This window comes from Saccharospirillum alexandrii, from assembly GCF_004000275.1.
GTDB lineage: Bacteria > Pseudomonadota > Gammaproteobacteria > Pseudomonadales > Natronospirillaceae > Saccharospirillum > Saccharospirillum alexandrii.
This window is the reverse complement of the sequence record NZ_RCIP01000002.1, coordinates 229,904-345,246: the sequence shown is the minus strand read 5'-3', so window position 1 is coordinate 345,246 and position 115,343 is coordinate 229,904. Positions and strand designations below refer to the sequence as shown.

The following is a 115,343-nucleotide window of genomic DNA, read 5'->3' as shown; positions in this document are numbered from 1 at the left end:
CCTGGCTATAAACTCGGGGTAGCTGCGGCTCAGTTGCTGCTGAGCCGCATTGAAGGGCGCTCCGAGGCCGAACACAAAGTGTTCAGCCCGGAGCTGATCGTTCGAGGCAGTTCGCTGCGCTCAGACGATACCTGAACCAGACCCACCACTGGCAGGGCGCTGCTTGGCAACGTTGGCCCGGTACCCACTCTTGCGGTAGGTGGCAATCGGGTCGATGGCGCCGCCGGTACGATGCCGTGCCATTTGCAAAATGGGCTCAACATCCAGATTAAAGGCAGCTTTCAGGGTTGCCTGTGCCATCAGCGGGTCGTTATCAGCCTGGTATTGGGCCAGTTGCGACCGATCGACCAGGCTGGCCTTGATGAACGCCCGTTGAACTTCGGCGGCGCTATACATCAGGCTTTCGACCGGGTCGGTGACGTTGTGTGACTGATCCAGCATGTAGAAAGGTGCGAAGCTAGGTTCTGCTGCTTTGAAGTCCACCAGTTCCAGGAATACCAGAAACAGCTGGTAGGGGTCGATTGAACCGCTGTCTAGGTCGTCGTCGCCGTATTTGCTGTCGTTGAAATGGAACCCACCTAGTTTGCCGAACTGCGCCAGCCGCGCGACGATCATCTCAATGTTGACGTTGGGTGCGTGGTGACCCAGATCCACCAGCGACAAGCACCTCTCGCCGGTTTCCTTCGCTGCCAGATAACTGCTGCCCCAATCCTGAATCACCGTGGAATAAAACGCCGGCTCAAACATCTTGTGTTCCAGCAGCATGTTCCAGTCTTTAGGCAGGGCGTTGTATATCGTTTTGGCGCTGTCGAGGTAATGGCTGAAACTGTTGCGGAAATGCTGTTGACCGGGGAAGTTGGAGCCATCGCCGACCCAGACGGTCAGCGCTTTGGAACCCAGTGCTTTGCCCAGTTCGATCACCTCAATGTTGTGCTTGATCGCTTGCTCTCGCACCGCCTCGCTGGTGTGGGTGAGGCTGCCGTACTTGTACGACTGAGTCTGATCGGGCTGATCCTGAAAGGTGTTGGAGTTCATCGCATCGAACGCCAGCCCGCGATCTTCCGCAAACGCTTTTAGCTCGGCCGGATCTGTTGGCCGATCCCAGGGAATGTGCAGTGACACCGTTGGCGTGGCCTGGCTCAGTTGCTGAATAACAGCACAGTCATCCAGTTTTTCGAAAATAGTGCGCGGTTCACCAGGCCCCGGGAATCTCGCGAAACGAGTACCACCGGTACCCACACCCCAGGAGGGCAGGGCAACGGCAAAGCCGGTTGCCGCCTGGGTGAGTTGTTCGATATCGACATCGCTACGGGCCAGTTTTGCCGCCAGGGCGTCATAGTCAGCCGTCAGCGCTGTTTCCTGCTGACGGTTGTGTTCGGATACCAGATCCGTTGATATTGGCCGGGTCATAACCCACCTCCAGTCATTGTCTTGTTGTTATCGGGTGAACGAGGGCGCATGGCCTGCATCGACGTTCAGGATATTACCGGTTGATTTTGCGGAGGCATCGCTGGCGAAGAAATAGATGCCTTCGGCGATGTCTTCGGGCAGCACGCTCAATTTGAGCAGGCTGCGCTGACGGTAGTGGTCTTCGAGTTCATCCTCGGCCAGGTTATAGGCGTCGGCGCGCTCTTCTTTCCACTTACCGGTCCAGATTTTCGAGCCGCGCAGAACGGCGTCCGGGTTGACCACGTTGGCACGAATACCGTGTGGCGCGCCTTCGAGGGCAACGCAACGCGCCAGTTGAACTTCGGCGGCTTTGGCGGTGCAGTAGGCCGATGCATTGGCCGAGGCGACCATGGCATTTTTGCTGGCAACGAACACCATATTGCCACCCATCTGCTGGGCTTTCAGAACTTTGAATGCCTCACGCGCTACCAGGAAGTAGCCGGTGTTCAGAATGCTGTGGTTCAGGTTCCAGAGGTCGAGGCTGGTTTCATCCAGCGGGGCGGATGATGCGATGCCGGCGTTGGACACCACAATGTCGAGCCCGCCAAAGGCGACCGAGGTTGCCGCCATCGCATCAATGACGGCCTGCTCTTTGGTCACGTCCATGGTGACGGAATTGACCTGGTCGGGGCTGAACTGCTTTTTAAATGAGCCTTCAACCTCTGTCAGGCTGCCGGTGTCGATATCCATCAACATCACGCAGGCACCGTCAGCCATCAAGCGTGCGGCGGTGGCCTGACCAATGCCGCCAGCACCGCCGGTGACCAGGGCAATCCGCCCGGCCAGGGCCTTGGGCTTGGGCATGCGCTGCAGTTTGGCCTCTTCCAATAGCCAGTATTCGATGTCGAAGGCCTCTTGCTCGGGCAGACCCATGTATTCGCTTACACCGGACGCACCGCGCATAACGTTAATGGCGTTGACGTAAAACTCACCGGCGATGCGCGCCGTGGCTTTGTCTTTGGCGAAGGAGAACATGCCGACGCCGGGCACCAGGTAGATGACCGGGTTGGCATCGCGCATTGCCGGGCTGTTGTCGCGTTTGCAGCGATTATAGTAGGCGGCGTAATCCTGGTTGTAGGCGTCGAGTTGAGCGTCGAGCCCGGCGATGACGTCTTCCAGGTTGTCTTTGGCCGGGTCGTAGTCGACGACCAGTGGCTTGATCTTGGTGCGCAGGAAGTGGTCCGGGCAGGAGGTGCCCAGTTCCGCCAGCGCGGGCATGTTGTTGGAATTGACGAATTCGAGCACTTCCGGGTTGTCGTTGAAGTGGCCGATCTGGCGCTGGCGCTGGCTGGTTTTACCGCGAATCACCGGCATCAGCTGTGCGGCGACGGCGCGGCGGCGGTCTTCGCTCAGTGTGGTGTGGCGCGCGCCGCCGAAGGCGTCGACGCCGGCCAGGCGCTTGTCCAGCCAGGCTTGCGCCTTGTTGATCATCTCCAGCGAGGTCTCATAGCATTCTTTGCTGGTATCACCCCAGGTAAAGAGCCCGTGGGCTTCGAGCACGATGCCTTTCAAGTGCGGCTTTTCAATGGCCAGTTTTTCCAGCTCCAGGCCGAGTTGATAGCCAGGGCGCATCCAGGGCAACCAGCCTATGTCGCCGCCGTAGATTTCTTCGGTCAGTTCGCGGCTGTTCTTTGAGGCGGCGATCGCGATAACGGCATCGGGGTGGAGGTGATCGATGTGCGCCTTGGCGACATAGGTATGCAGAGGGGTATCGATGCTGGCCGCTTTGGGGTTCAGGTTAAAGGTGCAGTGCGGCAGGTAATCGACCATTTCGTCTTCGTGTGCTTCACCCCGATACAGGTTTTTCAGCGCTCGCAGCTTATCCATATAAAGGGTGGCGAAACCATCGAGCCCCATGCTGCCAATATCCCCGCCCGAGCCTTTTACCCACAATACTTCAACGGACTCACCGTTGAGCGGGTCTTTGCAGAAAATCTTGGCTGAGGTGTTGCCGCCACCGTAGTTGGTGACGCGCATGTCAGAACCGAGCAGGTTCGAGCGGTACTGCAACAATTCCGGTTCAGACAGCGTTGCGGCGGTGGCGTCATCCCAGAGGTTGGGAATAAACGCGTCAGATTGGGCGGGCATAGGAAGGTTCCTCATTGTATTGGGTATAGACGATAGTTCGGTCTGGCTGTGACTGTTCCCCCCGCGCTGGTTATACTTGGCGTTATGACGGGTGGTGAACGATTTTTACCAAGTTTAGCGTCACAATATTTCATTATCAATCATTTATTTTCAAATAAAGGGTTGTAAATTGCATTTTCTTGCTTAATATGACTGAAGGAGATTGGTTATGCATGAAATTGAACGACATCGGATTATTCTGACCGAGGTCGACGAGAAGCCGATTGTCACCCTGGGATACCTGGTTGACCTCTTGGGTGTCTCGGAGGCGACGGTCAGGCGCGACATCAGTCAATTGCATAAACAAGCCAAGTTAAAGAAGGTCCGTGGGGGTGCGGAAGCGATCAACCCACCGAGTCGAACCAGCCTGCTGGGGCGGCCCTATTCGGTGAATCAGTCGATCAACGCCCGCGCCAAACGGGAAATTGCCCGGGCGGCGGTGAACCTGTGCGAAGACGCTGCCTCCATCATTATTAATGGCGGCACCACCACCTTCTTCATGGCTGAGCATTTAAAAACAAAGAAGCTCAACATTTTGACCAACTCCTTTGTTATGGCCGAACACTTGCTGAAACACAGTAAAAATACCGTCACGGTCCCCGGGGGGACGGTGTATCAGGAGCAGAACATCATCCTGAGCCCTTTCCCGAACGACGTGTCCAGCCACTTCTTTGCGACCTATCTGTTTCTGGGCGCTCAGGGTGTTGGGCCACAGGGTGTGCTGGAGGCGGACCCGCTGATCGTACAGGCCGAGATGAAACTGATTAACCAGGCTGAAAAGCGGGTGCTACTGGTCGACAGCAGCAAATTCAGCAATCGGTCCAATTTGATTTTGTGCCCGTTGTCGCTCATCGATTACGTGATTACCGATGATGGCATCGATGCAAAAAGCCGGAAGATGATCGAGGAGGCAGGGTGCCAGTTGATCGTCGTTTCAATGACCAATCAGGCCACGATGCCTGAAACCATACCCTGACAGCAGTGCGACCTTCGTGATGCTCAAAGGGTAATACAACAATAAGATGGAGAAATCACAATGAATCTGAAGACCCTTTTAGCCGCGACGGCTGCCGTTGCAACACTTGTTTTCTCGCCACTGTCTCATGCTGAGGATGTGCGCATCGCCCTGGTGGTTAAATCGCTGGGTAACGGTTTCTTTGAAGCGGCCCATGAAGGTGCGCAGGAAGCGGCCGCCGAACTGGGTGATGTCGAAGTGATTTATACCGGCCCAACTACCACGACAGCCGAAGGCCAGATTGAAGTCATTACCTCGCTGATTGCCCAGAACGTTGACGCCATCGCGGTTTCGGCGAACGATGCCAATGCACTGGTGCCTATTCTGCAACGCGCGCGCAGCCGGGGCATTACGGTAATATCCTGGGATTCCGGCGTAGCGGCTGCAGGTCGCGAAGTGCACCTGAATCCATCGAGCAACGCCCTGATTGGTGAAATGAACATTCGTCTGGCTGCAGATGCGCTGGAACAAGCCGGTGCCAGCGAAGGCCAGTTTGCCATCATGAGCGCAACGCCCACCTCAACCAACCAGAACATCTGGATTGAAGAAATGCGCAAGGTGCTGCCCGATTACCCGCAGCTGGAACTGGTTGATGTCGCCTATGGCGATGACCTGGCCGACAAGAGCTACCGCGAAGCCCTGGCTTTGCTGAGCAACCACAGTGATCTGAAAGTGATCGTAGCGCCTACCACCGTCGGCTTCCTGGCAGCGGCCCAAGCTGTACGCGATGAAGGCCGGGTCGGTGAAGTCTATGTAACGGGCCTGGGTTTGCCGTCAGAAATGGCGGGCCATGTGGATGCGGGTGTCGTGCACAACTTTGCCATCTGGAACCCGATCGACCTGGGTTACGCGGCGACTCACATTGCCTATGATCTGGTGAAAGACACCAACGGCAATGGCACTGTATCGATGGGTCGCCTGGGTGAAGGCACACTGGACGACAACGGCGAAGTCGCCATGTCCGAGCCCTTTATCTACGATGCCAGCAATGTGCATCAGTTCGCCGAGATCTTTTGATCTGCAGCGGTTGAGTGATGGTGAGCCGTTGGCAAAAACGTTGATAACGGCTCCCTAAGAAATGCATTCAACTCAGGCTGTCTGTTAAGGGTTACTCAGGACAGGCAGCCTGTTACGTTGATTTATAACTATAAGAAATCGCCATGACCACTGATACGCCCTTGTTTGCTCTACGCAATGTGTCAAAAGTATTCCCTGGAGTAAAAGCGCTGGATGACGTTCAGCTCGAACTGTACTCCGGGCAAGTCACTGCTCTGGTTGGTGAGAACGGGGCCGGTAAATCGACTCTGGTAAAAACCATGACCGGTATCTATCAGCCGGAGGCCGGAGACATCTGGTTTAACGGTGAAGTAGTGAGTTTTCCGAATCCGGAGGCGGCCCGCCAGATGGGCATTACCGCTATTCACCAGGAAACGGTTCTGTTCGATGAACTGAGCGTCGCGGAAAATATTTTTGTGGGCAGTTACCCGACCAAGGGGTGGCTGAAGTCCATCGACTGGTCGACCATGAACGAACGCGCCCGGGCGATTCTGGCTGAGATTGAAGCGCCGCTTTCTCCCACAGCGCCGCTCAAAGGGCTGAGCATCGGCCAGAAGCATATGGTTGCCATTGCCCGGGCGTTGTCGGTAAAGGCGCGGGTCGTGATTCTTGACGAGCCCACCGCGGCCTTGTCACACCACGAAATACAAGAGCTGTATGAGATTATCGAGCGGCTTAAAGCCAACGGCACCGCGATTCTGTTTATTACCCACAAGTTTGATGAGATTTTTGCCGTGGCGGATCGGTATACCGTGTTTCGCGACGGCCGTTACATCGGCGCCGGTTCCATTAAGGAGGTCACAGAGCCTGAGCTGGTGGAAATGATGGTCGCCCGTAGCGTTAAGGATACCTACCCCAAGGTTGAGGCGGAGCTTGGTGACACCGTGTTCAGTGTGAAAAGTCTCAGCCACCCGACTGAATTCGACGATATATCCTTTGACGTTCGTCGCGGGGAAATCCTGGGGCTATATGGTTTGGTAGGAGCCGGGCGCACCGAGATCATGAAGGCGATCATCGGGTTATCACCCAAAGCCAGCGGACAGGTTTTTCTGGATGGCCAACCAATCGACATTCGCTCTCCGGCTGAAGCCATTCACCACGGTATTGTTTATGTGCCCGAAGAACGCCAGCAACAGGGTGTCATGCTCGACTTGCCGATTTATCAGAACATCAGCCTGCCGCAGTTGCATCGTACCAGCAAAGCCGGCTTCCTTCGGCCAAGCCGGGAGTACGAGCTGACCCAGGATTATGCCAAACGACTGAATGTAAAAACCTCCAACTGGAGTGAAGTGGTGAATAACCTGTCGGGTGGCAATCAACAGAAGGTGGTGATTGCCAAGTGGCTGGCGACTGATCCCAAGGTCATTATTCTGGATGAACCAACCAAGGGGATTGATATCGGCTCCAAGGCAGCGGTGCATCAGTTCATGTCAGAGCTGGTGCAGCAGGGGCTTGCAGTCATTATGGTGTCGTCTGAACTGCCTGAAGTCATGGGCATGGCAGACCGGATTATTGTGATGCACGAGGGGTTGATCACCCAAACGTTATTGCGCAGTGAAGCCAGTGCCGAGGGCATTGTCAGTGCCGCTACCGGAGGCCAGTCATGAAGTTTGCCATGCGAATCGTGGAGCAACGGGAACTGCTGCTGGCGACGGTGATCCTGTTCATGCTGGTGGTTATTGCCAGTATTAACCCGGGGTTCGTTCACCCTGAGAACCTGGCCAGTGTCTTTAACGACACCTCCATTCTGATCATCCTGGCGCTGGGCCAGATGCTGGTGATTCTGACCCGGTGTATTGACTTGTCGGTGGCGGCGAATGTGGCGCTAACCGGAATGGTTGTGGCGTTAATCAACTCAGTCTTTCCAGGCGTGCCCATTCCTTTGCTGCTGGTTCTTTCGTTAATACTCGGGGCTGGCCTGGGGGCAATCAACGGCGCCTTTGTCTGGTTGTTGAGTGTTCCGGCCATTGTGGTGACGCTGGGGACCATGAGCATCTATCGCGGTGTCATCTTTTTACTCAGTGGTGGTGAATGGGTAAACGCTCACCAGATGAGCCCGGAATTTCTGGCCCTGCCACGCCAGGTTTTTCTCGGTCTTCCCGTATTGAGCTGGATCGCCCTGGTGGTGATGGTAGCGGTGTACTTGTTGAGCCGTTTTCGCCCCTTTGGCCGCGAACTCTACGCGTCAGGCGGCAACCCCCATGCGGCTTTCTATACCGGCATTAACGTGGGGCTGACGCAGTTCAAGGCGTTTGTTATTTCCGGCGCACTGGCCGGGTTGTGCGGGTACCTCTGGGTGTCCCGCTATGCGGTGGCTTATGTGGAAGTTGCCAATGGGTTTGAGCTGCAAGTTGTGGCGGCCTGCGTTATTGGCGGTATCAGCATTATGGGGGGTGTCGGCTCGGTTGGCGGTGTGATTCTGGGGGCTCTGTTCCTGGGCATTATCAATAATTCGCTGAGTGTTGTCGGGGTATCCCAGTTCTGGCAACTGGCCATTTCGGGGTCGGTCATCCTGATCGCGGTGATCGCCAATTCCCGCTCGGAGCGTCGTGCCGATCGCATCATCCTGCGCAAGGCAATAGCTGCCGACGCCCTGCAACCGAACCCGGGAACCGCCGCGAGCCGTTGAGGAACCTTTTATGGAACAAACCATGAATCAAGCCACTACGCCCAATCAGCTGGGCGCTTCCTGGAAGGGCATCGCCTTTCGTTGGGAAACGTTTTTACTGGCGGTGTTCGCCTTCGTTTTTGTCATGTTTGCAATGGCATCACCTTACTTCCTGAGTGTCTGGAACCTGTCGGATGCGACCTTTAATTTTACCGAACGCGCCCTGATCGCTTTGCCGATGGCGATGCTGATTATCTGCCGGGAAATTGATTTGTCGGTGGCATCGACCATGGCGCTGGCGTCAGTGGCCATGGGGATGATCGCCGAACTGGGGGCTGGTGTGCCAGCCGTCGTGGTTATCGGCTTGTTTGTCGGTCTGCTCTGCGGGCTGTTCAATGGTTTTATTGTCACGACCTTCGGCATTCCGTCGATCGTGGTCACGATTGGCACCATGAGCCTGTTTCGTGGCATTACCAATGGTCTGATGGGCAATGAGGTACTGAACAGTTACCCCGCCGGGTTTTCCTACTTCGGCCAGGGCTACGTACACTGGGTGTTTTCCTTTCAGTTTGTGCTGTTTTTGGGCGCGGCTTTGCTGTTTTATGTTTTGCTGCATCATACCAACTTTGGCCGCCGGACCTACGCCATCGGTGCCAACCCGGTAGCGGCCGAGTACTCGGGGATTCGGGTGAACCGTCACAAGATGATTTTGTTTGCCGCCGTCGGGTTAATGGCGGGGCTGGCATCTGTGCTGCTGACGTCTCGCCTGGGCAGTACCCGGCCGGCGATTGCCTTTGGCTGGGAGCTGAGCATCGTCACTATGGTGGTGCTGGGTGGTGTGAATATCCTGGGTGGCTCGGGTTCGATTATTGGGGTGGTGATAGCCGCTTTTCTGATGGGCATCGTGACCTTTGGCCTGGGTTTGTTGAATGTGCCTGGTGTGGTGATGACGATTATTATCGGGGCCATGCTGATCACGGTGATTAGCCTGCCGATCATCGCGCAGCGCTTGAAAGCCATGCGGAGTAAACGCTTGTGATCTATGCCTCTGTCATGCAATTACACCCGGGTTACGAGGCAGAATACCAGCGCCGCCATGATGACCTCTGGCCAGACCTGCGCGAGCACCTGAAAGCCTGCGGCATGCGCAATTATCGTATTTTCCTGCACCCGGAGACGCTGCAGCTGTTCGCCAGTTTTGAAACCGACCAGCCACTGGACGAAGCTAGGCTTAAGGCTGCGCCGGTGATGCAGCGCTGGTGGGATGCGATGGCGGACATCATGGAAAACCGCACAGACTCAACAGAACCGTTTGCTATTCCCCTGAAAGAGGTTTTTCATTTACCGTGACAGCCCATCAGCAGACCCAAGCGAGCAAGGCGGACATTGTTGCGGTGTTCGACATTGGTAAAACCAACCTGAAACTGTGTGCGCTTGACGCCAACCAGCTAACAGACGCACCGCTGGATGTATTGCGACACACGAACGAGGTGATCGATCGGTCACCCTACCCGCATCTGGACAGCGAAGGTACCTGGCTCTGGTTACAGCGGGGTCTTAAAAACTTTGGCGAGCGGTTCTGCGTTCGGGCGATAGCCATCACCACTCACGGCGCCACGGCAGCTTGTCTGAAAGGCGATGCATTGGCGCTGCCCATTCTTGATTACGAAAGCGATGTTTGCCAGGCCGTTGTTGAAGATTACAGGGCGTTGCGTTCCGGGTTTGAGCAGACAGGTAGCCCGGAAATGGCCGTTGGCCTGAATCTGGGCTTGCAGCTCTATTGGCTGTCTAAAGCCTTTCCGGACCGGTTCTCTGAAGTCACCGATATTCTGACTCTGCCACAATACTGGGGTTGGCGATTGAGTGACAAAAAAGTCAGCGAAGTGACCTCGCTGGGGTGTCACACCGACTTGTGGTCGCCAGCCCGAAACGACTTTTCTGACCTGGTTACGCGACTTGGCTGGTGTGATTTATTTCCACCCGTTGCTGCTACCGGCCAGCCGGTTGGCACGATTCGACCTGAACTGGCCGACTCATTAGGCTTGCCGGCAGACTGTGTCGTTTGCAATGGCATTCACGACAGCAATGCCTCGCTGGTGCCGCATTTGTTGAGCGCAAGCGAGCCTTTTACGGTGGTGTCCAGCGGTACCTGGACGATTATGTGTCGGGTGGGTGGTGAACCGGTCACCCTGACCGAAGCCGATGACATGCTGCTGAACGTCAATGCCTTTGGCGATGCCGTTCCGACCATTCGATTCATGGGCGGGCGCGAGTGGGAAACACTCAGAGGCACCAGTGAGTCGGATTTGAAGGATCTTGAAAGCGTGATGCAGCTGGGTGTGTTTGCGGTACCGTCATTCAGTGATCAGGGCGGGCCCTTCCGCACTCAACATGGCCGTCTGACCGGACCGGTACATGAACTGACCGCCACCCAGAAAACAGCCCTGGCCTCCTTGTATTGTGCGCTGATGACAGACTATTGCCTGGACCGACTGGAGCATCGTGTTGGTGACATCATCGTTGAAGGTGCCTTTGCCCGTAATGAAACCTACCTGAGGGTTCTTGCCAGTCTGCGTCAGCAAAAAGGGGCGCAGCCGGTAAGGTGCAGTGCTGATGTGACGGGTACGGCGCAGGGAGTGGCCTTGTTGTGGCAGGGGAAGAAATCGGGAGCTGAGGCACTGCAAAAAGACAGTGCGCTGGTTAAGCCTTTGCCTGACAAAGCTGACCGATTACTGCAGGCGCACGCCAGGCAATGGCACGAAACGATAAAGAGCCATTCTGTTTAAATGCCTGGATGTCTTGCGGGTAAACCTGAAAAAGAAGTGAAAGTAGAGAGTGGGGGAGGGAGCCCTCCCCCGTTTTCAGTGGATATTACCGCCGCTGCAATCAGGCAGCTTTGGTTTTATCCTTGTTTTCCTGATGCTCAATGGCCGTGCTGGAAGCCTTGCCGTTAATGGCAATGGTTTTCGGCTTCATCGCCTCGGGCACTTCCTTGACCAGTTGAATGGTCAGCAAGCCGTGCTTGAGCTCTGCGCCGCGCACTTCCACATGGTCGGCCAGGTTGAACTTGCGTTCAAAGGACCGGTAGGCAATGCCCTGATGCAGGAAGCGACGGTTCTTGTCATCTTCGTTGTTGGCTTTCTTGCCGCGTACCGTCAGTACGCCGTTTTCGACCTGAAGGTTCAGTTCCTCTTCTTCAAAGCCGGCCACTGCCAGGGTAATACCGTACTCGTTTTCACCCGTCACTTCGATGTTGTAAGGCGGGTAACCGTTGGAGGTTTGCTCGCCACGCAGGGCGGAATCCAACAGGTTGGCCATACGGTCGAAGCCAATGGTGCTGCGGTACAGTGGTGTTAAGTCGATGTGTGTCATAGTCATATTCTCCTAACGAAGCAATATAATAGTCAGCCCCTGAGGGCACTGGTTAGATAACAGCCGGGACTCTCATCGAGACGTCCTGCTGCACGACTTAAGATAGGGTTGAAGCGAAGGGTTTCAAGCGGCTCTGAAATGTAAAAAAATCGTTAGGAGTGAGTAGTAAAGAACCTGAAGGGTGCATCCAACCGTTACCCGGGTAGCGTCTGTACTGATAAATCGGGTGAATAATTGAGGAATCACAGAATGGCTACCAGCGTCGCCCCTACAATAGTCTCGTTATGCTCGTCTTTCGCAGACAGGGACCCTACACCGCTTTATACTGGCGCCGGATCATGAACGGAGCCCCAGTCTTGGCCACGCCTTCCCGTACCAGAGAGTCAGACCCGGTCGAAGCCGCGCAAATGCAGCGCTGGCTGGAACGGGTGTGTGCGCAAGACACCCGGGCGCTGCGCAGCCTTTACGACCTGACCAGCGCCCGACTGATGAACGTGTCGGCGCAGATCCTCAAAGATGATGCAGAAGCCGCCGATGTCTTGCAGGAGGTCTACCTGAAAGTCTGGCAGCAGGCGGCAGATTACACCGGGGTTGGGTCTGTCTGGGGCTGGTTGATCGTCATCACCCGCAATGCCTCACTTGATCGGCTTCGCAGTCGGCAGCGTAAACGTGAAGAATCCCTGGATGATCTGGACCCGATTGATATCGGGGAGCAGTCCCACCACAACGCAGTGGACAGTGGCATAGAGCGGTGCCTGGAGGTTCTGAACGATAATGCTCGCCAGGCCATTGTTTTATCCTACATTTACGGGTTTAGCCATCATGAAGTCCAGCAGCGACTGGAGCGACCTCTGGGTACGGTGAAAGCCTGGATCCGGCGTGGTTTACAGGAGTTGAAACGATGTCTCGAAGCCTGAGGTATTCCAACCCCGACGTCTGCGACCAGTTGGCCGCCCAGTACGTCGCGGGTGACATGACGGCCCGGGTGCGTCGACGCATGGAGCAACTGATGCGGGAACATCCGCCGCTGAAGGCTGCGGTTGCGGACTGGTCGGACCGAATGATGCCGCTCCAAAACCGCTACCCCGAGCAGGCGCCACCGGCGAGCCTTTGGCGTCAGATCGAACACTCGTTACCGGCGGATAGCAAACCAAAAGCGCAAACAGCGCCGACCCGAAAAACCGGCGTCCTTACCCGGCTTCTGGATTGGCTTAACCCGGGCGTGCTGTGGCCAGCGGTGACCGGCGGTGCCTTGGTTGCCTTGGTGATGATCACCTTGAACCTCGGCCTGGTGCGTTCGCCCGAATCCATCGGCCCAGCCTATATGGCCCCGCTCAGTTGGGAAGGTGACGTTGCACTGGTAGTCAGCGGCTACCGTCGCAACGGCGACCAACCGGCCTGGTTATCAGCCCAGTGGTCGGCCCGCCTGGATGATCGGCCCGAGGGTGCTACGCACCTCTGGGCTGAAACCGGAGAAAACCGGGAGTGGGTTTACCTGGGCGCCGTCACCCCTGAAAACCGACGCTGGGATCTGGATGCCGAAGGTTGGCAGGCCGTGATGGAAGCCCACCGGTTGGTGGTCAACGACAACCCCGGCACCATTCAACCACAGCTGGCGTTGATGGAAGGACCCTGTATTCAACTGGGTAATTGGGATTCGGCCGACGGTTAGCATTGCCAGTTACGCTGGTGCTAGGGAGCCTCTGAATAACTCCCCCAGGGCTCTGCGCGAGCTAAAAGGTTCTGCCACAAGGCGCACTTCGCAGCGCAATGGCCGTAGCCCTTGTCAAGAAGTGCAACGCAGGGGCAGGACGTTTTAGCCGCGCCCTCCGGGGCTTTCCGAGGAACGCTGCCACTTCGTTGGACTCATTTGAAAGGTCTAGACATTCCTGCATAAGTCCGCCTCGCGGCAACGTCCCTCGGATAAGCCAGAGCCCAGGGGGAGTTGTTCAGAGGCTCCCTAGGTTCGTCGAATAGAACCTGGCACCAGGCCGATGTCAGTGCCGGGCCGGGGTTAGCAGCGGCTCGTAAAGCGTTAGCATCAACTGGGCATCCGCTTCGTTCGGATTGTTCAGTTGCTTGCGGGCGTGCCTGACCAACTTCTGCAAATGTGAGCGATGCTCGGGCTGTTGCGCATCCCAAAAGCCGGCCGGGTTGGGAACAGGGTTGGGTGCCCGGCGCCGGTCCTGACTCACCCTCAACCATTCATAGCCGCGCCCGTTTTCAAAAACCACGCCTTCGCTCAATAAGCCGAATTCCTGTTGTTGCAGGTAGCGTCGAACCTGAAAGAGATTATTCGCCGGTGAAATCAGCCAGTCGGGTTGTGTTTCTGGATTGTGTTTTGTAACAGCACCAATAATCGCCTGAGTGACTTCATCGCCAACGCCGGCCAGCACCAGTAAAGGACGGGCGCCGGGTGTGAGTACCAACTGCTCCGCTGGCAGGGTATGCAGTTGGTAGCCGGTCGCACCGTAACGATCCAAACGGCCTTGCAGGTCGGTCATAATCGAATCGATCTGATCCACGAAATGAACCTGGTCCGCTCGCTGGCTTTCCAGCAACGCCAGGCCCAGACGGCCATGGTCGCAACACAGATCCCACACCTCGTCATAACCGGGTGGAATGGCATCAAACAAAGCGGTCAGTCGTTTTCCGAGTCGGGTTTTCATGGCGCTATGGTAGCGTCAACCGGCGGCGACGTCTGCGCTTTTGAACGGGACTGGTTGTGGCGCGACCAGAGGATTCTTCCGGGCGACCAGCAAGGGCCATTCGGCCTCCGGGTGAGACAGGCGATGCGTGTGCAGCGCAAACGCCTCAACCATGGCTTGAGGAGTCAGGCAATCTCTGACTGCCCCGGCTTCAAGCAGGGCACCCTCTTTTAGAATCAGCACCCGGTCGGCGTATTGGGCCGCGAGGTGGATGTCGTGGACGATGGCCAGTACACCGATGCCTTCACTGGTCAGCGCTCGCACCCGCTGGAACACCTGATGCTGGTGTGACGGGTCGAGGCTGGCGGTGCATTCATCGAGGAATAAATAACGATGTTTTGCCTGTGAGGAGAGCAACTGATTAAGCACCCGCGCCAGTTGCACCCGCTGCTTTTCGCCGCCGGACAGCGCTGTGTAGTGGCGCTCGGCCAGATGCGCGGTGCCGGTCAGTTCGAGTCGTTCCAGTGCGGTTTTGCGTTCTCGTGCCGGTCGGTTCAGCCCGAAGGGTGTGCGCCCCAAAGCCACCACCTCCCAGGCTTTGAACGGGAAACTCATTGGGCTGGCCTGAGGCATCACGGCCCGGCGTTTGGCCAGGTCCTGTTTGCAAATGGCTTGCACTGGCTCGCCATCGTAACTCAGCTCTCCCTCTTGCAGGCCCCATTCGCCACTGACGACTTTCAACAATGACGACTTACCAGCGCCATTGGCGCCGATCACCGCGACCACTTCGCCGGGTGTTAACTGAAAGGAAATCGAGTCCAGCAGGCGACGTCCGCCTTTGGACAGGCTGAGTTGGGCAACGTTAATCATGTTGAATGCCTTCTGTGGTTTGTCGCATCAGCAAATACAAAAAGAACGGGCCACCGAGCAGGGCGGTGATAATGCCAATCGGCAGTTCCGCCGGGGCTACCAGCAAGCGGGCCAGAATGTCGGCCCAGACGAGCAAGGCGGCTCCGACCAGACCGCTGAGCGGAATCAGCGCCCGATGGTCCGGCCCGAGGGCCAGGCGCACCAGGTGGGGCACGACCAAACCGACAAAACCGATCATGCCGGCCACCGAAACACCCGCGCCAACGGCCAGAGCCGTGAGCACAAATACACGGCGCCGAATGCGGTCCGGGTTGATGCCGAGGTGGTCGGCGACGGATTCGCCCATCAGCATTACGTTCAGGGCGCCTGCCATCAGCGGGAAACCGATCAGGGATATGCTCATCCAGGGGGCGGCGATGGCCAGGTCCCGCCAGGTGACCGAGGCCAGGCTGCCCATGCTCCAGAAGGTGAAGGAGCGCAGTTCGGCGTCGTCTGCCAGGTAGGTCAGTAGGCCGGATACCGCACCGCTGAAAGCGGTGATGGCTACGCCGGCCAGAATCAGAGTCGTGACCTGGCTACCGCCCGGGGTCAGTTTGGCAATGCTGTAGATCACCCAGGTGACCAGTAGGGCCCCTAAGAAAGCAGCAAACGGTAAGGCCAGAAAACCAAAGGTTGCCATGAAGCCGGCCAGAATGGAGTTACCCAATACAATCACGGCCAATGCAGCCAGGGCCGCTCCGTTGGAAACTCCAATCAACCCCGGGTCGGCCAGGGGGTTGCGAAACAACCCCTGAATCGCCGCACCAGCCATGGCGAGCGATGCCCCAATCATCAACCCCATCATGACTCTGGGCAGCCTGATGTCGCCCAGCACGATGGCAATGTGCCGGGGCAGTTCCGGCAGTGTCATCGGGCTCCAGTGCATCGACCAGATGCCGAGTTCTCGCAAGCTGACCGGCACTGGCCCGAAGGCCAGGGCCGTCATAAGCGCAACGGCCAATAGCAAACCGATCAGCGCGGTAAAAAGCCGGGTGGTCATGTGCGGTCCGTCATGCGGTTCAGTAAAGCCTGCAAGGCCGTGCCGAGCCTGGGGCCGAAGGTGAGCAGATCCAGGTCGTCGACACTGTATAGCTGACCACTTTGAACGGCCTGGGTCAGGCTGAGTGCCGGGTTGGCCGCCAGCTCATCCAGGCTTTTCTGGCTGTGAAACACCAGAATGACGTCCGGATTGGCATTGATGGCCGCTTCGGGCGTCAGGGGTTTGTAGCCCTGAATATCGGCGAACGCATTATTGAAACCCGCCACGTCCAGCACACCGCCCGCCAGCGTGTTACGACCGGCTACCTGAAACCCGCGCGAGCCGCCGTCCATGACGAACATGACGTTCAAGGGCCCCAGTTGTTCGGCGATTGACCGTTGGGCCTGCTCAACCTCGGCTGCCACCCGGTTAGCCAGCTCATTCCCTGCTTCGCGCTGGTCCAAAGCCGCTGCGGTGGCCTGTATTTTTGAGACCAGTCCGGCCAGTGTCGGTGTGTTGTCGAGAATGTTGATGTCGATACCGGCGGCCTGAAGTTGTGACAGTGCATCGGCCGGGCCCGCATCGGCGGTCGTGATCACGCGGTCCGGTGCCAGCGACAGAATGCCTTCAGCAGACAGCGCCCGCATGTAACCCACATCCGGGAGTTCGGTTGCGGCAGGCGGGTAGGTACTGGTGGTATCGACACCGACCAGATCGGCATCGGCGCCGAGTGCATAGATGATTTCAGTCAGGGATCCGTCGATGCTAACCAGGCGATCGGCACTGGCCAGACTGGCGAATCCGACAGTCGATATCAGCGTTGCCACAAGCAGGCGTGCGGTTGTTGTTGCCAGGGTCATGCCGCCACCACCGCTTTGCTGACCAGTTCGTCCATCAGGGCACGCCAGTCTTCACGCTCGTGGCGGCCCTCGGCCCGTTGCCCGAAGAACTGCACCACGGAGCGCCCCTGCTCATCAAAGCCTTCCAGTGAATGCACCCAGCCGTCGACGGTGGGGCGGCGGCTGATCCAGGCGCTGGCCAGGCCTTCGGTGTTCAGGTGCAGGTTAAAATCCGGATCCAGAATGTTGAACCAGGGGCCGGTGCGGCGCAGCGTGCCCGGTACCCGAGTATGAATCTGCACCGCGCCGCGGTTGCTGACAAACGTCATCAGCGGAATCTGGCGCAGCTGGCAGGCATAGAGAGCGGTTTCGATCAGGCTGGTATCAACCTGAAGCGCCAGATCATCGTCGGCAGCTTCAAAAGCGCTCAGCCGGTCGACACCGTGGTGTTTGAGCAGGTTATTAAACTGGTGCACATCGGTCAGGGCGCGCCAGTCTTCCATCATGGCCTCAGCCGAGCCAGCCAGTGAGCTGCGTTCGTAGGTGGGTGCCGCAGCGAAATCCGGGGTAATAGGGTTTTCACTGCGCTGTGCGACCAGGTTTTCCCAGTTGGCGATCTGGGTGTCTACCAGGCGGTAGAGTTTGATGATGGCCGTGCCGCTCTCGTCAAACACCTGAAGGCTGTGACGCTCGCCTTCTACAACGGCCAAGGTATAGCGCCAGTGCCTGAAAAACAGCCGCTGATCCTGTTCCCCCAGGAACAATCCCATCATGCCGCCTCCCTGAAGATCGGCAAAGCGCCCGGTTGTTTCATGCACGGCGTTGTCGTTGCGAACCAGGGCCATTACCCGGCCGAGATCAGGCAAGTGCGCGGCCAGTTCGCGACCAGTAGGTTGCAGCGGCACGGTCTGAGCACCCGGCTGGGCCAATAGCAGTTCCAGTTCGGAAACCCCGAGCGTTTCGGCGGCGTTGCGAATGCGCAGTGAAGGTTGTTCCTGTTTCAGTTGCAGCCAGGCGCGGGCGAGGGCGGATTCAGTCATGGCGATGTCCTTGTTGTGGTGTCAGGACCGCGTTGTCCCTTATGCGGACACGGCGGTCTTTGGTTTATTTGATATTTAATCTCATTTGCGATTGACGCGCATTGGCGCTTGCCTCTATATTAAATAGGAATGATTGCTAAATGCAAATAACAATCAAGTATTAATAGTTCGGGCACCCTGGTGCCTCGGACTGCCACTAACCAAAGAGGGCAAGCGAGCGTGTCAGTCGTTGTCAACACCCCCCGAACCATCCTTTGTCTAAACGCTTTAACCCTCAGTCTGTCGGTTGGCCTGGTAAGTGCGCTGGTACCCGCACTGGCATTGGCCGAGTCGGTAGCGCTGCAGCCTTTGGTTGTTACAGGAACCTTGTCGGAGGTGACGGCCGAAGACAGTCCGGTGGCGGTGCGGGTGATCGACCGGGCGACGCTGGAGTCAACCCAGGCGGTCACGCTCGAAGAGCTGTTGGCTGATCTTCCCGGTTTGCAGCTGAAACAAACCCACGGTCAGACCGGCGCGTCGGTGATGCTAAACGGCTTGTCTGAAAAGCACGTTCTGATCATGCGCGACGGTGTGCCGCTGAATCAGGTGAACGAGTCAACCATTGATACCCGGTCGCTGCGTCTGGCCGACATTGAACGCATTGAAGTGGTGTCGGCCAATGCGTCGGCGCTCTATGGCAGCGCGGCTATGGGCGGGGTTATTAACCTGATCAGCCGGGAGCCACAGGGCCCGGAATTCGAGATCGGCGTCAATGCACGCCAGTACGAAGCGGAGACCGAGCGGGTGCCCACTCAGATCGACTGGTCCGGGCGCGTCGCCGCACCCATTCCGGGTGGCTATTCGGCCACTACCTGGTCGCTAACGCAGGATGCCGGTCTGGATAAAGCGCCCGAAACCTGGGCGGAAGATCTGCCTAACGGAATTGGCTGGTCGCTGGCGCAGCGATTTGATGTTTTTGCGCAGCGAGACCATCGCCTGGGTCTGAACTGGAGCGGGTCGGATCTGACCAAACCCGGTGCCCATGCCGTGACCGGTAACCCAAACCGTAACTCGGTAACCGAGCAGCGGGTGTCTGCCCAGTACCAGGCGACGAGCGAACGGCTCGATGTTATCGCTTCCGCAGGGCTCGGCTGGGGTGTTTCCGAGCAGGATAAGCTGGGCAGCGAGGGCATGGATCTGCGCCGCGAATACGCGCTGTGGAACACGGCTTTGGAGGGCCGCTGGAATCTGTCTCAGGGCATGCACGAGGCTGTGCTCGGCGGCAAAGTCAGCGCGGCGGCATTGGCGCAGGAGAAAGCGGACTTGAACGCGCCCAGCGAAGATGAAATTGCGCCGGTCGATCAGCAAAGTCTGGAGCTGTTTGCACAGGACAGCTGGTTTGCGACCGACCGGCTCGAACTCGTTGGCGGTCTGCGCGGCCACTGGGATGAAGCCTACGGTGTGCACTGGGCGCCGAATCTGGCGAGCCGTTTCGATGTAACAACAAACAGTTATCTGCGAGCGAGTTTGGGGCTTGGCTACCGGGTGCCGGATTTGAAAGAGCGCTATTACCAGTTCGATCACAGTCAGTTGCACGGTTACCGCGTGACCGGCAATCCGGAGCTTGAGCCGGAGACGTCAGTCGCCGCTCAGCTTGAGTGGGTGATCGATCCGGTGTCAGTGGAGCTGTTCTACCGGGACATTGAGCAATTGATCGTCACCGCCGAAACCGAGAGTGATGAACCCGGGGTGACGGTTTACCAGTATCAGAACATCGACCGGGCGGAAGTGTACGGCGTGAACCTTTCGGCTGAGCACCAGTTGGGTGCGCATCAAGTGTCTGCTCATGCACAGTGGCTGCATGCAGTCGCTCTGGCGACCGGCGACCGGCTGGCCCAGCGACCGGAGTACACCTTTGGGCTGACGCATGAATGGGCGTTGGGCGAACAACGACCGCTAACACTGCGTACCCAAATCGCCCATACCGGCCCGCAATTTTATGGGGAAGATGAAACTTTATCCGTTGACCCATACACCCTGGTGGACCTTTCACTGAGTTATCAGTTAACACCTGCCTGGACGCTGACCTCAGCGATTAACAACCTCACCAACGAAATTTCCCCCAGCAATGGCACCGCCGATGGCCTGCCTATTGGCGGCCGCCAATATGCGCTGGGCATTCGTTACCGGCATCCGTTTTAGGGATGGGGTTGTTTTGGTGCCATGAGGTCGTGCGGACCACCGGGTAGACCTCTCCGGGGTCGGCATGAACCCGTCCATGGGGCCTAGACCGCAGGATCCCTCCCGCGGACTCCCCCGGAGAGGTCTACCCGGCAGCCCGTACTTGGTTTGTTGCCGGCCAAGCATTTTAGACCTAAAGATGTGTAGTAAGTTGAGAAGCAATCCCCGTAACCCTGAATTAAGTAATTTTTTTCAAGGAGATTTTTTATGAAGGTTAATAGTTGGCTAGTTACAATGGCAGCATCCACCGTATTATTGAGTGGTTGTAATGTTGAAGAGAAGGATGATCCTGGTGCCGGAGGTGACTCTTCACAAAATGATAACTTCAAGTCAATTCAGGTTGATGCTAATTCGAAGTGGGCATACGTAGATTTCTCGGCTGACTCAGAGGTGTCGGCGGGCGACGATTGGGATTTGGCATTCCAGTCCACCAGTATTCGAAGTAATGCGGCACGCACTGAACTGGCATTAGCTGCTCCCCAGATAGATTTTTTTGATGCTGGAGAGCCAAACGTTAACGTTTGGACAAATGCGACTGCCGGCTCGGAACTGGAGCATTTACTAGCCAGCTATAGTGTGGATGACCTGGAGTTCACTCAGGACAGCATTGATGCGGTTGTGGGTCGTGATGGTGTTGAATTTTACGAATTTGTGCCACCGATGTCTTTTTCTGCCAACTCTGATGCCTGGTGGTTGATTCGCTCTGCAGAGGGCGACAGCTACGCCAAAGTTAATTTCACTACGGTTAACTATGACTCCACTCCAGGCATCCATGCAGTCACTGTAGAAGCCGATTTCTATGTAAAAGGCAGCGATGACGCTGAATTCTCCAGTACTGCAGTTACATGGGCACGAGACGAGGACGGCGAAAATTGCTTCGATTTCGACAGCGCCTCTGTGGTTGATTGCGGCTCCGATACCTGGGATGTTCAATATGCCAGTATTGGGCATAGCATGATGATCCTGGTTAATGGTGGCTACAGTGGAAGCCAAGAAGGCGGGGTATTTATTGCTGACGACAGCGATCCTTCGAATGAACTTTATGCAATGGAACAGGCTGATATTGATGCAATCGATGTCACTACTCTTGAGGAAGACGATTTCGTTGCAGACGCCGAAGCCACAGAAAACATGTTTTACAATCCTAGTGGAGAGTTCGGCAGCGACTACAATGACTGGTATGCTTATAGACTACTGGGTGGGCATGGTATTTACCCCAACTTCAGAGTTTACGCGGTTAAGGAAACCGATACCGATGAAGTGACGTTGGTGCAGGTAGTGAATTACTATAACGAAGCTGATGAAGGCCGTCATATTACCATACGGTACCGTGCATTGGACTGAGATAGTGAGCGACTTAAAGAAGCCGGGCGTATGCCCGGCTTTTTAATGTCTGCAGTTTCTCAATGCACCGATGTCACTCTTTGTTTTTTCTCTAAGAGAGTACCCGGAATGTTGCCAATGGCAGGCTTGATGATGGGTTCGAATAAGGGCTTTAGGTTGTGCCCTCTAACTACTGACTTAATTCAATTTAAAATCAATCGGCACAGACACGGCAAGCCCCCGGTTACCCGCTTCCTCAGGCAAGGCTGGCAGGCCGGATATTCGCTCGATCATGGCTATGGCCGATTCGTCCAGCAGGTTGTAGCCGGAGCTTGAATCCAGTGTGATGCCAGCGATGCTGCCGTCGGTTTCTATGCGTAATGCAACTTGCACGCGGCCCTCCTGTCGACGGCGCAGGGCGCTTCGTGGGTAGTCGAAGCTACGTCGCAGTTCCTGCATTAAGGCGGCGAGGTAGGTATCGTAGAGTTGTTCTCTAAGTTCTGCCTGTTGTTGGCTGGCGGCGGAAGCGTCACCGGGTGCTGTGGCCAGGCCGGCGGTGTTTGCAGTGTTCGTAGGTTCGCTGATGGCCGGCAATGGCGAGCTGGTTGAGTTGGCGACTTGTACGGGCTCGGGCTCGGGTTCTTGTTCTGGCTCGGGCTTCGGTTCGGGCGCTGGTTCAGGTTCTGGAATTGGCTCAGGCTCTGGTGTTGGCGTCGACGTTGGCGTTGGTGTTGGTGCGGGCTCGGGTTCTGGAGCTGGTTCAGGTTCTGGCGCGGATTCTGAAAATTGTTCAGGTTCAGGTTCAGGTTCGGGATCTGGAATTGGCTCGGGCTCGGGCTCGGGTGCAGGTTCTGGTGCTGGCTCAGGCTCGGGAAGCGTGACGGAATGGGTTGAGTTGCCGGAGCTGGCAATGACCCGTTGGCTGTCGTTCAGGATCAAGGGTGCCGTCTGTTCTGAAACAGGCTCGGTTGCTTGCGATAGCTGCAATGCCAGGGGAGGTGGCGGTGACAGACTCGCGGGTAAGGTGACCGGGTTCTGTGTTTGGGCGATAGCAATCGCCAGTGCCAGGTGGCTCACCAGTGAGACGCCGATTGCCAGGCCGGTTTGCCGACTTTGGCTTGAAGTGACAGGGCCAGACTGACGTTGATTGAGAGTGTCGGTTGGTGACATTGCTGAGCTGAACCGGACTAAAAACAGTCAGCTATTATAGCTGACGAGATTGCAAATAAAAGTGATTCCCAATAACATTGTGAGACTCGTTGCTAACGGAGTCCGCTTCCCATGTCTGAATCAATCTCCTCCAGGTCCATTCATTCTTCCAGCCGATTGCAGGGTGAGTCTCTGACGGTGGGTTATGACGCTGCCCCTATTCTCAACGATGTCGATTTTCAGGTGCCGGATGGCCAGGTGACGATTCTGGTCGGGCCTAATGGCAGCGGAAAGTCCACTCTGTTGAAAGCGCTGGCGCGGATTCTGACGCCGACGGAAGGGCAGGTCCTGCTCGATGGTCAGGACATTCACCGCAGCAAGACCCGGGAAGTCGCGAAAAAGCTGGGTTTGTTGCCGCAGGGCCCCGTGGCGCCCGAAGGGCTGACGGTGCGTGAATTGGTGGCTCAGGGCCGTTTTCCGCATCAGTCGCTGCTGCGGCAGTGGTCGAGCGAGGATGAGCGCGCCGTCAACGACGCCATGACGGTCGCTAAGGTGATCGACTTTGCCGACCGTCCGGTCGATGGGTTGTCAGGCGGTCAGCGTCAGCGTTGCTGGATTGCGATGGTGTTGGCGCAGCAAACCGATCTGGTGTTGCTCGATGAGCCCACGACCTTTCTGGATCTGAAAGTTCAGGTCGATTTGATGGAGCTGCTGGTGCAGTTGGCCCACCAGATGGGTCGTACGCTGGTGGTGGTGTTGCACGAACTGAACCTGGCCGCCGCCTATGCGGATACGCTGGTCATGCTGCGCGACGGTGCCATTATGCAATGGGGCGCGCCGTCGGACGTTTTTACCAGTGCCAATTTAAAAGCGGTGTTTGATCTGGATGCCCACGTCATTCGGGACCCGCACTCCAAGCGTCTGATCTGCGTGCCGACGTCTGCGCCGGAGCCGGCTCAGCACGTTGAGGTTGGCGTTCGCATCGCATGACCACCCAGGCGAGCCATAACGCCATGTCGTCATCGACCGCAGACAGTGCCTCCGGGGCCTGGCTGGCATACAGTGCCGGGTTGCCGGTTATGGTCGGTGTGCTGGCCGTGATGTTCGGCTGGCACATAGCTGTTGGGGCCAAATCGCTGCCGTTGTCGACGGTGTTAAATGCCCTTGTCCAATACGATCCCACCCTGTTCGACCACATGATCATTCGCGATTTGCGACTGCCCCGCGCCATTATTGCGGTGTTGGTCGGCGCGGCGCTCAGTGTGGCGGGTGCGCTGATGCAGGGGGTTACGCGCAATCCGCTGGCGGAGCCGGGCATTCTGGGGCTGATGGCCGGGGCCTCGTTCGCCGTTGTGATGGCCATCGGGGTTTTTCAGACCGTGCCCACGGTCTGGTTACCCTGGGTTGCCGCGTTCGGTGCCATGGTGACGGCTGTTGTGGTCTGGCTGATTGCCCAGTGGGCGCCCGGTGGTGCCACGCCGTTAACACTGACACTGGCCGGGGCGGCGATCACCGCTTTTCTGGGCGCGCTGATCTCGGTTGCGCACTTGCTCAATCAGGAAACCTTCGAGCAGTTGCGGGTCTGGCTGGCCGGTTCGCTGTCAGGCCGCCGGGTGGATGTGTTGTCGGTGGCCGCGCCCTGGTTGTGCCTGGCACTTGGGTTGGCCATGGTGTTGTCGCGCAAGGTGACGGTGCTGGCCATGGGCGATGATGTGGCCCGCGGACTGGGCGTGCGCACTGGCTGGCTTAAGGTGCAGGTATTGTTGTGTGTGGTGGTGCTGACCGCTTGCTCGGTCGCACTGGCCGGTCCGCTGGGGTTTGTCGGCCTGGTGATTCCCCATGTGGTGCGTCTCTTTATAGGGTCGGATTATCGGTGGATCGTCCCGTACTCGGCCCTGGTTGGCGCAGCTTACTTGCTCGGGGTCGACATTATTGCCCGGCTAGCGTTGCGGCCCCAGGAGATTGCCACCGGCATCATGACCGCCATGGTGGGTGCGCCGCTGTTTATCCATCTGGTTCGGCAACGGGCATCCTGATATGACGACGCGTTTATCTCACTTCTGGGTAATGCGGCTGCCGGGCGAGCGGTTGTCGCTAAGGCTACCGGTCAGGGCTCTGGTGTTGGCGCTGGTGCTGACGCTGGCCCTGGGCTCCCTGATTGCGGTTAGTCTTACCATCGGCAGCTACGACATGTCGCTGGCGCAAGTGTTCGCTACCTTGCTGGGCGATGAGGTTTCCAGGCAAATGACGACGGTGGTCTGGGAATTTCGCTTTCCGCGCACTCTGGTCGCTGCCTTCGTCGGCACCATGCTGGCGCTCTCAGGCGCGGCGCTGCAGAACGTGACCCGCAATGGCCTGGCGGACCCGTCGCTGGTGGGCATCTCCCAGGGGGCCGGACTGGCCGTGGTCGCGCTGACTGTCATCTGGCCCGATCAGAGTTCCGCGCTGCGACCCTGGGTGGCGTTTGCCGGCTCCCTGGTCGTCGCGGCGTTGATTCAGGGGCTGAGCTGGAACCGGCGCGGTGGCAGCTCCATTCGGTTTATTTTGATGGGGATTGGCGTGGCGGCGTTTATCAGCGCCATCACCTCGGCGCTGATGACCTATGGCCAGATCGACCGGGCCATGTCGGCCCTGGCCTGGCTGAGCGGCAGCATCAACGCCGCCGGCTGGAGCGAAGTACGTATGGTGGCGGTCTGGTGCGCGGTGTTGATGCCGCCATTGCTGATTCTCAGCCGCTCGATGTCGGCTCTGCAAATGGGTGAGAGCACGGCTGTGGGTCTGGGCGTGCGTGCCAGTGTTATTCGTTATGCGCTGATCAGCGTTGCGGTCGGTCTGGCGGCCATTGCCACGGCGGCGGTTGGGCCATTGGGTTTTGTCGGGCTGATCGCACCTCATATGGCACGGCGACTGGCACGCAGCGGTGTTGGATTGCATCTTTTACTGACGGCGTTGATTGGTGCCTTTGTGGTGACCCTGGCGGATCTTCTGGGGCGTGCCTTGTTTGCGCCGATTCAGATTCCGGCGGGTCTGGTCACCGCCATTATCGGGGTACCGGTGTTCATTTACCTGTTGCAGAGAACCCAGGCGAAGAGTGCATTGTGATGTGCCTGGCCAGGTCAGGGTTGGCGTTTGGGAATAGGAGTTCGTTTTGACAGCCTTTTGCGCACAAATAAGCCGGGATGTTGCCGAGCCTTTACCGGGTACGGGCGGGCACCCGGGCGCCAACTTGTTGCTGAGCTGGCCCAGTGGTCGCTGGTCGAAAACCTTTAATCAGGCAAAGGACATGACCACCGATGAAGTGGCCGCCATCGCCGCTTTGGCAGAGGCCGGCCGGCGCCTGAATCTGATCGACCGGAAAGCACAGTCTGCGACAACACACCGGGCTTATCTGATGCCCGAGTCGCGCGTCTTTGATGTGCCGCGTTCAGAGCTGATTGATTTCTTGTCGGCACTGAAGGCAGGGCAATCCCTCGCCGAGTGGGAGGTCGCGGAAATTCCGGATTCGGTAGTGCTGTGTTGCACCCACGGTAAGAAAGACCGTTGCTGCGCCAAGTTTGGCAATGCGAGTTACAAGGCACTCACCGCTGCAGCAGAGACACGGCCGGAGAATATAGAAATATGGCAAAGCACGCATTTGGGGGGTTGCCGGCTGGCGACGTCGATTCTGGTGTTTCCGCAGGCTCGAAAATACGGCCGTGTTGATGCCGATAAAGCAGGGGCCTTTCTGGATGCGGAGAGTAAAGACCGGCCTTTTTTACCGTGTTACCGGGGTGACCGTTTATTGTCGCCCGAACAGCAGGTCGCAGAAGTGGCCATTCGACAGCATCTTGCTGAGCACAATATCTGGCCGGATCGGCTGGAGCCAGAAAGTGACACCGACCTCGATGATGGCCGTAAGTCGATCACGCTGCGCTGGCGTTCCGGTACCGAGTTCGGTCTATTAAGTGTGTTGCTGGCACCCGAGACGGTTCAGCGTTACGGGACCTGCACCGCCATGGACGATGGCGAAGCACCGGTGGTTCACAACACCTGGCAGGTGCTGTCGGTCTTAGCACACAACGACCCGATTTCACTGTCTTCCCAGGGTTAATTCATTCTACTTCTGCGCACGGAGTCACCATGCCAAATAAAGTGGCCTTACTGGCCCTCGCTCTGTCTTTCAGTACCGCTGTCTGGGCTTTTCCGGAATCCTTTGACCATAAATACGGGACCACCACCCTAACCGAAGCGCCAGAGCGCATCGTCTCAATTGGCTACAGTGACCATGATGACCTGTTGGCACTGGGCCAAAAGCCGTTGGCCGTGCGTGACTGGTATGGCGATATGGACAAGGCCACCTGGCCCTGGGCGGCCGACCTGTGGGGAAAGGCCGAACCGGTGGTGCTGCCGTTTGGTGAGCTGGATGTGGAAACCATTGCCGCGCTGGAGCCGGATTTGATCGTTGGCTTGTCGTCGGGCATTAGCGCCGAGCAGTATCAGCAACTCAGCCTGATCGCCCCCACGTTGCCGCAATCGGGTGACTATATTGAATGGGGTATGCCCTGGCACGAGCGGACGCTCTGGATCGGCCGTGCCGTCGGCAAGCTCCCCGAAGCTGAAGCCATGGTTGAAGAGATTGAGCAGCGGTTCGATACGGTGACGGAACAACACCCGGCGCTTGAGGGAAAGCAGGCGGCCATCGCCTATTACTGGGAAGGGCAGTTAGGTGTTTACAGTGACAACGATTTGCGCGGTGATTTTCTGGAACGACTCGGGCTGGAAATTCCCGAGGCCATCAACGATTTGGCGGGTGACCGGTTCTACAGTGAACTGAGCCTTGAAGAACTGTCGCTGCTGAATGTTGATGCGCTGATCTGGCTGTCGACCGGCGATGCGCAAACCGATGCGGCCAACGTACCTGGTCGAGATCTGATGGCATTTCATCAGCAAGGCCGTGAAATTTATGTCGACAAAGAACTGGGCGGTGCCTTTTCCTTTATGTCGCCACTGAGTTTGCATTACATCTTCGACGAACTGGTGCCACAGATTGTTCAGATTGTAGAAACACAACGCTGAATGGTTCAACTCAGTTAAGGACGCTGAAGACTATGGATAACCGATGACAACGAAGGCTGACCCGCAAGCTGGTACGGTACCTCCATCGTCCGCAAAACAGAATGCGGACCGGCCGCCGTTTCCCGATACGCCGATGGCTTTCTGCCGCTGGATTGCACTGAATTTTCTGCCCTGGCGTTTATTGCTGTTGTTGTCGATTACGGTATTGTCCGTTGCCAGCATGTCGATGACGCCCTGGGTCGTTGGCCGAATAATCGACTTGCTGCCCGAGGCCATTGACTCATCGGATGCCACCCGATTGATGACCTGGTTCGGCTGGCTCCTGGTGGTCTGGCTGATCGGGCCGGTGCTGGGCCGTCTCTATACCTTCGTGAATGCCTTTACGCTGCCGAAACTGACCAGTCTGGTGGCGCGCGAGTTGTTCAATTACACCCTGCGCCAGCCAACCCATTTTTTTCAGAATACCTTCACCGGTGCTCTGACCCAGCGTATTCGAAGGGCAGCGCAAAGCGGGCCGGATCTGGTTGAGTATTTTGTGCTGCAATTTGCCCAGGTAGCGGTCGGTATTCTGGTGGCGGGCATTTTAATATTCCAGGCGGTGCCGATGTATGGCCTGGCTTATGTTGGCTTTGCGTTGGTCTTCCTGATGGTATCAATGTGGATGGCCAAGCGCGTGCTGAAAGTTGGGCGTGTACTCGGTGAAGCCCGGTCACGGGTGACCGGCCAGTTGGCCGACTCGATTGGCACTATCGATCTGGTGCACAGCTTTGGCGCCAGCGACCACGAATCGGAACGGCTCAGTATTCGCCTGAACGAGGAAGCCCTGCGCGGCAAGCAGGCACGGTTCTGGTTCAGCGCCATGCGCATCGTGCAATTGGCACTCACAGCAGGCTTTATGAGTGTGTTGGTTTGGTTCGCATTGCAACGGGCTTTGTTGGGAGACTTGAGTGTCGGCACCGTCGCCATGTTGTTGACTATCGGCTTGCAACTGGCGATGTCGATCACCAGTCTGGGCGATTACATTCTCGATTTTTATCTGCAACTGGGCGAAGTGAATGAATCGCTCGATGTATTGGCCGTGCCACTGAAAAATCAGGATACACCGGATGCACAACAATTGGTTGTGGAGCAGGGAGAGATCGAATGCCGCGATCTGACCTTCGGCTACGAGCAGCAGAAGACACTGTTTAATAACTTTTCGCTGACGGTAAAGCCGGGTGAAAAAGTCGGGCTGGTCGGTCCGTCCGGAGCCGGTAAAACTACGCTCATTAAGTTGCTGACGCGTCGCTTCACACTGAACCAGGGTCAGATATTGATGGACGGCCAGGACATCCGTGAGCGGAGGCGGGAATCACTGGCACGCCAGGTTGCCGAGGTCTCGCAAACCGCAGAACTCTTCCACCGTAGTGTGCGCGATAACATTCGCTATGGCCGCACCGATGCCAGTGATGAGGCCGTCATTGCCGCCGCTCAGGCAGCGCAGTGCCATGATTTTATTCAGGCATTGCCCTATGGTTACGACACCTTGGTCGGCGAGCGCGGGGTCAAGCTCTCTGGTGGTGAACGCCAGCGAATTGCCATTGCCCGGGCGATTCTAAAGGACGCGCCGGTGCTGTTGCTGGATGAAGCGACGTCAGCTCTTGACAGCGAATCCGAAGCGGCGATTCAGCGGGCACTGAAGTTACTGATGCAGGGTCGTACGGTCATCGCCATTGCACATCGATTGTCCACAGTGGTGAGCATGGACCGCATTCTGTACATGGAAGACGGTCGAATAATTGAGAGTGGCACCCACTCGGAGTTGCTCGAATTGAATGGTGGCTATGCTCGGCTATGGCAACGGCAGATAGAGGGGTTTGCAGAGCAAGCTTTGTAGTTAAAGTGTCAGAGTTGGGAACCAGCTGAGTGTCAGGTGCCGGCTATGCCTAACTGGGGAAGTCTGAGGCATGGATGCCGAAGTCTAGGCCCCATGGATGGGTTCATGCCGCCCCCAGTTAGGCATAGCCGGTGCCTGACACGGATTACTGGCACCAATGCAAAACAAACCTCCGAAGTAAATGCCTGGTCTCAGGCTCGACGCCGGTACAGCAAATAAATAAAGAAGGGCGCACCGACGCCCGATACGAAAATACCCGCCGGTAGATCCTGGGGTAAAAAGGCGACCCGGCCGAGCAGATCGGCCAGCAGAACCAAGCAGGCCCCGGTTAAACCGGCGCCCAGAATCAGACCGGTGCTGGTTTGGCCTGTATAACGCCGCGCCAGGTGCGGTGCCATTAAGCCGACAAAAGCCATTCCTCCGGCAAACGCCACCGCCGAACCGGCCAGACCTACACTGCACGCCAGTAACAGTAACCGATACCTGCCTACGGCCAGCCCCAGCCCTTTGGATTGTTCGTCGTTCATACCCAGCAATGTCAGCGCCCGTGCTGCGAGCATGGCAACAGGAATCAGCGTCAGCGTCCAGGGCAGTAAGCGGGTGACATCCTGCCACTGTGCGTCATAAACCGTACCGGTTAGCCAGATGTAAGCCTGTACGGTGGTGCTTAGCGGGCTCATGACCAGTACCAGTGTAGCCACGGCTTTCAACGCAGCGGCCAGCGCTATGCCCACCAGAACCAGGCGGATTGGCGCAACGGCTGTCGTGCCGCCAGGCTTCCAGGCCAGGGCATAGATGATGGTGGCGGTCAGCGCCGCCGAAGCGATGGCCACGGGTGGCAACCAGGTCAGGCTGACGGTGCCCGCGAACCAGGCCAGGAACAGCACGGCGCCGAGTGCGGCGCCGTCACTGATGCCGATGATGTCTGGTGAAGCCAGGGGGTTGCGCACTATCTGTTGTAACAGTGCGCCGGAGACGCCGAGGCCAGCTCCGACCAAAAGCGCTAACAAAGCCCGTGGTAGTCGCAATGTCTGAATAACGAAGCGGTGGTCGCTGGTGTCGGGCGATACCAACGTGGCGATAACGTCCATGGGTGGAATGCGCGTACTGCCCAGACAGAGATAGACCAGCAGTAAGCCTAGCGTTACCGCCACCATGACCAGGCAGCGCCTGAAGCTCTGGCGATGAATGGCCAGCGCCAGAGCTTCAGCGCGGGAACGGAATAGATAATGAGTGGTCATAATGTCGGGCTGCGTTTGCGGGCGATGGCGATGAAAACCGGGGTGCCGACCAGCGCCGTCAGTGCGCCCACGGGTACTTCCTGGGGTGGCACGATAAAGCGCGACAGAGTGTCTGCGCCCAGCAATAAACTGGCCCCGAGCATGGCCGCTGACGGCAATACCCAGCGGTGGTCTCGACCGAACAGGCCGCGTGCCAGATGGGGAATGATCAGACCGATAAAGCCGATCATGCCGGCCAGTGCGACGGCACCGCCGGCCAACAAAATGATGACCACACCGAGCGCCATTCGGGTTAGAACAACGCGTTGGCCGAGGCTGCGGGCGACGTCGTCGTCGAGCATCATCAGGTTGATCTGGCGCACCAGCAGGGCGGTACCGACTATTGCAATGCCATAAAACGGCAAGAAAGGGATCACGCTGTCTAGCGGTTTGCCGGCGACTGAGCCACCCAGCCAATACAGAATGCCTTCCAGGCTTTCCCGGTTGAGAATCAACAATCCCTGGGTGAATGCCAGAAACAAAGCCGTGATGGCAGCGCCAGCCAGAACGATACTCACCGGCGCGCGCGCGGCGGCACCGGTCATGCCCAGGCTGTAGACCAGCAGGCCGGCGACGGCTGCGCCGAAAAAGGCGATGTAGATGTAATCCTGCAGGCGTGTCAGCGAAAAAAACGTAAACGCCATCGCGACAAAAAACAGCGCGCCGGCATTGATGCCGAGCAGGCTGGGCGATGCGAGCCCATTGCGGGTCATCGCCTGCATCAGGGTGCCGGCAATGGCCAGACTGCTACCCACCAGGGCTGCCAGAACGGCCCGGTTCAGGCGGTTGGCGCGCACGATAATGTGCTCAATTTGGTCGGCGTCGTAGTTGAACAAGGCGTTGATAACCGTGGCAAACGACATGGCCGTTTGCCCCAGGGCGATGCTGGCCAGGGTGGTTGCCAGTAACAGCGCCAGGCACAGGGTCAGCCCCAGTGCCTTGACCGGCAGTGTCGACAGCACGGCGAGTCCTCTGGGTTAGTCGAGACCGTAGTGTTCAAACACGCTGTCGACCATGCGTTCGGCCGCAATGGGGCCGCCGCCCATGTTCCAGTCCACCTCGTTGACCCGGTAGACCTGATCGTTCTGTACCGCCGTCAGGGTGTTCCACAGCGGGTGAGACGTCCAACTGGTGAAGTTTTCCATCACCGTCGGGTCGGTTTCGGTCATGAACATGAAGAACACATCGGCGTTCATGCTGGGAATGCTTTCCTTGGAGGTCAGCTTTACGCCCCAGATGTCTTCCTGGTGGCCAGCCGGGCGCTCAAACCCCAGTTCGTTCAGGATGTTTCCGGCAAAGCTGGAGTAGTAGATGCGGGCGTGGTCGTTGCGAAAGTTCAGCAATGCCACTTCCTGTGGCCAGTCGACGCCGGACTCGGAAACCTGTTGCTGAAATGACTGAATGCGTGCATCCCATTGGTCATTCCAGTCGGCGGCTGCATCGGTGGTGCCGGTTGCCTCGGCAACCAGATTCAGCGTTTCCTTGAACTGGAAAACGGTCTCGTGCATCACCGTCGGGGCGATCTGGTTCAGCTGATTGTAGATTTTTTCGTGGCGCATTTTTGCACCGATGATGACATCGGGGTTCAGCGCGGCAATGGCTTCCAGGTTCGGCTGGGTTTCAAGACCAACATGAGTCACTCCGGCCAGCTCATCGCGCAGGTAATGGTACATCGGTTGCTCAACCCAGGAATCAACGACACCCACGGGGGTAATGCCCAGTGCCACTGCGGCGTCGTTGGCACCCTGGTAAAGGGTGACGACGCGTTGCGCAGGAGCGTCCAGTTCAGCGGTGCCCATGGCATGAGGAATACGAATGGATTCTGCCTGCGCGAAAGACAGCGATGCCGCCAATATCAGGCCGAGCAGGGTGGTTGAAGTAAGACGATGGGCCACGGACAACTCCTGAGATAGGTTAGGGGTTGCTGATAGTATTGATAGTTGTTCTTATTATCAACCGCACCCACTTAGGGGCTAATAAAAGTCGCTGCAGTTCAGCGGTGTGATGGAATTAACAAATTATAATTTGCAAATGATAACTATTATCATTAAAGTGGGTCTCGAAGGTCGATTCAGCGCTGGACCCCGGAGAAGGAGCACGGTCCCGAACTAGGGTAACAGGAAGTCGACTCGTCAACGCCTTTGTCCACCCTCTGTCGCAAAGGCGTTGGCTGAGTGCCAACAAGGTTGTTGAACACGCTGAATGGTTTCCAGCCGGGATTTTTCCCCTCCAATGTTAAATCCCGGCTGGTTTTTTAGTAAAGCACCCCCGTCACAAAGGAGCTCGATATCTACATGGAACTGCGCAGCAAACTTTGGGCTCTAACGGTGACCACGCTGTTGTTCACCCTGGCTATGTCACTCAACCCCTCCAGTATGACAATCTTCGCCGGGTTATAACTCATGGTTCGGAGTTTGGGTTTGCTTCAGTAACTGGAGTCCGTGTCAGGCGCCGGGGTAACCCTATCTGGGGTCGGCGTGGACCCATCCATGGAGCCTAGACCGCAGCATCCATGCTGCGGACTACCCCAGATAGGGTTACCCCGGCACCCGACACTCAGTTAATTGCCAATTCCAAATCTTGAGTAATAACCCGGCTCAGGCTTTTGCTTACTTCAGTTCATAGCCACTAACCGGTCCAAGCGTTCCAGGTCGTTGATCACACGCCACTGGCCACCGCCTTCCATTACCCGCTTCTGCCAGGCATTCAGACGATTCTCATAATCGCGCGGGTCAATATTATCCCGGGTTAACTTGGTGACGTTTAACGCGACCACTTCGATGCCGGCGACATCAATGGGGAAATCGCGCACATGGCCTTCCGGTAAATCTTCTTCCAGATCACTGAATACCAGAATGGTTTTTTCATCGGCATCGGTTTCGTTCAGAAAATCAATCGCCTGCAATACGCCTCCAGTAATGTCGGTGTGGGCACTGCCACGAACCAGCTCTGAGGTGAACGTCTGCACATGGTGCTGAAACAGACGCTTCTGGTCGTTGGCAGTGCTCGGCCGAATGTCAAAGGTGGCCTTGGCGATGATGTCTTCTTCGTTAAAGCTGGCGCTGTCTATGCGCGCCAGCGCCAGGGAATCACCGCTGTCCAGAGTCGCCAGCAGGTAGTTCATGATGGTCTCGGCCTTGTCGAGTTGCTCGGTGTAGGTGCCCGAGGTGTCGATCAGCATATAGACTGCCCGGCTTTTGACCGGTGACTCTCCGCAGCCGGCCAGCAGGCCGGTACTGAGCAAAGCGGTGATCAGCAGCAGTGTCATGATGTGACGGCTGAGCCTGGCTGAATCGGTAACGAGTTTCATGGGGTTACCTCCTGCGTGTCGGTGAGGACGGGTTCAACTTTGGTGCTCCGGCTGCGCTTGGTCTTTGCCGTTGTGGCCGGGGCATCGTCCGTATCGTTTTTGGTTTTGGCGGCAGTGGTGGTATCGCTCAGATCCGGCGCTGTGGAGCGGTGACGAATCAGCCGTTCCACGCCCAGCGGCACCATGATGATCAGGTCATAAAGGTGCGCCAGGATCTTGCAGGCATGACTGGCGAGGTTGCCGGCCAATCGCAGCGCTACCGCGACTGTGCGTAAAACACCGACGACGATCATGCCAAGCATGCTGCGCAGTGAGTGAATGAATGACTCCAGCGGGATCGCTACAAAAGCCAGCGCGAACGGCAGGATGAACCCCATCACCATCTGTCCGATCGAGGGAATCCAGCGGAACTGGGCTTCAACCACACCGACACCGGCCAGTGACTGTTGCAGTGCCGCGCGGTCCAGCGCCAGCAGGTCACGCATGTACGCCAGTGAGGCTTCAATGGTGGCGAGAATCGTCAGCAGAGTGAGTGTGACCACTATCATGCGCCGGCGCATGCGATCGTCCATGCTGCCGATCACCGGAAACAGGTGGGTGATGCGCAGCGATTCCAGCAGGAACAGACCCATGGCAATTTCAATCAGAATGATCACCAGTGCTGCGATGTCGGACATGCGCAAGGAGCCAATGGTCGCGGTGCCGCCCACCATTTCGGACATCGGCAGGGCAATCAGCTGAAAGTTAATCAACCCGCCCATAGCCGCGATGATCAGCACCAGGCCGGAGATGAAAAACTGGGTCAGCGAGGACGACAGCAGTGAGTTGGCTGCGGCATCTTCGTTGTTGCGAATCGATTCATAGCGATCCATCTGCCCATCGATCATGCGGGTGCGTTCTTCCAGGCTGTCGAGCGTGGTCTCGACTTTGCCCATGGTGGTTTTCAGGGTACGCCACTGGGGGTGCATCTTGGCCAGGTGGCCATGGCGCTCGAGCGTGGCTTTCTGAAACGCTTTCAGGGTTTCTTCGTGCGAATCTTCAATCGCGTCTTTGATGTTATCGAGAATTTTATTCAGTGCCGGGTCGGCACTTTTGGGCAGTGCCGAGATGGTATCGACCACATCCGACCAGGCTGGTGGCAGCGGTGCCGACAACGAACTGGCCTGATAGTCGGCCTCGATTTTTTCGATCGCATCGGCCAGGGTGCGGTGCAGGCTGGGGTAATGCGCCAGATCCCGCGCGACCAGGGTGCTGACCCGGGTGAACTCGCGTTCAATGGCTTTTTCCGACGCGGTACGTCCCAGCGCCATCAGCACATCACGGTTGCGCTGGCTGAGCCGGTGCTCCAGTTTCAATACAGAACGCGATGCCAGACGCAGTGCGGTAAACACCGCGCGGCCGGTGGTGGAAAACAGGTGGTGCGCCTGCTGGCGACCGAGATAGAGCACAGTAACGAGTAAAATCAGCCAGATCGCGGCCGAGATGGCGGCGGAATCAGACCAGACAGTGAGCAGTTGTTGAAACATCGCAGAACCTCCGTTGAGTTGACAGGCGGGAGTGTCGGTCAGGGCGGTGAAAATTCTGTGAGTTTCGTGGATGTGGCCCGCTACGGGTGCCAGGGGAGCCCTTGTGTGGGCTGCGTCGGGACGCTGATGGCCTGGTATGAGTGGCGCGATGACTTTCGGACGTTTCGGGTTGACCCTATTGCTGAGTTTCAGGTGTTGGAGGCGGAATGTGAGGAAATTGCCCGGATCTCACTGCAACAGATCCTCAGTCAAAATGAGCTGGCCTGGGCGTCGCCCCAGTAAAGGCATACGGTTTAATTGTTTAAAATAAACCAAAATGGTTTAAGTGTTAAAAATAAACCCATTTGGTTGATTTATGAGTTCAGCTATCTAAACTGCAACTATGAACCGACTGATTGTAATAGCCGACATTGTTGCCTCCAGAGCGATTACCGACCGGGCTGACGTTCAGCACGATCTTAAAGCGGAATTGGATCGCTTGAACCGGCAAGCTGATGGCCTGCTCTCACCCTATACCATTACCCTGGGCGATGAATTCCAGGCAGTGCTGAGTACGGCCGGTCGTGTCTTTACCGATATGCTGGCCATTCGGGCGGCCATTTACCCCGTCCGGCTGCGTTTTGCCGTGTCGATTGGCCCCCTGGCCACACCCATTAACCCGGACCAGGCAATCGGCATGGACGGCCCGGCCTTTCATGCTGCCCGGGAAAGCATCGAACAGCTTAAACAGGGTGACCATCAGCTGGCTCTGGCTGGTGAATTTCCAGGCCAGCCACAGGACCTGATGCACAGCACCCTGAATTTACTCGACCGCCACTGGCAGAGCTGGCAGGCCAATCGCCTGGTGATCTTGCACCGTCTGCTGCAGGGCGATACCGTAGCGACGCTGGCTAAATCACTAAAGATCAGTGAGCAGGCGGTCTACAAGAATATTCGCCAGGGCGGGCTGGACGATGTAACGGAGAGCATCCAAACCCTGACCCGATACCTGGATGCGGCCCTGGCAGAATAACCAGAGGTTGAGGTTTGCTTTGGTGCCAGGAGCCCGTGCCTGGCACCGGGTAGGCCTCTCCGGGGTCGGGCGGGGTGCCGCCCACTCAACCCGTCCATGGGGCCTAGGCTTCGGCATCCCTGCCTCAGACTACCCCGGAGAGGCCAACCCGGCACCTGGCACTCAGCTGGTTGCTAGCAATGACATTAGAGCACTTAATGAGGGAACAAATTGGTGACATCTTTATTCCTGCTAACCATTTGGTTGCTAACACGGCTGAGTTTCATTCGCTACGATCAGCGTCTCCGCAACCGCTTGCTACTGATTCTGGTGCTAATCCCCATCATTCTTGCACCTGCCTTGGCGCTGGGCGTCACATCGGTGCTTTGGTCGATACTGGCTGCCACAGCCCTGATTTTTTCCGAGAAAGTCATCCCTGAACGGTTGTTAGTGCCTGGACGCATAATGGGGTTTGCTTTAGTGGTACTGGCAACCTTGCTGATGCCGTTGCCGGAGCTGAGCTCATGGTCGGTATTGGTAATCGACTGGCTGGGTCTGACTACAGAGCAAATGACCATAGGCCTGTGGTGGTTACTTGGCTTTTTGCTGGTTGCCGGGGAGGCGAATTTACTGATTCGGTTACTGTTCCACAGCTTCGACCTGGAACCCATGAGTAAGACACCGGAGCTAACTGAGACCGAAGCGCCAGAGGCGATTGAACTGACCATAACAGCAAGTCAGAACGCGGAACCGGAAATCGACCAGCGCGAGTACAACGCCGGTCGCATTATCGGCATTCTGGAGCGTTGGCTGATGTACATTGTTTTGGTCGGCAGTCAGCAACAGGGTGCGGCATCCGGGTCTCAGTACAGCATCATTGCGGTCATTTTGGCGGCAAAAGGGTTTGCCCGTTTCCGGCAACTTGAGGAGCGTGCTTTTGCGGAATATGTGTTGATTGGAACTCTGGCTTCGACTTTGTTAACGGTGGCGGTGAGTTTGTTGATCAGTAGCCAGGTAGTGTGATGAGTTAGAAATTCGTGCCCATTCTACCACTTGCTATCCAAGGAGCGCCGCGCTCCGATTGGCACCGGGACTAAGGTGGCCGATCAGGCATATTCTTCTATCACGAATTTCTAACTCATCACACTAGCCTGCCCCGAGTTTCACTCCCCAATATCCTCATTCCACAGATCAGGCCGCTCGCGGATGAAGGTTTCCATCAGGTGGATGCAGCCCGGCTCCTGGCGTACGTCCAGCTCCACACCGCGGCTGGTCAGCAGCGCTTCGTCGCCCTGAAACGTCTGGTTCTCACCGATCACCACTTTGGGAATGCCGTACAGAAGAATGGCGCCGCTGCACATGGGGCAGGGCGACAGCGTGGTGTAGAGCACCGATTCGCGATACACCGACGCAGGCTGACGACCGGCATTTTCAAGCGCATCCATCTCGCCGTGCAGAACCACGCTACCCTGCTGAACCCGGCGGTTGTGGCCCCGGCCAATGATTTTGCCTTTGTGTACCAGTACCGAACCGATCGGGATGCCGCCTTCGGCGACGCCTGCTTTTGCCTCATCGAGCGCGGCTTGCATGAATTCGTCCATGTTGGACTCCTGTGAATGGGGGTATAACCCGCAAACTAGCGGAGGGTGGGGTGGCACGCAAGCGAGTAATACAACTTCAGTCACATTTCAGGGTCAGTCGGAGTGCTAGACTGTAAAGACGTTTCAATGACACAGACTAAAAGGCAGTAACGCCATGACCCGGATTGTGTGGGTAGAAGATCAGTCCCACTGGGTCGAGCGGTTTAAACCGACGCTGGAAGCGACCGACTTTAACGGGTCGCCGACCGACGTCACCGTTTTCAAGTTCGCTGAAGCCGCTTGCCAGTATATTAAGCAGTGCCCCGATGCCGATGCACCCGACGTCGCCTTGCTCGACGCCCATATGGGCGGCAACAGCCACGCCGGTCTGACTGTGTCGCGGGCACTGCAGAAGCGCTGGCCGGACTTGCCGGTGGTGTATTTGTCGGAGCACAGCGGTACCGACATCGAGCAGGCGGCGTTTGAGCAGAATGGCACCCTGGATTTTATCGCCAAGCACCAGCGCAATGTCGAAGCCGTGTTGTGCTGGCGCATTCAGGCGGTGTTGCGTCAGCAGCGCCATCAGCCTGGCGAAATAGCCACAACGAACAGCGATACCTTGCGCAGCGGCTCGCTGAGCATCGATACCCGTACCTGGGAAGTGTTCTGGCAGGGCCATAAACTGATGAACCCAACCAATCCGCGCCGGCCACTGGCACCGACGCCCCGCAAGATCCTGCGTTTTCTGGTGGAAGCCGCGCCCAGCCCGTTGTCGACCTGGCAGATTGCCGATAAGCTCGATGCCGACCCGGAACGGTTTTCCTACGCCAATTACCGGCAACACATCCGTACCCTGAGGCGCGCCTTCGATCAGGTTGAAGCAGGTGACGGTGGCTTTACCGACCGTTGCCGGGAAGGCATTGGTATCGTCACCTTTGGCGACCAGGAAGCCTACTGCTGGAGGCCAGACCATGACCTTGCGCGCTGATACCGATAGACCTTTCAAGCCAAGCTGGCCACAGCGGTTCAGTGTGCTCAGCAGTTTTTTCGGACTGGGTCTGGTGGCGTATTTTTATCTGATCACCGAACCTGACCTGATGGCATACTACCAGGTGCCTGGCTGGGTGCTGGATCCGCGCCTGAAAATGGCTCTGTGCGCAATATTTGCGATATTCCTGATTAACGATGCGCACCGTTATTCCCAGGCGCGCCGTCAGCAGAAACAGCAATCGCGCCAGTTGCAGGATGAGTATGACAACCTCTGGCAAAGCCGCAAACAACTGCAGCACAAGGTGCATACCTATGCGGGCCATGCCGATAAACTAAAGCTGTTTATCAGCGACAAGCTGCTGGAATACATCGAGTATGATGAAAAATTCTTGCACTTTAAAAGCATTGCGGCCGAGGTGCGGCACAACGGCGTGATCGGTTTCGATAAGGTGCAATCAGCGCTGGAACAGGCGCTTGCCCAGCCCCAATTGAACGAGGCTGATCAGTCACGAACCCGGGAGGCTTTGCAGCAACTGCGGTACGTCTGGGACCTTCTCGATCTGGCCACCACCGACAACATTGCCCTGCACCTGGCCAATCAATTGTGCGATCTGGAAGAACCCTATTACCAGCAATCCCTGAATCCGGAATCGGCCGATTCACATGAGCTGCAACCTACGTTTTCTCCGGTAGCCGGTCTGGTGCGGGCGCTGACCCCACTGTTGAATACCCCCGACTCTCTGCACCAGGCGGTGGCTGAAGGCTTGCCCTGCCAATGGCAGGATGATCCGTCGTTCTGGTTGTCGATGGAGCCCTGTGGTGTGGTGCTGGGGAATGAAAACCACTGGGTGCTGCTTCTGGAAAACCTGCTCAAGAACGCTCAGTTCTTCAGTGGCAAGCGACCCTACCGGCACAAGTACCGTCGTATTGGCGTTCGGCTTGCTGAGCATTCGGGCAAAGTACGGTTGCAGGTGTTTAACAGTGGCCCGGGTATCAGTGAGGAGGACAAAGCCAAAATTTTTCAACTGGGTTACTCCACACGCCGGGTGAAGGAAAACCACGGTAAGGGGTTGGGGTTGTTTTTTGTTGGCGAAATTGTCAAAGGCTACGATGGCGCGGTCGCTATTGAAAACATTGATAACCGGCCCCGCCAGATGACGCTGCGGCTCGAGTTTGAAAACGGCGATGTTCATACCGATTCGTTTTCCATCGACGTTGAAGACGACTTGCCGGTGTGTCAGCGCCATGGCGAGACGGGTACCGAGAAAACACTGAGCTGGTCGTTTGAGCAACGGCTGCGCTCGGTCGAGGTATCGTCGGCCGATGCCCACCAGCCGAACAGAAAACGGCTGGATTCGTCTTCCCGCAGCCTTAACTGGCTAGACCCGCAACGACCGGATAACCCGAGCTGGGTGCTGGACATTAATCTGGCGCGCAAAAGTTCCGGCATTCAATTCACGCCGCTGGATGTCCGTGGCGTGCAATTTACGGTAGAGCTGCCACTGGCGGCGTCACGTCTGGCCGAGGACGCGACGCTGGAAGACCTGGAGACCATTGATGTTGACCGACTGAACCAGCCGTTTGAGGCGCTGGATCTGTATCATGAATCCAATCATTGAATGCCTGCGTCAGACATTAACTCGCCGCCATCCGGGTGTCTGACTTTTCTCCATTGTCAGATCCCGTTATTCTGAATCTGAAACTCTCGCCTCTGACGATAAGGATCGACTCAGTGACCCGTTTATTGTGTGTATGTATTCTGTCTTGTGCCCTGGCGTTGACCGGCTGCAGCAACCTGGCTTCACAACCGGACAGCCGGATCGACTGGCCCGCGGAGCTGGCTGAGCCGGCAACCTTAATCGACCGGCTCGATCCGGATGTCATCAGCTACGTCCGGCTACCCAGCCCCAGCGCCTGGATAACCGCACCAAAGAACAACGAAATGGGTGACCTGCTGGCGACCGATGCCAATCGGGCTGCCGTTACTACGTTGCTGGAGGCACTGCGTCAGCAGCTGGCACCGCTGGGTACGGATGGTGCAATGGCCGGCCTGTTGCTGGATCGGCTGCGGTCACCGCTAGAGATCGCCGTGCGACTGCCCGGTGACACCGCCCTGACCGGGGCTGAACTGCAAATGTCGGCGCGGCTCGATTTTGAAACCCGTCTTGCCTTTGAACAACAGCTCGGTAACCTGCTGGAGGAAACCCCCCTGGTGAGGCAATTGGTTCCGGCAACCGCCGATGCCCCGGGTCGTCTGAGCCTTGGCGTTATGCCCGCCTATTATCAGTTTGATCCGCAAACCCGGCGGTTTACGATGTCGGCCGGGTTTGGCAGCAGTGCGCAAACGCTGACGCAGCTGGGCGAGGTGTCCAACCCCGATCACCCAGCCGTCAAACGTCAGGCCGAATTGGAAGACAGTCGGTATGGGGTGTATCTGTGGGCCAATACCGGCGCTGTGATTCATCAGTTGGAACCTCTGTTGCCCGCAGCGCAGGCCAGAGAGCTGGAGTCGCTGGGCATCATGAGCAGCGAGGAAGTCGCCATGTCCATGGGGTCGCGGGCAGGCAAGGGACAGACCACCCTGCTGTTACGGGGAAGTGAAGGCCCACTGTGGGATCTGGCGCTGCCGGATAGCCCGGCCACTCGCGTGCAAAGTCTGGGCGAGCCCAGTTACTATTTTTCCACCGTGTTACCGGATGAGGACTGGGTACGGCGGCTGGCGTCCGCATCGGACATGTCGTTGCGCGACCTGAACCAGCTAACCACCAAAACCGGCCTGAGCTGGACGGCGGTTGTGGCCGGGCTGACAGGGCGTATCAGTGTGATTGCGGATGATGCCGGAAGTTACCTCGCCTTTGAGCCAACCGATGCAGATGCCTTTGCGAGCCTGCTGGATGAACTTCGCTTTCGCGGCTATACCGAGACATCTTCATTTTCGACGGCAAGCGGCCCTATGAATCGTTTGCAGTTGCCGTTGTCAAAACTGTGGCTGGATCAGGAGATGCCATTGGCGTCCGACTGGATAATGCGCAGCCAGGATTCTCAGGGCTGGTATTATGAACAGGCGGGTATCTGGTACTTCGCCACCGTGCCTCAGGTGCTGCTGGCCCGGCAGCAGTCTGCACCAGAGGTGGCACTGGCGAGCTGGAACCAACAGGAGGCCGACCGGCCAACGCTTCAGTTCACCGGTCAGTTCGACTCGTTGATTCAAACCAACTATCACTATTATCTGGAAGGGCTGCAAACGCTGGCCCACATGCTCGATGCCGAGATCGATATGCTGGCGTTTCCCGTTGCCCGGGTCGCGCAGTTGCCCGGCCGTTCCCAGGCCAGTGTGTCGCTCACCTATCGCGAGAATACACTAAAGGCGGTGTATGGTTACGAGACTCACCCCTTGGATCCGTTGCAGGGTTCGATGGGCGGTATAGCCGTTATCGGCATTCTCGCAGCTGTCGCGATTCCTGCGTATCAGGATTACGCAGACCAGGTTGCGCACTTTTCTACCCTCTGATCATTACCTGTTATAGCCGTACCTTTGACTGGCATTCCAGTTGACGGTACGGCTTTGTTCCTCAAATAGAACGGTTCGTTCAGTGTTGTATGGTCACTTTTCAGACAATAAGACTGTAAAACGTGATCCAATTCACGTTTGCACGAGTAGTATGAAAGTTAAGCAGTATAACAAACGTCGATTTCGCGGTTTGAGGTGAGCATGGAAGGCATGGAAGGTAGTTACGATATTTCGCTGGTCAGTTTGTCCTATCTGGTGGCCATACTGGCGTCTTATTGCGCTTTGTATTTTGGAACCCAGCTAACCCGGGTAGAAGGCAATAAGCGCCGAATCTGGTTGATATTGGGTTCGTTGTCGATGGGTCTGGGTATCTGGAGCATGCACTTCATTGGCATGGGCGCTTACCAGATGAACATGCCGATGACCTACGATTTGACCATGACGGTTGTCTCATGGATCGCTGCCGTATTGGCCTCGGGATTAGCCTTATTCCTGATCAGTAAGTCCGTAGCCGGCGTCGGCGTACTGATAGTGGGCAGTCTGGTTATGGGAATGGGTATTGCCGTAATGCATTATCTGGGTATGGCGGCAATGCGCATTACCCCCTCGGTCAGTTACGATCCGTTCTGGTTCACGGTGTCCATCGTTATTGCAATCGGTGCCTCCGGTGCGGCCCTGGCCATTTGTCGCTACACGCAACGTTTGGTGGGGCGCCAGGCCGTCGGCTTTCAGGGCATCGCCGCCCTGGTGATGGGTGCGGCGATCTGCGGTATGCACTACACCGGTATGGTGGCTGTCATATACCCGCAAGGTGCCATGCCAGCCATGAGCAACGAGTTGACGGGTTCAGCGATTGGCACACCGATCATCCTCGCGTCCGTTCTGTTCATTGTGTTTTCACTGCTGGCGGTTTACAGCGATATCAAAGCACGCAATAACGAAGAAGAATGGAATCGCCAGGAAGCTGAGCGGGTCAAGAAAATGGCCTTCGTCGATGAAGCCACCGGTTTACCGAACCGGTCACGACTGGAACATCACCTGCTTGAGTCACTGGTGGAAACCGGAGGAGCGGCGTCGCCATTCACCCTGGTCATGCTGGAGATGTCGAATTATCGGGAATTATCTGCTGGAATGAACAGCGAGACGCTGTACCAGCGGCTACACACGCTGTCGGAGCAGATTCAAAAACTGATACCGGCCGGGGTGTATCTGGCGCGTTATTCCAACGCCACCTTTGGCCTGGTGATTCATGATGCCATTGACTCGACGGCCGTTAACCAGACGTTCGGCGCGTTGAGCAAGGCGCCAACCGCCCTGAAAGTTACCGGGTGGACTGTGAATTGGAAGGCTGGCTTCAGCCGATTCCCGCAAACCGGTCACTCCAGTCGTATGCTGATTCGCGAAGCTCTCAAAACGGCACCACTGGCGGAGTTGTCGAATGACAAGGCGCCTGCGATGGAGTCGGGCGTGCAGATGCTGATTAACTGAGGCAGGCACGCGATGCTTTGAGCAGAGGCCGCCCGGGGTGAAGCGGCCTCAGACTTTGAACGTTACCGTCGCATCCACGACCACGATGCAACTGCAGGCCAGAATCTCACTGTCACCGCACCAGGCCAGCGGGTCCTGCACGTAATCGACCGATCCCTTCATCAAGACCATGCGGCAGGCGCCGCAATAGCCTTCACGGCACTGATATGGCACCTTAAACCCTCGCTTTTCCAGTTGCTGCAAAACAGTCACCGGTTCAGGCGAGGGGAATAGGGTAATGCGGTGCGTCTGTGACGCGTTCGGGTTGACCTCTCTGGTCACAACTCGAAGTCTTCCAGAGCGCCGGTGTCGACATCGCTTTGCAGGGCACCGACCAGGTACGTACTGATCTCGGTTTCCTGAGGCGCTACCTGCACCTGGTCGCTTTGCAGCCAGGCGTCCATCCAAGGCAGCGGATTCTTGGGCGAACCAAACGCCGGTTCCAGATCTATAGCCGCCAGGCGCTGGTCGGTAATGTGCTGGACGTATTGCGCCAGAATGTCGGTGTTCAGACCAATCATTGACCCATCTTTGAACAGGTAAGCAGCCCACTCTTTCTCCTGCTCGGCCGCATCGATGAAGATCTGGCGCACGTTGTCGCGTTCTTCTGCGGCGATCTCAGCCATTTCCGGGTCGTCGTGGCCACGCGCCATCAGGTTCAGCATGTGCTGGGTGCCGGTCAGGTGCAGGGCTTCGTCACGGGCGATCAGGCGAATGATCTTGGCATTACCTTCCATTCTTGAACGTTCGGCAAAGGCAAAGCTGCAGGCAAAGCTGACGTAGAAACGAATGGCTTCGAGCACGTTGACCGAGGCCAGCGTTAAATACAGCTTCCGTTTCAGGTCGCGCAGTGCCTTTTTGCCATCTGCACTGGCTTGCCATTCGTCGGTTTGTACCTGGAAGCGCTGGGTCGCTTCAATCAGCGCATCGTAGTAGCGCGTGACCGTTGTAGCACGTTCAACAATGGCCGGGTTGTGCACGATGTCATCGAACACCTTGCCCGGCTCGGTCAATACATTACGCATGATGTGCGTGTACGAGCGCGAGTGAATGGTTTCACTGAACGCCCAGGTTTCGATCCAGGTTTCCAGCTCGGGCAACGACACCAGCGGCAACAGGGCCACATTGGGTGAGCGACCCTGGACGCTGTCGAGCAGCGTCTGGTATTTCAGGTTGCTCAGGAAAATGTGTTGCTCGTGCGCGGGCAGGGCAATGAAGTCCTTGCGGTCGCGCGTCAGATCAACCTCTTCCGGACGCCAGAAGAAGGAGAGTTGTTTTTCGATCAGCTTTTCGAAAATTGGAAACTTCTGCTGATCGTAGCGCGCCACGTTCACCGTCTCGCCGAAAAACATCGGCTGACTGAAGGTGTCGAACTCGCGCTGGTTAAACGTTTGATAAGCCATTCATGCTCCTCAGATCTTGCACGCGCCGCTGGCGCAATCGTCATCATCCATGGCACTGCCGGCACCGTCGCGGGTGTTGTGGTAGTACAGCGTTTTGACACCGAGTTTGTAGGCCGTCAGCAGATCGTTGATCAACTGTTGCATCGGGACCTTGCTGCCGTCAAAACGGGAGGGGTCGTAGTTGGTGTTTGCCGAGATCGACTGGTCGACAAACTTCTGCATGACACCCACCAGGTTCAGATACCCCAGGTTGTTCGGCTGTTGCCACAGCAATTCATACTGGTTCCTCAAGTTGGCGATGTCGGGCACTACCTGTTTCATCACACCGTCTTTCGACGTTTTAACGGAAACCAGGCCACGCGGCGGCTCAATACCGTTCGTGGCGTTAGCGATCTGTGAACTGGTCTCTGAAGGCATCAGCGCGGTCAGAGTCGAGTTGCGCAGACCGTGCTCTTTAATACGGGCACGCAGGTCATCCCAGTTCAGTTTCAATTCGGTATTGCAGACTTTATCGAGGTCTTTCTTGTAGTGATCGATCGGCAGTTTGCCCTGGGCGTACTGAGTCTCGCTGAAGCCCGGGCAGGCACCGACTTCTTCGGCCAGCACACTGGAGGCCTTGAGCAGGTAGTATTGAATGGCCTCGAAGGTATCGTGCGTCAGTTCCAGTGCGGAACCATCCGAGTAACGCTTACCGTGTTTGGCCAGGTAGTAGGCGTAGTTGATTACGCCAATGCCGAGGGTACGGCGCTTCATCGAGCCCAGTTCGGCGGCTTTAACCGGGTAATCCTGGTAATCGAGCAGGCTGTCAAGCGCACGCACGATAAGTTCGGCCAGCGGTTCCAGCTCGTCCAGCGATTCGATCGCCCCCAGGTTGAAGGCGGCCAGTGTACAGAGCGCAATTTCACCGTTTTCATCGTTGATGTCGTGCAACGGCTTGGTCGGCAGGGTAATTTCCATGCACAGGTTGCTCTGACGCACCGGGGCCTGTTTCGGATCGAAGGCACCGTGTGTGTTGCAGTGGTCAACGTTCTGAATGTAGATACGACCGGTTGACGCACGTTCCTGCAGCAGCGTGGAGAACAGCTCAACCGCGGGAATTTGCTGCTTGCGAATGTCGTCGCGTTGTTCGTATTCAGCGTACAGCTGCTCGAATTTTTCCTGGTCTTCGAAAAACGCATCGTACAAGCCGGGAACATCCGATGGGCTGAACAGCGTGATCGGCTGGTTTTTGATCAGACGGGTGTACATCAGTCGGTTGATCTGGACGCCATAGTCCAGTTGACGCACGCGGTTTTCCTCGACGCCACGGTTGTTCTTCAACACCAGCAGGCTTTCGACTTCCAGGTGCCAGAGCGGGTAGAACAGCGTTGCCGCACCGCCACGTACACCGCCCTGAGAGCAGCATTTAACCGCCGTCTGAAAGTGCTTATAGAACGGAATGCAGCCGGTGTGAAAGGCCGCACCACTGCGAATCGGCGAGCCGATGGCGCGAATGCGACCGGCGTTGATGCCGATGCCGGCGCGCTGGCTGACGTAACGAACCACGGCCGCCGAGGTGGCGTTGATGGAATCGAGGCTGTCGTCGCTTTCGATCAGTACGCAAGAGCTGAACTGACGGGTAGGCGTACGCACACCGGACATCACCGGGGTTGGCAGCGACAGTTTGAAGGTCGACACCGCTTCATAGAACTTCTGAATCGTATCCAGACGGGTGGCATTCGGGTAGCTGGCGAACAGGCTGGCCGCGATCAGAATGTAGAGAAACTGAGGCGATTCGTAGATATCACCTGTCACCCGGTTCTGCACCAGGTACTTGCCTTCGAGCTGCTTGACCGCCGCGTAAGAGAAGTTCAGGTCGCGCTCGTGGCGCAGAAAGCCTTCCATCGCCTCGTAGTCGGCTTCGCTGTAATCGGTAAACAGGTGCGCGTCATATCGGCCGTCTTCGACCATTTTCTCGACATGCTGGCGCAATGTAGGCGGCTCAAATTGACCGTAGGCGCGCTTGCGCAGGTGGAAGATCGCCAGGCGCGCGGCCAGGTACTGGTAATCGGGGTATTCCTCGCTGATCAGGTCAGCGGCGGCTTTGATCAGGGTTTCATGAATGTCGGAGGTGGTAATGCCGTCGTGCAGTTGCAACTGGGCTTTCAGCTCAACCTGGGAAACGGATACCGAGTCCAGCCCTTCAGCCGCCCAATTCAGTACTTTGTGGATTTTGTCGAGATCGAGGGGTTCGCTACGTCCACCGCGTTTTTTGACTGAAATGGTTGCTGTATTCACCTGCGCTTCCTCCGCTGTAGGGGCTGCATCGGCAAATGGCTGGCAAAACCAACTGAATGACTGCATAAGTTGGTTTTGCCAGTGTAGACCACTTCGCCTGACGCGTTATGTATGGATTGCATGGGCGGGGGGTCTGAAACGGACCGGGAAGGCTGAGCTGAATCACGCTACCAGCTGCGTTTGCAGCCGGTGTTTGACAGCACCGCCAAGAGGCACTGCATGGCCAGAATTCCCTGTAAAGACCCGGTTGAGCGGAGTACCCGTGGTAGCCCGCTCAAATCACCGAATGCCTATATATGGTGTTGTTTTGGTGGCGGCCTGTCAATATATAGATGTTTGCAAAAAAGGGATGCAAGTATTTACTCGCTCTGGAAAGCCCTGATAGTGGGGTTCCTGAGCGGTAAATTTTCTTCGTAAATATGAGCGGCTAAACACCGGCTATCGTCCAGACACCAAAGCCAATAAACAACAGGCAGGCAACGATGTGGGCGGTGCGAACCGGCAGGCGTTGCATCAGCCAGTTGCCAGCCAGAATGACCGGTACATTGGCGATCAGCATGCCCAGTGTTGTGCCCAGCGTCACCCACAGCGTCGACTGGTACTGAGCCGCGAGCAAGACCGTGGCGATCTGGGTTTTGTCGCCGATTTCGGCAATGAAAAACAGAATCAGCGTCGCCGCAAAAGCGCCCATGGATTCAAAGCGGCTTGGGCCGCTGTCGTCTTTGTCCGGAATCAGCATCCACAAGCCGACGGCAATAAAGCTGCCGCCGATGATCCAGCGCGCCCAGTCGCCAGGTGTCCACTGACCGAGCAAGGTTCCCAGCCAGGCCGACAAACCATGATTGACCAGGGTGGCAACCAGAATACCCGCAACAATGGCCCAGCGGTTGCGAAACCGGGTGACCAGGAACAGGGACAACAGTTGGGTTTTATCGCCGATTTCCGCGAGGGCAACGGCCAGGGTCGAACTGAGAAAGGCTTCCATGATTGCATTCCGGGGCGGGGAGCATTACCAAAGGCAAACGCCACAGCCCCACCCGGTTCTGTGTCGTTTGCCTCAGGTCTCATCAGTCCGGCGGTCTGCAACACACGCAACGCCGGATGCGACCACCATGAACCTTCGGTTCAATTATGTTGATGGCCGCGCCGGCGGGTACCGGCCGATTACTCCCCCAAGACGGCGCGCAGTTTACCCGGCTGCGGCAACTGGGGCAACCTTGGGACGGTTGATGAAGTTGATGGTGAGCAGCACCAGCATCAGCACCACACCGGCAACCTCGGCAATAAAGTTCGGGTAGAAGATGGCCACAACCCCGAGTGACAACAGGGCCCGCATCCAGTTGCGCATGGGGCCAAAGAGGTAGCCCTCAAGCGCCGAGGCAAATGCGGCCAGTGCCAGTATCGCGATGAAGCCATTCCAGAGTACAAGTGGAACGGGCCCGCCCATAATGATGGACGGATTAAACACCATGAACAGCGGAATCAGGTAGAGCCCCTTGGCGAACTTCCAGGCCTGAACACTGGTTTCCATGGTTTTACTGCCCGCAATGGCCGCCCCGGCGAACGCCGCCAGGGCCACGGGGGGCGTCACGTTGGAGTCCTGTGAATACCAGAAGACGACCAGGTGGGCGATCAGCAGCGGAATGCCGAACTCGTTGGTCAGTGCCGGGCCGACCAGAACGATCAGGACGATGTAGCTGGCGGTCACGGGCAACCCTAGCCCCAGAATCAGACTGGCTACCAGCACCAGTAACAAGGCCAGCAGAATGTTGCCACCGGAGAAGGCGATCATCATGGATGAGAATTTCAGGCCCAGCCCGGTCAGACCCACCACGCCGACCACAATGCCAGCGACGGCGCAGGCAATACTGACCGATACGGCATTCCGGGCACCCAGTTCCAGGCCCTGGAGCAGCTTAACGCCACCGTTACGCAAGGTGCCTCGTACTTCTGTGGCGAGTTGTCCGTTCTGCGTTCCGCGTCTATAGGCCAGCCAGAGGCCATTCAAACCGGCCACTGACAAAATGCTGATGATGGCGTAAAAGCCGACCCGCATGGGCGAGATCCCGAGCACCAGCAGCCAGACCAGCAGCAGCAATGGCACCAGGAAGAACCAGCCGCGTGCCAGCACATCGCGAATCTTGGGCAGCTCACTCTTGGTCTGGGGTTGCAGCCCCTGCTTGACCGCGATGATGTGCACAAACAAGTACACCGTTGAAAAATACAGCAGCGCCGGAAACACGCTGACTTTCACGATTTCCAGGTAGGGCAGGCGAGTGTACTCGGCCATTAGAAAGGCGCCGGCACCCATCAGAGGAGGCATGATTTGCCCACCGGTACTAGCGGCCGCTTCAATACCACCGGCCTGGGCCGGTTTGTAACCGAGTTTCTTCATCAGTGGGATGGTGAACGCACCGGTCGTCACCACGTTGGCAATGGCACTGCCGGAAATGGAACCCATGCTGGCAGAGGCGAGCACGGCTGCCTTGGCGGGGCCTCCACGTTGGGTGCCAGTGGCAGAGTAGGCAAGATCAATAAAGAACTTGCCGGCGCCGGTGACTTCCAACAAGGCCCCAAACAAAACAAAGATAAACACAAAGGTGGCTGCAACGCCCAGTGGCAAGCCGAAAATGCCTTCCTGACCGAGATACAACTGTGCCGCGACCCGGTCGAGCGAATAGCCGCGGTGGTTAAGAATGCCGGGCAAAAACTCGCCCAACCAGGGCAGGTCACCGCGCGACCCGGCCAGCGCGTAGGCAATCGCCAGGGTGCCGATGATGGTCAGGCCGGTGCCTACAGCCCGACGGCTGGCCTCAAGCACGGTGACGATGCAGATAATGGCGAAGAGGATGTCAGTGTCCGACCAGAAGCCGGCCCGGTTGATGATGTCATCGAGAAACCAGACCAGATAGAAACCGGAGGCCGTGGATGCAACAAAGAAAATGCAGTCGACGCCCATGGCGATGGGGCCCCTGGGTTTGCCTGGTTTTGGACCAAACAAAACGAACGTGAGCATCAGAATCAACATCAAGTGTATGCCGCGCTGATAAAACAGGCCCAGCGGTTCGATGCCGGCGCCATAGAGATGAAACAGTGACAGGCTGATGCCCAGAACGATGACCAGCCAGCGCCAGACGGCGGGCCCGGGCATCAACTCGGCCTGCCAGTCGCTCTCAACCTTAAAGGGTATCGGGGTATATTGTTTCATGGAGTCATACTTCCAGTGGGTACGTCAGCGGCGAGGCGAATGATGACGCGTTGGTCAAAGGCCAGTTCACTGAGGCTGATCAAATTGTGTTCAATGGCAATGCGGTGATTGACCCGCATTGATCCGACCCGCAACACGAGCTGATTGCCCGGCAACGGCTGGTTAAAATTGGTAATGCGATAACCGTGCTGGTTATCGGATTCCAAAGCACCGCGTCCGGGAATGTGCCCCAGGCCAGCGGCAAAATCGGGAGTGTGGGTGCTGTCGAGAATCAGTGTCTGGCCGTCTACCCGAAAGCAGTCTTCTACCTGAAACCCCTGAACCGAGTGATTCCAAAGCAGGCACCAGCGGCCTTCATCGTTGGGCAAGTCGACCCTGGCCAGAATCTGATCATTGCGATCGACAACTTCCAGCTGCCAGGCAATAGCCGGTGTTACAACGGTGATTAGTCCGGTGAGCACACCAAGCCTGACGTGTTTAAAAAAACCGCGGGTCTTGCGACCCACGGTTTCCAGGCTGGTTAGCCGCGTCATCTGCAATTACTGGCGCAGGCGAGCCGGGATGTCGGCACCGATTTCTTCGTAGTACCGAATGGCACCCGGGTGCAGCGGAATCGGCGTAGAGGTCAGCGCGAAATCCACGGTGGTGTCGTTTGCGGCCGGGTGAATGTCTCGCAGGTATTCAACTTCCTCGAACAGCAGCTTGGTGATCTGGTAAGCCAGATCGTCAGACATGGCGGTGTTGACGGTCAGGACGTTGGGAATGCCAACAGACTGAACCGGTTCGTCCATGCCTTCATACAGGCCAGCACGGAGCGTATAAGGTGCAAATACCGGTTCCAGTTCCAGGGCGTTGGCCACTTCTTCTTCAGACAAGGACAACAGCTTGATGTCGCGGGTGGTGGCCAGGCTCAGAATTGAGCTGGTCGGCGGGCCGACACTCCAGAAACCCGCATCGATGTCGCCATCGCGAATCGCATCAGCGGTTTCGTTGAAGTTCAGGCGCAAGGCAGTAAAGTCATCGTAGCTGATGCCATTGCCTTCAAGAATGGCATTGGCATTCACTTCCGTACCACTGCCCGGCGCGCCAACCGAGACGCGCTTGCCGCGCAGGTCAGCCAGAGAGTTAATGTCGGAATCAGCCAGCGTCACAATCTGGACCGCGTTCGGGTAAAGGGAAGCGAGCGCTACTACGTCCAGTTTGTTGCCATTGAAGCGGTCACCACCGTTGTACGCCTGGTAGACCGTGTCGGCCAGGGCGATGGCCAGGTCTGAATCTTCGCGATGGACCAGACCCATGTTTTCAACGGACGCACCGGTCACTTCAGCGACCGCATCGTAACCATCGATGTTGTTGGTGATCAGTTCAGCCAGACCACCACCCAGGGGATAGTAGGTGCCACCGGTGCCGCCGGTAGCAATGGACAGGGATTCAGCCTGGGCAGCAGAGAAGCCCAGGGCTGCGGTAGCACACAGTGCCAGTGAAAGCTTACGCATGAGATCGTTACCTCGATTGTTGTTGGTTTTGTACGTCAATTATCGTCGTTCATGAACCCGTGGCTCAGTCGATGTGCCTTTCTGACAGACACAAGCGTTTGAGCTTCACAAGGGATCCAGGCACAGGGCCCGTTAATGACCTGATTGTAGTCGTGAAGATGCAGCAAGCACGGGTTGGTTCGAGTTTTTTGTAGCCCGGCTGCCACAGGGTCAGTCAGGCTATTGCAACCGGTGTGCCAGAAGGGAGATGCTTTCAAACCCCCATGCTTTGGGGGTTGGGGAGAATCAACCAGAACGAGTAGGCAAGATTTTGCTCATTAGCAGGGGTTTGGTAAGCAAGAATTGGCTGGGTGCGCGCTCGCTAAAGCGCGACTCGTCTATCAGTCATGACTTTCAGCGCCGCATTTCAATTCCGCGACCAGCCATCACGTCTTTCGCCTCGGCAATACTGTACTCACCAAAGTGAAAAATGCTGGCAGCCAAGACGGCATCGGCATGGCCTTCAAGAACGCCGTCGGCCAGGTGATCGAGGTTACCCACGCCACCACTGGCGATTACAGGAATGCGAATGGCATCGGCAACGGCCTTGGTCAGCCCTAGATCAAAGCCGGTTTTCACCCCATCCCGATCCATACTGGTCAGCAAAATCTCGCCGGCACCCAGGGTCTCCATTTTCTGCGCCCATTCAACGGCATCAATGCCTGTTGGTTTACGGCCACCGTGCGTGAAAATTTCCCAGTGGTCATCAACCCGCTTGGCATCAATAGCAACCACAATGCACTGGGCGCCAAACCGGTCGGAAGCCTGTTTTACAAACTCGGGGTTAAACACTGCCGCGCTGTTAATAGACACTTTGTCGGCACCGGCGTTTAGCATGGTGCGAATATCATCAAGGGTGCGAATACCACCTCCAACAGTCAGCGGAATAAACACCTGGCCGGCAATGGCACTGACGGTCTCGACCATGGTGTCCCGGCCTTCATGAGTGGCGGTAATATCGAGCATGGTAATCTCATCGGCACCCTGTTCATTGTACCGGCGCGCCACTTCCACCGGATCCCCGGCGTCCCGAATATTGACGAAATTCACGCCCTTCACCACGCGACCCTTGTCGACGTCGAGGCAGGGAATAATACGTTTTGCCAGTGCCATAATTTAGTCTCTCGGTTGCTTTTTCTACCTGCCAGGAATCCGTGTTAGGCACCGGGTAGGTCTATCCGGGGTCGGCGTGAACCCGTCCATGGGGCCTAGGCTTCGGCATCCATGCCTCAGACTTCCCCGGATAGACCTACCCGGCACCTAACACTCGGCCCGGTGTCGATTCCATAGATAAGTGGTGCCGTTTAGTGCCGTGCCCTGAGTTCAAGATTCGCCCTGAATTAACCACTAATCTGCCCCAAGGGCTTTCGGGTGCCCTCATCGGAGGCCGTTAGACCGCATGGATGCGGTCTTCGAGCCCCCATGGATGGGTTTACGGCGTGCCTCCGATGAGGGTACCCGATGGCCCGCCCTAGCTAATTAGTAACACCAACCACTAAGTCGTTTTCCCAGGCGAATCTCGGGCTCAGGACAAAGCCACAGTAGAATAATTAACTTGTCTCAACCACGCCCGTCACAGTAAGCCTGAGCCTCTTGCACATCGATGGCGCCGTCGTAGATGGCGCGTCCGGTAATGGCGCCCAGAACGCCCTGGCTGGCGACATCACAGAGGCGTTCTATGTCGGTCATGTTGGTGACGCCACCACTGGCGATCACCGGAATGCCGCCGGCTTTGGCGACTTCTACGGTGGCATCGACATTAACGCCCTGCATCATGCCATCGCGGCTGATGTCGGTGTAAACAATGGCGCTGACGCCGTCGTTGGCGAAATCGCGGGCCAGATCCGTGGCCAGCACGTCGCTGACATCGGCCCAGCCTTCGGTAGCGACGCGGCCGTCTTTGGCATCGATGCCGACAATGATGTGGCCGGGGAAAGCCTGGCAGGCTTCGCGTACAAAGCCCGGGTTCTTGACCGCCGCGGTGCCGATGATGCACCAGCTGACGCCGGCTTTGATGTAGGCTTCAATGGTCTCCAGCGAGCGGATGCCACCGCCAATCTGGATCGGTAGGTCCGGGTATTTTCTGGAAATGGCGGTGACCGCTTCGGCGTGAATCGGGGTGCCTTCGAAGGCACCGTTCAGGTCGACGAGGTGCAGGCGGCGGCAGCCGGCCTCGACCCAGCGGGTGGCCATTTCTACCGGGTCGGATCCGAACACGGTTGCGTCTTCCATTCGGCCTTGCAGCAAGCGCACGCACTGGCCGTCTTTCAGGTCGATGGCGGGGATGATCAGCATTGAGGGTGTCTCCTGTTCTACTGGGATGGTGCCGGAAGGGCCGATTAGCGGCGGCCATCCCAGTCGACAAAGTTTTTCAGCAGGGTCAGTCCGGCCGGGAAGCTTTTTTCCGGGTGGAACTGGGTGGCAAATATATTGTCCCGGTAAATCATCGCGGCGAAGGTGGCATCGTAAGTGCAATTGGCCGCCGTGTATTCCGGGTGGGCTTCTACATAGTAGCTGTGTACGAAATAGAAGCGGTCACCACTGTGAATGCCCTGCAACAACGGGTGATCGATTTGCAGGTCTACCGTGTTCCAGCCCATGTGTGGGACCTTGAGGGCAAGACCGCGCTCATCGGACGCGGTGGTACTGAAACGGCGCACCTCGCCATCGAAATGACCCAGGCAGTCGATGCCCCCGTTCTCGTGGCTGCGGGCCATCAGCGCCTGCATGCCGACGCAAATACCGAGGAAGGGCTTGCCGCTGTTTACGGCCTCGGCTACTACGGTATCAACGCCCTGACGGCGAATTTCAGCCATGCAGTCGCGAATCGCACCAACGCCCGGCAACAGAATATGGTCGGCTTCGGCGATGCGGTCTTTGTCGGATGTGACTTCGATTTGGGTGTTCGGGGCGACGTGCTCCAGCGCCTTGGCGACGGAGTGCAGATTGCCCATGCCGTAATCAATGATGGTCAGCAGTGTGCGACTCACGGAAGTATCCTGTTCTGGCTGAGGTTTGCATCAGGCGCCCGTTGTGGGCGCCGTTGGAGCGACCTTCCGGCCGGTATCAGAGCACGCCCTTGGTGGACGGAGTGATGCCAGCCATGCGTTCGTCTGGCGTTAGTGCCATGCGCAGGGCTCGGCCGAAGGCCTTGAACACCGTTTCGATCTGGTGGTGCGAATTATGGCCCTTCAGGTTGTCGATGTGCAGCGTGACCCAGGCGTGGTTGACGAAGCCCTGGAAAAACTCATAAAACAGGTCGACATCGAATCCGCCGACGCTGCCGCGTGTAAATGGCAGGTTGTATTCGAGGCCCGGGCGACCGGAGAAATCGATCACGACCCGCGACAGGGCTTCATCGAGCGGCACATAGCTGTGGCCGTAGCGGGTGATGCCTTTTTTGTCGCCAACGGCCTTCGCGAAGGCCTGGCCCAGGGTAATGCCGATGTCTTCAACGCTGTGGTGGTCGTCGATGTGGTTGTCGCCGCGGCAGACGATGTCGAGATCGATCAGGCCATGCCGGGCTATCTGGTCCATCATGTGGTCCAGAAAGGGCATGCCGGTGTCGAACTGGGCTGTGCCGGTACCGTCCAGATTGATACTGACCTTGATCTGGGTTTCGGTGGTGTTGCGTTCAACCGTCGCTTGGCGACTCATAGTACGACTCTCTGTTCTTGATGATTCGAAGGTTGGTTCGGGCAACGCATGTGGGTGGCTGCAGCAAAGTAAACAGCTTCAAACCCGGTTGCGAAGGCGCATTATATCGGTATGCTGCGCCTCAAACCACCCGGACCGACACCGATGCCTGTAACGCTGGATTTGCTGTCCCGAACACCGCTCTCAGACTTGCCAGAAACCGATGCGCCAGACCTGGCCCGTCTGGCGCAGGACATGAGTGCCTGCCCGTGCTATCAGTCGGCCTGGATTGCCTGGCAGGCCAGTGCCCCGGGCGTGAGACTCCATGCCGCCCGGTTTAACGGGCGCATTGTCGGCGTTATCTTTGTTGAGGGAGATTGCGTGTTGAGCCTGGGGGTTCGGGCGCTGACCCGGGGGCGAGGCGTTGGGCGGAGAATGGTATCCGTGTTGGCGCAGCAGCATTCTTTGCGCCTCTCGGCGCAGATTCACACTGAGCTTGCGGCCTTTGTCAGTGCCTGTTTGACGTCGCTGGCAAATCGGAAATAACCGCCTGGTTTTTACCGCGTGACTTGGCCTCGTACATGGCATGGTCAGCCAGGTTGAGCAACTGATCGACCAGTTTCGGCGCTTGCTCGCCAGTGACTTCAATGATACCCACGGAACATCCCAATTGCTGACCTTCGGGCCAGGTGAATTCCTGACCGGTAAAGCGTCGCAGAAAAGCTTGGCATCGAGCCGGCGTCGAGAAATCCTCAAGAATGCGCTGGGCCAGTTGCTGAACTGCCTGGCCTTGTTCATTGGGGAATAGAATGACGAATTCGTCTCCGCCCAGTCGCGCTGCCAGATCCTCGGTGCGGGTGTGCTCTTTCAATACCTGCGCAAAGCCGCGCAATACCTGATCACCCAGTATGTGGCCATAGTTGTCATTCAGGTATTTGAAGTTATCCAGGTCCAGAAATGCCAGCGAGAATCGATAGCTGGCATTGCGGCGACCACGGGCCAGTTCTTCTTCCAGGCGCGGATACAGGGCCTGGCGGTTCATCAGGCCGGTCAGCATGTCGGTGGAGGAAAGATGGTGCAGTTCTTTTTCATGCGCCAGCCGCTGAATGGCAGCCGCCAGCTGCCCGGCCAGCATGGAGGCTGTGCGCAGTACGGATTCTTCAAACCCCGATGGGTTTCGGGTCATCAGGATCATGTCGCCAAAATCGTGGTGGGGCAGAGCGATGCGGAAGATGCAGACGTAGCCGCTGTCCATGCCCTCCAAGTCGAGGTTGTGCATACGGATCAGTAATCGCCCGCGCGTTAACCGTTGTAAAGACAGTGCCTGATGCAGCCGCTCAACGTCCAGGTCGGCCAGCCCCCGGGTAATTAGGGTGGCTGCCATAAAGGGTTGCTGGGTCAGTTCGATGGCGACGTAGTCGCAATCGAGATGAGCCTTCAGTTGCTGGCACAGGGTTTCGACCAGTTCCAGAGTGTCGGTCGCTGCGTTGGTTTGAGCGCTGAGGTGTGACAGCAGGCGAGTGTCCCGCACCCGCTGCTGTATCTGTTCCAGTTCGCTTTCAAGATCGGCGGCTCGTAACACGGACATCACATCGATGTTGCTGTCGGTCAGCGGTTGGGTAACCGTCTCCCGGGTTTGCATCCATTGGATCTGATAGGCCGGTTTCAGGCTGGAAGGCAAGTTGTCAGGCCCCGCAGCATACCAGGCGAGATTCACCAGGGTATCCGGCAAGTCTGGTTGGGTCCCCAGCGACGCTGTCAATTCAGAAACCAGGGTGGTAACGCCATCGTAGTCGGCTTCTGCCCGGGCAAAATGCAGTTTTAGGCAGGTAAGCAATACCTGCCCCCGAGCCGAGCGTTGTTCGGGGCGTTGACGATAATCCTGCAAGGTATGCTGGGCGAGCACACTGTGCCCCAGATAAAACCGGTACAGTGCCTGTTGCAGCATAAGGTCATCGAGCGTGTAAAAAGGTATGGTCACGAACCCGCGTATGCGACACAAACGAATGGCCGTTGTCAGCAGTCGCAAGCTCTCCTGAACATTGCCGCTGATCAGATAAGCCCAGGACAAGTTATGCAACGTGACCGCAATTTCATTGTAGTGGGCGACCGTTTGCAATTTGTGCAGGGTGTATAAAAAGGTGTCTCTGGCTTCCTCTATCCGGCCCAGCCGCATCTGAATAATACCCAGACCATTGTAGAGAGGGGCTTCATGTCGTGGCGATGCCATGCGCTGGCAACGGCTCAGCGCCAGCTCCAGCAGGCGGTGTGCTCGCTGAAACCGGTGTGCTTTGGTTTGCAGCAAGGCCATCGCTTCAGTCAGTTTGACGGTGGCGATGTCGTTCTTCTGGACCCTGGCCTGGCTGAGGCCCGTTAAAATGGCGCGCCGCAGGAAGTACCGCTCCCGGTCTGTCATGCCCCCCTCCCAGGCGATCTGGGCAGTGCGCAGGGCGTAACCATAGTCGTCCTGGTCAAGCATCGGCAGCAGTGCTTCGAGCCGGTGCATGATCGTGGCGGGCGGGCGTTCGTGAAACATGCTGCTGATCATGACCTGCAACAGCAGCCATTCCCGTTCGCGTAATAGCCAGGGGGCGTCTTTGGTCGTAATTTGTTCAAGCGCCGTTTGGGCGTGTGTGGCCATTTGCCGGGCGGTGCTTAGCCGGTGTTTCGTCAGCGCGCACCAGCCGAGGCGTAAGTAGGCATCGAACATTTGGTCGTAAAGATGCTCTTGCCGGGCTTCTTCAAGCAGTTCCGTTAACAGGGTAATGGCCCCGTTATGCTGGTCTTTGTAGTACTGGGCCTCCGCTTCAATCAGTCGCAGAGTGCTGCGATGTTCGGATAGCAGCAGTATTTGCCGTTCATCCAGCATCAGGCCGATCTTATCGCACAGCAGGTGGGTTTCGGTATGGCACTGCAAGGCGTGGTTTCTCAGCGCATCCTGAATCAGCCGTGGAATGCTCTGGGCACTGAGTGGTTGCGGCTCGGGCCATGGTGCTGAGTCGGCGTTCAGTTCGGGCGACAGGTCTATCAGCCAGTTGGGCGGGTCAATGTCGTCGTCGGCGCTGCGCTGTGTACTGTGCCAGTCCGGGTCGTGGGAGACCATCAGATCCGTATCGGTTGAGGTGAGCAACAATACTCGTCCGTTTAACTGCTGTTGCACGGTTCTGACCAGGCGCTGCAGACTGAAACTGGCAAAATGGAAGTGCGTCAGTGCCACAACGATGGGGCGCGTTTGCGACAGAGCCGCCAGCAAGCACAAAATGTCGTCCTGAAAGGCGATGGTTTTCTGAATGACGTGGTCTTTCAGTTGCAGCGGATGGCGCTGAATAAAATGATCGTCGAGCAATTGCTGCCAGGTAGTGAGGTTGGGGCCATATACGCCCTGTTCCTGAAGCCAGCGCCCACAGTCGGCAATGCCCAGTCGGTCGTATCCCTCCTGAATGATGTCAACCAGCGGGTAATAGCCATTCAGCTGACTGTCGGAGGTCAGTTGATAGCGCACACACTCAGCGGGCAGGTCTGCCATAAACGCATCTACCAGGCTGCTGAAACGGCGGCCATCGGCATCGGCGAAGAGCAGGCACTGTCCCTGGCCTTTTAACGTCTGCTGCCATGCGTTGTCCAGCAGCCTAAGCGGGTAGGTCTGATTCATAGTCCTTCACGATCTTGCAGCGTTTCGCCAGTATAAACCAAAAGTTCAGGTCATCATGCAGACGAATTGGCAACTTTGCGTATTTAAGGTCGTATCAGTGAACCCGAATCACAAATCCGGCAATGCACCATAATAGTGCTAGTATGATGCCAGTGGTTCCATAGTGGTGCATGAGCGCCGACTTAAGCCCCGTAATCGTGCATTTCGGGCCTTAAATGACTGGCCTGCTTCTTGCGTATGCCATTTAAAGAACCACAGGGCAGGCCACGGCGGATTCACCGCTGACCCAATTCAGGGTCTGTTTGCTGACTTCCATTGCAACCCGGTGCACAGGAAACCTCATGTGACTGACACGCATTTTTTTCGCCAGTTGGTCGATCACCAATTCACGGCTGTCATTCAGCTGGACGACACGTTGGTTGTCGAGCACGTCAACCCTTCTGCTGAATTGTTGCTGGTGCGCTCGGGAAAGCAAATCATTGGTCAGGCGTTTTACAGTCTCTTTGTTAACCCGGCTGAGATTCGGGAGATGATGATGTCGGCCGTCTCTGGCGGCACGACGTTGTCGGTGCGTTCTGCCCAGTGGCAGCTGGCGCATCGGGATACGCTGACATTGGATTACATGGTCACGCCCTATATGGACGATGACGAACTGCACCTGATTGTCGAGATGCTGCCCGCCGACCGGGCGATGCGCATCAGCCGAGACGAGGGTCTGATTCAACAAACCGAGACGACCCGGCATCTGGTCCGCGGCGTGGCCCACGAAATCAAGAACCCACTGGGCGGCATTCGGGGCGCGGCGCAACTGCTGGCCAGTGAATTGCCCAATGCCGATCTTAAAGAGTATACCCAGGTCATAATTGAGGAAGCCGACCGGTTGCGCGATCTGGTAGATCGGATGCTCGGCAGCCACAAGGTGCCCACCCTGTCAGAAGTCAACATCCATCAGATCGTCGAGCGTGTTTACGCGCTGCTTCGGGTCGAGTGCGGCGATCGAATCCGGTTAAGCCGCGATTACGATCCCAGTCTGCCCGACTTTAAAGCCGACGAGGCGCAGTTGATACAGGCCGTGTTGAACATCGCCCGCAATGCGGTTCAGGCCTTGATTGAGAATAACGTTGAAGCGCCGGCCATTGAGTTTAAAACCCGGGCTGTGCGTCAGTTTACCATCCGTCAGAACCGGTACCGGTTGCTGGTTAAGCTCGACATCATTGATAACGGTCCGGGCATTGCACCGGAGATGATGGAAAAGATTTTCTACCCAATGATCTCAGGCCGACCCACCGGTACGGGTCTGGGTCTGTCGATCGCTCAGCAAATTATTAATTTTCACAACGGCGTCATCGAGTGTGACAGCAGTCCCGGTGCCACCGTCTTTAGTGTCTATTTACCGTTGGAGGGGCTCAATGGCCAATCATAATTGCGTCTGGATCGTCGACGACGACCGCTCCATACGCTGGGTACTGGAACGTGCCTTCGAGAAGGAAGGTATCGAGTGCCGCAGCTTTGAATCCGGTGAGGCCCTGTTGCGTAAGCTGGATCAGGACCCGCCCGATGCCATTGTCAGCGATGTCCGTATGGAGGGCATCGACGGCCTGGAGCTGCTTAGCCGAATTCATGACAACCACCCGCATTTGCCGGTCATTATCATGACGGCACATTCAGACCTGGAAAGTGCCGTTGCCTCTTTTCAGGGTGGTGCCTTCGAGTATCTGCCCAAGCCGTTTGACGTCGACGATGCGGTCTCCCTGGCGCTGCGTGCGATCGAGCATACTCGCCAGAAGCAGAAAACCTCTGAACCAGCGGTGGCACCGGCCAATACCGAGATTATTGGCGAAGCTCCTGCGATGCAGGAAGTGTTTCGGGCCATTGGCCGGTTGTCGCAGTCGAACATCACAGTGCTGATCAATGGTGAATCCGGTACCGGCAAAGAGCTGGTGGCGCATGCGTTGCACCGTCACAGCCCACGCCGGGAAAACCCGTTTATAGCGCTAAACATGGCGGCTATTCCTCGTGATCTGATGGAATCTGAGCTCTTCGGTCACGAAAAAGGGTCCTTCACCGGAGCGCAAGGGCAGCGTCGCGGGCGATTTGAACAGGCCGATGGCGGTACACTGTTTCTTGATGAAATTGGCGATATGCCGGCCGAGACCCAAACCCGGTTGCTGCGAGTGCTGGCCGATGGCGAGTTTTACCGCGTTGGCGGACACACCTCGGTACGGGTGGATGTTCGCATCATCGCGGCGACGCACCAGAACCTTGAGACTCTGGTGAAAGAAGGTCGCTTTCGCGAGGACCTGTTCCACCGGTTGAACGTTATTCGTATCCACTTGCCGCGCCTCGCTGACCGGCGTGAAGACATTCCCCGGCTGCTTGAGTTCTTCCTCCACAAGGCAGCCGACGAATTGGGTGTGGAAACCAAGACGTTACGACCGGAGACCGAGGCTTATTTGTCTCGCCTGGCCTGGCCGGGCAATGTGCGTCAGCTGGAGAACATCTGCCGCTGGATCACAGTGATGGCTTCTGGTCGCGAGGTCCTGGTGTCGGATCTACCGCCAGAGCTGATGGACGAAGCCCAGACGCCAGTCACCAGCGAGAACTGGGAGCAGGCCCTGCGCAACTGGGCCGACCGGGAACTGGCCCGTGGCGAGCACCGGCTCTTGGACATCGCAGTACCGAACTTCGAACGCATCATGATAGAGACCGCACTGAAGCACACCGCTGGCCGACGTCGGGATGCAGCCGAGCTGCTGGGCTGGGGCAGAAACACCCTGACCCGCAAGATCAAGGAGCTGGGCATGGAGTTGGAAACGGTGGCGGAGGACGAAGAGTAAACCAAGATTCGGAGTTTGGGTCGCCATAGAGGCACTAGTCCGCACCGGCTACCGGGTATGTCCCTGTGGGGTCGGCGTAAATCCGTCCATGGAGCCTAGACCGCTGCATCCCTGCTGCGGACTACCCCACAGGGACACACCCGAAAGCCGCTGCTAATCTCTAGGCACCCTCCGAATCACCATGAGCAAGCTGTCCAGCTAATTTCGTGGTGAGTTACACCTCTTCGCCGCCGCAACACTAGACCACTACCATGGCATCTCCTCAGTCAAAGGCGTAAAATTCCAGCCAGCCTAAAAACCCGCCAACTCGTTGGGAGACAAGATGTCAGATATTAAAAAAGTGGTGCTGGCCTATTCCGGTGGCCTGGACACCTCGGTCATTGCCAAGTGGATCACCGAAACCTACAACTGCGAAGTGGTGACTTTCACAGCCGACCTCGGCCAGGGCGAAGAAGTTGAGCCGGCCCGCGCCAAGGCCGAAGCCCTGGGTATTAAGGAAATCTACATCGAAGATCTGCGCGAAGAGTTTGTGCGTGACTTTGTGTTCCCGATGTTCCGTGCCAATACCGTGTACGAAGGCGAGTACTTGCTGGGCACCTCCATTGCCCGCCCGCTGATTGCCAAGCGGCTGATCGAAATCGCCAATGAAACCGGTGCCGATGCCATCGCTCACGGCGCTACCGGTAAGGGTAACGACCAGGTGCGGTTCGAGCTGGGTGCTTATGCGTTGAAGCCGGGCGTGAAAGTGATCGCGCCCTGGCGTGAGTGGGATCTGACGTCGCGCGAGAAGTTGATGGCTTATTGCGAAGACCACCAGATTCCGGTCGATTTCAACAAGAAAGGCAAGAAGTCGCCCTATTCGATGGATGCCAACCTGCTGCACATCTCCTACGAGGGCGGCATTCTGGAAGACCCCTGGGCCGAAGCTGAAGAAGAGATGTGGCGTTGGTCGGTCAGCCCTGAAGCGGCACCGGATACCCCGACTTACCTCGAACTGACCTACGATAAAGGCGATATCGTCGCCATTGACGGCAAACCGACGTCACCGGCCGATGTGTTGGCGTACCTGAACAAGGTCGGTGGCGAGAACGGCATTGGCCGTCTGGATCTGGTTGAAAACCGTTACGTTGGCATGAAGTCTCGCGGCTGTTATGAAACACCGGGCGGAACCATAATGCTCAAGGCGCACCGTGCCATCGAGTCGATCACGCTGGACCGTGAAGTTGCGCACCTGAAAGATGAGCTGATGCCGAAATACGCCGAAGTCATTTACAACGGTTACTGGTGGAGCCCCGAACGTCTGATGATGCAAAAGATGATTGATGCATCCCAGGAGCGGGTGAATGGCAAGGTTCGCCTGAAGCTGTACAAGGGCAACGTGATTGTCGCCGGCCGTCAGTCTGAAGACAGCCTGTTCGATGAGAGCATTGCCACCTTTGAAGATGATGCCGGTGCTTACGATCAGAAAGACGCCGAAGGCTTTATCAAGCTGAATGCTTTGCGCATGCGCATTGCGGCGAGCAAAGGTCGTAGCCCGCTTAAGTAATGCAGGGCACGAAAAAAACCGGGCTTTTAGCCCGGTTTTTTTATGGGTAATGCAATCAGTGCCTCAGTTCGGGTTGCCATTCAGATAAATGTCGGTGTCCCGGTTGAACAGGGCACCAATCCAGATGAAGAACACCCACACCAGTGCCCCAAACGGCAGGTATCCGAAATATCCGAGTAACGGCATTTCAGAGAAGATATGGATTACGTTGACAAAGGGAATGTCATAAATCCAGTAGTTCGGGTTGGTTGGGTAGCCGATGTCCGGGTGTTCACTGCCGAAGTTCCACATTTCCCAGAGAAACCCGTTGAACATCGAGGCCAGTGCGATCAGCACGCCGGGTGCCCAGTTTCCCTGGGTCATTGCTGTAAAAGGCGACCAGAGGGATTGCCGCAACAAAACGCCAATAATGACCGCTAGCGGACCAATCCAGATGCCCCAGAACATCAGGCGCGGAAAGAACACCAGGGCACCGATGATCAGGCAGCCCAGGATAATCAGCAGGTTTCCTGACAGCGGGATGGAGGGGCCATTCTGATAACGTGCGACCAGCTTGGGAAAGGAATTCAGCACGTTAAACCACTCGAAGATGGCCGGCCAGACAGTGGTGTAGGCGATCAGAAACAATACGACGATCACGCTGTGGGGCAGCGCGGCCATGTGACCGTTAGGGTAATACCAGTTGCTGAGTACAAAATAGTCGTAGTACTCGAAATACCCCCAGCCAACCACGGAAATTAGGGCGCTGAAGATCAGCAAGGCCGGCTTGGTCGCCATCAGTGATTTGCCGTTGTTGCGGCGGTACACAATGCCATCGAGCATGACGATGAAGCCCCACCACATCGGGGAAAAGGCATAATAGACCAAATCGCCCAGCCAGACCGGCCGGGCCCACATGACCCACCAGAAACACAGCATGACAACGGCACCGGCCCAGAACCACCAGGGCAGTGGCTTTTTCGCCGGTTGTGGGGCGGGTGTTGCCCCCTGAATGCCGAACAGCTTTGGAAATAAAAGCAGTAACGTCACCAGAACGGCCAGAGCAGCGACCACCAGAAAGTAGAGCAGCGAAAATCCCGGCGCTGGCGAGGTTTGTATGGGTGGAAAAATACCAAAGCCGGGGGGCAGATGGGTGTTCGGGTAGGCAAACCAGGCGGCTACCAGAGGGATCAGCAGTGTCAGCAGGATGGGCCAGAGCAGAGCCCATTTGTTGGTCGGGTTCATATCAGTGTCGGTTCCTTGTGTTTGTTTTTGGTTATTGTTTCGGGCTGGGGAGCCTCTGAACAACTTCCCCAGGGCTCTGCGCGAGCTAAAACGTTTTGCCCAAATGGGCGGCACTCCGACGCACTTCGCAGCGCAATGGCCGTAGCCCTTGTCAAGAAGTGTCCCTAGTTCCCTGGCATGCGGTTTCGACTGCTAACGACCACCCCGGCTGCTCAGGGAGGACTGCTCGGTCCATTTGAGAATCATATTCTCCAGTTGTGTCAGTTTGATGGGTTTGAGCAACACGTCATTCATGCCGGCTGCCAGGCAGTTGTTGATATCGCGCTGCGACGTATTGGCGGTAAAGGCGATGACGGGGTTGTTGAACTGGCGTTGTCGCAGTGTGCGAGTCGTCTCCAGGCCATCCATCACCGGCATCTGCATGTCCATCAACACCATATCGGGTTGCCGGAATAGGACGTGGCTTAACCCTTCTTCCGCCGATTCAAACCCGCTGGCGCTGACGCCCAGCCGGGTCAGCATCCCCAGTAACACTTTGAGGTTCACCGGGTTGTCATCGATGGCAACAATATAAAGCCGGCGCAACATCAGTGGGTGTTCGGCGGGCGCGGGGGCAGTAGCTGCCTGACCCAGCAGTCGCCGGAAAGTGACCTGTGTGCAGGGCAATAGCTCCAGGCTAACCGGTGGTGCCCACAGCGGCAGGTCAGTCGGTACCCGGTTTACGAGCCAGTGGACTCTGGGGTGCTCGCTGAACCGGTTCGAGAGGTCGGGGTCGGGTTGGTCGGCGACCAGAACCCAGTGATCTGCATCCTCTGGCAAGGGGGTGTTCATCGCGGCGGAATGCGTGAGGCTGTGTTGCAGAGCAATGCCGAGCCGATGCAGGCTGTTGTCGATCAGTTTTTTCAGGTCCACATCATCACAGACCAGCCCTACCCGAACGGGCAATGTGATTATCGGCTCGAGCTCGCCCTGCATGGGCAGGGTAAACTGGAAGTCGCTGCCCAGTTCCGGCTGGCTGAAGACGGTCAGCTTGCCGCCCATCAGCGTCACCAGTTTGGAGGCGATTTGTAAACCCAAACCCGTTCCGCCGTATTTGCGCGAAATGGTTGCATCGGCCTGGGTAAAGGCCGAAAAAACCGATTCGATTTTGTTCTGGGCAATACCAATGCCGGTGTCGGTGACATGAAAAGTCAGAACGTTCGCATCCGGCTGAGAAACCGATAATTCAATTGAGCCCTGGGCGGTGAATTTGAACGCGTTGCTGAGCAGATTCGCGAGGATCTGCTTCAACCGATTGACATCGCCGGTAACGCGATGAGGCACTTTGGGGTCTATATCGACGAGAAAACGCACTTGTTGCCGGTCGAACGCGTCTTTATAGATGGTACAGAGTTCATCCAGCGCTTCATCGAGGTCGAAGGGCTCTTCAACCAGTTCGAGCTGGTCGGCGTTCATTTTGGCCAGATCAAGAATGTCGTTGATCAGGAACACCAGGAAATTGGACGACGCATGGATGGCTTCCAAATGTCGGCTGGTTTCAGCTGGCATTTGCTGCTGGCCCATTAGCTCCACTGACCCCTGAATGGCGTTTAACGGCGTGCGCAATTCATGACTGACATTGGCCAGAAAGCGCTCTTTGGTGTTCAGGGCATCATTGGCCGCCTGCAGCGCTTCTTGTGTGGCCAGAAGGCCTGCTTCCTTTTCCTTGTAAACCAGTCCGACCTGGTGGCTGATGACCAGCGACAGCAGAATAACTTCCATCGAGACAGCAAACATGCCCAGGTGTTCAAGAAATAACGTATCGGCAACGGGCAAGCTGGACGCGCCAATGGAAATCAGGGCGGGAATGGCAAAGGCTGCGTTGGCAACCAGATAATAGCGCGCGGTTCTGTTGCCCTGCAGCACACGGGTAAGGCCTGCGGTGAAGCCATAAATGGCAAACAGGCCGACACCCATTCGGTCGATCTCCATCGACAGTTCCGGCCGAAGCAGCGCCACCACAAAACCAAATACAAAGAGGATGATCAGGCCACTGCCAATGCGGTACAGCCATTGTGACGTGTTGGGCTTGATGTTCAGCAGCACCATCACGAAGGCGATGTAGGCGGTGTTTGAAATAAGAATGGGGAAGCTGGTCAGGTAGAACTGGTGAATGCTGAGCAGATCACTGAACACCAGCAAGGAGGCGCCGGTAAAAAAGAAATTGCCGGTAATGAACAGAGCGTACAATAAGTCGGCTGCCCGGCTACGGCTGGTACCCAGCACGAAATAATAAATGCCCAGTGCCAGGAAAATCCCCTGGCAAATAAGCGTCAGGGCATTACCTACCTTGATGCTTTGCTGATACTCGTCCTGTGCAAATACGGTTGGTTGTGGTTGCGCTACGTAGAACGGGCTGTCCATTCGGGTGACGATTTGGTATTGACCGGGTTCGAATACCTGATTGCGACCATGGCGCAGAAAATAAGGGTTGTCCTGCTCCGATTCGATACCGCCAACCAACCGGTTGATCAGCTCACCGCTGGTGCGATCAAAGACCCAGTGTTCAAAGTTTGCAATCACCGAGGAATTGCGAAAATCGATCACTTGGAGCGTCGTTTCATCAACAGAGAGGTCAATCACATGCCAGTGATGACCCCCTTTTAACGAAATGCCCGTCTGGGACACGATTTGTGGCTTGCTCTGCTGGCGCGATTGTATGGACGGAGACCAATCAGAGGCTTGCTCCATCCAATAGCTGTCGATCTCGACAGTGCTGGCGTATGCCTGACTGGGCCAGACCAGCATCAACAATGGTAAGCTGGCAAAAAGCAATCCACAGGCGAGTCGATAAAGCACAGTGCTCGGTTCCCTTGATCAGTCTTATCGTTGGCCCGGCGCCCTCAGGCGGTGTAGTCAGAGCCGTTTAGTCTTGTTCTAATGGCTGTCAGTCGTCTGGTACGTCAATGATGGTTGGCTGCCCGGTTTATCTAGCCCCACGCTAGCCGTTACGGCCGTTGGAAGCCCTACCACTGCTTCAAGAATAACTGATAGCATGAATGGCTGCGACCAACAAATAGGAACAAATAAGAAAGTGACCGGATGACCCCCGACTTGCCCGAGAACCTACCAGCTACACAGGCTGAGAGTAATGGCTCGCCCGGCCCGTCTTGTCCGCTGTGCCGTGCGCCCGACAGTCAGTGGTGGCACCGTCGCAAACATCGGGATTACTGGTGTTGCCCGGCGTGCCGGCTGGTGTTCGTTGACGCGGACCAGCAGCTATCACCGGCCGCTGAAAAGGCCGAATACGACAAGCACCGGAACGACATCAGTGACTCCGGGTATCGAACCTTTTTGACCCGCCCCTGGCGCGCAGTGTGCGATAGGGTGCCCACCGGTTCCAGTGGTCTGGACTTCGGTTGCGGCCCAGGCCCGGCGCTGGCCAGCATGTTTGAAGACGCAGGTTACCGTGTCGCCTTGTATGATCTCTTCTATTACCCTGACAGTTCAGTTCTGACTCGTCATTACCACTTTATCTGTCTCACCGAGGTGATTGAGCACCTCGGTGACCCGGCTGCGGTAGTGACTGACTTGTGGCGTCAATTGGAAGCGGGCGGCTGGCTGATCATTCAAACGCAGAGGGTACGCGACCGCGAAGCCTTTGCGCAGTGGCGCTATGTCGATGATCCGACTCACATCGCCTTTTATTCGGAGGCGACTTTTGCCTGGTTGGCTGAGTATTTGGGGGCGCAGCACTGGGAGCTGGCCGATCGCGACGTTGTTGCGCTTCGGAAGTGAAGTGTGCTGTTTGCATAAGCAACAGTGAATGTTCGTTGGTAACCAGTGCTTCATGCCCGGAACCTATTGCCACTCACTGCTCTGAAGCACTCGCTTAAGGGGCCTTTACGTCCTCAAACAACGCAGTTTCATACCCAAATAACGCCGGTGCGCCGCCGGTATGAATGAACAAAACCTTGTCGTCAGGCCCAAAGGTACCGTTTTGGAAGCTATCGAACAGGCCGTGCATGGCTTTGCCGGTGTAAACCGGATCCAGTAACAGGCCTTCTGTTTCTGCGGTGACCCGCACCGCGTGAGTCATGCCTTCGGTCGCTATGCCATAGCCCGGGCCGACGTAGCGGCCGTCTGTGTAAACTCGCTCGGCCAGGGTTTCATGAGGCAGCCCCAGACGATCAAACAGCGGTCGGGCCAGGCTCAGTACCAGGTCGGCCTGATCGTCGCTGGTGCGGCTGACGCAGAACCCCCGCACCTGAGCCGACAGATCAAAGAGCGCCGCACCGGCCAGCAGTCCAGCCTGGGTGCCTGCGCTGCCCGTTGCCAGGATAATGTGGTCAAACTCGGTGTCCTGCTGATACTGCCAGTCGGCAATTTCCCGGGCGCACTGAACGTAGCCGAGGGCGCCTGTGGTATTGGAGCCACCAACTGGTATGCAATAGGGGGTGTAACCTTCCCCGGCAAGTACCTCGGCGCGCTGATGCATCAGGTCAATACCGTCCTGGCCCGTTTTGGCCAGAGTGAGGGTGGCGCCAAACAGACGGTTTAACAGTACATTACCGCTGTGCGGATACAGTGATTCCGGAGTGCCGGCTACTGGTTCCAGTATCAGCTCGCAGTTCAAGCCCAGCCGAGCCGCCGCAGCCGCAGTCTGCCGGGCATGGTTGCTTTGCAATCCACCGACCGTCAACACGGTATCTGCCCCTGTTTCCAGCGCTTCAGCCAACAGGTATTCCAGCTTGCGCGTCTTATTGCCGCCAAAGCCGAGCCCGGTGCAGTCGTCGCGCTTTACCCAAAGATTCCGGGTGCCCAGCAACTCGCCCAGCCGGGGCAGGTAATCGATGGGGGTGGGGGTCTGTGCCAGGGGAAGTTTTGGAATGTTGCTGAAAGCCATAATCCGTCCAGAGTGACTGTTGAAGCACCCTGGCCACGAACAGTAACGTCCCGGGTGCGCTATCGTCCTTGGTCTCCAGTGGTTCACGCTGGTCTCTGAAGCAAGGCGTTGAATAGGGCTACTGTTACCGATTTTGGCATCGAGGGCAAACGAACCTGATACCGAGCGCCCATTCCGGGTGAGAATAGAGCGGCCTGGGTACGGAAATCCGGTCGAAAACCCGTCGCTGGTCGGGTATCCTAGCGGTGCGAGCGGGTCTGACGCCCGTCTGTGCAGAAGTGCTCCCTTTTAGTATGCATATTGTTCACTCACCAACCACCGCAAACAACAGGATTCCGATGGACGCGACCTATACCCCGGCCACCATTGAGCAACAGGTGCAGGACACCTGGAACGAGAAGCAGGTCTTCAAAGCCCGGGTCGAACCCGGCAAAGAGAAATTCTACTGCCTATCGATGCTACCTTACCCCAGTGGTCGCCTGCACATGGGGCACGTTCGCAATTACACCATCGGCGATGTAATCAGCCGCTACCAACGCATGCTCGGCAAGAACGTCATGCAGCCAATGGGCTGGGATGCCTTCGGCATGCCCGCTGAAAACGCCGCCATTCAAAACGGTGTTGCTCCGGCCAAATGGACCTTTGAAAACATCGACTACATGCGCAACCAGCTCAAGATGCTGGGCTTCGCCTACGACTGGGACCGGGAAGTCACCACCTGCACACCCGAGTATTACCGCTGGGAGCAGTGGTTCTTTACCCGCCTGGTGGAGAAGGGCCTGGCGTACAAGAAAACCTCGCCGGTGAACTGGTGTCCCGTCGACCAGACGGTGCTGGCCAATGAACAGGTGCATGATGGCTGCTGCTGGCGCTGTGATACCCCGGTTGAGCGCAAGGAGATGGATCAATGGTTCATCAAGACCACAGCCTATGCCGAGGAATTGCTGGAAGAACTCGATAACCTGCCGGGCTGGCCCGATGAAGTGAAGGCCATGCAGCGCAACTGGATCGGTCGTTCTCAGGGTGTCACGCTTAAGTTTGGCCTGAAAGGCAGTGACGAGACGCTCGAAGTCTACACCACCCGTCCGGATACGCTGATGGGCGTTACCTACATGGCGGTGGCGGCCCAGCATCCGCTCGCGGCTGAAGCGGCCAAAACCAACAATGAACTGGCAAGCTTCATTCTCGAATGCAAGAACATGACCACCAGCGAGGCCGATATGGCCACGATGGAGAAGAAAGGCTGCGATACGGGCTTGATTGCGATCCACCCGTTGACCGGCGAGGAAGTCCCCATCTGGTCGGCCAATTTCGTGTTGATGGATTACGGCAGCGGTGCCGTTATGGCGGTGCCCGGGCACGACCAGCGCGACTGGGAATTTGCCAGCAAATACGGCTTGCAAAAGAAACAGGTGGTCAAGCCCGAACCCGGCAGCGAAAGCCCGTGCGACCTGGCCGTCGAGGCCTTTACTGAAAAAGGCATTCTGGTCAATTCCGGTGACTACGACGGGCTGAATTTCACTGAGGCGTTCGAGCGCATCGCCGGCGACCTGGAAGCCCAGGGCAAAGGCAAGGTGACCGTGAATTTCCGCTTGCGTGACTGGGGTGTGAGCCGGCAACGTTACTGGGGCACGCCGGTGCCCATGGTGTATGTCGATGGCGAGGTCAAACCATCGGAGACGTTCCCGGTCGAGTTGCCCTACGAGGTTGTGTTCGACGGCGCCAACTCGCCGATCAAGAACAACCCCGAGTTCGAAAACACGACCTGGCAGGGCAAGCCCGCCAAACGCGATACGGACACTTTCGATACGTTTATGGAGTCGAGCTGGTATTACGCCCGTTACTGCACACCGGAATACGATGGCGGCATGCTGGAGCCTGAAGAAGCCAATTACTGGTTGCCGGTCGACCAGTACATTGGCGGTATCGAACACGCCACCATGCACCTGATGTACTCGCGCTTCTTCCACAAAGCCATGCGTGATGAAGGCCTAGTGAACTCCAGCGAACCCTTCACCAACCTGCTGTGCCAGGGCATGGTGCTGGCGGATACCTGGTATAAGGAAACCGACAACGGCCGGGTCTGGGTATCACCGACTGCTGTGGATGTTCAGAGAGACGAGAAAGGCAAGGTGCTGGGAGGCGTTGAAACCTCGACCGGAGATACTGTGGTGTACGCCGGCATGGCGAAGATGTCCAAGTCGAAAAACAACGGCAAGGACCCGCAGCAGGCGATCGAACAGTATGGTGCCGATACGGTGCGGTTGTTCTCCATGTTTGCTGCACCGCCGGACCAGACCCTGGAGTGGACCGAGTCGGGCGTGCAGGGTGCCCAGAAGTTTTTGCAGCGTTTGTGGCGTGCGGTGCATGCCTTGCTCGAAGCCGGTGACAGCGACGCCTTGAACGGCCAGGCGCTGAACGACGACCAGAAAGCCCTGCGCCGTAAAACGCACGAGACCATTGTGGGTGTGACCAGCGATTTTGGTGAGCGCAAGACCTTCAATACCGCCATCGCCAAGGTGATGGAACTGCTCAACAGCGTAAACCGTTTTGAAGCGCACACGGCACTCGATCGAGCCGTCGTCCGGGAAGCGCTGGACACGGCCGTACTGGTGCTTGCACCGATCGCTCCGCACGTGACCCAGGTGTTGTGGCAGGCACTGGGTCATGACGGCCTGGTGATTGATGCTGCCTGGCCGCAAGCGGATGAGACGGCGCTGGTCAAAGACTCCTTGTTGTACGTGGTTCAGGTAAACGGCAAAGTGCGCAGCCGCATTGAAGTGCCTGCCAGTGCCGACAAGGCTCTGATTGAAAGCACCGCTCTGGCGGATGAAAACGTCGTGCGCTTTACCGAGGGCGTGACGGTACGCAAAGTGATTGTGGTACCCAACAAGCTGGTGAACATCGTTGCCAACTAGCGCTGACATCGTTCGAACCGGGTTGTGGCGCAGCCTGACCGTTGGCCTGCTGCTGAGCCTTCTGGTCGGCTGCGGCTACCAGTTGAAAGGGCAGTTCCGGTTGGCCGAGGGGTTGAATCCCTTGGTCTGGCAATCCCAGACTGATGCCGATGAGCTTTACCAAACCCTGCGTGGCACCTTTGCCTTGTATGGCCTTGTTCTGCAAACCGGCCCGGCCGATACGTTGTTGCGTCTGCACCGGGAAACTTATTCGGAAGTCAGTCTGGATGAAACCATCATCCTGACGCTCGAAATCGAGTGGAGCCTGGTCAACCCGTATGATCGGGCGGTCATCAGTCGGCGGATCAGCCGGGTCGAATCCCGCTTAACGGAAGACGATGATGAGGCGCGTGAACAACGTCGCCAGATTCTACGCAACCGGATTGCCCTCCTGGTGTTGGACCAACTGGAAGCCGTGACCGCCGATGACCTGTTGCCGGAGGCTGATGAATGAAGGTTTCTCCCCAACAACTGGCCAGGCAACTGACGCAACCGCTGCCGTCGATCATCTGGCTCAGTGGCGATGAGCCTCTGCTTGTGCTTGAGGCCAGTGATCAGGTGCGGGCAGCGGCCCGCCAGGCGGGCATTACCGAGCGTCAGGTGTTTCATGCCGACGCCCAGTTCGACTGGAATCAGCTGTACGAAGCGAACCAGACCATGTCACTGTTCGGCGACCGCCAATTGCTTGAACTGAGGCTGACCGCCAAACTCAACGATGCGGGCCGAAAAGCGTTGGTGGCCTACGCCGAGAACGCGAACCCGGATAATCTGTTGTTGGTGGTGTCCGACAAGATCGAAGCGGCGCAAAGCAAGGCGAAGTGGTTTGCCGGTGTTACCGACGCGGCCTGGTGGGTTCCCATCTGGCCGGTTGAGCGGCATCAGCTGCCGGCCTGGCTGCGGGCTCGCCTGCAACACCATGGCCTGCAGATAGATGACGATGCGCTGGCGTTGTTGTCTGACCGGGTGGATGGCAATTTGCTGGCCGCCCGTCAGGAGATCGACAAACTCTTACTGGTGAGCGACGGCACGTCGCTGACACTGGAAACCGTTGTTCAGGCGGTATCGGACAGCGCGCGATTCACCATTTTCGATCTGGCTGATGCTGTGCTCAGTGGTGACCTGGCTCGCAGTCAGCGAGTTTTGTCGGGTCTGTCGGCAGAGGGCATTGAACCGCCCATCGTATTGTGGGTGCTGGCACGCGAACTGCGGCATCTGGTGCAACTTTCCGAAGCTCAGGCCATGGGCCAGCCGATGCCCGCTGTATTCAAGCGATTGCGTATTTTCGATAAGCGACAGGGGCCCTATCAGGTCGCCTTGCGGCGTGGCGATGTGGGGTTGTGGCAAACGTGTCTGATTTTGTGTGGCGATATCGATGCAACCATCAAAGGCCGTGTCGCAGGTGACCCCTGGCACAAACTCAGTGCGCTGGTGTGTGAAATAGCGCAGCCCGGGGTGGTGCCGGTTTGATTATCTTATGGTTTGCAATGGCCAAACTAATAGACGGCTAGTCCAGTTGGAAGCCGATCGTCAGTTCCAGTTGACTGGGTGAATGCGCGCAACAATAGCGACGGTTGGCACGGATGTCTGCCAACGCGGCCAGGGCAGCTTCATCAAAGAGTGATCGTTGTGCGGGTTTAAGAATCTCGGCTGTAAAAGCTCCGTCAGTTTGCATCTCAATAGTGACCTCTACCGAATCTTCCCAGCCTCGCCGGCGTGCTGCAGGCGGGTAGTGCAGGTGTTCAGCCAACGCTTGTTTAAGCCAGACTTTAATGTCGCGTTGAAGCTGTTGCGAATCGACATTGTCAATGGCCTGGTCTGAGGCATTCGAATCAGTGGCAAGTTGTTTGCGATCATGGAGAGGAACCGTGGGGTTGACTGCCGTTTCCAGCGGCTTATCCTGTTCCTGTTCCTGTTCCTGTTCCTGTTCCTGTTCCTGTTCCTGTTCCTGTTCCTGTTCCTGTTCCTGTTCCTGTTCCTGTTCCTGTTCCTGTTCCTGTTCCTGTTCCTGTTCCTGTTCCTGTTCCTGTTCCTGTTCCTGTTCCTGTTCCTGTTCCTGTTCCTGTTCCTGTTCCTGTTCCTGTTCCTGTTCCTGTTCCTGTTCCTGTTCCTGTTCCTGTTCCTGTTCCTGTTCCTGTTCCTGTTCCTGTTCCTGTTCCTGTTCCTGTTCCTGTTCCTGTTCCTGTTCCTGTTCCTGTTCCTGTTCCTGTTCCTGTTCCTGTTCCTGTTCCTGTTCCTGTTCCTGTTCCTGTTCCTGTTCCTGTTCCTGTTCCTGTTCCTGTTCCTGTTCCTGTTCCTGTTCCTGTTCCTGTTCCTGTTCCTGTTCCTGTTCCTGTTCCTGTTCCTGTTCCTGTTCCTGTTCCTGTTCCTGTTCCTGTTCCTGTTCCTGTTCCTGTTCCTGTTCCTGTTCCTGTTCCTGTTCCTGTTCCTGTTCCTGTTCCTGTTCCTGTTCCTGTTCCTGTTCCTGTTCCTGTTCCTGTTCCTGTTCCTGTTCCTGTTCCTGTTCCTGTTCCTGTTCCTGTTCCTGTTCCTGTTCCTGTTCCTGTTCCTGTTCCTGTTCCTGTTCCTGTTCCTGTTCCTGTTCCTGTTCCTGTTCCTGTTCCTGTTCCTGTTCCTGTTCGGCCGGTGGTTCAACTTGCGCAAGCTGTTCCGGTTTCTCAACAAGAGTTGAGCCGATGTCGGTCGCGTGTGGAGAGGGCGCTACTGTAGATATCTGCTGTGGCTTTAACGGGTCATTGGGTGCAGTTGGCTGCTGTTCGCTTGTCACCGGGTCGTCTGAGCTGACGCTGTCTTCGTCGGAGGAAGGTTGGGCAGGCCTCAATGCCAGTGAAACAGTGTTTTTTGAAACGGGTTCAGGGGTGGGAGTCCGGCCAGGAAACCAACCAATGAGTGCTGCATGAGCAATCACAGATAGGGTGATGGCTACTGGCCAGACGGGTCTCATGAGAACCTCACGCCCACCTAGAAATGGTACTCAGCCGATACCTTGAAGGTACGGCCAGCGGTGTTGTAGTAGGAATCCGTAAAGCTGTCATAGTTAGTGACGTAGTCTTCATCCAGTGCATTATCAACTCGGGCGCTCAAGGTACTGCCTTCGCTCCATTGGTAACGTGCACCCAACCCCAGAATCGCATAATCGCCCAGTGCAACATCCCCATTTATGCGACCCGTTTCAGATTGCAGGTCGGTGTTAAATAGCCACGGCCCGTATTGGTATGCAAGGGCTGCAAAGGCAGTCCATTCAGGTCGGTTGTTTAACCGCTCGTCTTCGCCATCGCGTGCATCGGTCAGGGTCGTGTTAAACCTGAGTTCGAAGGCTCCTATTTGCTGGGCAATGTCCAATTCAAGACCAAGAATCCGGGCTTCATCGATGTTGGCGGCCGTAAAGGTGTTCGGGTCAGAGCCTATCAGATTGGTGGTATCGATACGGTAGCCACTGAGGCGCCATTCGCCACCCTGGGCAAACTGCCGAAGAGCCAGTTCAAAACTCCGCGATTCCTCGGGCTCCACGTTGTCATCGCCATAGTTCGGAAAGTACAACTCATTGAAGCTTGGCGCCCTGAAGGCTGTGCCAGCGGTACCTACGATCTCCAGTGAATCGGTAATCAGGTAGGAGGTACCCAGTGTTCCTGTCGTATAGGTGTCGTAGGCACTGTTGTTGTCGAATCGCAGGCTGCCCTGCAGGCCGAAGTCGCCTGCGTAAGTTGACAGGCTTGCGAAGACGCCGGTGTTAGTGCGTTCGGTTTCGTCGTAGTCGGTGGTCGACTCCAATTCAACCGTATCAACATCAATACCGACAGCGGCCGATACATCACCAATGGTACGTTCAGCCAGTGCTGTGGCGGTATAGCCTGTTGTTTTAAACTGGGTGTCATTGGCAGAATCATCTCCGTCACTATTGACGCTGTCGTCTACATACCGGCCCAAGCGTGTGCTCAGGTGGGTGTTGGACGAAACGTCGTAATCAAGTAACAGGGAGGAATTGGAGAGATCGGTCTGCGTCTGCCAGTCAATATCATTGCTGCATGGGGTCGGTGTGAACCCGGCGTAACAAGCAGAGTCATAGTCTGCAGTGCTGCTCGACTGAACATGATTGATTCCCAGCAGCAAGTCATCGCTTATTTGGGTATCTACAGAGAGATTACCTGAAAACTGGTTGAATCCATCTTTATCTTTATTCGAATCAGAAACCAGAGTGGTGCTGTCGAATCCGTCGGTGCCAGTGTAGAAAATATCGGCTGCAGCGCGTGTCTTTTCAGTCGAGAAATCAAAGCCAGCACCGAGTTTGTGGTAATTATGGCTACCATAGCTACCAGATATATAAATGTCGTCCTGTGAGGCGTCCGGCGACTTGGTAAAGACCTGTATCACCCCGCCAATACCATTTGCTCCGTAAAGGCTGGAAACGGGGCCCCGGACTACTTCAATGCGTTCGATATTTGACAGTGAAATGCCGGCAAAAGAGGTTTGTCCGGTGCTGGCACTGACCTGAGGGACACCGTCGATGAGTACCACAACCTGGCTGCTGGTCGTTCCTCTGAGCAATACATTGCTGGTAGAACCAAGACTGCCAGTGCTGACCAGGCTGACGCCGGACAAGCGGTTGAGCAGGGTCCCGAGGTCACTGTCTTGGTACTGTTTCAGGTCTTCTTCGGTCAGTACCGTTACGGCAGACTGCGTCTGGGTAATTGGCACAGCGTATCGGTTGGCGGTGATCACGACGTCTTCAGCGACGGCCATGGTTGGCAGTAGCAAGACAGAGGCGGTAAACATAAAACGATTCATTGAGGTTCCTTTCGTCATTCATATTGGATGAATAAACGAAGGGACAAGTCTAGCGGCTGACAAACGGAAACACGCACAATTGACTCTATGGTCTGACCGGATGACAGAAATCCACTTTGTTGCCCTCCGCAACAACAGGGTATTCAGTCAAAGGCCGGTCTCCGGGCTTAAGGATGCTAGAGGGTTCAACTGAACCTCTAAGACGTGGCGCCTTCCCGCTTGCGCAGTGGCTGAGTGCCTTGTCCATCCTGTTACCGTTGCGGGGGCAGCATCAGATTTTCACTGATTTCCCGTACACCAATAACTGTCTGTTTGGTGGCGGCATCATAGAGGGCTTTCTATGAGCAGGCAAGCCGCACCGACCCAACTGATGGCGCCGACCCTGTGTGATCAATGGCGATGCTTTAGGCTTGGTTGTGAAGGCTTAACTCTGGCCCAGATTCGATGACGGTTCTCGGGCTTGAGCCCAATGCCGAAACCGGGTTCGCCAGGGCTTTTCAATGAAAGTGTAAGTGCCATAGGAAAGGCCGATCACTACCGCCAGTGCAACCAGGTTAATCAAGCTGGCATAGGGTGTCTTAAATACCTGCAACCAACCCATGCCAGCCCGGTAAATCTCACTGGTAGGCATGCGCAGCACATACTCCGCGAGATTGTCGATCACGATAAAGACCAATGCATGGGTCATGTAGATTGAATACGACAGAGTGCCTATAAACAGTAGAGGCGCAGTAGTCAGCAAGGCACTGAACAGGCCATCAGCCTGAACAGTGAAGACATAAATCATCAGGGCAAAGCTGGCGAAGGTTGCGAGTTGAATAACTTTGGCGTCATGAGACTGCCACACCAGAACCAGGGTGACCAGCACCACCAGGCTCTCCAGTGAATGGCTGGCTATAGGTTTGAGCGTTAGCCGCTGCCCCTGTGTTTGAGTAAAAACGAAAGCTCCCAGAAAAAACCCTCCCACGCAACGGGGGAAACCAAACTGATCTGCGCTGAGCAGCGAGGTTCCGGTTTGCACGTAGAGCAAACCATATGAGAACAGGCTGACCAGCAGGTACAGTAGCGGTTTACGATCCTTGGGTGTGATACCGATAAACGCGAAGAATACCAGGTAAGTGAAAAACTCCACACTGATGCTCCAGGCAGGGTAGTTCCAACTGAGCGTTTGGGTAGCGCCCATGCCGTTGATCAAAAAAAGATTGGCGAAAAAGTTGGACAGGCTGTTTTTATCAAAAGGGTCGCCACCAAGGCCCATTTCAAAATGGGCATACCCTTTAAGCAGAATGTAGGGCAGCCACATCAGGAGCATAAACAGATGTAACGGGTACAGCCGGCCAAAACGCAACAGAGTGAAGGTTCTGAAACTCAAGCCCTGATCGATCTTTTCCGCATAGGCCAGGGCCATTACAAAGCCGGATAAGATAAAGAAAAAATCGACAAAGATGGAAGCCTGCTCAACCAGGGGTGGATAAACCGCAACCACGAAGCTTGAGTGGATCAACGCAACCATGAGTGCAGCCAGGCCGCGTAAAGATTCCAGAGACGGGTATTGCATGAGCTCACTCCTTTGAACACAACGATCCAAACTACAAAGCAAGACACCTTCAAGAAGGGGCCTTGTACGGTAATAACAGGTTGGAACAGGCAGCTTCAGATCATAAGCAGAAGGGGTTTAGTGAGGCATCAACTCTGAGCCAGCTCCTTGGCTTCCAGCGTGTATAAATATCAGCTTGTTAGAGCCTGATCAAGGTAAAAATAGAAAACCCGGACAGTGCTGCCCGGGTTTTTGGTTCAATGCTCCCGAGAATCAGGGGCGTAGGGCATGGTGTTACTCACCCAGGTAGGACCGGTACATCCAAACATCCTTTTCCTGCTCGCGGATGTAGTCGCCCATCAGTGCGGCGGTGCCTTCATCGTTGGCTTCCTGCGCCAGAGAAAGCAGGGCTCGCTGTTTGCCGATCATGGCCTGGTAAGACTCCAGAATGTGACCGACAGCGGCACGACCATCGCGTACCCGCGTTTGTTCCTTAATCGTCGCACTTTCCAGGTACTTGCTGTAACTGTGTATGGGCTCATGCCCCAGTGTCTGGATGCGCTCTGCCACTTCATCGATCTTGGTCAGAAGGTTGGTGTATAGCTCTTCGAACTTGACGTGCAACTCAAAGAAGTTTTCGCCTTTGATGTTCCAGTGAAAGCCTCGGGCGTTCATGTAGAACACCTGGTAGTTCGCCAGTAATTCGTTTAAACCTGAGGCCAATTTTTCTGCACTGGCCGTGTTCAATCCAATTGCGTTGGTACTCATGGGCACCTCCTTCTGTTAAGAATGTTCAGGACAAGTGTCTTACACAACAGAAGTGAGGGCGAATGAAAGGAGTTAAACCCTTTAATAGTTTAATAATATCAATAGGGCTGATTTGATTACTTGGAGCTATAGGGTGTGTAGGGTGTGAGGCTCAGGTGAGGGTGGTTTGTCGATAAATCAGGCCCGGTCCTGGCCAGCCTGCGTGCGGGGTTCGTCGTAAATGAGGGCACTGCCGATGCGGTGTTTGCCGTGAAGTTCGGCAATGGCGTCATCGAGCAGGATCAGGTATTTAAGGTCTATCGGGTGAATATCGACTCCCCGGCTCTGGCACTGGGCGGCCGCGTAGGCGTGCTTGATCACCATAAATGGCGTGTGATCACGCTCGCGCAGGTGCACGGCGAGTTGGTGTTTTTCCTGCTCTGTGAGTCCGTCTATAAACATGAAGGTTCTGTCGACACCGTAATCGTAAAAAGCAGGGTATTATGGATGACGCTGGATGCCTAACTCTGTGATGCAGTCGAGGGTAGAAGTGTGATATGGCTCTAAAAACAGTTTAATTTCGTCAAAAATATGACCTGATGGCAGTGCCTTTCAAATAAATCCGGGAAACCGTCAAATTTCAGTCTCAGGTCAGTGTCGGAAATGTTGCATGAATGAATGGATGGCCAGGGCTGAGCGGTCCAGCCTGGTCCATCCAAAAATCAGCCTAGGCTGGTCGTTAATTGGCCAGGTCACGCAGCACGAAGTGCAGAATGCCGCCATGGCGGTAGTAGTCCCATTCGACGGCTGTGTCGATCCGCACTCTGGCTTTGAAGCTACGTTGCTTGCCTTGAGCGTCGGTCACCTGAACAGTTACTTGTTCTGGCTCCCCTTGCAGTGCCTCAACAGAAAAGTGTTCCTCACCGGTTAAGTTCAGGCTTTCAACAGACTCACCCTCCATGAACTGCAAGGGCAGCACCCCAAAGCCAACCAGGTTGGAGCGGTGAATGCGCTCGTAGCTTTGCGCGATAACGATTTTAACACCCAGCAGGTTGGTGCCTTTTGCCGCCCAATCGCGGGAGGACCCGGTGCCATATTCCTTGCCGGCCAAGACTACCAGGGGTGTGTTTTCCTGCTGGTAACGCACCGCCGCGTCGTAGATGCTAACGGTCTCACCGCTGGGCAAGTGTTTGGTCCAACTGCCTTCGGTACCTGGAGCCATTTGATTTCGCAGCCGAACGTTGGCAAAGGTGCCCCGCAGCATCACTTCATGATTGCCGCGGCGTGAGCCGTAGCTGTTGAAATCTTCCGTGCTGACACCTTGCTCCTGCAGGTAGCGCCCAGCTGGGCTGTCGGGTTTGATGGCCCCGGCGGGCGAAATGTGGTCTGTGGTGATCGAGTCGCCAACTTTTACCAGGCACCGTGCATGGGTTACGGCACCGGGCGCGCTGGGTGTCTTCGACATACCATCGAAGTAGGGCGGTTGTTTAACGTAGGTGGAATCCGGCCAGCTGTATATTTCATCCTGTGGAACCGGCAGATCCTGCCAGGCCTGGGTACCGGCAAAGACATCTTCGTATTTTTCCTGGTACAGGCCCGACCCGAGCGCAGCTTGCACGGTTTCTGCGATGTCGTGCTGGCTTGGCCAGACATCTTTCAGATAGACCGGCTGGCCATCTTTACCGGTGCCGAGTGGTTCGCGAGTCAGGTCTACCGTCATTGAACCAGCCAGGGCGTAGGCGACGACCAAAGGCGGTGATGCCAGGTAGTTGGTGGGTACGTCCTGATGGATGCGTCCTTCGAAGTTACGGTTGCCGGACAGTACCGATGAGACCTTAAGGCTACCGGCTCTGATGGCGTTTTGAATGGCCGGGTGCAGGGGCCCCGAGTTACCAATGCAGGTTGTACAGCCAAAGCCGACGATGTTGAAACCCAGTGCATTCAATGGCTCCATCACACCGGCTTTTTCCAGATAGGCGGGCACAACCTGAGACCCTGGTGCGAGTGATGTTTTTACCCAGGGTTTAACGGACAAGCCCAGTTCATGTGCTTTTTTAGCGACCAACCCGGCGGCGACCATCACCGCCGGGTTGGAGGTGTTGGTGCAACTGGTGATAGCGGCGATGACGACCGCTCCATGTTTAAGCAGATGAGTTTCACCGTCCACTTCATATTCCACCGCGCCGCGGTCGTGCAAATTAAGACTATCAACGGCAGTTTGGCCACCTTCACCTTCGAAGCGGCCCTGCTCCGGTGCTTTGTCGGTAGTGATGGTGTCGGCTTCTGCCTGGAGTATCTGGTCAAAGGCTTTACTGGCATCGCTGAGGGCGATTTTGTCCTGCGGGCGTTTGGGGCCTGCAATGCTGGGCACCACGGTGCCCAGGTCGAGTGTAAGAGTATCGCTGTAGTCCGCTTCGGCGGCACCGGTTTCACGCCACAGGCCCTGTGTTTTGGCGTAGGCTTCCACCCTGTCTTGAACGGCTTTGTCGCGACCGGAGAGTTCCAGGTAGCGAACGGTTTCCCGGTCGATCGGGAAAATGCCGCAGGTGGCGCCGTATTCGGGGGCCATGTTGGCAATGGTGGCCCGGTCGGCCAGTGGCAGGTTGTCGAGGCCATCGCCATAGAATTCAACGAACTTACCCACCACGCCTTTTTGCCGCAGCATCTGGGTTACGGTTAATACCAGGTCGGTGGCGGTGGTGCCTTCCGGCATCTGGCCGGTGAACTTAAAGCCGATGACTTCGGGTATCAGCATGGTGATGGCCTGGCCGAGCATGGCGGCTTCGGCTTCAATGCCACCCACACCCCAGCCCAGCACACCCAGACCATTTATCATGGTGGTGTGTGAGTCGGTCCCGACCAGGGTATCGGGCAGAGCCCAGGTCGCGCCGTCTTTTTCTTCCGTCATTACCACATCGGCCAGGTATTCAAGGTTCACCTGGTGCACGATGCCAGTGCCTGGGGGCACGACGCGGAAGTTGGAGAACGCCTGCTGACCCCAGCGCAGGAACTGATAGCGTTCCCCATTGCGCTCGAACTCGCGCTCGGTATTTTTAGCCAGCGAATCGGCCTCGCCGTAATAATCGACCATAACAGAGTGGTCGATGACCAGGTCGACCTGGCTACGCGGGTTGATCAGCGCCGGGTCTCCCCCCAGTTCGCGCATGGCTGCCCGCATGGCCGCCAAATCAACCACCGCCGGTACACCGGTAAAATCCTGCAGCACGACGCGCGCTGGTGAGAAGCCTACCTGGTAGCTGGGTTCCGCTTTGGCATCCCACCGACACAGCGCTTTGATGTCGTCCGCCGTAACATTCTTGCCATCTTCCTTGCGCAACAGGTTTTCCAGCAGAATTTTCAGTGAAAAGGGCAGGCGGGCGATGTCAAAATCGTTCGACAGCGCATTGAGGTTATAGAACTGATAGTGCTGATCGCCGACAGTGAGCGTATCCCGGGCGTTAAATGAGTCGGTCATGGCACCTCCAGAGTAAAACGGATTAATAACAGGCTCTAACCTTGGCACAGTCGGGCGGGATTTCCAGTGCCAGAGCGATTGAGTTTGGCTATTTGGTCTCAGTGCCCTGACCTTTGCGTGCCTTAAATGCGATTTTTTGCCTCAATCCAGCGGCTCATATACTCGGTTGCCCGGTGTTGCGATTGCCAGAGTATGCGCCCCCAGAGGTTGCGATGGCGTATATCGGTAAGGTTGTTTTGCAGGTGGTCTAATGCCTCGATAAACTTTGGGGCGTGGTCGTCTCTCAGAACACCGTTTTCCAGCGCTTGTAATCCACAGCTTTGTACCGATTTCCAGTTATCTGCATTGCGATACAACTGAACCAGGGTGTCGGCGATGCGTTCGGGGTCATCGCTGAGCGGGTAGCCGAACGCATCCTCTGTGGCCATCGCTTCAGCACCAATGGGTGTGGTGACGGTGGGGGTGCCGGTTAACCAGCCTTCCAGAATTTTGCCTTTCTGGCCGGCGCCAAAGCGCAGTGGGGCGACGTTCAGGCGATAGGTCGATAGCGTCTTCAAGGCGTTGTCACACCGGCCTTTGATGACGAACCCTTGTTTGGGGGCATGCCACTGTTGAACGGTGTGGTCGGCGTAGGCGCCATAGACATGGCATTCAACCTCGGGCAACTGGCGTCTGACGAGCGGCCAGATGGTCTGCTTAAACCAGAGTGCAGCGTCTTTGTTGGGGGCGTGCTTGAATCCGCCGATCATCATCAAGTGTTGGCGGTCCTCGTAGCCGCGCCATTCACTTGTGTCAGGCAACTCGGAAATCAGAAAGGGAAGGTACAACAGGCGCTCTGCAGGAAGAGCAAACACCGACTGCAGAAGCTCTATTTCAACCTGAGAGATCATCAATACCCGGTCACAGCGGGCCATGGCAGCCAGTTCACGCTCTGCTGTGGCGGTATACAGGTCGAGTGGCGGGTAGGGAGGCTGGGTGTTCTCACGGACGCGCTGGTGTATGGCCTGCTGTCGGGCCTCGCGCAGGGTGTGAAAGTCGCTGGTATCGAGCAGCGTGGCGGCGTTGGGGCAGTGTTGCCGCACTCGCCAGCCAAACTGTTCTTCCATCACAAAACGGTCGTAGATCACCAGTTGGGGGTCTAGCGAGGCTACCCAGGTATCGAAATTGCTGTCGTTGACGGCGATAGGGTGTGCCTGGTACCCGAGTTCCGAGAGGCTCTGTTGAAACGGGGAGGGCTCGGCCGGGCTGGCAATGTGTATCTGGTAACCGGCTTCCCGGCACAAGTCCAGAACGTCCAGCGTACGGCGCCCGGCCGCGGTTGACGCGGGCTCTGGCCAGTTTTTGGCAATGAGCAGGGCGGTCTTACTTGAGAAACTACTTGAAGTACTGGTCATCTGTTGTGACAAACGCTCACCAACAAAAACGGAATCGCGAGGGTAAACGCGGTACAACCTTACGTCCAGCTCCGCGTAAGGATGGAGGTCGTTATGAAACGTCTCTATTACCTCACGGATGACATCGAGCACGCCGAACACATTGCCACGGAATTGGCCCACTACCCATTACACCACACCTATGTTCAGGTACTCAGCCAGGACGAAGTAGGCCTGTCTGTGCATCAGTTGAAGAGCGCTTCCTACCTGGCCCGGCAGGACATTCTGCACCGCGGCAGCCAGGGGCTTGTGCTGGGTCTGGTGCTTGGCCTGCTAACGCTGATATTTACCAGCAGCCTGGGGCTGGCACCGGCCGACATGAGTGGCCAGTTGGCACTGGTGCTGTTGTTTGGTCTGTTGCTGGGCTGGGCGGGCTGTCTGATCGGGTTGAACCAGGAAAACCATCACCTGGCGGGCTTTCACGACGATATTGAATGTGGCCGCACCCTGTTGATGATCGATGTGGCCCCCGCAGAGGTCAGCGAGGTGAAGGCCATTATCGGCCATGTGGCTCAGCGTGACCACACGGGCAAGTCAGCCTTGCCCGTCTACGCGGGAGAATCGAGGAGCCTGGCGCTGTAGTGATTATAGTGACGTGATGCCCGGGTTGGCCCTGCCGCTGTTGCCAGGGCCGGCCACACCAGGCACCGGGCCATCAACCCGCGATGGGGCCAATACCCACTTTCTTGCGCACATCGGCCATCAGCGGGGCTGAATAATCACGTGCTTTTTCCGCACCCCTGGCCAGTATGGCATCCAGTTGAGCCGGGTCGTCCATCAACTGGTTGTAGGTGTCGCGCTTGTCTTTGAGTTCTTCATTAAGCAGTTCAAACAGCACTTTCTTCATTTCGCCCCAGGCAATGCCGTTGGCATACTGGGTACGCATGTCGGCGACTTGGTCTGGCGAAGCAAAGGCTGAATAGATATCGAACAGGGCCGAATCGTTCGGGTCTTTGGGTTCGCCCGGTTCCAGCAGGTTGGTCTTGATCTTGTTGATCAGCTTACGAAACTTCTTCTCGCCTTCAAACAACGGAATGGTGTTGTTGTAGCTCTTGGACATCTTGCGGCCGTCGAGTCCGGGCAGAATCATGCCGGATTCTTCAATGACCGCTTCTGGCAGCGCAAAGGTATCGCCATAGAGGTAGTTAAAGCGCTGGGCGATGTCGCGGGCCATTTCGATGTGCTGGGTCTGGTCTTTGCCGACGGGGATTTTTTCGCCGTTGAACATCAGGATATCGGCGGCCATCAGAATCGGGTAGCTGAACAGCCCCATGGTGATGCCCCGGTCCGGGTCGGCGTTGTCGTCGTTGATGTTGTCTTGCACCGCCGCCTTGTAAGCGTGTGCCCGGTTCATCAGGCCCTTGGCGGTCACGGTGGTCAGCACCCAGGTCAGCTCGGTCACTTCGGGAACATCGGTCTGGCGGTAGAAGGTCACCCGCTCCGGGTCCAGACCACAGGCCAGCCAGGTGGCGGCAATGGCCCGCACGGACTCTCTCACACGCTCGGGCTCCTGGCACTTGATCAGAGCGTGGTAATCCGCCAGAAACAGAAAGGATTCGGTGTTGGCATCGCGGCTGGATTCAATGGCGGGGCGAATGGCGCCCGCGTAGTTGCCCAGGTGCGGAATGCCTGTGGTGGTAATGCCGGTCAGTATGCGCGTCTTGCTCATGGGTGTCTTCAGTCGCCTTTGGGTGGCCGTTATCGGTGGTTATGGGAGAAAACGATAAGACTGGAACCTTACCGAAACCGGTGGGGAAAATCGAGTTGGTGCGGTGAAAGCGCCCTCCTGGAACGAGGGCGCAGCAGACCTCAGCTTTTTTCTTTGCTGGTTTCGTCGTCCTCGACATCGGTCAGCCAGGCAGGAATGTCTTCCTCTTCCGGATCGTCCGATTTTTCCGGTGGCATCAAGTCCTGCTTGGTCAGGTCCAGCGCCATCAGCACGTTGGCCGACACATAAACAGACGAATAGGTACCCACCAGCACACCCACCGACAGGGCCATGGCGAAGCCGAAAATCAGTTCACCACCGAAAATACCCAGAGCAACCAGAACCAGCAAGGTTGTTAATGAGGTGATCAGGGTACGGGCCAGGGTCTGGGTCAGCGACAGGTTGATCAGGTAGTCGGTTTCATCACGCCGCACCATGCGGAAGTTTTCCCGAATGCGGTCGGCCACAACAATGGTGTCGTTCAGTGAATAACCGATGACCGCAAGAATCGCCGCCAGCACGGTAAGGTCAAACGCCATCTGTGTGATGGAGAAGAAACCGAGCACGATCACAACGTCGTGAACCAGGGCCGCCACAGCGCCCACCGCAAACTTGAACTGAAAGCGCAGCGCGATGTAGACCATGACCACACCCAGCGCGACCAGCATGCCGATGCCGCCGTTCTCTCGCAGCTCTTCTCCCACCTGGGGGCCAACAAACTCGTTTCGGCGCAGTTCTACGTCATCACGGGTTTCTGAGAGCAGGGCGAGCACTTCGTCGCCCAGACGCGGGTTGTTGTCTTCCTGCATGCGGATCAGCACATCGGTGTTGTTGCCGAAATACTGCACCACCACGTCACGGTAACCGGCACCGTTCAGGGTATTGCGAATAACCTCAACATCGGCAGGTTCCTCATAACCGACTTCTATCTGGGCACCGCCGGTAAAATCGAGACCGAAATTCAGGCCCCGAACGGCCAGTGAGCCCAGCGAAACAAGTATCAGCACCAGTGAAGCGACCGCCAGTGTCTTGCGGTAGCCCATAAAATTAAGCACTTTTAAATCAGACATAACGGGCTCCTTAAATGGGCAGCTTCTTCACCACCCGACCACCGAAGGTCAGGTTGGCCAGAGCACGCGTCAGCATGATGGCAGTGAACATGGAGGTAACAATGCCGACCGAGAGCGTGATCGCAAAGCCCTTAACCGGACCCGTGCCGATGGCAAACAGTATGACCGCCACAATCAGGGTGGTCAGGTTGGCATCGAAAATGGTCGAGAAAGCACTTTTGTAGCCGCCGTCTATTGCCGCCTGCGGGGAGCGCCCGTCGGCAATTTCTTCACGTATTCGGCTGAAAATCAGCACGTTGGCATCCACCGCCATACCGACCGTCAGTACGATGCCGGCAATGCCGGGCAGCGTCAGTGTTGCTCCCATCATCGACATGACCGCAACAATCAGCACCAGGTTGGCACTCAGTGCGACCGCCGCGAAGATGCCGAACACCTTGTAGAAACCGAGCATGAACAGAATCACCAGCGCAAAACCAATGATGACCGACTGGGTGCCCATGCGAATGTTCTCGGCACCGAGGCTTGGGCCAACCGTCCGTTCTTCCACAAACTGCATGGGAGCGGCCAGTGCGCCTGCTCTTAGCAGCAGGGCCAGGTCTGAGGCTTCCTGGGCGTTATCGAGCCCGGTAATCACAAAGCTGTTGGAAAAAGCGCCGCGAATGGTGGCCAGGGAGATGATTTCACGCTCTTCTACCGAGTCGTAAATCGGCACGGGTTCGCCGTCGACTTCTTCGTAACCTTCGAGGATGGACTTCTGTTCGATAAAGAGCACACCCATGGGCACACCGATGGAGCGACGGGTTGTCTGGCCCATACGGGAGCCGCCATCACCATCGAGGTTCACCGAGACCTGGGGCAAGCCGTTTTCATCATAGGAGGTGCGGGCATCGGTCACGTTATCGCCGGTGACGATGACATCGGTCTCCAGCATGGCGGTGCGATTGCTGTCGCGGAACGGGTACACCTCGCCCTGGCCATCGCGTGACTCGAGGCGAAATTCAAGGTTGGCGGCCTTGCCGATGATGTTCTTGGCCTGGGCAGTGTCCTGAACGCCGGGCAGTTCCACCACAATGCGGTTGCGGCCCTGGCGCTGAACCAGCGGTTCGGCCACACCCAGTTCGTTTACCCGGTTATTCAGGGTGGTTTGGTTCTGGCTGACGGCATAGTCTTCCAGTTCAGCGATGCGTTCGTCTGTCAGTGTCAGGATCAGGCCGGGCAGCCCGCGTGATTCGACGTCCGAGCGCTGGAACTCAGGCAGGTTGCGGCGCAGCCAGGTGTCGGCTTCGCTTCTGAAATCTTCATCGGCCAGCAGTACCTGAATGGAGCCGTCATCGAGCACATCGATGCCCCGGTAGCGGATGTTTTCATCACGGAAGGTGGTGCGAATGTTCGCAGCGTAGCTGGCGAGCCGGCTTTCCAGAAAACGCTCCATATCCACTTCCAGCAGGAAATGCACACCGCCAGAGAGGTCGAGACCCAACGACATGGGCTGAGCGCCGATGGCCAGCAACCAGTTGGGCGTTGTGGGTGCCAGATTGAGCGCCACAATGTAGTTGCCGCCGAGGCCACGCTGAATAGCGGCTTTGGCAGCTAACTGGTCTTCGTTGCTGTTCAGGCGAATCAGCAGCGACTGACCGTTAATTTCAGCGCCAAAGTGATCGATATTGGCGTCATCGAGCAGGCGTTCGGTGCGTTGTACGGTGGTGTCATTCATTTGCACGCCGGCTTCGGCGCCCTGAATCTGGATGGCCGGGTCGGCCGGAAACAGGTTGGGCAGGCTGTAGAGTACGCCTAGCACCAGTACCGACAGGATAATGGCGTATTTCCACAGGGGGTATTTGTTCAGCATGAGGCCTTCCTGAGCTGGGTAGACCCGGCCGTTAGGTCTATGTGCCTGAGCCGGGGCTACAAGTCGGTCGCGTCCGGGACGAGACCTGACGATGGGTCGATCAGATCGCTTTCAGCGTTCCCTTGGGCAGGGTTGCTGAAATAGCCGTTTTCTGGAAGGTCAGTTCAACATTGTTGGCGACTTCGACCGTGATGTAGTCGTCAGTTACCTTGGTGACCTTGCCGGTAATGCCGGCTGCCGTTACGACTTCATCGCCCTTGCTCAGTGAGGCGATCAGGTTTTTGTGCTCTTTGGCGCGCTTGCTTTGCGGGCGCCATACCATCAGCCAGAAAATCAGGAAGAAGATGCCGAGCATGATCGGCAATTGCCAGGGGCTGGGCTGACCAGCCGCCGGGGCCGCCAGTGAAAGTGCCGGGGTCATGGCCAGCAGAGCGGCGGACAGTTTTTTCATGGTAATACTCCAAATGGTTTATAAGTGTTGTAACGGTATTCGAATGACCAGTGACGTCTTCGGATAGCCAGATTCAGTTCTGAGTGACGTTATGGGGGCACCTGAGGCGGCCACAAGGCCTGTGCAGTGCCATTCCCATCAAACGCACCGGGTCGTTCAGTCTGCCAGTGCCGGTGTTTCCAGGCCACGGCGCTGGTAGAAGTCATCCACAAAGGCCGACAATTTACCCGCTTCAATGGCCGCACGCAAACCAGCCATCAGCCGCTGGTAATAGCGCAGGTTGTGCAGGGTATTGAGCTGCGCACCCAGCATCTCGCCGCACTTGTCGAGATGGTGCAGGTAGCCCCGGCTGAAATTCAGGCAGGTGTAGCAGTCGCAGTCGGCATCCAGCGGGCTGGTATCGTGCCGGTGCCGGGCGTTGCGGATCTTGATGACGCCATCGGTGGTGAACAAATGGCCGTTTCGGCCATTGCGAGTTGGCATCACGCAGTCAAACATATCGACGCCCCGGCGCACACCTTCCACCAGGTCTTCTGGCGTACCGACGCCCATCAAATAGCGCGGCTTGTGTTCCGGCATTGAAGGGGTGACGTGTTCCAGAATGCGCATCATGTCTTCTTTGGATTCGCCAACGCTTAAGCCGCCAATGGCATAGCCGTCGAAATCGATCTCGGTCAGCCCGCGCAGGCTAACATCGCGCAGGTCTTCGAACATGCCGCCCTGAATAATGCCAAACAGCGCCGACGGGCTGTCGCCATGGGCCTGCTTGGAGCGCTTTGCCCAGCGCAGGCTGAGTTCCATCGATTTTTTGGCCTCGGCGTGGGTGGCCGGGTGCGGGGTGCATTCGTCAAAAATCATCACCACGTCGGAGCCCAGGGCGCGCTGTACTTCCATGCTGCGTTCCGGCGTCAGCTCGACCTTGGCGCCATCGACCGGTGAGCGAAAGGTAACGCCCGCTTCGGTGATCTTGCGCATCTTGCCCAGTGAAAACACCTGAAAGCCGCCGGAGTCGGTCAGCATCGGCTTTTTCCAGCCGGTAAAGTCGTGCAGATCGCCATGTTCTTCAATCACCTGGGTGCCAGGGCGCAGCATTAAATGGAAGGTGTTGCCAAGAATGATGTGCGCGCCGGTTTCTTCTACCTGCTGGGGCGTCATGCCTTTCACGGTGCCGTAGGTACCAACCGGCATGAAAGCAGGGGTTTGCACCTCGCCCCGGGGAAACTTAAGGGTGCCGCGCCGTGCTTTACCGTCGGTGTTGGCAAGGTCGAATGTCATAAAACAGGTGCGGCTCATGCGTCGGTCTCTTGGTTGGTGGGGGCAGACAGGGGTTTGCGGGTAATGAACATGGCATCGCCATAACTGAAGAAACGGTAGCGTTCATCGATGGCGGCCTGATAAGCCGCCAGTACCGCCTCTTTACCGGCAAAGGCACTGATCAGCATGATCAGGGTCGACTGCGGCAGGTGAAAATTGGTGATCATGGCATCGACCACCCGAAAGTCGTACCCCGGGTAAATGAAAATGTTGGTGTCGCCGGTAAAGGGTTGCAGGGTGCCAGACCGGGCGGCGGTTTCCAGCGAGCGCACGCTGGTGGTACCGACGGCGATCACCCGGTTACCCCTGGCGTTGGTGGCCGCGGCCGCCTCTACGACGTCGGGTGGTACTTCGATCCATTCAGCATGCATGACGTGGTCTTCAATGCGCTCGGCTTTCACCGGCTGAAAGGTGCCGGCGCCCACATGCAAGGTGACGAAGGCGGTTTGCACACCCTTGGCATTCAAGGCGTCCAGCAGGGCCGCATCGAAGTGCAGGCCGGCGGTCGGGGCCGCCACCGCACCCTTGCGCTCGGCGTAAACGGTCTGGTAGCGCTCGCGATCGCTCTCGGCGTCTTCGCGTTCCAGGTAGGGCGGAAGGGGCATGTGGCCGTGCAATTCAAGCAAGTCCACCAGCGGTTCTGGGTTCTGGCAGCTTACCCTGAACAGGTTTTCCTCCCGGCCGGTGACCTCCAGTTCGATGCCACCTTCCATCGTCAGCCGGGTTCCAGGCTTGCAACTTTTGTTTGCCCGCACGTGTGCCAGCGCTGTGCTGTCACCGGTCATGCGCTCGATCAGCACTTCGACCTTGCCGCCGCTGTCTTTCTGGCCAAACAGCCGGGCCGGAATGACCCGGGTGTTGTTAAACACCAGCAGGTCACCGGGTTCGATCAGATCGAGAATGTCCGGAAACTGGCGGTGTGAGACCTGGCCGGTGGGGCCATGGAGTTGCAGCAACCGGCTGCCCGTGCGCTGTTCGGCCGGGTAGCGGGCTATTAAGTCATCTGGCAGGGTAAAATCGAAATCGCTGACGTTCATGGCCGGATGCGGGGCACCTGTTGATAAAAGGGCGGCTATTCTAGCTGAAAGGGCGGTCGGGCTCTATGGTCGGCGTCGGTTGTGTAAGACGGGATGTTAGCCTGTTAGACTATGGCCTCCGTATTTCCAGGCTCAGGATTCAGCATGAACGACTTATTACTGCGCACGCCCGACGACTGGCACCTGCATTTTCGCGACGGCGACATGCTGATTGAAACCGTTCCGGCTACTGCCCGGTGTTTTCAGCGGGCCATTGTCATGCCGAACCTTACCCCGCCGGTCACCACGGCCGAACAGGCGCTAGCCTATCGGGAGCGCATTCTGGCCGCACGGCCCGCCGGTAACCGCTTTGAACCGCTGATGACGCTGTATCTGACCGATACCACCAGTGCTGACGACATTCGGGCCGCCAAGGCCGCCGGTGTGGTTGCCACGAAACTTTACCCGGCCGGGGCCACCACCAATTCCAGTGCCGCGGTTAGCGCGCTCAGCAGTCTCGACCCGGTGTTTGAAGCCCTGGCAGAGCAGGGCCTGCTGTTGCTGGTGCACGGCGAAGTAACCCACCCGGATATCGACATCTTCGATCGGGAAAAAGCTTTTATCGACCAGCACCTGGCCGGCATCGTAGAGCGCCACCCCTCATTGAAAGTGGTATTCGAACACATCACCACCGCCGACGCGGCCGAGTTTGTGAGCCAGGGCCCAGACACCCTGGCCGCCACCGTCACACCCCAACACCTTTTGCTGAATCGTAACGATCTGCTGGTTGGTGGCATACGGCCCCACAACTATTGTCTGCCGGTACTGAAGCGTCGCAGTCACCAGGAAGCGCTGCGCGCCGCCGTTGCCAGCGGTTCGCCCAAGTTCTTTCTGGGAACCGACTCGGCCCCACACGAGCAGCACAGGAAAGAATCGGCCTGTGGCTGTGCCGGCTGCTACAGCGCCTGGTCGGCTCTGGAGCTTTATGCACAGGTGTTTGAGGAAATGGGCGTGCTGGAACGACTGGAAGGTTTCGCCAGCGAACACGGACCCGATTTCTACGGCTTACCGCGCAACGAGGGAACCGTGCGTCTGGTGCGTGAAAGCTGGACTGTGCCAGAGCGAATTACCCTGGGGCATGGCGAAGCCATTGTGCCGTTTTACGCTGGCGAAACCATCAACTGGCGCCTGCGCCCGGCCTGAATACCAACCCGGAAAGCGGCAGAGACGGGTGAATAGCGCAGAAACATCGCCTCAAACCATTGACGCGAAAGGAATTTTCGCTAGAATGCCTCCCACTCAGCCAGAGTGGCGAAATTGGTAGACGCAGGGGATTCAAAATCCCCCGGTGGCAACACTGTGCCGGTTCGAGTCCGGCCTCTGGTACCAAATCTTAAAAAAGCCCTGATCACCGAAAGTGGTCAGGGCTTTTTTTATGCCTTATGGATCTGCATTGACAAAGACGGGACGGGTTTTGAGTTGGTGCGATCTCACAGATACTCTTGATACGAGCAGACACCGAAGCGGTCGAATCTGTCGTGGCCCATAGGCCGTTGACCACTAAACAAAGTGCATGCGAATATTCAGATCTGTTTTTTTGTATACTGATTAAAAGAGTCACAGGGAAATCGCAGTGAAGTGTAGACAGATAGTAGGCATGGCTCCTCTGTTATTGGTTCTGGTGTGTTCGGCAGATACAAGCAATCCTGAGGATGTTGCCAGGGCTTTTATGGATCATGTTCAGAAAAGCGAGTTTGACATGGCTGTTCAGCATGTACTGCCCGAAGACAGAGGCGAGTTTCAGAGTTTAGAAGAAGAACTGTCCAGTATGCCTCCCTTACCGAAAAAAATAGAGGTTGTGGTTGAGGTTAGTGGTAACCGGGGGCAGTTTGCGATCCCTAACTGGAGTGATAGAGCGAGAGTCGATCTGGTGTTCAGCGATGATCGGTGGTGGATATCCGAGTAACGTCTTAACCGCTTGTGAAAACCGGTTGTTTTTTACTGGCTCCGCTCAGTTTTTCAGTCTCTCGGCCACCAGGTGGTCCGGTAGTTCCGGGAGCATTTCCTTCAGCAATCCAATCAACCGGTTATTGGCCCAGTTCTGTTTGTAAACCAAGCCAAAACGATAGTGAAAGGCCGGTTTGAAAGGTTTGATCAGCAAGTCATCGCGTGTCGCCTGGTGGTCATAAGCCGTGATGGGGTTGATCAGTGTGATGCCCACGCCGTTGGCAACCAGTGAACAGATGGAGGCAATATTGGCTTCTGTTTTACCCGCGATTCGAATGTTCTTTTCCGAAAGGTGCAACAGAAGCTGATCGGCAGCGAGATTGGGTTGGTTGGGTATGACCAGGTGCTGACCTTTTAAATCTTCCGTCGTGATGATGCTTGCCTTAGCCAGGCTATGGTTTCTCGGCATTAGGCAGACGGCCTCGGTTGAGATCAATTCGTCGACCACCAGTGCCTGGCTGGTGACTGGCAAGGTAACAAACCCAACATCGAAGTAACCCGCTTCAACCGCCCGAACCACTTCCGGGCTGGGCATAATGTCCAGGTAGACGCTGTATTTCGGGTTGTCACTCAGAATACGGGCAATGGTTTTAGGTACATATGCGAAACCAAGGGCCGGTGCACAGGCGATGCGTATCCGTGAAGCACCAAATTCACGTAACGCCACAATGCTGTGTTTCATATTGTCCAGATTACTCAGTAACCCCAGTATTTCTCCATAAAGCTCATCGGCTTCGGGCAGAGCGACCAGCCGCTTCTTGTGGCGCATGAATAGCGTAATGCCAATGTTTTCTTCCAGCTGCGCGAGAGATCGGCTGACGCCAGACTGGGTAATGCCCAGATCACGAGCCGTTCTCGTGGCCGTTCCAGTTTCGTAAAGAGTTTTGAAAATCAGCAAAGATTTCAAAGAGTTAAGGTTTATATCGCTCATAACGCCAGCACTCAGTCGCCGTTTTTTAGACAATAACATGACTATAAGTCATCAAATAATGAAAAAACATTATGCGTTGAAATAAATTTTTAGCTGTTCCTATAATGCAGAATCGTTCAAAAAAACACCGCTTTGTGCAGAAGGAACATCGACTCAATGTCCAGCAACGCTTTGTTTTACCTGACCAGCAATGACATGCCGCTGGTCAGCCACGCCGACGGCATTTATATCTGGGATACCACAGGGCGTCGTTATATCGATGGCTGCTCCGGCGCCATCACCTGCAACATTGGTCACAATCACCCCACCGTAAAACGCGCCATGGTCGCTCAGCTCGACAAGATCGCCTTCAGTTACCGTACCCAATTTGAAAGCCAGGTCGCGCTCGATCTGGCCAGCTCTATGGTGGAACTGACGGACGGCGATCTGCAGAAAGTCTTTTTTGTCGGCAGCGGCTCAGAGGCGGTTGAGAGCGCGATCAAACTCGCGATTCAGTATTTCGTGGCCGAGGGTCAACCCGAGCGCAGCAAATTCGTATCGCTACGCCCCTCGTATCACGGCAGCACCATAGGTGCATTGGGGCTTACCGGATACGAACCTCTGGAAGCGCCCTATCGTTCCATCACCATTGGCTCAGTCAAGGTGCCCTCGCCCGATCTCTATCGTTACCGGGAAGCCAGTGTGGAAGAACACATTGCAGCGGTGCTTGAACAAACTGAAAGCGCCATGCTCGCCGCCGGGCCAGGCACCATCGCCGCCATAGCTGTGGAGCCGGTAGGTGGCGCGAGCACGGGCGGTCGCATGCTGACCCGATCGTATATGGAAGGGTTGCGCGCTCTGTGCGACCGGTATGGTTGTCTGTTGATCATGGATGAAGTGCTCAGTGGTATGGGCCGCACCGGTGCCTGGTTCGCCTACCAGCACTACGGCGTGACGCCGGATATTCTGGCACTGGCCAAAGGGCTCGGGTCTGGCTATTACCCCATCGCCGCGATGATGGCGCGACAGGAGCTGGTGGACTCGGTCGGCCGCAGTGGTGGCTTTATGCATGGCCATACCTACGCCGGAAACCCGCTGGCCTGTGCCACCGGTCAGGCAGTGATCGAGGTGATGAAATCGGAAAACCTGGTCAGCAATGCCGCTGAACAGGGCACCTATTTACGACAGCAACTCGAACAACTGGCCAGCAAATACTCCTGCATTGGCAATGTACGCGGTATCGGCTTATTGCAGGGTGTAGAGCTGGTGCAAGACCCTGCGACCCAACAACCTTTCCCGGCATTGTTTAATGCCTTTGACAAACTCACGGAGGTGGCAAAGGCGCGCGGCCTACTGATTTATCCACGACGCTGTCTCAACGGATTGGAAGGAGACCATGTATTAATTACCCCGCCTTTAACGGTAACCGCATCGGATATCGACGACATTATTGAGTTGTTCGACCAGAGCCTGGCTGACTTTGAACAGCTGGTTCGCGAGCAGGCAGCCTGAATATGAAAAAGAACCGGTCTCTGGAAAACGCAATCGCGGCCATCCCTTCGGGTGCCGTGATTATGGTCGGTGGTTTTGGCAACCCGGGCACCCCATTCAGTCTGATCCGCGAGTTAGTGAGGCAGGGGCAAACTGACCTCACGTTAATCAAGAACGATGCCAATGAAGCCGGGCATGGCGTGAGCCAGTTGATCGAAAATGGCCAGGTAAAAAAGCTGATCACCACGCACATTGGGTTAAACAAGGGCGTGATCGACCGTATGAACCAGGGCGAAGTTGAAGTGCAGTTTCATCCCCAGGGCATGCTGGCGGAAAAGATTCGCACCGCAGGGGCCGGCAGCTTTGGTTTTTTGACCGACATCGGCATCGACTCCGAGATTACCCGACCTGAAGACCTGCTCGACTGGCAGGGCAAAACCTACAAGGTGGAAATGGCGCTGTCGGCCGATTTCGCATTGCTTCATGCCGCGCGCGCCGACTGGCTGGGCAACCTGGTGTATCAGGGCTCGGCTATTAACTTCAGCCCGCTGATGGCCATGGCGGCGAACCATGTCATCGTCGAGACGCCGCATCTGGGTGCGCCGGGCTGTTTTATACCGGAGCAGGTGCATACACCCGGTGCCTTCGTCGACAGCGTGGTACCGCTGGCATCACTCACCTCAGACTATGGGATTCTAGAACATCATGTCCGTCGTTGAACGCATTTTACGCCGGGCTGTGATGGAGATCGCACCCGGTAGCATCGTTAATCTCGGTATTGGATTGCCGACACAAGTCATGCATTACTTGCCGGATGACTTCGATGTTCAGATTCATTCTGAAAACGGCATTCTCGGTGCCTGGAAGCAAGCGGCGCCGGAGCAGATGGACCCCTTTCTTATTGATGCCGCCGGGGCGTACGTTTCCCTGCGCGAAGGCGCCAGCCTGTTCGACAGTGCTGTCTCTTTCGCGATGATTCGTCGCGCCCGGTTGGATCTGACCATGATTGGTGCCTTTGAAGTTGATGCGCACGGCAACCTCGCCAACTGGAAAATTCCGGGCAAGTTTTCACCGGGTATTGGCGGTGCCATGGAGCTGGCTCAAAAGACCCAACGCATCGTCGTGCTCACCACCCATACCGACAAACACGGCAAGCCCAAAATTCTGAAAACCTGCCGTTTGCCACTGACCGCCAAGGCCTGCGTCAGCCGGATCATTTCAGACCTGGCCGTGATGGACGTGACCGACCAGGGGCTGGTGGTGCGCGAAAAACTAGTTGAGATCAGCGATGCCGATTTGCAGGCACTGACCGAAGCCGAGCTGACGTTTGCCACCGAAGGAGGCACGGCATGAGCCTGACAGAGCGCGAAAGCGACCTGCTGACCAGTGCCGATGCCATCTTCCCGGACGCCCTGGCCTTTGTTGAAGACATGGTGAAAACCTATGCCGTTCTGGGCCGGGAGCAGGCGGTGCTGAACTGTGTTGAAAGCCAGATGGCCTACCTCGGCCTGCCCGTCACCCGGGTTGGTATGCACAAGGCGCAGTTGGCAGAGCATCCGCTTTATGCACCGGTGCCCTGGGATCACGACAGCAAATACAATCTGGTTTCCTGTTTAAACCCCAAGGCACCCGGTAAAACCCTGGTGTTTAACGGCCACCTGGATGTCGTTCCCGCAGACCCCTTTGATATGTGGACCCTGCCGCCCAATGAACCCTGGCAGTACGATGGCTGGTTGTATGGACGCGGCGCTGGCGACATGCAAGCCGGCGTGGCGGCGATGATTTACGCCGTGCATGCCATTGAACAGGCTGGCTACCAGGTCACCTCCCCGCTCACCGTGCAAACCGTGGTTGAAGAAGAGTGCTCGGGTAACGGTGCGCTGGCCTGTTTGCACCATGGCTATGGCGGCGACTTTGTGCTGATTCCCGAGCCTTTTGGTCCAACCCTCTATTCCGGCCAGGTCGGTGTGCTCTGGTTCAAACTCGGTGTGCGTGGCAAGCCTGTGCATGTGCAGGCCGCTGGCACAGGCATTAACGCCATCGAAAAACTGCAACGGCTTATACCCTGGCTGCAGGACCTGGAATCAGAGCTTAACGAACAGCATCGAACAGGCCCGTATCGGGACATCGACCATCCCTTTAACCTGAACATTGGCGCCATTGCCGGCGGTAACTGGCCATCCAGCGTGCCGGCGTTTGCCGAAATGGAAGGCCGCATTGGTTTTCCCCCAGGCATGACCGCTAATGACATCATGCAACGCGTCAGCCACTGCATTGATCAGGCCTGCCTGAAAGACCCGGTGTTCGCTGAAGAACGACCGGTGCTGAGATTTCATGGTTTTCGCTCCGAGGGGCATCTGGTCGATACCGGCAATCCGGGTATTGAGCTGTTATCGCAATGCCACCACAGCCTGACCGGTGCCGACCCCGAACCCTACTGGTCTACCGCCACCACCGATTTGCGCGCCTTTCATTTCTACAACCGAACCGGCGGCACCTGCTACGGACCGGTTGCGAAAAACATTCACGGCGTCGATGAGTGCGTCAACATCGAGTCCATCCGTCACGTATTGCGAGCCTATGTGCTGTTTATCAGCCGCTGGTGCCAACTGGAGCCGCTATGAAACCGGTTTATTTGACGTATTACCAGCGCACCGCGTTCAGTCGGGCGCACCCGAAAAAAGCCGGTGTCGATGCCTTTGAAAACTGGCCGGCAGACAGGCTGATGGCCCAGCTGATTAATCACAGCCTGGCGGAAACCGGCATTTCGCCCGAACGCATCGATGATCTGAGTCTGGGCTGTGCACTGGCGGTAAAAGAGCAATGGAGTTTTGGCGGGCGTTACCCGCTGATGCAAAGCCGTTTAGGTGACCAGGCGGCCACCCGCATGATTGACCAGCAATGCGGTTCCAGCCTGGCCGCACTGCGCTTTGGCATGATGTCCATTGGATGTGGTGCTACTGAGATTGCACTGGCCGGCGGTTTTGAACACATGACGCGCATCCCTATGGGCCCAGCCTTGTTCAAGGAAGGGGTATTGGGTGTACCAGCTTTGCCGGATGATAACGGCAAAACCTATGACATGGCGGTCGCACTGAACATGGGCCTGACCGCCGAGCAGTTGGCGGCGGCTGCGGGCATCAGCAGAGAGCAGATGGACGCCTTTGCCTGTCGCTCGCACCAGAGAGCGTATGCCGCTCAGCAAGCCGGCTTTTTCAATGACGAAATAGTGCCCATGAACGTCGCGGGGTTGGAACCTTTCGCACTGGATGCGTGCATCCGGCCAGATACCCGACCAGAAGCTCTGGCGACATTGTCGCCAGCCTTCAGTGACAGTGGAAACATCACGGCGGGTAACAGTTCACCACTGAGCAGTGGGGCGTCGCTGGCCATGATGATGTCGGAAGCGGCGGTGAATGATAGCGGTGCAATTCCGCTCGCCCGGGTGCTCGCTTGCGTGGACCGGGGCACCAAGCCAGAAATGATGGGGCAGGGGGTTGTGCCGGCGGTTAAGCGCTTGCTGGCGCAAACCCATCTGACCGTCGACGACATTGATCTTTGGGAAATCAACGAAGCTTTCAGTGTTGTGCCGCTGTATGCCCGGGAAGCTCTGGGTATTGATGACAAAAAACTGAACATGCACGGAGGCGCACTGGCACTTGGTCATCCACTGGGGGCCACCGGGGTTCGACTGGCCGGTACGCTGGCGCGCTCGTTGCAACTTACCAGAGGTCGCTATGGTATAGCCGCCGCCTGTATTGGCGGCGGCCAGGGCATTGCTTTATTGATTGAGCGAGTCTGAACGGCATGGCGTTGCCATGGGTTCACATTACAAACCATTAACAACGTTTCGACAGGAGGTGACTACAGCGTTAGGCGGAATCAACACAATAACTAATCTGGATGGGTTACAACGATCGATCCTGGCTCAACAGGTACGGTCATTGACCAGTGTGAAGAGGGGCAGTGCATCGATGAATGCATTGTTTTAATAAAGTCTGAACAGGAATAAGAACATGAAGACACTGACTAAAACATTCTCACAAACTCTGGCGGCCGCAGCCGTGATCATAGGTGCTACCGCCATGGTGGCCATGCCAACCCAGGCGCGTGACCTGCCTGAAATTCGTGACGACGTTTTTCAGGTTGCCAACTCCGGTGCCTATCCTCCGTTCAGCTTTGTGAATACGCAGGGTGAACTGGTGGGCTTTGACGTAGACATCGCCAAAGCGCTGGCCGAAAAAATGGGCGTTGAGGTTGAAGTGCAGTCGTCACCCTGGAATGGCATCATCGCCGCACTGGCCGGTGGCCGGTTCGATGCCTGCATCTGCAGCATGAGCGTAACCGAAGAACGCCAGAAAGCGGTTGATTTTACCGACTCCTACTACAGTGCCGGCTTGTCGGTCTGGGTGCAGGAAAGCACCGATGACATCAGCAGCATTGATGACTTTTCCGGCAAGCGCGTCGGTTCCACCCTGGGTGAAACCGGTAACCAGTGGGCCGTCGAAAACGGGGAAGGCGAATGGCGCAACCAGACCTTCCAGGGCTTGCCCGACATGATGAACGCGCTGACCACTGGCCGCATTGATGTAATGATCGCCGATGACGTGCCCGTATTGGTCGCGATGCAGGAAAATGCACCGGCAATCAAAATGGTCGATGTCGGTGAACTGCCACGCTGGCCTGCAGCCATCTCCATTCAGAAAAACAAACCTGAGCTGATGGAAGCCCTGAACCTTGCCCTGGCCGAGATTAAGGAAGACGGGACTTACCAGGACATCGTCGACAAATGGATTGGCGAAGGTGCCAATATTGAGTAAGGGCTGATCAATAGAGCCAGTACATAGCGATTGGATTGCTGGCCCTCAAAGCTTCAAAACTCGACTTTTGACATGGCACTGTGGATAAGCGCTGGGTGCAGGGTTTGCTTATTAGGGGGAGTCCGAAGTATGGATCGGTCCGACGCTTCGGCTGCGGTCTAGGCTCCATGGACGGATTGAGTGGGCGGCATCCCGCCCGACCCCTAAGAAGCAAACCCTGTATCCAGCGCGGACGACTGTCGATGTTGTGGCCAAGTCGAGAACTTGAACAACAACAGCAAAAAGGTATGACCATGGACTTTGACTTGATGGTCGAGGTGACGCCCCTGTTGATCAGGGCGGCCTGGGTTACGATCGATATCTCTTCCCGCGCCATTTTCTTCGGGTTCTTTGTCGCGTGCGGGCTGGTGTTTTTACAGACCTTCCGCTTTGCACCCATCCGCTGGTTTGCCCGCGGCTATATCAGTGTGATTCGAGGGACACCCTATTTCGTTCAGTTGTTGCTGGTGTTCTATGGCGGGCCTAGCCTTGGCTTGCGACTCGACCCTATCACCTGTGGTGTCGTCGTAGGCGCGTTTAATATCGGCGCCTACATGAGTGAGGCGATTCGCGGCTCTATCGAGTCTGTTGATAAAGGGCAGAGTGAAGCAGCCCGGTCACTGGGTTTTGGCAAGGTACAAACCATGGTGTCGATTGTGCTGCCGCAGGCGGCCAGCCTGATGATTCGCTCCGTAGGAGTGCTCGCCATTGTGCTGATCAAGAACTCCTCACTGGTCTCTATTATTTCGGTGGTTGAGCTTACCTATCAGGCACAGCGTTTAATTGGTTCTACCTATAAACCGCTGGAAATTTTCACCCTCAGTGCGCTGATGTACATCATCATTATTTACGCGGTGATGGGCATCATTGAACTGGCCTACCGCCGGGCAACCCGGTACACCACTCAATAGGAGGTCGCTCAGATGGAATTTGATTTTACGCCCGTTGTCACCTACTTCCCGACCCTGTTGAAGGGCGTTGGCGTAGGGTCACTGGTGGCCATCGCCGTCGCGCTGATGTCTGTTATCGGGGGATTGGTGGTTGCTGTCATCTCGATTTATACGAAAAAATTGGTGAGCTGGCCGTTGCGGTTTTTTATCTGGCTGTTCATGACTACGCCGCTGCTGTTGCAGCTCTACTTCCTGTATTTTGGTCTGGGCGAGTGGATTCTGATTCCGGCCATTGTGGTTGGTATTCTTGGCCTTGGCTTCCACTACATGGCGTACAACGCCGATATTTTCATTGCCACCATCAAATCGGTGTCCGACGGCCAATATGAAGCCTCTCGGTCGTTGGGCTTTGGTCACTGGAACACCATTTTATATATCATTGTGCCCCAGGCGTTTATTCGCTCCATTCCTCAGCTGGGCAACAACATGATTCTAATGGTAAAGGATACCTCTGTGCTCTCTGCCATTGGTGTGGCTGAGCTGGTGTATGCCTCCCAGTATGCGATCAGCGTGTCGTTTAGGCCGTTCGAATTCTTTATTGTCATCGCTCTGATGTATTACGTAATCAATATTCTGATGGAACTGGGCCAGGCTTGGCTGGAGCGGCAGACTGCCTACCGTCGCTGAGTTGTCCTGATAACCAATTGAGATGCTGGAGCTTTTTTATGAGCACAGAACAATCGACAGACACGCCCATGGTAGAAGTGCGCAACGTGCACAAGCGCTTTGGTGACCTGGAAGTATTGAAAGGCATTAACCTGACGGTGAACCGTGGCAAAATCATTTCCATCATCGGCCCTTCCGGTTCCGGCAAGAGCACCCTGCTACGATCAGTCAATCACCTGGAAGTGATTGATGAGGGGGCGATTCTGCTCGACGGCGTTCAGGTAAACCGGCCGGATATGAAAGGCCTGGCCTTTGAGCGACACATCAACACCATTCGCCAGAACATGGGCATGGTGTTTCAGCACTTCAACCTGTTCCCACACCTCTCAACCATCGATAACGTGACCCTGGCACCGCGCAAGCTCAAGGGAATGGATAAGAAAGCCGCCCGCGAACTCGGTATGCAACAGCTTGAACGGGTGGGGCTTGCCGAAAAAGCCGATGTCTTTCCAAACTGGTTATCCGGCGGGCAAAAGCAGCGTGTTGCCATTGCCCGGGCGCTGGCGATGAAACCCAAGGTGATGCTGTTCGACGAAGCCACCTCGGCGCTCGACCCGGAACTGGTCGAAGAGGTAAACCGGGTAATGCGCAGCCTGGCCGATGAGCACATGACCATGCTGATCGTGACTCACGAAATGAGTTTCGCGCGCGATGTCTCCGACTGGGCTTTGTTCATGGATGGCGGTGTGGTCGTGGAGGAGTGCACCCCAGACAAACTGTTCAGTAACCCGGATCAGGAACGCACGCGTAACTTCCTGCAAAAACACCTCGGCAATAACCATTAGGCGGTGCATCGTGAAATGCTTTTACCATGAGGCGCAAAGCGCACACGCGCCGAAACATTTTTTTCTGCGTGGGCAACCCGCACCGTCACCGGAGCAGCCGGTGCGTGCCGATCGATTGAAAGAGGCGGTCGAAACGGCGGGCGCAAGCCTGATGTTGTTACCTGCACTGGTCGCAAGCGACACCGCGTTGATCGATCGGCTTAAGCGCATTCACAGCGCCCGCTATCTCGATTTTCTGGAAACCGTGGTAGAGCGTTGGCGAACCCTGCCGTCTGCTTCAGACGTGGTGGCTCCCAATGTTCACCCCTGTGGCCATGCCAGCGTATACCCAAGACACATTATTGGCCAGGCAGGCTGGCATATGCACGATATGGCCTGCCCGATGGACGAGGGCAGTTATACCGGCATCATCGCCAGCGCAACCACGGCGCAGGCAGCCGCTGAAGCCGTCATTAACGGGGAAACCGTCAGCTATGCCTTATGCCGTCCGCCAGGCCACCATGCCGGCCCAGAGCGGGCTGGGGGGTTCTGTTTCCTGAATAACACGGCGCTGGCGGCAACCGTTCTGCGTGAACATTACGACCGTGTGGCCATTATTGATGTCGACCTGCACCATGGAAATGGCACCCAGGATATTTTCTGGGAGCGAAGCGATGTATGGACCGGATCGGTTCACGTTGACCCGGCCGATTTCTACCCGTTTTTCTGGGGCGCAGCGACGGAAGTGGGGGCAGGCGACGGCAAGGGGTTTAATTGCAACGTACCGCTGCCACTGGGCGCCAATGGCATTGCATTTTTGCAGGCGCTGTCACGCTTGTTGTCTGCATTGACCGCGTTCAAACCCCAGGCCATTGTGATCGCGCTTGGGCTCGATGCCCACAAGGATGACCCCCTGGCGGGCATGACCCTGGAAACCGAAGATTTCTACCGCATTGGCCAGCGCCTCGCCCAGGTCAAAGGACCCAAAGTCATTGTGCAGGAAGGTGGCTACCCAACCGACAGCCTCGGTGATAATCTCGCAGCCTTTCTGCAAGGGTTTCGGCGTGGCTGAACCCTAAATAAGCTCTAATCTTCCAACCAACAGAGTGCATTTTATGAGCGATCGTTACATCGACAGCAACCACCGTATGAGCCAGGCCGTCATCCACGGCAACACCGTTTACCTGGCAGGCCAGGTCGCCCCGGATGCCAGCGCCGGCATGCGCGGTCAGACCGAGCAGATTCTGCAAGGCATCGATCAATTGCTGGCCCAGGCCGGTACCGATAAATCCCACCTTCTGTCAGCCACCATCTGGGTCACCGATATGGCCGAGTTCAGTGAAATGAATGAAGCCTGGGATGCGTGGGTGGTGCCTGGCCGGACTCCGGCGCGTGCCTGTGTCACCGGTAACCTGGCCAAGCCGGAATGGAAAGTGGAAGTGATGGTGATTGCTGCTATACCGGCCTGATATGCTGTTACAGGTTGCCAGCCACATAACTGATGTTACGCCGGATTCGTTCGGCGTATTTGCCAATCTGACAAGGCCGACTTCAGCAGCTATTGGACACAAGTGTTCGCCTCTCCTTAACCACCAGGGTGATGGCGATAAGCTTGCCTGTTTTTGAGTGCCCATCTGGATATCAGTCTGGGATTAAGCGTAGAGTATCTACTCAACCAGGGGCTGTACCCCTGGAGCGATCCATCGCTTTTAGGAGAATGGACTATGGGCACCCAACTGCCTTTTGAGTTCAACCCCGAACTGGACCTGCTGCTGGAACGCACGGTGGATATTCCCGCCGAGTGGATCTGGCAGGCCTGGACTCAGCCTGAGCTGCTGATGCCCTGGTTCTGCCCCAAACCCTGGTCGGTGACCGAGTGCGATATCGACCTGCGCCCGGGCGGTAGGTTCCGCACCGTTATGCAGTCGCCCGAGGGCGAAGCGATGCCCGCCGGAGAAGGCTGTTATCTGGAGTTGTTCGAGAACCGGCGCTTGGTTTGGACATCGGCCCTGTTGCCCGGTTTTCGGCCGGCGCCTAGCCCAACCGAGGGCGAGTTTGTGTTTACGGCCTATTTGCTGCTGGAACCAGAAGGCGCTGGCACGCGCTATACGGCAGCTGTGGTGCACCAGACGGCGGCAGCTAAAGCCCAGCACGAGGCCATGGGCTTTCACGAAGGCTGGGGCATCGCACTCGACCAGTTGGTGGCGTTTATGAAAGCACGCCATCACTGAAGCCCAGGCTCTGACAACGCGGTTTGCACACAACCATCCGCAGCGTGCAAGACTGTCGCTCCCGGCAGTGAGTGGCTATTATCGCCCGCTCACTGATCGGAGGTGTGTATGCAAAACTGGGTGTTCCTGAGTATCGCCATTGTCGCGGAAGTGATCGCCACTTCTGCGTTGAAATCCAGCGAGGGTTTTTCAAGGCTTTGGCCCTCGCTGATTGTCGTAGCCGGTTATTTGCTGGCGTTCTATTTTCTGTCGCTGACGCTCAGAACCATACCCGTTGGCATTGCCTACGCCATCTGGGCGGGGCTTGGTATCGTGCTGATCGCGGTGTCGTCCTGGCTGTTGTATGGTCAGAAACTGGACTTCCCGGCCATACTGGGCATGGGGCTGATCATTGCAGGGGTCGTGACCATTAACGTCTTTTCCAAAGCCGGTCATTAGCCAACTGTAAAACTCGCTATTAACGCAGGATAAGGGAGCCTGAGTATGAAAACCATTGGCCTGTTGGGCGGCATGAGCTGGGAGTCGACCCAGACCTATTACCGGTTGTTGAACGAAAACGTCAAAACCGCCCTGGGTGGCCTGCACTCGGCCAAAGTGGTGCTCTACAGCGTCGATTTTGCCGAGATCGAGGCCCTTCAACACCAGGGCAACTGGGATGAAACCGGGCGCATTTTGTCAGCGGCTGCCCGGGCGGTCGAATCAGCCGGCGCCGAGGTGCTGCTGATAGGCACCAACACCATGCACAAGGTCGCCCCGCACATTGAAGCCACCATTAGCATTCCCCTGCTGCACATCGCCGATGCCACCGCTCAGGTACTGTTGGATGCACGTATCGACCGGATAGGCCTGCTTGGTACCCGCTTTACCATGGAGCAGGCGTTTTACCGGGAACGACTGGAAGCCAAAGGCATAGCGGTGCTGACACCCAATGCAACGCAACGCGACCGCATTCACCGGATCATCTATGAAGAACTGTGTCAGGGCGTCATCAGCGAGCGTTCCCGGGCCGAGTATCTGGCGGTTGTGAACGATCTGGCGGCGCATGGAGCCCAGGGTGTGATACTCGGCTGTACCGAGATCGGCCTGTTGATCCAGCAAGCCCACACAGCGGTGCCGTTGTACGATACCACGCGCATCCACGCCGAGCAGGCGGTGGCGTACGCGCTCGGCTAATGCCTCATGAGGCCAGGGTTACCTGGTCTCTACCCGTGTGTTTCGACTGATACAGGGCTTTATCGGCCTCATCCAGCAGGGTTGAGATGCTGGCATCATCGGTCACCTTGCCCGATGCCACCCCGATGCTCAGAGTGACCTGGCCGGCCTCACTGGCCGGGTGGGGGATGGCGCGGGCGCGCATGTTGCGCAGAATTCGCCGGGCTACCTGGGTGGCCGACTGCAGATCGGCATCGACCATCAGAATCAGAAATTCCTCACCGCCAATACGCAGCGGATAGGCCTCCTCAGAACGAAACCCGGATCGAATAACGTCGGCAATGGTGCGCAGGCACTCGTCGCCCTGCAAGTGACCCAGGCTGTCGTTGTAGGGCTTGAACCAGTCGATATCGATCATTAGCGCAGAAATTACCCGGTTTTGACCATTCAGCGTGAGTAAGCGCCGCAAGCGGTCGAGCGCTCGCCGATTGCCCATTCGCGTCAGCGCATCGGTTTCGGCTTCCACCAGGGCCTGCTGATACTCGTGTTGAAGGATGGTGGTGGTGTGCTTGGCCCGGGTGATGTCGACGCCGACACCGAGAATACCGACGTTCGGGATCACCGTTTCCGACATCAGAATCCAGCGGCCATCGACGGTATCGATCTCAAACTGGCGATAGGGAACGCTTCTGCGCCGTTGCTCGGCGCGGGCGAGCCAGTCTTCAATGTCGTCTGTTTCGATCAGCAAACCCTTGTTCGAACGGTGGTTTTCCCGAATCAGGTCACGCCAGTGCGGGAGTGAGCCAGGGGGCAGGGCGGTCAGTTCGTAGAAGATGGTGTTGGCGTAAACCAGTGTATCTGCCTCGTTATAGAGGCACACCATGGTGCCACTGCCTTCAAACAACTGCTTTAGCGATGGGAGCAGAGCGGCGAGTGACGTTGAGGCGTTGTCGGACTTCATGACGATCTGCTGTACCTTTGGTGGGTAAAGTGAGCGTTTGGTGGTATGAACAACAACCGTACCACTCTCTGAAGGATAGCCCGCTGGAGGCAGGCTGGCTAATCCGGGGGAGTGGAAAACACTGCCATGAGGCGATTCTGCAGTGATTGGCAGGCAGTCTAATCCGCCGACCGGTTCGCTTTTTGCGGGTATTGGCATGGCTGGAAAGTCTGGATTGGATTATTCTAAGCCTAATGACTTGTGGGAGTAGGGATGTGCGTAGCAGTGTGAAAGCGGTTTTGGTCTGGCTGGTACTGATTGGTGCTGGCGGCATGGCCTGGGCGGAAGATATACAGCCCAGAATTATTGGTGGAACGGTGGCAAACCCGGGGGATTACCCGTTTTATACCGCTTTGATGGAGGGATTTTCCTGGTCAGGTGATGGTGGAGGAGAGCACTGGAATCCAGTGTGTGGTGGTTCATATATTGGCAATGATCTCGTGTTAACAGCCGCACATTGCGTAGATAACATCACCAACTCAAGTGAATTCGCGGTGCTGGTTGGCAATAACTCTGCGGATATGCAATATGAATTTTGTAAGTTGCTCTTTGCTGGGAGTGTTACGTGTGATACTTCAGACGATGAGTCACCTCCCAGTTCAAGCTTCACTGATGAACATTTCACGGGCTATCTCGCGTACGATAAAAATCAAAATGAAATTGTAGTGCCATCGCCCCGTAATAAGATATTTATTCACCCAGGCTACGTGGCTGGGTCTTTCAATAATGACGTAGCACTAATCTACATTGGCGCTAACAATGGCGTTGATTTTACAGACATCGATGTTTCCAACACCAGCAGTGACTGGACCAATCAAATCGGCTCTATGGTTAGAGTGATTGGTCATGGCAATACAGATGCGATGGAGACATCTACCGATCAGAACGTGGATAGCATACCAAGCGCCGATTTGTTGCAGGTGGATGTGACAGCAAGATTAGACTCTGAGTGCGATAACTACGGTTCAAATTTTAATACCAATACAATGCTCTGTGCGGGTAACCCCAATCCGATAGCTCCAATAAATGGCAAAGACTCATGTCAGGGTGACAGTGGTGGTCCACTCTTTATTAATGGTGGCCCTCAGGTAGGGATTGTCAGTTGGGGTGCTCCTTGTGCCTCTGCAAATGGTGTCTACACCGATGTGGCGGCCATGCGCCCCTGGATTAACGCAGCGGCACGCAACATCCTGGACGATTTTGACTTTCCCTTGTCAGTCAATTTTGGTTCGGCATCGGAAACCTTGTCTTCATCAAGAAGCTGGATCTTTACCAATACCTCAGGCGGGTCGATCGATCTCAGTAATTTCAATTTTTCGCAGTTGCCTAACGGACTGGATATGATCGGCAATGGATGTACTGGCACTTTGGCTGCTGGGGCCAGTTGCACCGTTCAATTCGAAGCCAATATGTCCGATGTGGGTACCTATAGACGGCCTTTTCAATTTCAGGCCAATAGTGAACCGTTGGAAGTGACACTGCTGGCTTCTGTGTCGAAGGCCAGTGGTGGCAACCGCTTCTCAGGCGGAGGCGGCGCCTTCTCCCCCTGGTGGCTGTTGCTTGCAGCACCTCTGCTGATGTTTCGCAGAACCCGCAAGGGCCCTTTGGCTCTGGTTCTGCTTTCAACGCTGGGCCTGGCGGCCTGCTCTTCGAACCCCTTTGCGTCCGAGCCCCCGGAAGTGGTGTTTAACCCGGCCATTACCGAAGAGGGCCTCGAGTTCTCGGTAATGTCGAATGGTTGCACGCAAGAGAACCACTTGCTGCTGAGAGTGAAGGGCGATGAAGTGGAAGTGGTGCGAACCCAGCCGGATATGTGCCGGGCGACACCGCAGTTGAAGCGCTTTGTGATGCCATTGCCAGAACAGGAGTCTGTCTGGCAACTGGAAAACCCGGTGCGCTATTCAAACCGGGTGAGTCGTGAGGCGGCTAACTAAAGCGGTTTGCAGGATTTAACGGGCCGAGGCAAAGGCCCGTATTTCCGTTTCGACCTGGTTGTGGTCTGTCATATGAATACAGTGGCCTTCGGTATCCAGTATTTTGAGGTGCCCATCCGGCAGGTGGTCGGTGACGTATTGGCCCACTTTTACCGACGCCAAAGAATCGATCCGGCTTTGCAGTACCAGGGTCGGGGTTGTGCAATTCGGCAATACACTCCGGTAGTCTGAAAAGAAGGTGGCTTTGGCAAAGGTTTTGGCCACCAGCGGGTCGGTGGAGCAAAAACTGCCGGAGAGCTCGTGAACGAACTGGGGACCGGCCCGGCTTCCCATCACCAGGGGCGCTAGGTAGTTCGCCCAGCCGATGTAGTTTTTGTCCATCAGGTCGATCAGTTCTTCCAGATCATCCCGTTCAAAGCCGCCTTCGTACTCTGGTGGGTCGTTCAGATAATAGGGCGACGGGCATACCATGACGAGCTGGCTGACACGCTCTGGCACCTTAATGGCCGCCAGCATGCCAATGACGGAGCTGACCGAATGCCCGATCAGGGTGACACCGGTAAGGTTCAGGGCTTCCAGAATATCGGTAATATCGTCGGCGTAGCCTTCCAGCGTGGCGTAGCGGGTTGAATTGAACGCCGACAAGTCTGATTCACCAGAGCCGACATAGTCGAAGGTGACGATGCGGTAATCGCGCTGCATCGTGTCAGTCACAAAGCGCCACATGGTCTGGTCGCACCCGAAACCGTGTGCAAACATCAATACCCGTTCACCATTTCCGAAGACTTTAACGTTGTTGCGTTGTCTGATGAAAACATCGTCCATTTGTACTTCCTATTCCGGCCAGAGCGAGTGTTTAGGGTTTCGTCGAGGCGGGTCTGCCCGTCAGCCAGGTTTCGATCGATTCTCCGGGCATGGGACTGGCAATGTGATACCCCTGGCCTGTCTGGCAGCCCAGTTGAAGTAAGGCTGCTTGCTGATCGGCGCTTTCAATCCCCTCGGCGATGGCTTTGCAATCGAAGGCTTTGGCGAAGCCAATAATGCCTTTGATGATGGCAATGTTACTCGGGTTGGTTAACATATCCTGCACGAAGCTCCGGTCGATCTTGAGTATATCGACGGACAGGTCTTTAAGGTGAGACAGCGTCGAATAGCCGGTACCAAAGTCGTCCAGAGACACCAGTAAACCCATGCGCCGGCAAGAGGCGATGACGTTGGCGATGTTCATGCTGTCATCAATTGCGCAGGTTTCGAGCAGTTCAAGTTCAAAATGCTGCCGGGGCAGGTCAGGGTAGCGATACAGGAGTGCGGTGAGCCGTTCAAGAAATTGCGGGTCCATTAATTGAAAACCGGAAACGTTCACGCTGACTGGCAGCGGTAACCCACGCTGGTGCCATTGGGTGGCTTGCTTTAGTGCCGTGTCGATAACCCAGTCGCCCAGTTCCAGTTCGATTTGCTGGTTCTCAATGTGCATTAGAAAGTCGCCTGGCATCAGCAAGCCCCGATTGGGGTGTTGCCAGCGAATCAGCGCTTCCAGCCCGATGACGGTGCCTGACTTAAGGTTTATTTTCGGCTGGTAATGCAGCAAAAACTGGTTGAGTTCTATGCCCTGTCGAATCTGGGCGGTCAGTTCGTGTTGAGTTCTCTGGGAGTTTTCCCAATCGGGGTCGAACCAGCGAATCTGGTTCTTTCCCGCCAGCTTGGCTTTGTACATGGCCTGATCAGCCTGTCGAATCAGTTGCTCGGATTCGACGGAGGAACGTTGGGGGTAGTGGGTAGCACCGGCGCTGGCGGATACCGACAGGGTGTTGCCGTTAATCTGAAAAGGCGTGTTTAACTGATTGACGATGCGCTGAATCATCAGCGTATTGGTGTTGGCTGTATCGGCGGTTTGCTGAAGCAATACCACATACTCATCACCGCCATAACGGGCTACCAGGTCCGAGGCGCGCAAACTCCGTGCGAGCCTCTGACCAACCGCTTTGAGAAACTGGTCGCCCACCGCATGGCCGTAGGTATCATTGATCGACTTGAAGCCGTCGAGGTCAATAAACAGGACTACAAATTGGCTTTGCGCCAGCGTCGGGTTGCTCATGCGTTCGGTCAGGTATTGGGTCACCGATAAACGGTTGGGCAGACCGGTAACATCGTCAGTAACCGTTCGCGCTTCCAGAAACCGGGTTTTTTCTTCGAGCAGATTGCGCGCATCGATCAATTCCTGGAACAGCTTGTCGCGCTGCGAAGCGTTGATGAAGGTCCAGTGCACCCGATTGTTGTCTGTTTCATCCCGGCGAATGTTGGTGACTACAGATCGCTTGCTGCCATCAGCGGCTTTTAGGGTCAGCTGAATTTCGTCGCACGCCCCTTCTTTAAGCAGCAGCGGTGCGATATAGCTTTCAAACAGAATGCAGGATGCCAGCGTGAATATGTCGAACAGCGGAGTGCCGCCCAGGTCGTCATGGCCCAGTTGCGCTAAGGCATAGCGGTTGGCATACAGTATGGAGCGTTCATTGTCAGTGACCAGGTAGCCAGAAGGCATCAGATCTAACGAACCCGGTGTACGGGCGATGTTCATGGTCTGCTCCAGTCGCTCAGCACTTCATTAGACGGCATACAGGCAGTTTAGCGGGTTTTTGGATTGGAGCCACCGTTGGGCCTGAAAAGCTTAGGGTGAGGCTGCTTCGGAGATAGACTTTCCATTCGATTTCATAATGCCAGGTGGCGGAACTCTGACGACTCCTGACTATAACGCCAGTATTGCTCAAACACATCGAGCTGCTGACGAACGGTGGCCCGGTCATCGTAATGAACAAAGCCAATGTAGCCTGTTTCTGAATTTCGGTACACCAGACCGCTGCGATCGCTGAGCAAAAAGGTGCCTTTCATCGGTTCAGTATCGAGGATCTCAGGGTTAATGACCCGAATCTCAATGCGCGACAGCCGTTTGATCAGGTCGAGCCAGGCATGACGGCCTTGTACTATTGGGCTGGTTTCGGTCACCAGAATACGAACCTTGCTGCGCCGGTTACGTATGGCAAACTGGCGCAGCGCGTCGGTGACGGCATCGCTGCCCAGCCAGTCGCGGTCGAGGTCGGTGCTCAGTACGGTCAGTTCTCGCCCGGTCTGGTTGATCAGCTCGACACTGTGTTCTATGAAGTCGTCCAGACTGTTCAGGCGAATTACGCCGGTATCACTGCGCTCGGTCATGGTTGGCCCCCCGCTTGGCAAACGATGGTTATTTTCGCATCGATACTTCGTTCAGTGAGTCCCGTATCGACAGAAAGCTGTGGTAGCGTCTGGGTAATAGTTTACCGGATTCCACTGCGGCCCGTACCGCGCAACCCGGTTCGGTTTCATGCGCGCAGTCACGGAATTTGCATCGCCCGGCCGCATCGTCGAGCTCTGGAAAGCCCTGGAACAGGCTGTCGGTTTCAACGTGCCAGAGTCCGAATTCGCGAATGCCGGGGCTGTCGATCAGGTTGCCTGCGCCGGGAATGTGGTACAGCGCCGCCGTTGTGGTGGTGTGCTTACCCTTGCCGGTGGCTTCGGAGATGGCACCCACGCGAATGACTTCATCGGGCAGCAGGGCGGCGATGATGGACGATTTGCCCACACCGGACTGACCTACGAAGACTGAGTTGCCGTCGGCTACCAGGGCGCGAATGGCCTGCATGCCTTCTTCGGTCTGGGCGGAGACGGCGTGGGTCTCATAGCCGAGGTCGCGGTATTCTTCCATTTCCCGCACCATATCGGGTGCCTGATCAAGCTGGTCGGATTTGTTCAGCAGGATAATGGGGTGAATCTCATCGTGGGCGGCGGCGACCAGGTAACGGTCGATCAGGTTGGCCGGGGTGCGCGGCGTGGGCGCGGCGACGATGATGATTCGATCGATGTTGGAGGCGACCGGCCGCAGCTGGCCGCGTGAATCGGGTCGGCTAAGCAGGGTGCGGCGTTCTTCGGTGGCGACGATTACGCCGCCTTCCTGCGGGTCTGGCTGCCAGATTACCTGATCGCCGGTCACCAGAGGGGGCAGGTTGCTGCGTTTGTGGCAGCGTACTGTGGTGCCATCTTCGGCTTCCACCTCGGTGGTTATACCGTAGTGCGCGATTATGAGCCCGCGCCGAGCTTCGCCCAGTTCACCGCCTTCCAGTTGGGATTCGATTTTGTCGGCCTTTTTCTGGGCACGAGCCAGTCGTTCGTCCTGTACTTTTTGTATTCGGTGCTGTTGCTGACGAGTCAGCTTGCGTTTACTCATAAATCGACGGTGCTTCTCAGTGTTTATTCAAGTTTCGGGTAGTCCCGGGTGGTTCTGGCTCGCGGCGGCTGCCGGCGATGCCTCTGCGGGGTCGGCGTAAATCCGTCCATGGAGCCTAGACCGCAGCATCCCTGCTGCGGACTTCCCCGCAGAGACACCACCGGCATCCACCGCTGGTCTTCAGCAAACTCAGTGCTTT

General features: G+C 56.6%; 102 protein-coding genes, 1 tRNA gene and 1 riboswitch (1 of these 104 cut by a window edge). Of the genes, 54 read left to right on the top strand and 49 right to left on the bottom strand.

Annotated elements, in window-relative coordinates:
- Positions 1-135, top strand: partial view of a LacI family DNA-binding transcriptional regulator gene (locus EP166_RS09385; RefSeq protein WP_220432534.1) — the 3' portion only. 894 nt of this gene lie to the left of the window's left edge; only the last 135 of its 1,029 coding nucleotides appear in the window; the start codon falls outside the window, past its left edge; the stop codon is at positions 133-135.
- On the opposite strand, the gene rhaI is transcribed toward EP166_RS09385, so the two are convergent.
- Both rhaI and EP166_RS09375 read right to left on the bottom strand, forming a co-directional pair.
- A complete protein-coding gene (gene rhaI / locus EP166_RS09380) occupies positions 121-1,410 on the bottom strand; it encodes an L-rhamnose catabolism isomerase (RefSeq protein WP_127556556.1) in 1,290 nt (429 codons plus the stop codon). The genes EP166_RS09385 and rhaI overlap by 15 nt on opposite strands.
- Positions 1,411-1,437: 27 nt before the next feature.
- Positions 1,438-3,537: a bifunctional rhamnulose-1-phosphate aldolase/short-chain dehydrogenase gene (locus tag EP166_RS09375; RefSeq protein WP_127556555.1), complete on the bottom strand. Its 2,100-nt coding sequence runs from the start codon at positions 3,535-3,537 to the stop codon at positions 1,438-1,440.
- Positions 3,538-3,745: 208 nt separating this feature from the next.
- On the opposite strand from EP166_RS09375, the gene EP166_RS09370 reads away from it, so the two are divergent.
- The 7 genes from EP166_RS09370 (at position 3,746) to EP166_RS09340 (ending at position 11,041) form a co-directional block, all read left to right on the top strand.
- The gene (locus EP166_RS09370; RefSeq protein ID WP_127556554.1) at positions 3,746-4,552 is read left to right on the top strand and encodes a DeoR/GlpR family DNA-binding transcription regulator; all 807 of its coding nucleotides are present in this window, start codon (positions 3,746-3,748) and stop codon (positions 4,550-4,552) included.
- A gap of 60 nt (positions 4,553-4,612) precedes the next feature.
- Complete coding sequence (gene rhaS / locus EP166_RS09365) at positions 4,613-5,608, top strand: rhamnose ABC transporter substrate-binding protein (RefSeq protein ID WP_127556553.1); 996 nt, start codon at positions 4,613-4,615, stop codon at positions 5,606-5,608.
- A gap of 143 nt (positions 5,609-5,751) precedes the next feature.
- The gene (locus EP166_RS09360) at positions 5,752-7,254 is read left to right on the top strand and encodes a sugar ABC transporter ATP-binding protein (RefSeq protein ID WP_127556552.1); all 1,503 of its coding nucleotides are present in this window, start codon (positions 5,752-5,754) and stop codon (positions 7,252-7,254) included.
- On the top strand, positions 7,251-8,276 hold the full coding sequence (locus tag EP166_RS09355; protein ID WP_246026265.1) for an ABC transporter permease: 1,026 nt from the start codon (positions 7,251-7,253) through the stop codon (positions 8,274-8,276). Before EP166_RS09360 ends, EP166_RS09355 begins: the two co-directional genes overlap by 4 nt.
- Before the next feature lie 22 nt (positions 8,277-8,298).
- Positions 8,299-9,294 (top strand): ABC transporter permease, encoded by a 996-nt coding sequence (locus tag EP166_RS09350; RefSeq protein ID WP_246026264.1) that lies wholly within the window; start codon positions 8,299-8,301, stop codon positions 9,292-9,294.
- Positions 9,291-9,605, top strand: coding sequence for an L-rhamnose mutarotase (locus EP166_RS09345; protein WP_246026263.1), 315 nt, complete (start codon positions 9,291-9,293; stop codon positions 9,603-9,605). The genes EP166_RS09350 and EP166_RS09345 overlap by 4 nt, the downstream gene beginning before the upstream one ends.
- Positions 9,602-11,041, top strand: a complete 1,440-nt coding sequence (locus tag EP166_RS09340; RefSeq protein WP_164743887.1) for an FGGY-family carbohydrate kinase — start codon at positions 9,602-9,604, stop codon at positions 11,039-11,041. The genes EP166_RS09345 and EP166_RS09340 overlap by 4 nt, the downstream gene beginning before the upstream one ends.
- Positions 11,042-11,141: 100 nt before the next feature.
- Here the strand turns inward: EP166_RS09340 and EP166_RS09335 are convergent, their stop codons facing one another.
- The gene (locus tag EP166_RS09335; RefSeq protein ID WP_127556549.1) at positions 11,142-11,627 is read right to left on the bottom strand and encodes an Hsp20 family protein; all 486 of its coding nucleotides are present in this window, start codon (positions 11,625-11,627) and stop codon (positions 11,142-11,144) included.
- Between the two features lie 338 nt (positions 11,628-11,965).
- Here EP166_RS09335 and EP166_RS09330 point away from each other — a divergent pair, with 338 nt between their 5' ends.
- Together EP166_RS09330 and EP166_RS09325 are read left to right on the top strand one after the other, a co-directional pair.
- The gene (locus EP166_RS09330) at positions 11,966-12,544 is read left to right on the top strand and encodes an RNA polymerase sigma factor (protein WP_246026262.1); all 579 of its coding nucleotides are present in this window, start codon (positions 11,966-11,968) and stop codon (positions 12,542-12,544) included.
- Positions 12,529-13,299 carry a hypothetical protein gene (locus tag EP166_RS09325; RefSeq protein WP_127556548.1) on the top strand — a complete coding sequence of 257 codons (771 nt, stop codon included), beginning with the start codon at positions 12,529-12,531 and terminating at the stop codon, positions 13,297-13,299. Before EP166_RS09330 ends, EP166_RS09325 begins: the two co-directional genes overlap by 16 nt.
- Before the next feature lie 325 nt (positions 13,300-13,624).
- Here the strand turns inward: EP166_RS09325 and EP166_RS09320 are convergent, their stop codons facing one another.
- The 5 genes from EP166_RS09320 to EP166_RS09300 are packed head-to-tail and all read right to left on the bottom strand — an operon-like array spanning position 13,625 to position 18,042.
- Complete coding sequence (locus EP166_RS09320; RefSeq protein ID WP_127556547.1) at positions 13,625-14,296, bottom strand: SAM-dependent methyltransferase; 672 nt, start codon at positions 14,294-14,296, stop codon at positions 13,625-13,627.
- Between the two features lie 15 nt (positions 14,297-14,311).
- Entirely contained in the window at positions 14,312-15,145 is an 834-nt protein-coding gene (locus tag EP166_RS09315; protein ID WP_127556546.1) for a heme ABC transporter ATP-binding protein, read from the bottom strand.
- Positions 15,138-16,184 carry a FecCD family ABC transporter permease gene (locus EP166_RS09310; RefSeq protein ID WP_127556545.1) on the bottom strand — a complete coding sequence of 349 codons (1,047 nt, stop codon included), beginning with the start codon at positions 16,182-16,184 and terminating at the stop codon, positions 15,138-15,140. The genes EP166_RS09315 and EP166_RS09310 overlap by 8 nt, the downstream gene beginning before the upstream one ends.
- Entirely contained in the window at positions 16,181-17,023 is an 843-nt protein-coding gene (locus EP166_RS09305) for a heme/hemin ABC transporter substrate-binding protein (RefSeq protein WP_127556544.1), read from the bottom strand. Before EP166_RS09305 ends, EP166_RS09310 begins: the two co-directional genes overlap by 4 nt.
- On the bottom strand, positions 17,020-18,042 hold the full coding sequence (locus tag EP166_RS09300; RefSeq protein ID WP_127556543.1) for a hemin-degrading factor: 1,023 nt from the start codon (positions 18,040-18,042) through the stop codon (positions 17,020-17,022). The genes EP166_RS09305 and EP166_RS09300 overlap by 4 nt, the downstream gene beginning before the upstream one ends.
- Before the next feature lie 219 nt (positions 18,043-18,261).
- Here EP166_RS09300 and EP166_RS09295 point away from each other — a divergent pair, with 219 nt between their 5' ends.
- On the top strand, positions 18,262-20,223 hold the full coding sequence (locus tag EP166_RS09295; protein WP_127556542.1) for a TonB-dependent receptor plug domain-containing protein: 1,962 nt from the start codon (positions 18,262-18,264) through the stop codon (positions 20,221-20,223).
- A gap of 246 nt (positions 20,224-20,469) precedes the next feature.
- On the top strand, positions 20,470-21,606 hold the full coding sequence (locus tag EP166_RS09290) for an HmuY family protein (protein ID WP_127556541.1): 1,137 nt from the start codon (positions 20,470-20,472) through the stop codon (positions 21,604-21,606).
- A 177-nt stretch (positions 21,607-21,783) separates the two neighbouring features.
- Here the strand turns inward: EP166_RS09290 and EP166_RS21240 are convergent, their stop codons facing one another.
- Complete coding sequence (locus tag EP166_RS21240) at positions 21,784-22,179, bottom strand: energy transducer TonB (protein WP_127556540.1); 396 nt, start codon at positions 22,177-22,179, stop codon at positions 21,784-21,786.
- An 11-nt stretch (positions 22,180-22,190) separates the two neighbouring features.
- On the opposite strand from EP166_RS21240, the gene EP166_RS09280 reads away from it, so the two are divergent.
- The 7 genes from EP166_RS09280 (at position 22,191) to EP166_RS21305 (ending at position 29,665) form a co-directional block, all read left to right on the top strand.
- On the top strand, positions 22,191-22,466 hold the full coding sequence (locus tag EP166_RS09280) for a hypothetical protein (protein WP_164743885.1): 276 nt from the start codon (positions 22,191-22,193) through the stop codon (positions 22,464-22,466).
- A gap of 400 nt (positions 22,467-22,866) precedes the next feature.
- Entirely contained in the window at positions 22,867-23,724 is an 858-nt protein-coding gene (locus EP166_RS09275; RefSeq protein WP_127556539.1) for an ABC transporter ATP-binding protein, read from the top strand.
- Positions 23,721-24,770, top strand: a complete 1,050-nt coding sequence (locus EP166_RS09270) for a FecCD family ABC transporter permease (protein WP_246026261.1) — start codon at positions 23,721-23,723, stop codon at positions 24,768-24,770. The genes EP166_RS09275 and EP166_RS09270 overlap by 4 nt, the downstream gene beginning before the upstream one ends.
- Position 24,771: 1 nt before the next feature.
- The gene (locus tag EP166_RS09265; protein WP_127556538.1) at positions 24,772-25,836 is read left to right on the top strand and encodes a FecCD family ABC transporter permease; all 1,065 of its coding nucleotides are present in this window, start codon (positions 24,772-24,774) and stop codon (positions 25,834-25,836) included.
- Positions 25,837-25,882: 46 nt separating this feature from the next.
- Positions 25,883-26,824, top strand: a complete 942-nt coding sequence (locus EP166_RS09260; protein WP_127556537.1) for a ferredoxin family protein — start codon at positions 25,883-25,885, stop codon at positions 26,822-26,824.
- Positions 26,825-26,853: 29 nt separating this feature from the next.
- Positions 26,854-27,789, top strand: coding sequence for an ABC transporter substrate-binding protein (locus EP166_RS09255; RefSeq protein ID WP_127556536.1), 936 nt, complete (start codon positions 26,854-26,856; stop codon positions 27,787-27,789).
- A 43-nt stretch (positions 27,790-27,832) separates the two neighbouring features.
- Positions 27,833-29,665, top strand: coding sequence for an ABC transporter ATP-binding protein (locus EP166_RS21305; protein ID WP_220432533.1), 1,833 nt, complete (start codon positions 27,833-27,835; stop codon positions 29,663-29,665).
- A 191-nt stretch (positions 29,666-29,856) separates the two neighbouring features.
- On the opposite strand, the gene EP166_RS09245 is transcribed toward EP166_RS21305, so the two are convergent.
- From EP166_RS09245 to EP166_RS09225, 5 genes are all read right to left on the bottom strand, one after another.
- Entirely contained in the window at positions 29,857-30,906 is a 1,050-nt protein-coding gene (locus EP166_RS09245; RefSeq protein WP_127556535.1) for a FecCD family ABC transporter permease, read from the bottom strand.
- Entirely contained in the window at positions 30,903-31,907 is a 1,005-nt protein-coding gene (locus tag EP166_RS09240; protein ID WP_127556534.1) for a FecCD family ABC transporter permease, read from the bottom strand. The genes EP166_RS09245 and EP166_RS09240 overlap by 4 nt, the downstream gene beginning before the upstream one ends.
- 15 nt (positions 31,908-31,922) lie before the next feature.
- A complete protein-coding gene (locus tag EP166_RS09235) occupies positions 31,923-32,840 on the bottom strand; it encodes an ABC transporter substrate-binding protein (RefSeq protein WP_246026260.1) in 918 nt (305 codons plus the stop codon).
- Between the two features lie 719 nt (positions 32,841-33,559).
- Entirely contained in the window at positions 33,560-34,255 is a 696-nt protein-coding gene (locus tag EP166_RS09230; protein ID WP_246026259.1) for a VWA domain-containing protein, read from the bottom strand.
- Positions 34,252-35,781 (bottom strand): hypothetical protein, encoded by a 1,530-nt coding sequence (locus EP166_RS09225; protein ID WP_127556533.1) that lies wholly within the window; start codon positions 35,779-35,781, stop codon positions 34,252-34,254. Before EP166_RS09225 ends, EP166_RS09230 begins: the two co-directional genes overlap by 4 nt.
- A gap of 57 nt (positions 35,782-35,838) precedes the next feature.
- On the opposite strand from EP166_RS09225, the gene EP166_RS09220 reads away from it, so the two are divergent.
- The 3 genes from EP166_RS09220 to EP166_RS21300 all read left to right on the top strand — a co-directional run bounded on the left by EP166_RS09220 (position 35,839) and on the right by EP166_RS21300 (position 37,795).
- A complete protein-coding gene (locus EP166_RS09220; RefSeq protein ID WP_127556532.1) occupies positions 35,839-36,063 on the top strand; it encodes a hypothetical protein in 225 nt (74 codons plus the stop codon).
- A 100-nt stretch (positions 36,064-36,163) separates the two neighbouring features.
- Positions 36,164-36,793: a SatD family protein gene (locus EP166_RS09215; RefSeq protein ID WP_127556531.1), complete on the top strand. Its 630-nt coding sequence runs from the start codon at positions 36,164-36,166 to the stop codon at positions 36,791-36,793.
- 213 nt (positions 36,794-37,006) lie between these two features.
- On the top strand, positions 37,007-37,795 hold the full coding sequence (locus EP166_RS21300; protein WP_220432532.1) for a hypothetical protein: 789 nt from the start codon (positions 37,007-37,009) through the stop codon (positions 37,793-37,795).
- Between the two features lie 140 nt (positions 37,796-37,935).
- Here the strand turns inward: EP166_RS21300 and EP166_RS09205 are convergent, their stop codons facing one another.
- A complete protein-coding gene (locus EP166_RS09205; RefSeq protein WP_127556530.1) occupies positions 37,936-38,373 on the bottom strand; it encodes a nucleoside deaminase in 438 nt (145 codons plus the stop codon).
- A gap of 154 nt (positions 38,374-38,527) precedes the next feature.
- On the opposite strand from EP166_RS09205, the gene EP166_RS09200 reads away from it, so the two are divergent.
- The 4 genes from EP166_RS09200 (at position 38,528) to EP166_RS09185 (ending at position 44,341) form a co-directional block, all read left to right on the top strand.
- Complete coding sequence (locus EP166_RS09200) at positions 38,528-39,340, top strand: response regulator transcription factor (RefSeq protein ID WP_127556529.1); 813 nt, start codon at positions 38,528-38,530, stop codon at positions 39,338-39,340.
- Entirely contained in the window at positions 39,324-40,961 is a 1,638-nt protein-coding gene (locus tag EP166_RS09195; RefSeq protein WP_127556528.1) for a sensor histidine kinase, read from the top strand. Before EP166_RS09200 ends, EP166_RS09195 begins: the two co-directional genes overlap by 17 nt.
- A 113-nt stretch (positions 40,962-41,074) precedes the next feature.
- Positions 41,075-42,853 (top strand): hypothetical protein, encoded by a 1,779-nt coding sequence (locus tag EP166_RS09190; RefSeq protein ID WP_127556527.1) that lies wholly within the window; start codon positions 41,075-41,077, stop codon positions 42,851-42,853.
- Positions 42,854-43,063: 210 nt separating this feature from the next.
- Positions 43,064-44,341, top strand: coding sequence for a sensor domain-containing diguanylate cyclase (locus tag EP166_RS09185; protein ID WP_164743884.1), 1,278 nt, complete (start codon positions 43,064-43,066; stop codon positions 44,339-44,341).
- A 48-nt stretch (positions 44,342-44,389) separates the two neighbouring features.
- On the opposite strand, the gene yfaE is transcribed toward EP166_RS09185, so the two are convergent.
- The 11 genes from yfaE to hisB all read right to left on the bottom strand — a co-directional run bounded on the left by yfaE (position 44,390) and on the right by hisB (position 56,460).
- On the bottom strand, positions 44,390-44,662 hold the full coding sequence (gene yfaE, locus EP166_RS21620; RefSeq protein WP_281276780.1) for a class I ribonucleotide reductase maintenance protein YfaE: 273 nt from the start codon (positions 44,660-44,662) through the stop codon (positions 44,390-44,392).
- Positions 44,659-45,783 carry a class Ia ribonucleoside-diphosphate reductase subunit beta gene (gene nrdB, locus EP166_RS09175; protein ID WP_127556525.1) on the bottom strand — a complete coding sequence of 375 codons (1,125 nt, stop codon included), beginning with the start codon at positions 45,781-45,783 and terminating at the stop codon, positions 44,659-44,661. Before nrdB ends, yfaE begins: the two co-directional genes overlap by 4 nt.
- A 9-nt stretch (positions 45,784-45,792) precedes the next feature.
- Positions 45,793-48,060: a class 1a ribonucleoside-diphosphate reductase subunit alpha gene (nrdA, locus tag EP166_RS09170; protein ID WP_246026258.1), complete on the bottom strand. Its 2,268-nt coding sequence runs from the start codon at positions 48,058-48,060 to the stop codon at positions 45,793-45,795.
- A gap of 427 nt (positions 48,061-48,487) precedes the next feature.
- Positions 48,488-49,045 (bottom strand): TMEM165/GDT1 family protein, encoded by a 558-nt coding sequence (locus EP166_RS09165; protein WP_127556523.1) that lies wholly within the window; start codon positions 49,043-49,045, stop codon positions 48,488-48,490.
- Between the two features lie 204 nt (positions 49,046-49,249).
- Complete coding sequence (locus EP166_RS09160) at positions 49,250-51,211, bottom strand: TRAP transporter permease (protein WP_127557883.1); 1,962 nt, start codon at positions 51,209-51,211, stop codon at positions 49,250-49,252.
- A gap of 53 nt (positions 51,212-51,264) precedes the next feature.
- The gene (locus EP166_RS09155) at positions 51,265-51,801 is read right to left on the bottom strand and encodes a DUF1850 domain-containing protein (RefSeq protein ID WP_127556522.1); all 537 of its coding nucleotides are present in this window, start codon (positions 51,799-51,801) and stop codon (positions 51,265-51,267) included.
- 6 nt (positions 51,802-51,807) lie between these two features.
- The gene (locus EP166_RS09150; RefSeq protein WP_127556521.1) at positions 51,808-52,764 is read right to left on the bottom strand and encodes a TAXI family TRAP transporter solute-binding subunit; all 957 of its coding nucleotides are present in this window, start codon (positions 52,762-52,764) and stop codon (positions 51,808-51,810) included.
- 393 nt (positions 52,765-53,157) lie between these two features.
- Positions 53,158-53,916 (bottom strand): imidazole glycerol phosphate synthase subunit HisF, encoded by a 759-nt coding sequence (hisF, locus tag EP166_RS09145; protein ID WP_127556520.1) that lies wholly within the window; start codon positions 53,914-53,916, stop codon positions 53,158-53,160.
- A 447-nt stretch (positions 53,917-54,363) separates the two neighbouring features.
- On the bottom strand, positions 54,364-55,098 hold the full coding sequence (gene hisA / locus EP166_RS09140; protein ID WP_127556519.1) for a 1-(5-phosphoribosyl)-5-[(5-phosphoribosylamino)methylideneamino]imidazole-4-carboxamide isomerase: 735 nt from the start codon (positions 55,096-55,098) through the stop codon (positions 54,364-54,366).
- Positions 55,099-55,142: 44 nt separating this feature from the next.
- Positions 55,143-55,793, bottom strand: coding sequence for an imidazole glycerol phosphate synthase subunit HisH (hisH, locus tag EP166_RS09135; RefSeq protein WP_281276779.1), 651 nt, complete (start codon positions 55,791-55,793; stop codon positions 55,143-55,145).
- Positions 55,794-55,869: 76 nt separating this feature from the next.
- Positions 55,870-56,460: an imidazoleglycerol-phosphate dehydratase HisB gene (gene hisB / locus EP166_RS09130; protein WP_127556518.1), complete on the bottom strand. Its 591-nt coding sequence runs from the start codon at positions 56,458-56,460 to the stop codon at positions 55,870-55,872.
- Positions 56,461-56,604: 144 nt separating this feature from the next.
- Here hisB and EP166_RS09125 point away from each other — a divergent pair, with 144 nt between their 5' ends.
- A complete protein-coding gene (locus tag EP166_RS09125) occupies positions 56,605-56,985 on the top strand; it encodes an acetyl-CoA sensor PanZ family protein (protein ID WP_164743883.1) in 381 nt (126 codons plus the stop codon).
- Here EP166_RS09125 and EP166_RS09120 read toward each other — a convergent pair.
- Positions 56,948-60,091, bottom strand: a complete 3,144-nt coding sequence (locus tag EP166_RS09120; RefSeq protein ID WP_127556516.1) for a tetratricopeptide repeat-containing diguanylate cyclase — start codon at positions 60,089-60,091, stop codon at positions 56,948-56,950. The two genes, EP166_RS09125 and EP166_RS09120, sit on opposite strands and share 38 nt — an antisense overlap.
- A 343-nt stretch (positions 60,092-60,434) precedes the next feature.
- On the opposite strand from EP166_RS09120, the gene glnL reads away from it, so the two are divergent.
- The 3 genes from glnL (at position 60,435) to EP166_RS09105 (ending at position 64,474) form a co-directional block, all read left to right on the top strand.
- Positions 60,435-61,514: a nitrogen regulation protein NR(II) gene (gene glnL / locus EP166_RS09115; RefSeq protein ID WP_127556515.1), complete on the top strand. Its 1,080-nt coding sequence runs from the start codon at positions 60,435-60,437 to the stop codon at positions 61,512-61,514.
- A complete protein-coding gene (glnG, locus tag EP166_RS09110) occupies positions 61,501-62,928 on the top strand; it encodes a nitrogen regulation protein NR(I) (RefSeq protein ID WP_127556514.1) in 1,428 nt (475 codons plus the stop codon). The genes glnL and glnG overlap by 14 nt, the downstream gene beginning before the upstream one ends.
- 322 nt (positions 62,929-63,250) lie before the next feature.
- Complete coding sequence (locus tag EP166_RS09105; RefSeq protein WP_127556513.1) at positions 63,251-64,474, top strand: argininosuccinate synthase; 1,224 nt, start codon at positions 63,251-63,253, stop codon at positions 64,472-64,474.
- A gap of 63 nt (positions 64,475-64,537) precedes the next feature.
- Here the strand turns inward: EP166_RS09105 and EP166_RS09100 are convergent, their stop codons facing one another.
- Both EP166_RS09100 and EP166_RS09095 read right to left on the bottom strand, forming a co-directional pair.
- Positions 64,538-65,698 carry a mechanosensitive ion channel protein MscS gene (locus tag EP166_RS09100; protein ID WP_127556512.1) on the bottom strand — a complete coding sequence of 387 codons (1,161 nt, stop codon included), beginning with the start codon at positions 65,696-65,698 and terminating at the stop codon, positions 64,538-64,540.
- A gap of 192 nt (positions 65,699-65,890) precedes the next feature.
- Positions 65,891-68,536: an ATP-binding protein gene (locus tag EP166_RS09095; RefSeq protein ID WP_127556511.1), complete on the bottom strand. Its 2,646-nt coding sequence runs from the start codon at positions 68,534-68,536 to the stop codon at positions 65,891-65,893.
- Between the two features lie 243 nt (positions 68,537-68,779).
- Between EP166_RS09095 and EP166_RS09090 the strand changes: the two genes are divergently transcribed.
- Positions 68,780-69,475, top strand: coding sequence for a class I SAM-dependent methyltransferase (locus tag EP166_RS09090; RefSeq protein ID WP_127556510.1), 696 nt, complete (start codon positions 68,780-68,782; stop codon positions 69,473-69,475).
- Positions 69,476-69,569: 94 nt separating this feature from the next.
- Here EP166_RS09090 and EP166_RS09085 read toward each other — a convergent pair whose 3' ends face one another.
- Entirely contained in the window at positions 69,570-70,583 is a 1,014-nt protein-coding gene (locus EP166_RS09085; protein WP_127556509.1) for a D-cysteine desulfhydrase family protein, read from the bottom strand.
- A gap of 338 nt (positions 70,584-70,921) precedes the next feature.
- Here EP166_RS09085 and leuS point away from each other — a divergent pair, with 338 nt between their 5' ends.
- Genes leuS through holA form a run of 3 tightly spaced genes read left to right on the top strand, consistent with a single transcriptional unit; the run spans position 70,922 to position 75,007 of the window.
- Positions 70,922-73,501, top strand: a complete 2,580-nt coding sequence (gene leuS / locus EP166_RS09080; RefSeq protein WP_127556508.1) for a leucine--tRNA ligase — start codon at positions 70,922-70,924, stop codon at positions 73,499-73,501.
- On the top strand, positions 73,491-73,994 hold the full coding sequence (locus EP166_RS09075) for an LPS-assembly lipoprotein LptE (protein ID WP_127556507.1): 504 nt from the start codon (positions 73,491-73,493) through the stop codon (positions 73,992-73,994). Before leuS ends, EP166_RS09075 begins: the two co-directional genes overlap by 11 nt.
- Positions 73,991-75,007, top strand: a complete 1,017-nt coding sequence (gene holA, locus EP166_RS09070; RefSeq protein ID WP_127556506.1) for a DNA polymerase III subunit delta — start codon at positions 73,991-73,993, stop codon at positions 75,005-75,007. The genes EP166_RS09075 and holA overlap by 4 nt, the downstream gene beginning before the upstream one ends.
- Positions 75,008-75,044: 37 nt before the next feature.
- On the opposite strand, the gene EP166_RS21135 is transcribed toward holA, so the two are convergent.
- Positions 75,045-75,287: a TonB family protein gene (locus EP166_RS21135; RefSeq protein WP_164743882.1), complete on the bottom strand. Its 243-nt coding sequence runs from the start codon at positions 75,285-75,287 to the stop codon at positions 75,045-75,047.
- 105 nt (positions 75,288-75,392) lie between these two features.
- On the opposite strand from EP166_RS21135, the gene EP166_RS21130 reads away from it, so the two are divergent.
- On the top strand, positions 75,393-76,208 hold the full coding sequence (locus EP166_RS21130; RefSeq protein WP_164743881.1) for a hypothetical protein: 816 nt from the start codon (positions 75,393-75,395) through the stop codon (positions 76,206-76,208).
- A 290-nt stretch (positions 76,209-76,498) separates the two neighbouring features.
- On the opposite strand, the gene EP166_RS09060 is transcribed toward EP166_RS21130, so the two are convergent.
- The 6 genes from EP166_RS09060 to EP166_RS09035 form a co-directional block, all read right to left on the bottom strand.
- Positions 76,499-78,322 (bottom strand): TonB-dependent receptor domain-containing protein, encoded by a 1,824-nt coding sequence (locus tag EP166_RS09060; RefSeq protein WP_164743880.1) that lies wholly within the window; start codon positions 78,320-78,322, stop codon positions 76,499-76,501.
- Positions 78,323-78,457: 135 nt separating this feature from the next.
- A riboswitch (cobalamin riboswitch) is annotated at positions 78,458-78,639 on the bottom strand.
- Between the two features lie 107 nt (positions 78,640-78,746).
- Positions 78,747-79,880, bottom strand: a complete 1,134-nt coding sequence (locus EP166_RS09055; RefSeq protein ID WP_127556503.1) for an acyltransferase family protein — start codon at positions 79,878-79,880, stop codon at positions 78,747-78,749.
- Between the two features lie 273 nt (positions 79,881-80,153).
- A complete protein-coding gene (locus EP166_RS09050) occupies positions 80,154-80,627 on the bottom strand; it encodes a Dps family protein (protein WP_127556502.1) in 474 nt (157 codons plus the stop codon).
- A 177-nt stretch (positions 80,628-80,804) separates the two neighbouring features.
- On the bottom strand, positions 80,805-81,068 hold the full coding sequence (locus EP166_RS09045; protein WP_127556501.1) for a hypothetical protein: 264 nt from the start codon (positions 81,066-81,068) through the stop codon (positions 80,805-80,807).
- Between the two features lie 277 nt (positions 81,069-81,345).
- Positions 81,346-84,081: an aconitate hydratase AcnA gene (acnA, locus tag EP166_RS09040; protein WP_127556500.1), complete on the bottom strand. Its 2,736-nt coding sequence runs from the start codon at positions 84,079-84,081 to the stop codon at positions 81,346-81,348.
- A gap of 122 nt (positions 84,082-84,203) precedes the next feature.
- A complete protein-coding gene (locus EP166_RS09035; RefSeq protein ID WP_127556499.1) occupies positions 84,204-85,475 on the bottom strand; it encodes a glycosyltransferase in 1,272 nt (423 codons plus the stop codon).
- 93 nt (positions 85,476-85,568) lie between these two features.
- Between EP166_RS09035 and EP166_RS09030 the strand changes: the two genes are divergently transcribed.
- Complete coding sequence (locus EP166_RS09030; protein WP_127556498.1) at positions 85,569-86,096, top strand: hypothetical protein; 528 nt, start codon at positions 85,569-85,571, stop codon at positions 86,094-86,096.
- Between the two features lie 73 nt (positions 86,097-86,169).
- On the opposite strand, the gene EP166_RS09025 is transcribed toward EP166_RS09030, so the two are convergent.
- The 6 genes from EP166_RS09025 to queA form a co-directional block, all read right to left on the bottom strand.
- The gene (locus tag EP166_RS09025; protein ID WP_127556497.1) at positions 86,170-87,183 is read right to left on the bottom strand and encodes a tryptophan--tRNA ligase; all 1,014 of its coding nucleotides are present in this window, start codon (positions 87,181-87,183) and stop codon (positions 86,170-86,172) included.
- Positions 87,184-87,323: 140 nt separating this feature from the next.
- Entirely contained in the window at positions 87,324-88,292 is a 969-nt protein-coding gene (gene secF / locus EP166_RS09020) for a protein translocase subunit SecF (protein WP_127556496.1), read from the bottom strand.
- A 10-nt stretch (positions 88,293-88,302) separates the two neighbouring features.
- Positions 88,303-90,144, bottom strand: coding sequence for a protein translocase subunit SecD (secD, locus tag EP166_RS09015; protein WP_127556495.1), 1,842 nt, complete (start codon positions 90,142-90,144; stop codon positions 88,303-88,305).
- Between the two features lie 100 nt (positions 90,145-90,244).
- Positions 90,245-90,595 (bottom strand): preprotein translocase subunit YajC, encoded by a 351-nt coding sequence (yajC, locus tag EP166_RS09010; RefSeq protein ID WP_246026257.1) that lies wholly within the window; start codon positions 90,593-90,595, stop codon positions 90,245-90,247.
- Positions 90,596-90,751: 156 nt separating this feature from the next.
- A complete protein-coding gene (gene tgt, locus EP166_RS09005; RefSeq protein WP_127557877.1) occupies positions 90,752-91,870 on the bottom strand; it encodes a tRNA guanosine(34) transglycosylase Tgt in 1,119 nt (372 codons plus the stop codon).
- 14 nt (positions 91,871-91,884) lie between these two features.
- On the bottom strand, positions 91,885-92,946 hold the full coding sequence (gene queA, locus EP166_RS09000; RefSeq protein ID WP_127556494.1) for a tRNA preQ1(34) S-adenosylmethionine ribosyltransferase-isomerase QueA: 1,062 nt from the start codon (positions 92,944-92,946) through the stop codon (positions 91,885-91,887).
- A 144-nt stretch (positions 92,947-93,090) separates the two neighbouring features.
- Here queA and pyrC point away from each other — a divergent pair, with 144 nt between their 5' ends.
- The 3 genes from pyrC (at position 93,091) to EP166_RS08985 (ending at position 94,891) form a co-directional block, all read left to right on the top strand.
- Positions 93,091-94,128 carry a dihydroorotase gene (gene pyrC / locus EP166_RS08995; protein ID WP_127556493.1) on the top strand — a complete coding sequence of 346 codons (1,038 nt, stop codon included), beginning with the start codon at positions 93,091-93,093 and terminating at the stop codon, positions 94,126-94,128.
- A gap of 99 nt (positions 94,129-94,227) precedes the next feature.
- Positions 94,228-94,314: transfer RNA gene (locus EP166_RS08990), tRNA-Leu, on the top strand.
- Between the two features lie 268 nt (positions 94,315-94,582).
- On the top strand, positions 94,583-94,891 hold the full coding sequence (locus EP166_RS08985) for a nuclear transport factor 2 family protein (RefSeq protein ID WP_127556492.1): 309 nt from the start codon (positions 94,583-94,585) through the stop codon (positions 94,889-94,891).
- Between the two features lie 45 nt (positions 94,892-94,936).
- Here EP166_RS08985 and EP166_RS08980 read toward each other — a convergent pair whose 3' ends face one another.
- The gene (locus EP166_RS08980; protein ID WP_127556491.1) at positions 94,937-95,863 is read right to left on the bottom strand and encodes a LysR family transcriptional regulator; all 927 of its coding nucleotides are present in this window, start codon (positions 95,861-95,863) and stop codon (positions 94,937-94,939) included.
- Positions 95,864-96,019: 156 nt separating this feature from the next.
- Here EP166_RS08980 and EP166_RS08975 point away from each other — a divergent pair, with 156 nt between their 5' ends.
- From EP166_RS08975 to EP166_RS08910, 14 genes are all read left to right on the top strand, one after another.
- Positions 96,020-97,354 carry an aminotransferase family protein gene (locus EP166_RS08975; protein WP_127556490.1) on the top strand — a complete coding sequence of 445 codons (1,335 nt, stop codon included), beginning with the start codon at positions 96,020-96,022 and terminating at the stop codon, positions 97,352-97,354.
- A gap of 2 nt (positions 97,355-97,356) precedes the next feature.
- The gene (locus EP166_RS08970) at positions 97,357-98,052 is read left to right on the top strand and encodes a CoA transferase subunit A (protein ID WP_127556489.1); all 696 of its coding nucleotides are present in this window, start codon (positions 97,357-97,359) and stop codon (positions 98,050-98,052) included.
- Positions 98,039-98,686 (top strand): 3-oxoacid CoA-transferase subunit B, encoded by a 648-nt coding sequence (locus EP166_RS08965; protein WP_181952713.1) that lies wholly within the window; start codon positions 98,039-98,041, stop codon positions 98,684-98,686. Before EP166_RS08970 ends, EP166_RS08965 begins: the two co-directional genes overlap by 14 nt.
- Positions 98,683-99,957 carry an ArgE/DapE family deacylase gene (locus EP166_RS08960; RefSeq protein ID WP_127556487.1) on the top strand — a complete coding sequence of 425 codons (1,275 nt, stop codon included), beginning with the start codon at positions 98,683-98,685 and terminating at the stop codon, positions 99,955-99,957. Before EP166_RS08965 ends, EP166_RS08960 begins: the two co-directional genes overlap by 4 nt.
- Positions 99,954-101,135 carry an acetyl-CoA C-acyltransferase gene (locus EP166_RS08955; RefSeq protein ID WP_127556486.1) on the top strand — a complete coding sequence of 394 codons (1,182 nt, stop codon included), beginning with the start codon at positions 99,954-99,956 and terminating at the stop codon, positions 101,133-101,135. Before EP166_RS08960 ends, EP166_RS08955 begins: the two co-directional genes overlap by 4 nt.
- Before the next feature lie 214 nt (positions 101,136-101,349).
- A complete protein-coding gene (locus EP166_RS08950; RefSeq protein ID WP_127556485.1) occupies positions 101,350-102,153 on the top strand; it encodes a transporter substrate-binding domain-containing protein in 804 nt (267 codons plus the stop codon).
- Between the two features lie 242 nt (positions 102,154-102,395).
- Positions 102,396-103,103, top strand: a complete 708-nt coding sequence (locus EP166_RS08945) for an amino acid ABC transporter permease (protein WP_246026256.1) — start codon at positions 102,396-102,398, stop codon at positions 103,101-103,103.
- Between the two features lie 12 nt (positions 103,104-103,115).
- Complete coding sequence (locus EP166_RS08940) at positions 103,116-103,769, top strand: amino acid ABC transporter permease (protein WP_127556484.1); 654 nt, start codon at positions 103,116-103,118, stop codon at positions 103,767-103,769.
- 38 nt (positions 103,770-103,807) lie between these two features.
- Positions 103,808-104,593, top strand: coding sequence for an amino acid ABC transporter ATP-binding protein (locus EP166_RS08935; protein WP_425470016.1), 786 nt, complete (start codon positions 103,808-103,810; stop codon positions 104,591-104,593).
- 10 nt (positions 104,594-104,603) lie between these two features.
- The gene (locus tag EP166_RS08930) at positions 104,604-105,644 is read left to right on the top strand and encodes a histone deacetylase family protein (protein ID WP_127556483.1); all 1,041 of its coding nucleotides are present in this window, start codon (positions 104,604-104,606) and stop codon (positions 105,642-105,644) included.
- 43 nt (positions 105,645-105,687) lie between these two features.
- Positions 105,688-106,041 carry a RidA family protein gene (locus EP166_RS08925; protein WP_127556482.1) on the top strand — a complete coding sequence of 118 codons (354 nt, stop codon included), beginning with the start codon at positions 105,688-105,690 and terminating at the stop codon, positions 106,039-106,041.
- A 255-nt stretch (positions 106,042-106,296) separates the two neighbouring features.
- Positions 106,297-106,803 carry an SRPBCC family protein gene (locus EP166_RS08920; protein WP_127556481.1) on the top strand — a complete coding sequence of 169 codons (507 nt, stop codon included), beginning with the start codon at positions 106,297-106,299 and terminating at the stop codon, positions 106,801-106,803.
- A gap of 108 nt (positions 106,804-106,911) precedes the next feature.
- On the top strand, positions 106,912-107,241 hold the full coding sequence (locus tag EP166_RS08915; protein ID WP_127556480.1) for a DMT family transporter: 330 nt from the start codon (positions 106,912-106,914) through the stop codon (positions 107,239-107,241).
- A 45-nt stretch (positions 107,242-107,286) separates the two neighbouring features.
- Positions 107,287-107,976: an aspartate/glutamate racemase family protein gene (locus EP166_RS08910; protein ID WP_127556479.1), complete on the top strand. Its 690-nt coding sequence runs from the start codon at positions 107,287-107,289 to the stop codon at positions 107,974-107,976.
- A 4-nt stretch (positions 107,977-107,980) separates the two neighbouring features.
- Here EP166_RS08910 and EP166_RS08905 read toward each other — a convergent pair whose 3' ends face one another.
- A complete protein-coding gene (locus EP166_RS08905; protein WP_164743879.1) occupies positions 107,981-108,916 on the bottom strand; it encodes a GGDEF domain-containing protein in 936 nt (311 codons plus the stop codon).
- 254 nt (positions 108,917-109,170) lie between these two features.
- Here EP166_RS08905 and EP166_RS08900 point away from each other — a divergent pair, with 254 nt between their 5' ends.
- Positions 109,171-110,889: a trypsin-like serine protease gene (locus tag EP166_RS08900; protein WP_220432531.1), complete on the top strand. Its 1,719-nt coding sequence runs from the start codon at positions 109,171-109,173 to the stop codon at positions 110,887-110,889.
- A 15-nt stretch (positions 110,890-110,904) separates the two neighbouring features.
- Here EP166_RS08900 and EP166_RS08895 read toward each other — a convergent pair whose 3' ends face one another.
- The 4 genes from EP166_RS08895 to rsgA form a co-directional block, all read right to left on the bottom strand.
- The gene (locus tag EP166_RS08895) at positions 110,905-111,714 is read right to left on the bottom strand and encodes an alpha/beta fold hydrolase (RefSeq protein ID WP_127556476.1); all 810 of its coding nucleotides are present in this window, start codon (positions 111,712-111,714) and stop codon (positions 110,905-110,907) included.
- Positions 111,715-111,745: 31 nt separating this feature from the next.
- Positions 111,746-113,464 carry a sensor domain-containing protein gene (locus tag EP166_RS08890; protein WP_127556475.1) on the bottom strand — a complete coding sequence of 573 codons (1,719 nt, stop codon included), beginning with the start codon at positions 113,462-113,464 and terminating at the stop codon, positions 111,746-111,748.
- 131 nt (positions 113,465-113,595) lie between these two features.
- The gene (locus EP166_RS08885; RefSeq protein WP_127556474.1) at positions 113,596-114,096 is read right to left on the bottom strand and encodes a DUF7931 domain-containing protein; all 501 of its coding nucleotides are present in this window, start codon (positions 114,094-114,096) and stop codon (positions 113,596-113,598) included.
- 28 nt (positions 114,097-114,124) lie between these two features.
- Entirely contained in the window at positions 114,125-115,144 is a 1,020-nt protein-coding gene (gene rsgA / locus EP166_RS08880; RefSeq protein ID WP_127556473.1) for a small ribosomal subunit biogenesis GTPase RsgA, read from the bottom strand.
- Between the last annotated feature and the right edge of the window lie 199 nt (positions 115,145-115,343).

What these genes read in the sequence shown, in the direction of transcription:
- rhaI (WP_127556556.1), bottom strand. Translation starts at nt 1,410, where the DNA reads ATGACCCGGCCAATATCAACGGATCTGGTATCCGAACACAACCGTCAG.
- EP166_RS09375 (WP_127556555.1), bottom strand. Translation starts at nt 3,537, where the DNA reads ATGCCCGCCCAATCTGACGCGTTTATTCCCAACCTCTGGGATGACGCC.
- EP166_RS09370 (WP_127556554.1), top strand. Translation starts at nt 3,746, where the DNA reads ATGCATGAAATTGAACGACATCGGATTATTCTGACCGAGGTCGACGAG.
- rhaS (WP_127556553.1), top strand. Translation starts at nt 4,613, where the DNA reads ATGAATCTGAAGACCCTTTTAGCCGCGACGGCTGCCGTTGCAACACTT.
- EP166_RS09360 (WP_127556552.1), top strand. Translation starts at nt 5,752, where the DNA reads ATGACCACTGATACGCCCTTGTTTGCTCTACGCAATGTGTCAAAAGTA.
- EP166_RS09355 (WP_246026265.1), top strand. Translation starts at nt 7,251, where the DNA reads ATGAAGTTTGCCATGCGAATCGTGGAGCAACGGGAACTGCTGCTGGCG.
- EP166_RS09350 (WP_246026264.1), top strand. Translation starts at nt 8,299, where the DNA reads ATGAATCAAGCCACTACGCCCAATCAGCTGGGCGCTTCCTGGAAGGGC.
- EP166_RS09335 (WP_127556549.1), bottom strand. Translation starts at nt 11,627, where the DNA reads ATGACACACATCGACTTAACACCACTGTACCGCAGCACCATTGGCTTC.
- EP166_RS09330 (WP_246026262.1), top strand. Translation starts at nt 11,966, where the DNA reads ATGAACGGAGCCCCAGTCTTGGCCACGCCTTCCCGTACCAGAGAGTCA.
- EP166_RS09325 (WP_127556548.1), top strand. Translation starts at nt 12,529, where the DNA reads ATGTCTCGAAGCCTGAGGTATTCCAACCCCGACGTCTGCGACCAGTTG.
- EP166_RS09320 (WP_127556547.1), bottom strand. Translation starts at nt 14,296, where the DNA reads ATGAAAACCCGACTCGGAAAACGACTGACCGCTTTGTTTGATGCCATT.
- EP166_RS09315 (WP_127556546.1), bottom strand. Translation starts at nt 15,145, where the DNA reads ATGATTAACGTTGCCCAACTCAGCCTGTCCAAAGGCGGACGTCGCCTG.
- EP166_RS09310 (WP_127556545.1), bottom strand. Translation starts at nt 16,184, where the DNA reads ATGACCACCCGGCTTTTTACCGCGCTGATCGGTTTGCTATTGGCCGTT.
- EP166_RS09305 (WP_127556544.1), bottom strand. Translation starts at nt 17,023, where the DNA reads ATGACCCTGGCAACAACAACCGCACGCCTGCTTGTGGCAACGCTGATA.
- EP166_RS09300 (WP_127556543.1), bottom strand. Translation starts at nt 18,042, where the DNA reads ATGACTGAATCCGCCCTCGCCCGCGCCTGGCTGCAACTGAAACAGGAA.
- EP166_RS09290 (WP_127556541.1), top strand. Translation starts at nt 20,470, where the DNA reads ATGAAGGTTAATAGTTGGCTAGTTACAATGGCAGCATCCACCGTATTA.
- EP166_RS09275 (WP_127556539.1), top strand. Translation starts at nt 22,867, where the DNA reads ATGTCTGAATCAATCTCCTCCAGGTCCATTCATTCTTCCAGCCGATTG.
- EP166_RS09270 (WP_246026261.1), top strand. Translation starts at nt 23,721, where the DNA reads ATGACCACCCAGGCGAGCCATAACGCCATGTCGTCATCGACCGCAGAC.
- EP166_RS09265 (WP_127556538.1), top strand. Translation starts at nt 24,772, where the DNA reads ATGACGACGCGTTTATCTCACTTCTGGGTAATGCGGCTGCCGGGCGAG.
- EP166_RS09255 (WP_127556536.1), top strand. Translation starts at nt 26,854, where the DNA reads ATGCCAAATAAAGTGGCCTTACTGGCCCTCGCTCTGTCTTTCAGTACC.
- EP166_RS21305 (WP_220432533.1), top strand. Translation starts at nt 27,833, where the DNA reads ATGACAACGAAGGCTGACCCGCAAGCTGGTACGGTACCTCCATCGTCC.
- EP166_RS09245 (WP_127556535.1), bottom strand. Translation starts at nt 30,906, where the DNA reads ATGACCACTCATTATCTATTCCGTTCCCGCGCTGAAGCTCTGGCGCTG.
- EP166_RS09230 (WP_246026259.1), bottom strand. Translation starts at nt 34,255, where the DNA reads ATGAAACTCGTTACCGATTCAGCCAGGCTCAGCCGTCACATCATGACA.
- EP166_RS09225 (WP_127556533.1), bottom strand. Translation starts at nt 35,781, where the DNA reads ATGTTTCAACAACTGCTCACTGTCTGGTCTGATTCCGCCGCCATCTCG.
- EP166_RS09215 (WP_127556531.1), top strand. Translation starts at nt 36,164, where the DNA reads ATGAACCGACTGATTGTAATAGCCGACATTGTTGCCTCCAGAGCGATT.
- EP166_RS09205 (WP_127556530.1), bottom strand. Translation starts at nt 38,373, where the DNA reads ATGGACGAATTCATGCAAGCCGCGCTCGATGAGGCAAAAGCAGGCGTC.
- EP166_RS09200 (WP_127556529.1), top strand. Translation starts at nt 38,528, where the DNA reads ATGACCCGGATTGTGTGGGTAGAAGATCAGTCCCACTGGGTCGAGCGG.
- EP166_RS09195 (WP_127556528.1), top strand. Translation starts at nt 39,324, where the DNA reads ATGACCTTGCGCGCTGATACCGATAGACCTTTCAAGCCAAGCTGGCCA.
- EP166_RS09185 (WP_164743884.1), top strand. Translation starts at nt 43,064, where the DNA reads ATGGAAGGTAGTTACGATATTTCGCTGGTCAGTTTGTCCTATCTGGTG.
- nrdB (WP_127556525.1), bottom strand. Translation starts at nt 45,783, where the DNA reads ATGGCTTATCAAACGTTTAACCAGCGCGAGTTCGACACCTTCAGTCAG.
- EP166_RS09165 (WP_127556523.1), bottom strand. Translation starts at nt 49,045, where the DNA reads ATGGAAGCCTTTCTCAGTTCGACCCTGGCCGTTGCCCTCGCGGAAATC.
- EP166_RS09160 (WP_127557883.1), bottom strand. Translation starts at nt 51,211, where the DNA reads ATGCCCGGGCCCGCCGTCTGGCGCTGGCTGGTCATCGTTCTGGGCATC.
- EP166_RS09155 (WP_127556522.1), bottom strand. Translation starts at nt 51,801, where the DNA reads ATGACGCGGCTAACCAGCCTGGAAACCGTGGGTCGCAAGACCCGCGGT.
- EP166_RS09150 (WP_127556521.1), bottom strand. Translation starts at nt 52,764, where the DNA reads ATGCGTAAGCTTTCACTGGCACTGTGTGCTACCGCAGCCCTGGGCTTC.
- hisF (WP_127556520.1), bottom strand. Translation starts at nt 53,916, where the DNA reads ATGGCACTGGCAAAACGTATTATTCCCTGCCTCGACGTCGACAAGGGT.
- hisA (WP_127556519.1), bottom strand. Translation starts at nt 55,098, where the DNA reads ATGCTGATCATCCCCGCCATCGACCTGAAAGACGGCCAGTGCGTGCGC.
- hisB (WP_127556518.1), bottom strand. Translation starts at nt 56,460, where the DNA reads ATGAGTCGCCAAGCGACGGTTGAACGCAACACCACCGAAACCCAGATC.
- EP166_RS09125 (WP_164743883.1), top strand. Translation starts at nt 56,605, where the DNA reads ATGCCTGTAACGCTGGATTTGCTGTCCCGAACACCGCTCTCAGACTTG.
- EP166_RS09120 (WP_127556516.1), bottom strand. Translation starts at nt 60,091, where the DNA reads ATGAATCAGACCTACCCGCTTAGGCTGCTGGACAACGCATGGCAGCAG.
- glnG (WP_127556514.1), top strand. Translation starts at nt 61,501, where the DNA reads ATGGCCAATCATAATTGCGTCTGGATCGTCGACGACGACCGCTCCATA.
- EP166_RS09105 (WP_127556513.1), top strand. Translation starts at nt 63,251, where the DNA reads ATGTCAGATATTAAAAAAGTGGTGCTGGCCTATTCCGGTGGCCTGGAC.
- EP166_RS09100 (WP_127556512.1), bottom strand. Translation starts at nt 65,698, where the DNA reads ATGAACCCGACCAACAAATGGGCTCTGCTCTGGCCCATCCTGCTGACA.
- EP166_RS09090 (WP_127556510.1), top strand. Translation starts at nt 68,780, where the DNA reads ATGACCCCCGACTTGCCCGAGAACCTACCAGCTACACAGGCTGAGAGT.
- EP166_RS09085 (WP_127556509.1), bottom strand. Translation starts at nt 70,583, where the DNA reads ATGGCTTTCAGCAACATTCCAAAACTTCCCCTGGCACAGACCCCCACC.
- leuS (WP_127556508.1), top strand. Translation starts at nt 70,922, where the DNA reads ATGGACGCGACCTATACCCCGGCCACCATTGAGCAACAGGTGCAGGAC.
- holA (WP_127556506.1), top strand. Translation starts at nt 73,991, where the DNA reads ATGAAGGTTTCTCCCCAACAACTGGCCAGGCAACTGACGCAACCGCTG.
- EP166_RS21130 (WP_164743881.1), top strand. Translation starts at nt 75,393, where the DNA reads ATGGAGAGGAACCGTGGGGTTGACTGCCGTTTCCAGCGGCTTATCCTG.
- EP166_RS09060 (WP_164743880.1), bottom strand. Translation starts at nt 78,322, where the DNA reads ATGAATCGTTTTATGTTTACCGCCTCTGTCTTGCTACTGCCAACCATG.
- EP166_RS09055 (WP_127556503.1), bottom strand. Translation starts at nt 79,880, where the DNA reads ATGCAATACCCGTCTCTGGAATCTTTACGCGGCCTGGCTGCACTCATG.
- EP166_RS09050 (WP_127556502.1), bottom strand. Translation starts at nt 80,627, where the DNA reads ATGAGTACCAACGCAATTGGATTGAACACGGCCAGTGCAGAAAAATTG.
- EP166_RS09045 (WP_127556501.1), bottom strand. Translation starts at nt 81,068, where the DNA reads ATGTTTATAGACGGACTCACAGAGCAGGAAAAACACCAACTCGCCGTG.
- acnA (WP_127556500.1), bottom strand. Translation starts at nt 84,081, where the DNA reads ATGACCGACTCATTTAACGCCCGGGATACGCTCACTGTCGGCGATCAG.
- EP166_RS09035 (WP_127556499.1), bottom strand. Translation starts at nt 85,475, where the DNA reads ATGACCAGTACTTCAAGTAGTTTCTCAAGTAAGACCGCCCTGCTCATT.
- EP166_RS09030 (WP_127556498.1), top strand. Translation starts at nt 85,569, where the DNA reads ATGAAACGTCTCTATTACCTCACGGATGACATCGAGCACGCCGAACAC.
- EP166_RS09025 (WP_127556497.1), bottom strand. Translation starts at nt 87,183, where the DNA reads ATGAGCAAGACGCGCATACTGACCGGCATTACCACCACAGGCATTCCG.
- secF (WP_127556496.1), bottom strand. Translation starts at nt 88,292, where the DNA reads ATGTCTGATTTAAAAGTGCTTAATTTTATGGGCTACCGCAAGACACTG.
- secD (WP_127556495.1), bottom strand. Translation starts at nt 90,144, where the DNA reads ATGCTGAACAAATACCCCCTGTGGAAATACGCCATTATCCTGTCGGTA.
- yajC (WP_246026257.1), bottom strand. Translation starts at nt 90,595, where the DNA reads ATGAAAAAACTGTCCGCCGCTCTGCTGGCCATGACCCCGGCACTTTCA.
- tgt (WP_127557877.1), bottom strand. Translation starts at nt 91,870, where the DNA reads ATGACATTCGACCTTGCCAACACCGACGGTAAAGCACGGCGCGGCACC.
- queA (WP_127556494.1), bottom strand. Translation starts at nt 92,946, where the DNA reads ATGAACGTCAGCGATTTCGATTTTACCCTGCCAGATGACTTAATAGCC.
- pyrC (WP_127556493.1), top strand. Translation starts at nt 93,091, where the DNA reads ATGAACGACTTATTACTGCGCACGCCCGACGACTGGCACCTGCATTTT.
- EP166_RS08985 (WP_127556492.1), top strand. Translation starts at nt 94,583, where the DNA reads ATGGCTCCTCTGTTATTGGTTCTGGTGTGTTCGGCAGATACAAGCAAT.
- EP166_RS08980 (WP_127556491.1), bottom strand. Translation starts at nt 95,863, where the DNA reads ATGAGCGATATAAACCTTAACTCTTTGAAATCTTTGCTGATTTTCAAA.
- EP166_RS08975 (WP_127556490.1), top strand. Translation starts at nt 96,020, where the DNA reads ATGTCCAGCAACGCTTTGTTTTACCTGACCAGCAATGACATGCCGCTG.
- EP166_RS08970 (WP_127556489.1), top strand. Translation starts at nt 97,357, where the DNA reads ATGAAAAAGAACCGGTCTCTGGAAAACGCAATCGCGGCCATCCCTTCG.
- EP166_RS08965 (WP_181952713.1), top strand. Translation starts at nt 98,039, where the DNA reads ATGTCCGTCGTTGAACGCATTTTACGCCGGGCTGTGATGGAGATCGCA.
- EP166_RS08960 (WP_127556487.1), top strand. Translation starts at nt 98,683, where the DNA reads ATGAGCCTGACAGAGCGCGAAAGCGACCTGCTGACCAGTGCCGATGCC.
- EP166_RS08955 (WP_127556486.1), top strand. Translation starts at nt 99,954, where the DNA reads ATGAAACCGGTTTATTTGACGTATTACCAGCGCACCGCGTTCAGTCGG.
- EP166_RS08950 (WP_127556485.1), top strand. Translation starts at nt 101,350, where the DNA reads ATGAAGACACTGACTAAAACATTCTCACAAACTCTGGCGGCCGCAGCC.
- EP166_RS08945 (WP_246026256.1), top strand. Translation starts at nt 102,396, where the DNA reads ATGTTGTGGCCAAGTCGAGAACTTGAACAACAACAGCAAAAAGGTATG.
- EP166_RS08940 (WP_127556484.1), top strand. Translation starts at nt 103,116, where the DNA reads ATGGAATTTGATTTTACGCCCGTTGTCACCTACTTCCCGACCCTGTTG.
- EP166_RS08935 (WP_425470016.1), top strand. Translation starts at nt 103,808, where the DNA reads ATGAGCACAGAACAATCGACAGACACGCCCATGGTAGAAGTGCGCAAC.
- EP166_RS08925 (WP_127556482.1), top strand. Translation starts at nt 105,688, where the DNA reads ATGAGCGATCGTTACATCGACAGCAACCACCGTATGAGCCAGGCCGTC.
- EP166_RS08920 (WP_127556481.1), top strand. Translation starts at nt 106,297, where the DNA reads ATGGGCACCCAACTGCCTTTTGAGTTCAACCCCGAACTGGACCTGCTG.
- EP166_RS08915 (WP_127556480.1), top strand. Translation starts at nt 106,912, where the DNA reads ATGCAAAACTGGGTGTTCCTGAGTATCGCCATTGTCGCGGAAGTGATC.
- EP166_RS08910 (WP_127556479.1), top strand. Translation starts at nt 107,287, where the DNA reads ATGAAAACCATTGGCCTGTTGGGCGGCATGAGCTGGGAGTCGACCCAG.
- EP166_RS08905 (WP_164743879.1), bottom strand. Translation starts at nt 108,916, where the DNA reads ATGAAGTCCGACAACGCCTCAACGTCACTCGCCGCTCTGCTCCCATCG.
- EP166_RS08895 (WP_127556476.1), bottom strand. Translation starts at nt 111,714, where the DNA reads ATGGACGATGTTTTCATCAGACAACGCAACAACGTTAAAGTCTTCGGA.
- EP166_RS08890 (WP_127556475.1), bottom strand. Translation starts at nt 113,464, where the DNA reads ATGAACATCGCCCGTACACCGGGTTCGTTAGATCTGATGCCTTCTGGC.
- EP166_RS08885 (WP_127556474.1), bottom strand. Translation starts at nt 114,096, where the DNA reads ATGACCGAGCGCAGTGATACCGGCGTAATTCGCCTGAACAGTCTGGAC.
- rsgA (WP_127556473.1), bottom strand. Translation starts at nt 115,144, where the DNA reads ATGAGTAAACGCAAGCTGACTCGTCAGCAACAGCACCGAATACAAAAA.